The sequence below is a fragment of the Shewanella sp. cp20 genome (assembly GCF_000832025.1).
Taxonomy (GTDB): Bacteria; Pseudomonadota; Gammaproteobacteria; order Enterobacterales; family Shewanellaceae; genus Shewanella.
Map to the genome: position 1 here is coordinate 57,672 of NZ_JPII01000009.1, position 115,048 is coordinate 172,719.

Consider the following 115,048-nt stretch of genomic DNA (forward strand, 5'->3'; position numbering starts at 1 on the left):
TCGCTGTCTGTGGGCGAGGTGATCGAGCTGACCGGCGTCGACCGTGTACTCAGCGATAGTGGCGAGCAGCTCTGCTTTAAGACCCCTCTCTACCTGTCGGGCAAGGTGAAGGCCGTCTACCGGGATCATCAGGTCTCCCTGCTGGTGTATCAGGAGCAGGGCCGTTGGCGTAACGCCCTCAAGCAGCAGCTCAAACACTATTAGCGGGACAAAACTAGTGGGCCAGCTCTTTAATTGGCCTATGAGTAAAATCAGTGAGGAACACCATGCAGCAAGCATTTGAGCAAACTGACGGGCGCTGGCAACTGACCCTAGATGGGGAGGAGTATGGCGCCTCGCGGCAACTGGCGGCCCAGTGCGGCGGCTTCATTGCCGATGATGAGGATGAACAGGTCGACGATATCGAGCGCTCGTGCGTCAATTGTGCCCGGCGCCGGTGGCTGATCGATGCCATCGAATGTACCTTCTTGTAGCAGTATATTAGTCTTTGCTTTACAAGAGCTTGTCTCACTTTTCAGCGTCAAATATTGGGGGTAGAAGGGCATAGAAGCTGAAACTATCCTCGTTGGCCGCTGGTGATTTTTCGCGCCCAGGCATACTATAACTCTCTCCTATCACAGTGTTTTCACAGGCAATCGCACCGAACCTAAGGGATATAGACTAGGCTAAGAAGGAGTGGATGCGAAAACCGGGTGATTTTTTGGGATAAGCGGTATGACCGAAAGCGTGAACGAAAAAGCGGATGTCATGAAGGTGCCGGTGCCAAACCTGGCGCTGGGCATGTATGTTGCGGCTATCGATCATCAGGGAAGAGTCAATATCACCAATCCGGGACAGATTAAAGATCGACAAGCCATAGAAAAACTGGTGCGTAACGGTATCCAGTATGTCTGGATCGACCTGGAAAAGTCGGCACCAGGCTGCGGACTCAAGCCGAGGCGGCAGCCAGAAAAAACAATGCGCCTGACCAGGGAGCAGTCTCAGGACAAGGCCAAGCGCCTGATGAGCGAGGCGAAAGATCTGGTGAAGAAGGTCTTGTCTGAGACCTTCGAGGGTAAGGCGGTCGAGGTGGCGCCTTTCGAGGCGCTGGCGGACAAGATGCTCGAGTCTGTCATGCACGATGCCGACGCCTTAAAGTGTATCTCGGCGCTGCGTTCTAAAGACGCCTACCTGCTGGAGCACTCCATCAATGTCGCCTTCCTCCTGGTGACCTTTGGTCGTTACCTCAAGCTAAAGCGTAGCGAGCTCAAACAGTTGGCGGTTGGCGGTATCTTGCATGATATCGGCAAGGTGCGGGTCAATAACCGTATTCTGCACAAGCCCGGTCGCCTGACGCCGGAAGAGTTCGAGCATATGAAGCTGCATCAGGTGTATGCGCAGGAGATCTTGGCCGAGACCACAGGCCTGTCGCAGATCAGCCGTGATGTCTGCCTGATGCACCACGAGAAGCTTGACGGCAAGGGCTATCCCAATGGTCTCGAGGGGGAGGAGATCTCCCTCCACGGACGCATGAGTTGTATCGTGGATATCTTCGACGCCCTGACGGCGACCCGTTGTTACAAGGAGGCGATGAGCCCGGCCGCGGCGTTTAAGATCTTACTCAGCCTGACGCCCTTTCATTTGGATGAGAAGCTGGTGTATGAATTTATCCGCTGTGTCGGTGTCTATCCGGTGGGTTCTCTGGTGCAGCTCTCTGACGGCCGCGTCGGTATCGTCTGGGAGGCCAAAGACAGAGATGCCCTGCATCCGGTGCTTAAGACCTTCTATTCGCTGAAACATAAACACTATACCGAGGTCACCATGGTGGATCTGCTTAAGTCCGATCTGCATATCGAGCGCGGTGTCTCGCCAAGCAGCCTAGGCGTCGATCCGACTCCCTTCTACTGAAGCAGTCTTGGTCAGATATCATAGTTTCAGGGGATTTGCGTGCTGGTTAGCAGAAGTCTCAGGCCGAGCTGAAGGGGTCGGCCCTGGCGGTTACACTGGCGGCCTATTGAAACTGGCTTAGGTTATCGATGAACAGAAGAGAATTTATGTTGGCCGGCGGTGCACTTCTCGCCGCGGGCCTTTCCCCCAAGTTATTTGCCGATACTCACGCGCCACTCAAGGTGTTGGCTCTGGTGTTTGACGACTATGAAACCTTAGATCTTCATGGTCCCATCGAGATGCTGGGGCATCTGCCTAGCGTCGAGATCACCCTGATCGGCCCTAAGACTATCGTGCGCAGTTACCAGGGGCCGAGAGTGGTCGCCGACAGGCTGCTCGATGATGTGGTCGAGTGCGATCTCCTATTGATCCCCGGCGGCATGGGGACGCGCAAGTTGGTGGACGATACTCGTCTGTTAACCTGGCTGACACGTCAGGTGCAGGTGTCCAAGAAGGTGTTCTCCGTGTGTACCGGTGCGGCCCTGCTGGCTAAGACGGATCTGCTTAATGGCGTGAGCGCCACCACCAATAAGATGGCCTATGCCTGGGTGACGGGATTAAACGATAAGGTGATCTGGCAGCCTAGCGCCCGCTGGGTGGACGATGGCCGTTTCTTGACCTCGTCAGGCGTGTCGGCCGGCACAGACGCGGCGCTCTTCTATATCGTGCAGCAGTTTGGTGAGGCCCAGGCGAGGAAGATAGAGGTGCTTACCGAATATCAGTGGAATAGTGATGCCGACAAGGATCCCTACGCCGTCATAAGTTAGTCGATTTAGTCCTTAGCCGATTCAGCTATTTGTTAGTAAAAACGGATATTTGCTGAGTTTTCGGCGGCAATAAATAATAGCCACTTAATCATTTCGCCAGACTCTTTCGTTAAACTTAAAGGAGGCAAAGATGAAAAAGTGGCTAGTGCTTTTGTGTTGCGCCTTCCTGTTGGCGTCCTGGCTCACCACAGGACTCGCTCGCTCCCTGGTGGAGCTGGCGGCCTTTATCGCCATAGTGAGCCTGGTGTGGCGTTCCTCAGCTAAAGTTGACGATATAGAGCAAAGATCCCGCGCCGATAATCAGCCAGAGCAGTAATCCCAGGGCCATAGGCCGCATTCCTGCCTGGCGCATCTTGCCTATGGTGATCCCTGCACCAATCATAAACAGGCAGAGCACCAACACACGTTTAGACAGGGCAAAGATGCCGTCATACAGCACCTGCCCCTGGGGCACAAAGTGCGCCAGCAGTATCGCCAGACAGTAGAAGAGAATAAAGAAAGGTACGGCGACCTTGCGTCGATTGCCCCCGAAGGCCATGGCGCTCACCAGTGCCACGGGCACTATCCACAGGGCTCTGGCCAGTTTGAGTGTGGTGGCGGTGCGCAGCGCCTCATCACCATAGGCCGAGGCGGCGCCGACCACCGAGGAGGTGTCGTGAATGGCGATGGCACTCCACACGCCGAAGTGATACTGGCTTAGCTGCAGCAGATGCCCCAGGGCGGGAAACAGAAACAGGGCGATGGAGTTGAGCACGAACACGGTCGCCAGGGCGATCGCCGTGTCATGGCTGTCGGCCTTGATGGCCGGGGCGACGGCGGCGATGGCGCTACCGCCACAGATGGCCGTGCCCGAGGCGATCATATGGCTCAGCTTGGCATCGACTCTCAGCAGCCTGCCCAGCACAGTGCCCAGTAGCAGGGTGAAGATGATGGAGCCTAAGATCAGCCCGATATTTTGGCTACTGGCACTGATGGCGGCATCGAGCTGAATGCCGAAGCCGAGGCCGATAATGGCGTAGGCCAGCAGCTTCTTGGTCAGGGCGCCGATATCCAGCTGGTGGGGCACCAGCCCCAGGCTGGCCAAGGTGAAGCCTATCACCAGGGCGATGGGCGAGGAGATCACCGGCGTCAGACAGAGGGCGCCGGCGAGAAAGAAGATCGCCTGAGCGGGGGGAAATGGCCACTTTTGAAACAATGCTTTCATCGAGTCTATATCTTGTTTAACCGGGTTGGCAGAATAAGGCCTGCCAACCTTCTATCGAATTCGGGCTGTTTTATCACAGATTCGGTATTTTTAATCTTACCTGTGTCGGGTTTCGCCCAGCTCGGCTAGGTTTTCAAGCCCAACTGAGCCCAGCTAAGTCCAACTAAGTCCAACTAAGTCCAACCAAACCCAACTAAGGCCCAGTTAAGCTCAGTCAGGCTAGCTCAGCAGGAGCAGGCTACCCAGTCCGAGGAAGATGAAGAAGCCTACCACATCTGTGACTGTGGTGAGGATCACCGAGCCCGCTACCGCAGGGTCGATACGCATCTGCTTGAGCAAGAAAGGGATCACAGTACCCGAAGAGGCCGCCGCCAGGCTGTTGAACACAATCGCCACGAAGATGATGCCCCCTAGCGCCAGAGAGGAGAACCACCAACTCACCACCACGCCGATGAGCGCGCCCAGCAGCACGCCGTTGAAGGCGGCAATCTTGAGCTCCTTGTCCAGCAGCATGGTCAGGTTGCTGCGTTTCAAGTGATTCAGGGCAATACCGCGCAGCGCCACCGCCAGGGTTTGACTACCCGCGATGCCGCCCATGCTGGCCACCACTGGCATCAGGATCGCCAGCGCCACCACCTGCTGCAAGGCGTCGCCGAACAGGCCTATCACCCAGGAGGCGAGGAAGGCGGTCAGCAGGTTAGTGGTGAGCCAGATGGCGCGCATGCGAGCCGCCACACCGACCGGGGTAAAGAGGTCTTCCTCATCCTGAGGCGTCTCGGATACCAGCACCTCAAGGCTTCGCTCCTTGAGGCGGTGCATCAGGGTCGACAGGGCAACGGCGCCGATGATCTTGCCCTCTTTCTCAACCGGCACCCAGGCGAACCCCGCTACCGGATTGAACTGCTGCGCCACCTTAGTGATATCCTGCTCGTCGCCTATCACTTCGAGCTCGGTGAGGCATTCGGCCAAGGGAGTGGCGGGATCGGTTCGATAGAGTTGCTCCAGTGTGCAGCCACCATGAAACTGCCCCTCGGCATCCACACCATAGACGGCCACATATTCCCGCTGTTTCTGCTTGTTTATTCTCTCTAACACCCGGCCAACCGTGGCCGTGGGGCGTGAGCGCAGGATATCGTTGTTGAGATAACGGCCGACCGCCTCGTCCTGATAGCTCAGCGCCTGCTGCATCTGCTCTGTGGTGAGGGCTTCTTGCTGATCCAGGTAGTCTTCGACGATATCGCCGGGCAGGATCTCGGCGAAGGTGAGGATATCTATCTCTGAGATACGCCGTGCCAGCCCCTGAAGCTGCTCAGGGCTCAGCAGGTCTAAGACGTGGCGAGCAGTCTCGTAGTGCAGCAGGTGCAATACCGCCCAACCGCGGTCGATAGGGATCTTACGGCAGATAGGCGAACGATATTGATCGCTAACAGATTCCAGCAGGTCGGCCAGATCAGCATCTGAATAGTCGCTGATAAAGCCCAGCGAGGGGAGCTCTTCGGCCTCGGGATGACTGACAATGTCGATGACGCGGGAGAGCAGGTCGTCTCTGGCCGCTTGATCTGTTGGTGGTATGGGGTCTGGCATTGTCATAGGGGATGTCCTTGGTTGAGCTTGGGGGACAGTGTAAGGGAAAGCCCTTAACTAAACCATTGAAAGCCTGCATTTTACATTGCCACAGGCGGAGCGAGTGCCTGCCTTAACAGGCACTGCAACAGATGGTTAGCCGTTGATGAGAAAACTCTCCGACGGGTCCACCAGAACGCGATCGCCCATCGCCTCTCTGCCCAGCAGCATCAGATAGGTCATGTCCTGGCGATTACTCAGGGTCAGCTCTATGGGCCACTCATGCTCTCCCAGCTTGAGTGTGGTCTCAATCACGCAGCGCTGCTCCACCTCGCCGTTGGATGACTTGATGCGGCGGGAGTCATGCACAGGGGCCTTACAGTGGACGATCTGCTCTAAGTCGTACACATCCGGATGCAGGTCGAAGGCGACATAGGGGCGTCCTCCCACCTTGATCCGTTTGAGGTTATCCACATGCAGGGCCGAGGTCTTGGCGCCCGTGTCGATGCGCACATGCAGATCCTTGATGCCCAGATCCGGCAGATCGCATGCCTCTAAGTTGCCTATGATGATCTTGTTCATCGCTCTTTGTCCCTCAATCTCGCTTAATGCCTCTTCATGCCTTAGATGGTCTGAGTGGTCAGCGGCATTATCTGATCGTTCATTATCTCAATATGTTCGGCCACCTCGTCGGCGGCGCTACCAAAGTAGGCCACATGGAACATGGCGTCACCCTCCAGTACCAGGGGGATGTTCTGCTTGCCGATGACGATGCCCGCGCGGTTGGATACCACGCTCTGGATCAGCTCGCCCAGTGGGCTGTTGATCTCCGCCAGCACCTCGCCCTTCTCCACATAGCTGCCTAGCTTTACAAATTCGCACACGAAGCCGCTGGCCGAGGCGCGAGTCCAGTCGCTGCGGTTGGCGATGAAGGGGGCTATCTTCTTACGCTGCCTGCGCTTGCGGATCAGCCCCAGCGCCGACAGCACGTTGAGAATCCCCCGCTCACCGGTCTGAATCGACAACTCGTCGAATCTGAGCGCCTGGCCTGCCTCATACAGCAACACCCTGGTGCCCTTGTTAACCGCCGACTCCCGCAATGAGCCATCACGCACGTTGGCGTTAAGCAGCACTGGTACACCGAAGGCCTGGGCCAGGGCCAGTGTCTGCTCGTCATCCAGGTTGGCGCGGATCTGCGGCAGGTTAGATCTGTGGATCGCCCCGGTGTGCAGGTCGATACCATAGTCGCAGTGCTGCACTATGCTGTCTAAGAAGGTATGCGCCACCCGCCCCGCCAGTGAACCCTTGGGCGAACCGGGAAAACAGCGGTTAAGGTCGCGCCTGTCGGGCATATAACGGCTCTGGTTCAGCACCCCATACACATTGACCATAGGCACCAGGATCAGCGTGCCCTTGAGCAGCTTAAGCTTGCTCTGGATCAGGCGACGGATGATCTCAATGCCATTGAGTTCATCGCCATGCACCGCGGCGCTGACAAACACCTTGGGGCCATCCTTCTTGGCCCGGATCACATGGACAGGAATCGAGACCTGAGTGTCAGTGTAGAGGCTGGCAACGGGCAGCTCGAGCTGGTGCTCGGTGCCGGGTTGAATATCGACCCCTGCTATGGTCAGTGCTGAATTCATTTAGCCTTTTCCGCGAGTTCTGTTGGCGTTGGGTTTCGCCTTTTTCTCAATAAATTCATAGATCAGCCCGGCCACATCCTTGCCGGTCGCCTGTTCTATCCCTTCCAGACCTGGTGAGGAGTTCACCTCCATCACCACAGGACCATTGTTGGATTGCAAGATATCGACACCACACAGGTTGAGCCCCATCGCCTTGGCGGCGTTGAGGGCCGTTGCCCGCTCATCTTTCGACAGGCGCACCAGCTGGGCCACACCGCCGCGGTGTAGGTTAGAGCGAAACTCGCCTTCGGCCGCCTGACGCTTCATGGCCGCAACCACTTTGTCGCCGACCACGAAGCAACGGATATCGGCGCCGCCCGCTTCCTTGATAAACTCCTGCACCAGGATGTTGGCCTTGAGGCCCATGAAGGCCTCGATCACGCTCTCGGCCGCCTTATTGGTTTCGGCCAATACTACGCCTATGCCTTGTGTGCCTTCCAGCAGCTTGATCACCAAGGGCGCGCCGCCCACATTCTTGATCAAATCCTGGATCTTGTCGGGCTTGCTGGCAAATCCGGTGCGCGGCAGGCCAATGCCCTTACGCGACAGCAGTTGCAGGGATCTCAGCTTGTCCCGAGAGCGGCTGATGGCCACAGACTCGTTGACGCAGAAGGTGCCCATCATCTCGAACTGGCGCACCACGGCCGTGCCGTAGAAGGTGATCGACGAGCCGATACGTGGGATCACCGCATCATACTTAGGAACACCTTACCCATGTAACGCACGGTCGGGTTGCTGCTGGTGATATCCATGTAGCAGTGCAGCGTGTCTATGATATCCACCTCGTGGCCGCGCGCTTCGCCGGCTTCTTTCAGGCGCATGGTAGAGTATAAGTTCTCGTTACGAGACAAGATTGCAATACGCATGTCTACATTCCTTAGTGGTAAAACAAAAAATTAATGCTTTCAAATTCAAAATGATTGCTGGCCTCGTGGCGAACAATCTAGGTCGACGGCGCTAGGTGTCGCGTTGGTAAAAGTTCACCTAAGCGCGGCCTGCCGCCAGCGGAATAACTCAACTGGTTTAACTATAGCCATAATTGAGTAGTACCGCGGCGGAACGGTCTTTTTTCCTTGGATATCATTCGATTGCCAGAGGTCTTCCATCGCCTGTTTAGGGCGCGACCTTATTGATAAACCCCAGCGGAGAAAAGCTAATTTTTTTTGTCGTGACCACAAGGGATTTTGTTGTTGAACCCAAGGATCGGCAGGAGTGTTATCTATGCTGGATTTGACTCACTTTGCAGAGCCGCGCAAGTCACACTTTTGGCTGATGTTCGGTGATTGCTTGCTAGGAGTAGACTATGGCTGGCGTGAAGGAAAAGGCTGATAGATCTGCTCACTATCCTGTCAATTTGATAATCCGCTTTGCGTATTGCATCGCATATAAGGACTTGGATTATCGTGTTGCCTATTTAATGGGGAGTATCGCAGGTCTCGCTCTTTCCTTTAAAAAAGCGGGCCTCGTTTTGTTTTGAGTCGTTCGCTTTTTCTTGTTATGCAATGCCATTATTGATATAAATTTCAGATGGTTAAAAAAATTGTCGCAATGTATATTAGGTAGTAGTGATTTACATAGGCGGCATTCTCGCTAATAAGCGTTAGGAGTTCAGGGAGCAACGTTGACTTCTCAAGATGTATTTAAAAAAGGAAATTTCTTCAAAGCTAGAATTACTAGAATTGAGCCTTCACTAAAAGCTGCTTTTGTTGATTTTGGAGCAGAGAGGTATGGTTTTTTACCTTTAAGTGAGATTGAAGGATTCGATAGGAAGTTACACAAAGAAGGCTCATTTTTAACTGTTAGCATTGCTAAACCGGAGCATGGTCAAAAAGGTGCTGAACTTATAGCGCACAAAGAAGCACCAAGAGGTGTGATTGTACATGAGCTTTTTAGCTCTGAGACTGGCAATAAGGTACGCTCAGCTGCTTTTTACATTTTGGTTGTATGTGTTATTGGAGCATTAGTGTATTTGAATACCTAATAAGAGCATGAATCGTGATTCGCAATAGTTTGTCATTTTTAGTTGCAAAAAACGCAATAAAATTGCCAAACTACGCTCACACATTATTCAGGCGTTAGCTTTTTAAGGATATACATTGAAAAAAGTAGTTTCATTAGTTTCACTAATCTTTATTTTGGGCGGTTGTGTTTCTGCAAAGTCTATAATGTTCCCCGCTTATGTTGAGCCGAGCACCAATTCAAAACAGGCAAATTTAACTATCGAATTTGAAGACGCTAATTTTGTTAAAAACAGTAACTCCGTTAATAAGAAGATATTGCATTTTAAAGGAGAGGAAGAGTCTCCTTATTGTTCTTCTGAATCACCTGAAATTATTGCTATTTTAAATAATGTTGCTTTTGCTGCGGGCATAGATTGGTATGCAGATAAAGGTGAAAATACCAATGTTGTAACAGTCAAAATCCCTGCAAATGAACCTTTTAGAATGTCAGCATTTTTTTCCAGAACAAAGAATTTCGAAATGAAAGCCCGTGGGGCCTTTATTGAAACTGAGTATTGCCAACCAAACCTAGAGTTTGTACCTGAAGAAGGTAAGAGCTACTTGGCTTCTTATAATCATATCAAAAAGCAATGTAACTGGTCGTTATCTGACATATCAGATACTGGTAAAAAGCCTTTGAAATTTACACCTTTTAAGCCGTGTATAACCGACAAAGATCCAAGTAGAGCTGAGTTTAATCATGAGCCCGCTGGTTGGGGCGAACATGTTAGAAAGTTAAACCAATAAGTTGAAAAAAATAGTTAACAAGCCAAGTCAATCGGACAATTTTATGCTGGCTCCCGTCGCTTTGCTCCTAATTTTAGCCAGCTTAAAAGTTGCCCCTGCTTGGGGCGTTAGCCGATATCTCCACGAAATGAGTACCAATTCTCATCGCGGCAGCACTAAAAAGGCCAGACATCTGTCTGGCCTTTTGCTGTTCTTTCAATCAAGCAACGAGCTGATTAACGCATAGTCACGAACTCTTCGGCGCCTGTGGGGTGGATGGCGACGACGGCGTCGAAGTCGGCCTTGGTGGCGCCCATTTTGATGGCGACGCCGAAGCCTTGCAGTATCTCATCCATGCCGTAGCCGATGCCGTGAATGCCCACGACCTTCTCCTCTTTACCGGCGCACACCAGCTTCATCTTGCAGGCCTGACGATGGGCGGTAACCGCCGTATACATAGAGGTGAAGCCTGAGTTATACACCTTGACGTTCTCCTCGCCATATTGGGCGATCGCCTCTGGCTCGGTGAGGCCCATGGTGCCGATTGCCGGGTGGCTGAAGACCACGGTTGGCACCAGGCTGTAATCCATCTTGGCATCTGTCATGCCGTTAAACAGGCGCTCCGACAGCAGGCGACCGGCTTTTACCGCAACCGGGGTAAGCTCTATGCCGCCTTCTATGATGTCACCGACACAGTAGATCCCCTTGGCAGTGGTGTTCTGCTGGGCATCGACTACCACATAGCCCTTGTCGTTGAGCTTAACGTCTGTATTTTCCAGGCCGATCTTGTCGGTGGATGGACTGCGGCCGATGGCCCAGATCAGGGTGTCGACTTCATAGCTTTCGCCATTTTCCAGCTTGAGGGTCAGTGAGCCGTCGGCGTTCTTGGTCACAGACTCTGGAATGCTATGGGTATGCAGGCTAGGGCCGTCGGTTGCCATAGACTCCATCAGGGCTTCGCTCAGCATAGGGTCGAAGTTACGTAGCGGCGCATGCTTACGCACAAACAGGTGAGTCTCGCTGCCTAAAGCATGCAGTACGCCGGCGACTTCGACGGCGATATAACCGGCGCCTACCACGGCTACCCGCTTAGGCTGCTCGTTGAGGGCGAAGAAACCGTCGGAGTCGATGCCGTATTCGGCGCCAGGAATGTTAGGTATGGTGGGGGTACCACCGGTGGCGATTAGGATATGGTCGGCGCTGTAGTGCTCGCCGTTGACCTCTATGGTGTTGTTGTCGACGAAGCGGCCATAGCCGCGCACCAGGGTGACGCCATTGCTGTCCAGGCCACGGTCGTAGGCGCCGTGGATGCGCTCGATGTAGGCCTCGCGGCTCTCGACCAGCTTGTTCCAATCGAATTTGTTGACCGATACGTCGAAGCCATAGTCTTTGGCGTAAAGGTGCATGGCCTCGGCGACTTGGGCGCCATACCACATGACTTTCTTAGGGACGCAGCCAACGTTAACGCAGGTGCCGCCCAGCGCCTTGGCTTCGATCAGCAGTACCTTGGCACCGCGCATGGCCGCACGGTTGGCCGAGGCGATCCCGCCGCTGCCGGCGCCTAAACAGATATAGTCAAAATGTTGAGCCATCTTTTTCTCCAAATTCGACGGATTGCATATGGGGGTCATTGTAGGGGTAAAGCGACAAGCAAACCAGAGGTGTGTGCGCCCTTTCGCAATAGACCCGCGTCAGGGCGTATGACTTTCAAATGCGTTTGGCGTTAGCGCCGATATTGGCATCTGTGGTGATCGCTCTGGCTTGGCCCTTCGGCGCCGCACTTCATGCAGACCCATTCGCTTTGGCGGGCGCGTAGCTCCTTGTCCTGGTAGCCGTACTGGTGTTTCTGTTGCCGCTTGAGGCTGTTTTCAAGATGCGACATGCGTTTGTCCAGCCAGCGGCAGCTGGGATCGTCCGCCACGTGTTGGCGACTGGCCAGTTGCTGCTTGCGGCTCAAAGGCTTGGTGCGTTTGCTTTTCTGCTTGTTGGTGGAGCGTTTCTCGCGGCGCTGCTTGGTATGTGTCGGGCCGGCACTATAGTTAAGGGCACTGCTGGGGTTTTTGGGGATGGCGAGCGGCTTGCCTTCGCTGTCCAGGGCGCCGTCGGCGGGTAGGGTGATCACCTCGGGTTTTAGCTGCTTATCTTTGGCGTGTGCGGCGCCGAGTGGCAAGAGTGACAGGGTGATGACGCTAAGCATGACGAACCTAAGCATGACGAAGCTATGGATGAGGAAGCTTTGGATAAAGCGATTGATGGTAAAGCTGGGGGCGAAAAAGTATCGAGGGTGATAGCGGGCAGACATTCCGTGTCCTCCAAGTCAGGGCAGGCACTCCTTGCCTGTGTTAGATAAAGCTAGCTCATGGTGAGCCAGCTTTCAATGAGGAGGTTAATGCTTGCCTAGAGGCTAAAAGCTATAGGTGAGGTGCAAGCCGGCGTAGGTGTTGTTCAGGCTGGCCTTAGTGTCTGGATGTTCTTGCTTAATATCTTCCTGTGCCAGGGTGCGGCTGAGGTGGCCAGAGAGCACCAGGCGATTGGCCAGTTGATATTGGGCCTCTACACCAAACTGAAAATGGTTAGGGCCATCGTGTTCTTCGGTCACATATTGGAAATCGAATGTCTGGATGACATAGGGAGTCAGGGTGAGTCTGTCTGACACAGGCCATTCGCTGTGCAGGCTGGCCTCGACAAAGTAGCCGCCAGCCTCGGTGGAGTAGGTATAGCTCAGCGAGGGGGTTAGCCATTCGATGGCCGTATATTCCATAGTGGCAAACAGCTCGTTGTCGCCACAGCGCTCGTCGCCGTAGGCCTCTATGCGTTGGTAGCCAATGGCGGCGCTCAGGTTGTCGCTAAGCTCGAAGCCATACTCCAGCCCCATGTTCCACTCGATATAGTATTGGCTATCGCCACGCCCAACCGTGGTAAACAGGGTGAGATCATCAAACTGCACGGCCGCAGTTGCCCAGTAGATGCCGCCCTTGTCTAAGTTGTTGCGCCCCTCTGAGATATATTTCGAATCCCAGCCCAGGTCGAGAATGACGTTGGTGTCCGGGCCTTCGCCGTGGCTGATGATGTTATTGATATGGGAATCATCGACTGTGCCAGGAATAGGCTCGTTGGCGGCGTTGGCTGTGCCAGCCAGCATGAGGCCGATAATACAAGAGTGAGTGATCAATCTGTTCATGGGTGTGACACTGAATGCTATTGGAATCGAAGCTGATAATAGTGGGTTAGTTTTTAAACATAAATGATAATTGGTCGCATTTGCGATCAGCTTGGCAATATCTGTATTGTAAATTTCAAGTAAAAACTCCCTTGTTCTAGATCAAGGTTTTTCGTTCAGACAGTTGTTAGGTGTCTACTGCTAGGAGTTGCTCACAGGTTTGGGCGCAAGTTTATGCCGCTAGCTTTATGCACACAAGCGTTTGTTTTTAGGTGTAAATTGCGGCTGTTCGCCATAAGGTGCTTGAATAGTCTCCCCGATGCCCATATGTAAACCCAATACCCTAAGATTGATGAGGACACCCGATGAGTAACCCTTTGCTGAGCGGCAGTGAATTACCGCCATTTTCGCAAATTAAACCCGAGCATATTCAGCCAGCCGTCGAGCAGGGGATTGCTAACTGTCGCCAGAAGATCGATGAGGTGCTCGCCAGCGGCGGCCCCTATACCTGGGATAATCTGATCGCACCGCTCGAGCAGGTAGATGACGAGTTGAGTCAGATCTGGTCGCCTGTGTCGCACATGAACTCTGTGCTTAGCACAGAGGAGTGGCGCGCCGCCCACGATGCCTGTCTGCCACTGCTGTCTGAATATGGCACCTATGTGGGCCAGCATCAGGGGCTGTATCAGGCCTACAAGGCGCTGAAGGAGTCGGATGAATTTGCCAAGCTGAGCCAGGCGCAACAGACGAGTATCGAGCATAGCCTGCGCGATTTCGAGCTGTCGGGCATAGGATTGAACGATGAAGATAAACAAACTTATGGAAAATTGGTTAAACGTTTATCTGAGTTAACCAGTAGCTTCTCTAATCAGCTGCTGGATGCCACTCAGGCCTGGACTAAGCTGATAACCGACGCCGAGGAGCTGGCCGGTTTGCCCGAGTCTGCCATTGCCGCGGCTAAGGCGATGGCCGAGGCCAAAGAGCAGCAAGGCTGGTTGTTCACCCTAGACTTCCCTTCTTATCTGCCCGTGATGACCTACAGCGACAATCGTCAGCTGCGCGAGGAGTGCTACCGCGCCTTCGTCACCCGCGCCTCGGATCAGGGCCCTAACGCCGGTGAGTTTGATAACGGCCCCTTAATGGATGAGATCTTAGATCTGCGCCATCAGCTGGCTAACCTGCTGGGATTCGACAGCTTCGCCCACAAGTCATTGGCGACCAAGATGGCCGAGACGCCGCAGCAGGTGCTGGATTTCCTCAACGAACTGGCGGCCCGCTCTAAGCAGCAGGGTCAAAACGAGCTGGCCGAGTTGACCGCATTTGCCGAGAAAGAGTTTGGCGTGACCGAGCTGGCCCCTTGGGATCTCAGCTACTACGCCGAGAAGCTCAAGCACCACAGATATGAGATCTCCCAGGAGCTGCTACGCCCGTACTTCCCTGAAGATCGTGTGCTGTCGGGTCTCTTCTATACAGTGTCTCGCCTGTTTGACCTGATCATAGAGGAGCAGGAGCATTTCGACAGCTGGCATAAAGATGTGCGCTTCTTCCATATTAAAGATGCCAAGGGTGAGCACAGAGGCAGCTTCTACCTGGATCTCTATGCCCGCGAGGGTAAGCGCGGCGGTGCCTGGATGGACGATTGCCGGGTGCGCCGACAAACCGCAAAGGGCCTGCAGAAGCCGGTGGCTTACCTGACCTGTAACTTTAACGCCCCTGTCAGCGGCAAGCCTGCGCTGTTTACCCACGACGAGGTGACGACGCTATTCCATGAGTTTGGCCATGGCATACATCATATGCTGACCAAGATAGATGTGGCGGGTGTGTCGGGCATCAACGGCGTGCCTTGGGATGCGGTGGAATTGCCGAGCCAATTCATGGAAAACTGGTGCTTCGAGGAAGAGGCGCTGGCGGAGATCTCGGGCCATTTCGAGACCCACGAACCCCTGCCGAAGGCGATGTTAGACAAGATGCTGGCGGCGAAGAACTTCCAGTCGGGCATGATGATGCTGCGTCAGCTGGAATTTTCGCTGTTCGACTTCCGCCTGCATCTGGAATATGACCCGGCCGAGGGTGCCCACATTCAGGCTAAGTTGGATGAGGTGAGAGATCAGGTTGCCGTGGTCAAGGCCGCCGACTTTAATCGCTTCCAGCACAGCTTTGCCCATATCTTTGCCGGTGGTTACGCCGCGGGTTACTACAGCTACAAGTGGGCCGAGGTATTGTCGGCCGATGCCTTCTCTCGCTTCGAGGAGGAGGGGATCTTTAACGCCGAGACCGGACGCAGCTTCCTGGAAAACATCCTCGAGATGGGCGGCAGCCTGGAGCCGATGGAGTTATTTAAGCGTTTCAGAGGCCGTGAGCCGCAAATTGACGCCCTGTTGAGACACTCGGGCATTCAAGGCTAATGCTATTCTGATTAGTCTACATAGATGCAAAAAGGCCACTCCGCTAAAGGGTGGCCTTTTTTATGGGCTAATTTTTATGAGCTAGCGCCTGTTGGTTCATCTTAGCTAGTAGGCGCCCGCGCTGTAGGTTAGCTCATAGCTGTGGCTGTAGATCTCCAGGATGTTGCTGAAGGGATCTTCCATGTAGATCATGCGGTAAGGCTTCTCGCCTGGGTAGTAGTAGCGAGGGGCCTTCATGCGCTTCTTACCACCAGCGGCGACAATCTTCTCCACCAGGCCTTCGAGATCCGGGTCTTGTACGCTGAAGTGGAATACGCCCGTCTTCCAATATTCGAAGTTATCTTCCGGGTTTTGCTGATTAGCAAACTGAAACAGCTCGACGCCTATCTTGTCGCCGGTGGCCAGATGCGCGATACGGAACGATCCCCAGTTGGCACCGAAGACGTCGGTACACATCTCGCCGATTGGGCTGTCATCTTCCACAATTTCGGTGGGTTTCATGATCAGATACCAGCCTAACACCTCGGTGTAAAATTTGACGGCTGCCTCGAGATCCGGCACCGAAATACCTATGTGAGAAAAGGTTCTTGGGTAAGTTGTGTTGTTCATACTGTGCTCCTGTTGGTGAGTTGGGTATAGCTTACAAATCGCACAGAATTATGTAAAATTATCAAAATTTATAATTTTGAGTACGATTTGTGATGATTAATCCCGTCTGGTTGCGCAGCTTCTGCACCCTGGTGGAGCTGGGCCATTTCACCCGCACCGCCGAGCGCCTGCATATGACTCAATCCGGCGTCAGCCAGCATGTGCGTAAGCTCGAAGAGCAGTTCGATACTCAGCTGCTGCTCAGAGAGGGCAAGAAGTTTTCGCTGACCGATGCAGGACATCAGGTGTATCGCGAGGGGCAAGCACTGCTGCAGTCGCTGGCGAGGCTAGAGCAGGGGATCAAACAAGACCCGCCCTTTGCCGGACTGGTACGACTGCTGTCCCCCGGCAGTGTGGGCCTTAAGCTCTATGGCGAGTTACTGGATTTGCAGCGTGAGCACCCTGAGTTGTCACTGGATTACCGCTTTACCTCCAATGCCGGGGTCGAGGCCGCAATCGCCGCGATGGAGGCCGATATCGGTCTGATGACCCGCCAGCCGGAGCTTACCGAGGTACAGGCCGAGCCCATAGCCAAGGAGCCGCTGCTTCTGGTCACGCCCGCGAGCCAGGAGGCGGTGTCCTGGGAGGCGCTACAGCAGCTGGGTTTTATCGATCATCCCGACGGAGCTCATCATGCCAAGCTGCTGTTGGGCGCCAATTATCCAGAGTTTGAACATTGGGATCAGCTGCCCAATCGGGGCTTCTCTAATCAGATAGGTTTGATTCTCGAGCCCGTGAGTCGTGGCCTGGGCTTCACCGTTTTGCCGGCCTATGCGGTGGAGGCATTTGCCCGTCAGGAGCTGATAAGGGCGCATCGGCTGGCCAATGCCGTCAGCGAGCCTATTTATCTCTGCCGTCGACGACGGTCGGTATTGGCGAAGCGGGTAGAGTCGGTGCGGGAAGTGATTAAGGCCAGCCTGGCCTAGCAAAATGAGCGAGGCCGATGGTTTCACCGGCCTCGCAACTTTTCTTACGGCGTGTAGTAGGTGGCGGCGCCCGGACCGACTGGCAGCCCCAGGGCGAACACCCAGATGAAGAAGAAGCAGGTCCAACCGATAAAGAAGACGATTGAGTAAGGCAACATGGTGGCGACCAGCGTGCCTATGCCCAGGTGTTTCTTATACTGGGAGGCCACCGCCAGGATCAGGCCGAAATAGCTCATCATTGGGGTGATTAGGTTGGTGACCGAGTCGCCGATTCGGTAGGCCGCCTGAATCGTCTCTGGTGCATAGCCGACCAACATCAGCATGGGTACAAAAATGGGGGCCGTTACCGCCCACTGCGCCGAGGCGCTGCCCAGCATCAGGTTGATGAAACCACACATCATGATAAACAGCAGGAATACCAGCGGCCCGGTGAGCCCGATGGCATTGAGGGCGTCGGCCCCGGTGACCGCCAGCACGGCGCCCAGGTTAGTCCACTTGAAGAAGGCGACAAACTGCGAGGCAAAGAACACCAGCACGATATACATGCCCATGGTGCTCATGCTGTGGGACATGGCGTCGATCACGTCTTTATCCCGCTTCATGGTGCCCACCACCTTGCCATAGACCAGGCCGGGAATGGCGAAACAGATGAAGATGAAGGCGACTATCCCCTTGAGGAAGGGCGAACCGGCAACCAGGCCTGTCTCAGGGTGACGCAGCGGCGCATTCTCCGGCACCACAGAGAGTGCCAGGATGCCGCCTAATACTAGGATGGAGAGACCGGCCATCTTGAGGCCCTTGATCTCCAGCGGCGTGACGCTATCCATCTTCTGACTGTGCAGATCTATGCTGGCCTCGCTGGGGTCGTACTTGCCCAGCTTGGGCTCGACTATCTTTTCTGTGACTAGGGCGCCCAGTAGGGTAATGACGAAGGTGGAGGCAAACATGAAGTACCAGTTCACTTCTGGGCCGACCAGGTATTCGGGGTCGATCATCTGCGCCGCCGCCTCGGTGATGCCCGACAATAGCGGGTCGACCGTGCCCAGCAGCAGGTTGGCGCTATAGCCGCCTGAGACACCGGCGAAGGCCGCCGCCAGACCCGCCAGGGGGTGACGCCCCAGAGAGTGGAAGATCAGCGCGGCCATGGGGATCAACACCACATAGCCCAGCTCGGCCGCCGTGTTGGAGACGATACCGGCGAAGACTACGGTGAGGGTGACTAGACGCTTAGAGGCCCCCATGACTAGGGTGCGCATGGCCGCCGACAGCAGACCGGAGCGGTCGGCGATGCCAACCCCAAGTAGGGCCACCAATACAGTGCCCAGGGGGGTAAAGCCGGTGAAGTTGGTCACCAGGTTGGAGACTATCATCCTCAGGCCTTCGGCGTTCATCAGGCTAACCACGTGGATCAGGCCATCTTCGCCACGTCCCGCGGCGCCGACCGGACGAGGGTCGTTTACCGTCAGCTCGAAATAACCCGCGATGCCACTGATCACTATCACGGCGGCGCAAAATAGGGCGAAGAGGGTGATGGGATGGGGTAACAGGTTCCCCAAATGTTCGACCAGGTTGAGAAAGCGGACGAAGAGGCCGTTCTTGGTCGTCGAGGGGGCTGGGGGCTGGTTGGCCACCAGGCCCTCTTCTTTATTGGAGCTCATGGTGTTTCCTTCATCTTGGACATCTGGGTGCCCTTATATATCTGCTCGCCAAACGGCGTAGTGTTAGCCACCCATGATGAAGGAGTTGCTTTAACTGAAGCTTAATTTGGGGCAAATCGCCCGTTTGCGTTGGGGTACAGAGGGTGAGCAATAGGCAAAAAAAAGCCCGGCTTAGGGGGTAAGCGGGCCGATATTAAGATGATGATTGAACCAAAGCCCAACTAGGGAAGATGGGTTGCCTCTTGGTTGACTAAGATATTAGCCCAAGTTAGCTGTATGAAGACTGAACAGATAACGCGTTGAGACAGGAGGGGAAATGAGCGTCGTTTCCCGCTCAATTCACCATGACGAGACTGGTTAATCTCTGTGCAACCAGCTCGGTAGGGTTAAGGGGGGGTAAGGTGGTTGTTTATTAAATATCCGCCCGATTGCGCTATTTTTGCCCTAAGGTGTCACTTCATGCAGATGATGCCTGTCTTTATGACTAGGCTTTGATGAGGTGATTGTGTTGGTTTGGTTTTGATTGGTCTTTATTACGTTGTTTTATATGGTTATTTATCTTTGTTTTTCTGGTGTCTTGTTGTTTCGCCTAACTAGCGGTAAAACATCATGGACTTAGGTGAAAAAGATATTTTTGCGGCAAATAATGGCGTCATTATTTTCATTTAGGCTGAAAACAGATGAATATAGCAGCAATGAGCCGGTGAAAACGCCATAGATAAATTGCTGGAAATCATCGCGAAAATCGGTGAAGCTGGTGCGTTAACTAACGAGATATAAGAATAACTATAGGGAAGGAACTCAAAGATGGAAGGTTTGTTATTAGGCCTTGGCCTAGTCGTTATTATCACCTACCTCTGGTATGTCAGCCTGATCAAGAAGCGTAACGTGGTGCGTGAAGCCTTGTCGGGTATCGATGTGCAGCTGAAGAAGCGCGCCAATCTGGTGCCTAATATTCTTAAGATTGCACAGAAATTTATGGATCACGAGAAGTCGTTGCTTACCGAGATCACCGCGCTGCGTGCTCAGGTGACTGCGGGTTATGATCTGAACGATGCCGATGCCATCAAGGAGCATCTGGGATTGGCCGGGCAGCTCAACAGCAAGATGGGCCAGCTGATGGTCAGCGTCGAGAACTACCCCGAACTTAAGTCAGACAAGACCATGGTGCAGGCGATGACCACCTACAGCGAGGTCGAGGAGCATATCTCGGCGGCGAGACGCTTCTACAACTCGGCCGTGTCTGAACTCAATACCGCGGTGGAGATCTTCCCCGGTTCCATTATCGCCTCCATGGCCAAGGTTAAGGTGATGCCTTTCTACGAAGCCGATGAAGCGTCGAAGACGCCGATCGATGCATCCGACTACCTGAAGTAACCCGAATCATAGCTCGATGAACCCAGTAAGCTTTATCCTCGGGGCGCCGATTAAGGCGGAGCGTCAACCGCAGCGTCTGTTTGCAGACCCCGATGAGCTGGGTCAGTTTAAGGCTTACTATGAAGAACATATCGAGCCGCTGACCCGTAAATTTGAAAACCATAGGATCGCCAGCCTCAAGGCGCTGCGGGGCCGCCTCTATACCAGTCTGGCAATCCTCCTCGGCGTGGCCGTGCTGATCCTGCTCTTTAGCCTGTCCGGTTATCTCGAGGTCCCCTGGGTCTTCTTTATCGTCTTATGCCTCCCCTTTGGCTGGTGGAGTTATCGCCCCCTGAAGCGTTATAAAAGCGATGTGAAGCGCGAGGTGTTCCCCAAGATCTTCCGCTACTTCGGCCATGACTTTATCTTCAGTACCAGCCACAGCATGAGCCTGACTCAGCTTAAGCGCTCTAAGCTGCTGCCTGGCTATGACAATGCTAAGTTTGATGACTATGTGCAGGGCACCTATAAAGGGGTCGAGATTGCCATCAACGAGCTGTGTTTAACCAAGCAGGTCAAGCGTGAGAAGAGTACCGAGACGGAAACCGTATTTCGCGGCGTCATGGTGCAGCTCAGCAGCCATAAGGCATTTAAGGGGCATACCGTGGTGGTGAAGAATCGCGGCGGCCTGGTGAATTTTCTCTCCAGCAGCTTTAAGCGCCTGAGCCGGGTTAAGCTAGAAGATCCCAGGTTTGAGAAGCAGTTTGACGTGTTTTCAAGCGATCAGATCGAGGCGCGATACCTGCTCACCGTCGGTTTCATGGAGCGTCTCCAGTCACTGGCCAACCTGTTTTCCGGTAAGATCCAGTGCGCCTTCTATGAAGACAAGTTATTGATCATGTTGCAGAGTGGCGATAACCGCTTCGAGATGGGCTCCATCTTTAATGGCGCTACCTTCGAGTACGAGTTTAGCCAAATTAACCGCGAGATGAAGCAGCTGTTTGCTATGATTGAAGTACTCAAACTCGACCAAGACATTGGATTTTAATGCCTGCTGCCGCGCCCCGTACTCTACATTTTCCCCTAAAGCTGGTCTGTCTTGGGCTCGGCCTGCTGCTATGCCAGCCGTTCGCAGTGGCGCAATCGGAAAAGCCGCGCTACAAGGCGAGCTATTCTAAGCATGGCATCTTAAACAGGGGCGATGCCCCGCGCTCCAGTGAGACGGGCGATAGCAAGATCAAGGTATATCAATATACTCAGGCTAACGGCGTGGTGGCCTTTGCCGACCATGCCCCGGGCGACAGGGATTTCAGGGTGCTGTCGTATGAGTGCTATGCCTGTAAACCCGACTCGACTCTCGACTGGCAGAAGATGCCGCTGTTTAGCGCGGAATACAATGAGTTGATAGCACGGGCGGCTAAGACCCATGATTTGGATCCCGCACTTATCCGCGCCGTGATCCATGCCGAATCTGCCTTTAATGTGTTTGCCCTGTCCCGTAGCGGTGCCATGGGGCTGATGCAGCTGATGCCAGATACCGCCAAGGCGATGGGAGTGAAGAACCCCTACCGCCCCGAGCAGAATATCGACGGCGGCGCCCGCTACTTAGCCAAGATGCTGGCAAGGTTCGATGGCAATATCGATCTGGCCTGCGCCGCCTATAATGCCGGCCCCACCACAGTGACTCAGTACAAGGGGATCCCGCCCTATCCGGAGACCCAGGCCTATGTGAAACGGGTCAAGATACTGATGAAGCGTTATCAGAAGCTGGGGTGATTAAGATGCAGCAGACCATTATCGAACTGGAACTCGCGCTGCTCAGCCCAGAGGTGCGCTGCGATGCCAATGTGCTCGACGAGTTGATCCATGCCGACTTTTTGGAGGTGGGCGCCACGGGAATCAGTTTCGGCAAGCCTGAGGTGTTGGCGCGCCTGCCCAAGGAGAAACCGCCGGTATTCAGGGTGAGCGATATGCAGTATCGCTTGCTGAGCGAGGATTTGGTCCAGCTCAACTACCGAGCCTGTTTTAAGCCGGTAAACGAGGTAGATAAGCGTTATTCGCTGCGTACTTCGCTGTGGAAATGCAGTGATGGCCGATGGCAGATGATCTACCATCAGGGCACGCCCTGCGCGCCCTTCTTCTAAGTATCCTTTATTGAGGGGGCTATTCGCCCACTTCCCAGGTGACCTCAACCCGGCCGCCGCCCTGATTCAGTAGCGGATCCAGATAGTCCAGGGTCGTCTTGGCTATCTCATCGAGCTGCCAGGGGGGATTGATCACCCACAGGCCTGCCGCCGTCATGCCAAACTCCTCGCTGTCGGGTCTAATCGCCTGTTCGATACGAAGCTGGCGCTTGATGCCGCTCTGCTTCAGCAGCTCAAACATGGCCTCGGTCTGCTCGCGCTTCACCACGGGATACCAGATCATATAGACGCCGGTGGCAAACTTCTTGTGCGCCTTGATAACTGCCTTGGCGACCTCTTGGTAGTCGCTCTTTATCTCGTAGCTGGGGTCGATAAGGATGACGCCGCGGCGCTCTAGTGGCGGCACGGCGGCAAGTAGCCCCTTCAGGCCATCGCCCTTGATCACCTTGATCTGCTTGTCGCCGCCCAGTTGCTCATCCAGCAGCTGATGGTCGGCGCCGTGCAGCTCATGCAGCACCATGCGATCATTATCTCTTAGGTTCATGTCGACAAAAGCGGGGGAGCCTGGATACAGCTCTAGCTCGTCCGAGCCATTGAAGTGTTTGATATCGCTTATGTATTGGCTAAGGGCTTCGGGCAGGTCCTGCTTGTCCCACAGCTTGGCGACACCCTCTAAATATTCACCCGTCTTCTGGGCAAACTCATCGGATAGCGCATAACCACCGGCGCCCGCATGGGTATCGATATACACCATGGGCTTATTCTTCTTATGCATCAACTTGAGGGTTTGCAGCAAGATACTGTGCTTGAGCACATCGGCATAGTTTCCGGCGTGGTAGCCGTGACGATAACTTAACATGAAGATTCCAGATGGTGAGGGCGCTAGCCTGATAGGGCGATTATAGGGGGGATGCCAGCCCAGGTACAGCGGCAGGCAGTAAGCCTCGCTAACAAAGGCCATATTCAGCGCTGTGCACTTTTGGCATAATGAGGGCGTTATTTCTTAACTTATTGAGCCAAAGTGACTGCATCATCGACCAAGCCCGCATCTGTGGGGATCTTTTTTAATCGCCAATATCCGACCCTGGAAGCCGTGTGTGATCGCTGGGGGCTAGTGTTCGACAAGGACGCCGAGTTCGAGCTGGTGTTCGAAGATAACTGTCTCATCTTAAACAAGCGCGACGAGCCCAAGCTCAAGGGCATATTAGTGGATTTCGTCACCGGCGCAGTGGCTCACAGGCGTAAGTTTGGCGGCGGTCGAGGCCAGGCGATAGCCAAGGCGGTGGGCCTCAAGCAGGGCGTGACTCCGAGCGTCGTCGATGGCACCGCAGGCCTTGGCCGAGACGCCTTCGTGCTCGCCAGCCTGGGCTGCAAGGTTACCATGGTTGAACGTAATCCCGTGGTGGCCGCCTTGCTGGAAGACGGTCTGCGCCGTGCCTATGAAGATGCCGATATCGGCCCCTGGATGCGTGAGCGCATGCATCTGGTGCATGGTTCCAGCCTGACGGCGTTGGCCGAACTGGGTGAGCAGGTGGATGTGGTCTATCTGGACCCTATGTATCCCCACAGAGAAAAGTCGGCTCTGGTGAAGAAAGAGATGCGGGTGTTCCAGTCGCTGGTAGGTGCCGATCTCGACGCCGACGGCCTGCTGGCCCCGGCCATGGCCCTCGCCAGCAAGCGCGTAGTGGTCAAGCGCCCCGACTATGCCGACGACCTCGACGGCGTCAAACCCAGCACCCGAATCGAAACCAAGAAGAACCGCTTCGATGTCTACGTTAAGGCCGCGATGAAAGACAACTAGTGTCTAGAAAATTGGTGGCGATTCATAGGATGTCCTGTAAATTCTTAGGGTGTCCTGTCTTTTTACTGTACCCTACCCGGCCATACCCTCGATTTTCACCAGACAGACAAACTATAACCAAGGAAGTCAGCAATGCCTTGTTTCAGGAAAAAAACATCAGTACTTATGCCAAGCATATGGATGAGCTTACTTTGTATTCTGATGGTGGGCTGTAAAAGCACAGGCAGTTACAAGCCTTCTTATACCGAGGCTGTGGATAGCCATCAACAAGTTAACAGTCAGTGCCCTAGCGGCAACCGAAGAAGCTACGCAGTTAGCGAAAGGAACAGTAAGGCGATAGGTGCATCATTCGAAGCTTATGCCCGAGGCTCAATAGATGAGGCAATTAATAAACTGCTGGCTTTAGGTGAAGTAGAAAGACAATACGATAAAGCCTATATCAATCGAATGCTTGGACATTTTTATGCTGAAAAAGGTGACTTTATCAAGGGAGTAGCATATTTAGAAAAAGTCGTTGATGCCAATGTTCTTGGTGGGCAAGATCATGCGGCAACCCAAACCTTACTCGCCAATCTCTACCTTGTAAATGGGGACTATTTAGGAGCAATAAGGCAATATAAAGCACAAATGCAGTTTAGTTGCCACCAAAGTGAAACTGCTTACAGTGGTATTGCGTTTGCTTATCTTTCGCTGGCCGACTTGGATAAAATGTATTCCAACACAATTACGGCCTTTAGGTATTCTTCCAGGCCAGATAAAGATGAATATATATCCAGATTCGAAGTGTTAAAAAAACAATCTGATAATGAAGCGCTTGAAAATCTATTTTTTACTATTTATCCCAAATATAAAGGTATCCAAGAAAAATCACAGAAAAAAATCGCCAAATCCGATGCCGACGAAAAGCCAGTCCCACCTATGCTTTTAGTTAGAATTGAGCCGTTTTATCCTCTGACCGCTGCAAGAGACGAAATCGAAGGCTGTGTAGAGGTGAGTTTCAGCGTAAACATATCAGGAAAACCGATTAACATTCAAGTTATAGAATCTAAACCTGAAGGCGTGTTTGATTTTGAAGCTGTACGTGCAGTCGCCAAGTGGCATTACAGACCCCAATATAAATCCGGCGTACCTGTTCAAGCCGATGGACTCACAGAGAAGTTGTGCTTTAAATTAAGCATTAGCAAAAAACATGTACCCGAAAGCTCTTAGAAAGAAGGTGGCCATATATGCCCTATCTTTCGTCAACAAAGAAAACAGAAAGAAAACAGGACAGCTATATATTTTGAAGATCTGCAGCATCTTGACTAGGGAAATTGCGAATAAGTTGTATTAGTTCAGACTAGATCTGATATATCATCTTGAAAAGATGAGAGTAGTAAATACATAGGCACCCATAGTTAATGTGTACTAGCGTAGTTCTAATCTGACAGCTTCCCTACTTTCGGTGCCAGTCCCATTCAATAGGGGCTTTTTCTTGTTTGAAACAGGGTACTGTGACCAGCCGTTGCCAGTAGAGGTGATCAGTGTCTGTCAGCAGGGCGGGCAATCTGAGCCAGCGCCGCTAAGCTCAATAGTGCATGAGCCCCATACTATTGGGTCCCCTTCCTGTAACTTGATTTGTGCTGTTTGGCCGAAGCGTATAGTGCTTGCCCGCCGTTGGAGTGATTTGGGCCTGAGCTGCTATTGGTATAATTGACCGATGCTAGTCTTGCCGCTTGCTATGCAGCGTTGTCAGTGATTCTTAAAATACCCGGATGTTGTAAAAGTACATGTCATAACCATGGCCTGAAAAAGGCTACTCTTGTTTGTCAGCTTATGGTTATATTTTATGTCAGGTTATGGTTACATATTTGGGCTAAGTGATTGAAAGCTAGAAGCAGCCTATGTCAGCTTATGCTTCCAGCGACAATAAGCGTAGCAATTGGGAACACAAGGAGCATGAGGTGATAAGGATTAACGTGTTCGGCAGAGCTATGTCGGTTAGGCGCGTGGGCGGTGAGTGGCAGTTGTTTAATGAGTCGCAAACCGGGATGTGTGCCCGCGTCTATGATGTGGTGATCCCACCCGAGCTGACCGAGGATGAGCTACCTGGTTTTCTGGATGATATCTATCATGAGCATGCCAGTGAGCGGCATCCTAGCGTGGTGATAGAGAGTTAATGTCTGTTAATTGACAGGCTGAGGTCGGATTGATGCTAAGACGCTTGATGGATTATTTGAGACTCTTGTTGTATGTCTGCGGCGTGCTGTTAGGCGTGCAGGTGCCGGCTTTTGTCGATCAGTATGGTAAGGCGCTCGCGGCGCATACCCAGGAGGCCAAACAGAGTCTGGCCGAGTTTCAGCGTGACGCCGACCGTTTCTTCGGCGGTGATATAGACAGGCTCATCGCCCACTATAAGCAGAATCCCGATGCCGTATTCAACGCCGGCGGTGACAGTATCGAGGCGATTTACCAAAGATATCGGCTGCTGTCAGAGGCGCTCACGGAATTTAATCGGTCGGCCTATGGCGGATTCGACCAAGTTGTCTTGAGTCCTCTGCCAGCGATCCGCGATCAGGTGTGGCAGCATTTCAGCCACAGCATCTTACTCGATGGCCGCGCCATCGCCTTCGGCTTGGTGTTCGGCCTACTGTTTGCCATGCTGTGCGAACTGACGCTGCACGGTTGCGGTCGTTGCTGTAGCAGTGCCTATCGACGGATTCGTCTCTCCGCTAAAGCCCAAGGTGAGGCGAGGGCAGAGAAACCCTAAGGTTCGTCTGTGTTTGTCACTGCGAATTAGGGCTATGCTTGTGTAAACTGAGAATAAGTTCGTGAATATAAGTAAGCGAATATTCGCCAACAAGATTATTTAACTAATAAGGATCTCCCCATGATAGCCCAAGGACAAGCATTACCCGCCGCGACCCTAGGTCAATTAACCGAGAGTGGCATGGTCAACCATGACGTGACCGAGCTGTTTGCCAACAAGAAGGTGGTGCTGTTTGCCGTACCCGGCGCCTTTACCCCGACCTGCTCCGAGGCGCATCTGCCCGGCTATGTAGTGTTGGCAGATCAATTTAAGGCCAAGGGGGTGGATATTATCGCCTGTGTTTCGGTTAACGATGCCTTTGTGATGAAGGCCTGGGGCGAGGCGCAAAATGCCAGCGAGCTGATGATGTTGGCCGATGGTGACGCCAGCTTTACCAAGGCATTGGGCCTGGAGATGGACACCGCAGGTTTTGGTGGCATCCGCTCGCAGCGTTATGCCATGGTGATCGATAACGGTGTGGTCACCCTGCTGAATGTCGAGGCGCCTAAGAGTTTCGAGGTGAGCAAGGCTGAGGTGGTCTTGGCGGCGTTATAATTTGCGAGATGAAAAAAGGGCGCCTTAGGCGCCCTTTTTTGTGGTCACTGTTCGAGAAGAACCCTTTAGAAGTAGTGCACATACTCCACGGCTACACGATACAGGGTGTCTTCGAAGCCCAGCAGATCGACCTCATAATCGCGGCTGATATATTGGGTTGTGAAGTGCAGCAGGTTGTTCTGATTGGCGAGTGGGGTAACAACCTCCAGGGTGAGCCTGTCCATGGTGTAGAACTGATCGCCGTCATATCCCCATTGGCCGTCAAAGCGGCTCCACTTGGCACCGAGCTGCACGCCCGAGTGGGCAAAGGTGTACTTGTTGCTCCATTCAAAGAAGTAGCCAAATCCGGCACGGTTAAGGTATTCCTCACCACGGCCCATCTCTTCTCGCGGCCAGTCGTCGTCTTTCTCTTCTTCGCTGTAGCCCAATCCGAGTGTCAGGCCGAGATCATAGTGGTTGACGTCGCTAAAGCGGCGATTGAGCGACAGACCCGCGACTGCCAGCTGTTCAAACTCTTCCAGTTGCTGGCTGTTGTAATGCCCCTCGTAGCGGCCGTGAAAACTAAGCAGATAGTCTTGTTGTGCGCCCAGGGTGGCGAAGGGACGCTGGTAGTTAAAGCGCAGATCCATGGAGTTACGGAATCTGTCTTCATCGTACTTTTCCGAGTCGCGTTCATAGTAGTAGGTTCCGCGCACCCTAAAGTAGTTGGTATCCAGCTGGTAGACATTGTTATAGCGCAGGTCGTCCCAGATAAACGACAGGCCTCCGCCGCGGGACATAGAGCTGAACTCTGAGTCAGGGTATGACTCCAGGCCAGCAATGAGCGACATGGCGTAGGGTGAGTTGTCTGAGTCTGCGAATGCGGAAAAGCTCATTAGGCCGGCTAAGCCGAGTGCGAGTGTTGTCTTCATGAGGCGCCTCTGTGGTTCATCATCCGTTATGATGCGGCGCACCTTAGCACAAGATGGCTAATTTTTCTGCTAGCCAGATTCCAGTTTGCTCCCGAGTCTCTATGTTAGGCGGCACTCTCGAGAGATGGTTGTGCGTCGATGCCGAGGCTGGCTTCGATGTCGGCGACCCCTTGAGCGACCTCATCGGCGATCACCTCGCTCTGACTGGCGGCGGCCATGGCGTGTTGTTTCAGCGACTCCATCGCCTGGGACAGGCTGTCCAGGTGGCTGGTCTGCTCGCCGCTGAAGCGGACCCCTTGCTTGGCAGTCTGGGTCATCTCCTCGGATTGCTGCTGCACCGTCTGGGTGACCTGCCAGAGATTCTGCGCGCCCTGTGCCTGCTTCTGACTGGTGTTGGCTATGCCCTCGACACTTTGGGTCAGCTGCTGGTTGGCTTCGGTAAGACGGCTCAATATGGTCACCACCTGCTGCAAGGATTCCTGAGTGCGCTGGGACAGGCTGCGCACCTCATCGGCGACCACGGCGAAACCTCGTCCCTGTTCGCCGGCGCGGGCGGCCTCGATGGCGGCGTTTAGTGCCAGCAGGTTGGTTTGCTCGGCGATGTTGCCGATCACATCCAAGATGGTGGAGACATCGTTGACCGAGGTGGTCAGGCTGCCCAGGGAGAGGTGGCAATGGTCAACGGCCTGCTGGGTCTCGTCGGCGGCGCTCATGAAGGCCTGCACCTCCTGCTGGCTGGCGAGCATCTGGCTATGGGTCTGCTGGGCATGTTGCTCGACCTGGCTGGAGAGTTCGCTCACCTCGCGGGCGATGGCGCGTACCTGTTCGGTCTGGCTCTGGGCCGTGTCGACTATGCCTAGTGTGGTCTCCGTGCCTTGGGTTAGCTCTGTGATGCGATGTACCAGCTGTGACAGCGAGGTGGAGATCTGGCCTATCTTGACCCGTTGGGCGGCATCTTCCGCCTCGAACCTGTCCAGCAGTTGATTGAAGTGACCGGCGATCTGCCCCGTCTCGCAGCGCCGCGCTATGGTCAGGCGCTCACGGCTGTTGGACTCGCTCAGGCGCATAAATGCCTGGTTCAGATGCCTGAGGGGTTTCACGACCCGGCGTTGCTGTAACAATAAGTAGATGAGGGCAAATAGGGCCAGCACAGACACCACACCGTAGAGTAATGTCTGCAGCTGTTGCTTGAGGTGCTGGTTTTGCGCCTGTTGTGCCAGGCCTAACTTAAGCAGTTCATCTTCGATGCGGACGATGGCCGCCATCATGGCTTCCTGGGCGGCCTGATTGGCCGTCAGCAGCTGGTGGGTGTTGCTCACCTCTTTACCGTAACGCTGGCTCAGGGAGAGCAACTCGCTGTAGTCACTCTCGCCTATCTCTATCTGTTCGGGCTCATCGTCGCCCAGGGCAAATTCGTCGGCATCTAGGGTCGCATATAGACCCAGTAGCGGCAGCTTGGCCAGCTGATCGTGCCAGTCGGTCAACGCCTGGATCTGACTCGCGAGCAGGGACTTGAGGCGCTGATCCTTGCCGATAAGATAGTCCTGAGTCAGCTGCGAGAGCCGATACACCAGTGGCGGTAGGCTTTGGGTCAGCAGTAGGTATTGCTTGGCCAGCTTTGGGTGCTCCGGCAGGCCCTTGTCGGCATACTCGGCCAGATGCTGGTTGTAGGCGAGCATCTCGCTCTCGGCGTGAGCCAGTAGCTGGCGGGGATTGCCGGCCAACTTGCCTGCGGCGCGGTATTGAGTGTCTAAGTCTTTGATGAAGATGGCGATCGATTGTTGCAGCCGGTTGGCTTCATCGTGAGAGAGCTTCTCTAGGCTGGCGGCTATGGTCTCGAGCTGTTGTTTGGCACTGCTCAGCTGCTGGCTGTTGCCCGTGCTCAGGTAGCTTTCCAGCTGACGGCGAACCTCCAGCAGAAATTGTTGCTGCAGGTCGGAGAGCATCTGATTCTTCTGCTCTATCTGGGCGCGTTCCTGATTGCTCCACACGACGACGCCTGCGAGCAGCGCGGCCAGCAGTAACAGGGTGGCTGAAGCCCAGAGGGAGAGGGTGGAAATTTTCATGATCAAGCGCCAATGACAGTTTGCGCCAGAATATGACGTATATATTGCAAATTGATGACATTCGCACTTAAGGATGAAGTCTCTATCCGGCGTTAAAACTACCGGTTGGTGAAAGGGATTGTCGCGAAGGGGGTAGCCGTTTATTCCAGCGGCAGCCACACCTGGGCGCTCAGGCCTCCCTCTGGGCGATTGGTCAGTATCACCTGTCCCTGATGGCGATCGACGATACGCTTGATGATGGCCAGTCCCAGGCCGGAGCCGACACTGCCGCGGGCGCTGTCGCCCTGGGTAAAGGGCTGAAATAGCTTGGGGATCTGATCGCTGGGAATACCCGGGCCGTTGTCTTCGACGCTAAAGCCGACCCGGCGACCATTGAAGCTGGAGCTTAGCCTTACCCAGCCATTACCGTAACGAAAGGCGTTTTCCACCAGGTTGCTGATGACACGCTTAATTGCCACCGCCTGCATGGGGATTTCGGGACACTCGCTCAGCGCGAGCACTATTTCGCCGTCGCGATTGGCCTCGGCCTGGGCGATATCCTTTAGCAGCTCGTTGAGCTGAATCTGTTCGCGATTGGCCTCCTGATCCTGGCGGATATAGGCGATAAACTGGTTGATGATGGCATCCATGTCTTCGATGTCATGCACTATGCCCTCTTTGAGGTACTCATCTTCCTCGACCATCATCTCGGAGGCGAGGCGGATGCGCGTCAGCGGGGTGCGCAGGTCGTGGGAGATCCCGGCCATCAGCAGGGCCCTGTCCTGTTCGAGTTGCTGCATGCTGCGGGACATCTGGTTGAAGGCGTTGGTTACCTCGATGATCTCGGTGGAGCCGCTCGGCGGCAGCGGCGCGGGGTAGTCGCCTCGGGAGACCGAGATGGCCGCCTTCTGCAGGCGTTTAAGCGGCTTGTTCTGCTTGCGGGCAAACCACCAACCGCCGGCGACACTGAGGGCGCCGATCACCATGAGATAGAGGGTGAGGGGCGAGAGGCCAAACTCGTTGAAGCCGGTCAGGGGCACCTTGATCCACACAGATGGCGCCTGAGGTGGGCGGATCCAGATCTCGAACTCTGTGCCCTGGGCGATGCGCACCTCGGCCTTGCCGCCGAGATGCTCCGACATCTGTGCAGACAGCAGGCTGTAGTAGGCGGCGCGATCGACGCCTTCCTCGCGGGCCTGCTTGAGGTTGTAGATCTGCATGCTGTCGTCGCGCACCTTGGCATTGAGGGCATCGACCATGGAGAGGTGTTCGCGGCCGATATCGATACCGTCGACGAACAGCAGGTTGACCTGACGGGCGATCAGCTGGTTGATCTGCTGGTAGGTGGGCTGAATAAAGTAGACGGCCACCGAAAGATAGGAGACCAGCTGATTGACCAGCAGCAGGGAGCCTATCAGCAGTACGGTCTGACTGAAGGCGCTACGGGGCAGAAAGCGTTTAAACCAGCTCATTGTTGGCGTTGAGGACTATGGCCTGGGCTAACGCCGCGCGGCTCCGTCGGGTACGAACACATAACCCAGCCCCCAGACGGTTTGAATATATCTGGGATTGGCGGCATCTTTCTCGATCAGGCGACGCAGGCGTGATACCTGCACGTCGATAGAGCGCTCCAGTGCCGAATAGTCGCGGCCACGGGCCAGATTCATCAGCTTGTCCCGTGACAAGGGCTCTCTTGGGTGACTCACCAGCACCTTAAGTACGGCAAATTCGCCGCTGGTGAGGGAGATCGCCTCTTCGCCGTGGTACATCTCACGGGTCGCCAGGTTGAGGGTGAACTCACCGAAGGTGATCTCCTCCTCCTGCTGGGTCGGCGCGCCGGGAACCTCTGGCGCCTGACGGCGCATGACCGCCTTGATGCGAGCCAGGAGTTCTCTGGGATTGAAAGGCTTGGGCAGGTAATCGTCGGCGCCCAGTTCCAGGCCTATGATGCGGTCCACCTCGTCACCCTTGGCGGTCAACATCACGATGGGTATGGTATTGCCATTTTGGCGCAGGCGACGACAGATAGAGAGGCCATCTTCGCCCGGCAACATAAGATCCAGCACCAGCAGGTGAAAGTTTTCTCGCTCCAGCAGCCTGTCCATCTGTTCGGCATTGGCGGCGCTTCTGACCTGGTATCCCTGCTCCATCAGGTAACGCTCTAGCAGGGCTCTTAGGCGCATATCATCATCGACAACGAGAATTTTAGAGGTTTCTTGTCCCATGTTCTCTATCCCTTATTTCAGTGCGATCGACTCGAGGTTTACCGCTCAACTGGCTGAATTTCAATATTAATCTTATGTGCCTGCTTAATATAGCCGCTTTGCTATTTAAAAGCCTAGCGAGATTTCATCTTGAATTGAGGCGATAATTTATCTAGGTAGAAATGAAATACTTGTAACATGCTGATAGTCTTTGAAATTATATGTTTTAAACTGGCTGTCGGGAAATTGTAACCAAATTGAAACTGCCTAGAGCCGGCTGGCAGAGTGACTCCCAGGTTGGCGGCCTCGCCATGGTCGAGCCACTGGACTATTGTTTTTCAAGGGTTGCACTGGGTATTATCAGCGGAAAATCATTCGATGCGCTGGCCTGTGCCAGGCATCTTGTTGAGTCGTGACGAGAGAAAGATGAAAGCCATGTTGATCACCCGCGAAGGGTGGCAAGCGCTCGACCGAGAGCTTAAGTATTTATGGAAAGAGTATCGCCCCGAGATCACCAAGAAGGTGCAGGAGGCGGCGGCCCAGGGTGATCGAAGCGAGAACGCCGATTACACCTATAACAAGCGTCTGCTGCGTCAGATAGACAGCCGGGTGCGCTACCTGGTGAAGCGGGTGGAGGATCTGCAGATCGTCGACTACTCGCCCCAGCAGGAGGGCAAGGTGTTCTTCGGCGCCTGGGTGGAGCTGGAAAACGAGGAAGGCGAGATAGTGCGTTATCGCATCGTCGGCAAGGATGAGCTGGATACCAAGCTGGGCTACATCACCATAGACTCGCCCATGGCGAGGGCGCTCATCGGCAAGCAGGTGGACGACGAGGTGGTGGTCAACACCCCTGCGGGCAAGAAGGAGTGGTACGTTAACAAGATCCAATATAAGGCCTTCGACGATTAGTCTTATGTGGCGTTGAGATCTGGCCTGGGTGTAAGCCTGGGCTAACGCTTTTTATCCTATCTAATAGATTGATATTGCAATTGATATTTAGCCGTTAATTACAATGTAACGATATCTTGTCACTCTCTGCGTCCCGCGGTGTCGCTACAGGCTCAATGGCTTGATGATCTCGATCAAGGCGCGGCGGTACCTCACTCTCTAGGCTACAGACACTTTTGGATAACCGAGAAGCTAACGTGTCTGTATCGATCGAATCTAACTTTGGCGCCGACTATGCCGTCCATCTCCCGCTGCTTGGCGATAGCATCGCCGAACTGCTCGCCTTCTTCGGCGTGAAACGTGTCTACGGTGTAGGAGGTGACTTTGTCGCCAACTTGATCAATACCCTGGATAAGCAGGTGGCGGTATTGCCCTCAAGCAATGAGATGCACGCAGGTTTTAGTGCCTGCGCCCAGGCCGAGCTGAATCCTCTCGGGGTCTGCATGACCACCTATACCGTGGGCAGCCTGCCTTGCACCTCGGCGGCGGCCTTGGCGCGCACCGAGGGCTTGCCCGTGGTGTTTATCTCGGGGGCGCCTGGTGAGGCAGAGATAAACAGTCAGGCGTTGCATCACAGCGTACATCCGCACACGGCCTGGCATACGGATCTCGATGCGGCGCTCAATGCCTTTAAGGCGCTGGGTGTGCGCGCCGAACGCCTGCAGGGCCAGCGTCATAGCGGCCAGCCTAATGTGGCCGCCGAACAGTTTCTGCAGCTGCTTACCCATGCCTATGTCAATCGTCAGCCCGTGTATATCGAGGTGCCCAGGGATCTCATCTATCAGCCGACCCAGGCGCTGAGTCTGCCGAGTTGCCCGAGTCAGCTTAGGCCCCAGGCGCTTAACTTAAGCGGCGCCGAGCTGATCGCCAGCCAGATCCGCACCCAGCTAGAGCAGGCCAAGGCGCCGCTGGTGTTTCTCGGCGAGAAGCTCAGGCTCAATGAGCCGCTGCTTGAGAAGATTTTGGCCTTCTGTGAGCAAAATGGTCTGCCCTATGCCACCACCTGGTTTGGCAAGGGAATGCTGGATGAATCGCGACCGCTCTGTTTAGGCAGCTATAACGGCGTCTTCAGCCGTCTGCCTCATCAGGCCTATATCGAGTCTGAGGCCGATTATGTGCTCGAACTAGGCACTGCCATCTTCCCATCCGATACCAACAACGCCTTTAGCAGCCAGACCCATGCCATAGACAATCATGGTAACAAGACCATGCTCAAGGGGACGGCGCAGTGGGAAGCCGATATCGAGGCGGTGATGGCGCTGCTCGGCAAGCAGCCGTTAACCCTTAATGCTAGCGTGAACCTGGCTGTCGAGACTGTGCCGCAACTGGCTCCCCAGACAGAGCTTGGCTATCACCATCTTTCGGCCTGCATCAACGCCGCCCAGCAGCGCGCCGAGCGTCCCTTCATCTTCCTGCCTGAGGTGGGTAACTCGCTGTTTGCCAGCTTCGAGCTGACCACCCTAGGCAGCGATATCGGCCGCAGCTATCTGGCTAATCCTTGGTATGCGGCTATGGGCACCAGCCTGCCCTATGCCAGAGCCGTGGTGGATCAGCTCGCCGAGTGCCAAAGCTCGCAGCCTGTGGTGGTGATCACCGGTGATGGCGGCTTTAACTTCCAGGCGAATGAGCTGATCAACCTGCAGAAGCAGGGAGCCAACCTGATCATCGTCTACATGCGCAACAACATCTTCCACCTGGGTAAGGCGGGTGATGCGCCCATCTACGCCTGCAACCATGAGGGGTTCGATCCTAAGTTATTGATTCAGGCCTATGGTGGCAGCGGTCACCTGTGTCAGCAAAGTGGTAAGTTTGTCGATACCCTGTGTGGCTGCATCGCCAGCGGTGGTCTGCACCTCATCGAGGTGCCGGCATCTGTTGAGGCGTCGGCCCAGAGCGACACCACCCAGAAGCTCAATTGCTACATAGGTTATCGCAACGGTAACCCTGAGGCGACGCAGCGCTGGCAGGAGCTGTGCGAAAAACGCGACTAAACTGAGAGACGTGTCGCCTAATTTACCCGCCATTATCTGGGGTTGCGACAGATAGGGCGTACAACTTGGCCCTGGGCTGTGTTATCTTTGGCGGCACTTAACTCTCTATTTGGGCACGACGTAATCTATGCAAAATATTGCACAAATCATCGCTCAGGAACTGAATGTTCGCGAGCAGCAAGTGACGGCAACTATCACTCTATTGGATGACGGCGCGACGGTTCCCTTCGTGGCGCGTTATCGTAAAGAGGTCACTGGTGGTTTAGATGATACCCAACTGCGCACCCTGCATAGCCGTCTGGGCTATCTGCGCGAACTCAACGATCGCCGTCAGGTGATCCTCTCCAGCATTCAGGTCCAGGGCAAGTTGACCGCCGAGTTGCAGGCCGCCATCGATCAGGCCGACAGCAAGACCCGCCTGGAAGATCTCTACCTTCCGTACAAGCCCAAGCGTCGTACCAAGGGGCAGATCGCCATCGAGGCCGGTATCGAGCCTCTGGTAGATCGTCTGCTCAGCGATCGTCAGGCAGATATCGAGGCTCTGGCGAGCGAGTACCTCAATGCAGGCGCCGGGTTCGATGAGATAAAAGCGGTGCTAGACGGCGCGCGTTTCATCCTGATGGAGCGATTTGCCGAAGATGCCGAGCTCTTGCAGAAGGTGCGCCAGCATCTGACTCAGAGCGCCGTGCTCGAGAGCCGCCTGGTGAAGGGCAAGGAGAAAGAGGGCGCCAAGTTTAGAGACTATTTCGAACACAGCGAGAAGCTGATGAATGTGCCTTCCCATCGCGCTCTGGCCATGCTTCGCGGTCGCAATGAGGGGGTGTTGAGCCTGAGTATGAATGCCGACCCCGACAGCGAGGCCAAGTCTGGCAGCTATTGCGAGGTGATCATCGCCGATCACTTCGGTCTCAAGCTGAGCGACTCGCCGGTGGATCAGTGGCTCAAGCTGGTGGTGACCTCGACCTGGCGCATCAAGATAGCCTTGCAGATGGAAACCGAATTTATTGCCAAGCTGCGTGAGCGCGCCGAGACAGAGGCGATCAATGTATTCGCCCGAAATCTTGGCGATCTGCTGATGGCGGCGCCTGCCGGTGCCAAGGCGACTCTGGGGCTGGATCCGGGCCTGAGAACCGGCGTCAAGGTGGCCATAGTCAACAATACGGGCAAGCTGATGGCCCATACCACCATCTTCCCCCATGCGCCGCAAAACCAGTGGGAGAAGTCGCTGCGAACCCTGGCTAACCTGGTGAAGATGCATAAGGTGGAGCTGATCGCCATAGGCAACGGCACCGCCTCACGCGAGACAGACAAGCTGGCGGGTGAGCTGATTGCCTCGCTCAAGAGTGAGCTGCCAGGACTCACCAAGATCATGGTGAGCGAGGCGGGCGCCTCGGTTTATTCGGCATCCGAACTGGCGGCGGAGGAGTTTCCCGATCTGGACGTCTCGATTCGCGGCGCGGTGTCTATCGCCCGTCGTCTGCAAGATCCCTTGGCCGAGCTGGTGAAGATAGAGCCTAAGTCTATCGGTGTGGGCCAGTATCAGCACGACGTGAGTCAGAGTCAGTTGTCACAGTCACTCGAGGCCGTGGTGGAAGACTGTGTAAACGGCGTCGGTGTGGATCTCAACATGGCCTCGATGCCACTACTGACTCAGGTCGCCGGTCTCAACAAGACCCTGGCCCGCAATATCGTCGACTACCGCGATGAAAACGGTCAGTTTACCTCGCGTAAGCAGCTGCTCAAGGTGCCGCGTCTCGGCCCCAAGGCGTTTGAACAAGCGGCGGGTTTTCTGCGTATTCGCGAGGGAGACAATCCGCTGGATGCCAGCGCCGTGCACCCCGAGACCTATGCCCTGGTCGAGCAGATAGCCAAGGCCCAGCAGCAGGCGGTCGATGCCCTGATCGGCAACACCGAGTTGCTCAAGCAGATCGATGCCAAGGCGTTTGTGACCGAGGAGTTTGGTCTGCCTACCATAGAAGACATTCTCAGCGAGCTGGACAAGCCGGGTCGTGACCCTCGCGGTGAGTTTAAGACCGCCGTATTCAAGGAAGGGGTTGAGGAGATCAAAGACCTTAAGGTGGAGATGATCTTAGAGGGCGTAGTGACCAATGTGACCAACTTCGGTGCCTTTGTCGATATCGGTGTGCATCAGGATGGCTTGGTACATATCTCGTCGCTTACCGACAAGTTTGTCAGCGATCCCCATACCGTGGTGAAGGCGGGCGATGTGGTCAAGGTCAAGGTGATGGAGGTGGATGCCGAGCGCAAGCGTATCAGTTTGACCATGCGTCTGGATGAGAAACCGGGTGACAAGGCGTCTCATCAGGGCGCCAAGGGTCCGGCAAAGGCTGGTCAGGGCAAGGGCCATCAGGGGAAAGGTTCCCAGGGTAAGGGCCAGGCCAAGGGGCAATACAAGCAGCCCAAGGCGCCTGCCAATGCCGCCATGGGTAACGCCTTCGCCGATGCCTTCGCTAAACTAAAAAAGTAGCCGAAAAGTAAAGAGAAAAAGCCAATCCCTCCTTGGGGATTGGCTTTTTTTGTATCCATTTTTCATCCGCCGTTAGCTGTGGTGCCCAGTCTGTCTACAAAATTTTCACCCTGAGAGTGTTCTACTCGACGATGGCTAGGCTCGTCTATTTTTTGTTGATCGTGAATCACGCTGAAACAAAAATAGAACTAAAGTGTTACTTTTGTGTCAAACTACCGCGCGATGTAGGCAAGGTAACAAGTGCTTCGCGAGAAAGCATAAGACTAGATTGAAAATATGTGGAAAATTTATGACTAAAGTTAAGTCAACATGGGGGCCGTTTGGCGCCATTATCTGTTTTGGGTTGATAGCCTTAGCTATCACCACACTGAGCCGTATCGGCTTAGGCGTTTGGCAGGCCGATAGGGTCGCCGCCGTCGATGGCTGGCCACACCTGCTGCTTCAGGGCTTGAGGGTCGACTTTGCCACCCTGTGTTGGTTATGGGGTATCGCTGCCCTGGGAACCACCATCTTTGGTGGCGATCATCTGGTGGGTCGTGGTTGGAAGTCTGTGCTCAGAGTCTGGCTGACTCTGGGTCTGTGGTTGATGATCTTTCTTGAGCTGTCTACCCCCTCGTTTATCGACGAATATGGCCTGAGGCCCAACCGTCTCTATATCGAATATCTTATCTATCCCAAAGAAGTGCTCTCCATGCTGTGGACCAGCCGTAAGGGAGAGATCTTCCTCGGGCTGATTGTTAGTACCCTGAGTCTTTGGGGGGGCTGGCGCCTGAGTGGGCGCTTACTGAAAGAGGTGGTTTATCTGCGTTGGGTATGGCGCCCAGCGATTGCCCTGTTGGTGATAGTCGTGACCCTGTTGGGGGCGCGCTCCAGTTTGGGGCACAGACCGCTTAACCCTTCTATGGTGGCCTTTGCCGACGATCCGCTGGTGAACTCTCTGGTGGTGAACTCCTCCTATTCGCTGGTATTTGCAATCGATCAGATGTCGGCGGAAGCCAATGCCTCTAAGGTGTATGGCAAGCTGGAGAAGAGCCAGATCATAGACAACATTCGTAAAGACAGCGGTCGTCCGTTGAGCGCCTTTACCTCCGAGTCTCTGCCGAGCGTGACCTACAACCAGGCCAGCTACCAGGGCAAGCCCAAGAACCTGGTGATCATACTGCAGGAGAGTCTGGGGGCGAGATTTACCGGTTACCTCGGTGGTCTGCCGCTGACGCCTAATATCGATGCCCTGGCAAAAGAGGGCTGGGCCTTCAATCGTCTCTATGCCACGGGTACCCGTTCGGTGCGCGGTATCGAGGCGGTCACTACCGGCTTCACGCCGACCCCTGCGCGTTCTGTGGTTAAGCTGGGTAAGAGTCAGACCGACTTCTTTACCGTCGCGGATCTGCTCAAGATGAACGGCTATCAGACCCAGTTTATCTATGGGGGTGAGAGCCATTTCGATAACATGCGCAGCTTCTTCCTGGGGAACGGCTTTAGCGATATCGTGGATCAGAATGACTATAAAGATCCTGCGTTTGTCGGCTCCTGGGGGGTGTCGGATGAAGATCTGCTTAAGCGGGCCAATAGCGAGTTTGAGCAGTTCCATAAAGAGGGTAAGCCTTTCTTTAGTTTAGTGTTCAGCTCATCTAACCATGAGCCGTTCGAGTTTCCCGATGGCCGCATCGAGCTCTACGATCAGCCCAAGCAGACTCGTAACAACACGGCCAAGTATGCCGATTATGCCGTGGGTGAATTCTTTAAGCTTGCCAAGCAGTCCAGTTACTGGAAGGACACCCTGTTTGTGGTGGTGGCCGACCATGAGAGCCGCGTAGGCGGTGCCTCTCTGGTACCCGTGGAGCAGTTTAGGATCCCGGCGATTATCTTGGGCGATGGCATAGAGCCTAAGCTGGATCAGAGAGTGGCCAGCCAGATCGACCTGGCGCCGACCCTGTTATCCTTGATGGGCGTATCCGGCAGCTATCCTATGTTGGGACGGGATCTGACCAAGATGGATGACAACTGGCCCGGTCGAGCCCTGATGCAGTACGACAAGAACATGGCCTATCTGCGTGGTGACGATGTGGTGATCCTGCAGCCGGAGCGTGAACCGGCCGGCTATGGCTATGACTTTGCCACTAATACCCTGAGCCATAAGTCTCAGAGCGATGAGATGAAGCAGACAGCCCTGTCGTGGGCACTGTGGGGCAGCATGGCCTATCAACAACAGCTATATCAGACGCCGCAGCAAAACACGGCGTCGAGCAAGTCTTCGAGCGAAGGCGTGATCAGATAAAGGTGGATAACTCGGGCTCTCCCTTAGGGAGGGCCTGAGTCTGATAGAAGCTGGCGATGTGGGCCGACACGCTCTGATAGAAGCTGGTGGCCTGATTCTCGAACTGGGTCTTAGGTTTCTGAGGCTCTCTTGGCATCTCGGCCTGTACGCTGCGAATGTCCCGGCGCGCTAGCGCAGGTTTCATTATCAGCGGTCGTATGATGGCCGCTCCTTGTTTAGCCTGTTGCTGCTGTTGCTGGCCTTCCTGCTGATGCTGGCCTTGCCCTTGCTGCTTGGCCTGCACCTTCTCATTGAGCTTCGCCTGAACATTGGCCTGATCCGCCGCGCGCTCGTTCTGAGGATTGAAGGGACGCTCTTCGTTGCTCTTGGCGAGCTGCGGCGCGGGTATGATAGGTGGTCGTTGCTGACTCTCTACCCGCGCGCTATCTGCGCGGCGTTGGTCGTCGCGATTGGCACTTGCGGATAGTTGGTCACCACTAACATAGAATTCCCTCTGAATGCTGCTTAAATAATAACCACAAAGTGATATAAATTAAAGTGATTATTTATTCAACTTCTTCAGCCAAGCCTCGACGCCATCGACAAAGGCTTCTCTATGGGAGAAGAAGGGGGCGTGGGAGGCCTTAGGCAGCACAAGATCTTGAAAGCGTGATTCGCAAACCGGCATCAGTGGCTGCACCCGGCGTGATACCAGGCCATCTAATCTTCCCCACACCCTAAGCCAAGGGGTCTGAATCTCGCTGAGCTGCGCCCTGAGGTCAACCTCCTTAAGCATCTGAAGTCCGGCACGCAGCGCACCCGCATCCGGGAGCGGCTTGGCCATCACCAGATCCCTGAGCTGCTTGATATCCTGCTTGGCGGTCTCGCTGCCCATGGCCTGCATGGCGAGGAAGCGCTCTATCATCTTGCCAAGATCTTTTTCCAGCTGATCGCCAAACTGTCCCAGAATCTGCGGCGGAATACCGGGCCAGCCCTCATCTTCTCGTGCCATGAAACAGGGGGAAGAGGCTATGGTCAGCAGGGCCTCGATGCGTTCTGGATAGCGCAGGGCGGCGCGGGTGGCGACGAGGCCGCCCAGAGACCAACCGGCCCAGATGGCCCGCTCTGGTACCTGAGTCATGATGTGGTCGACCCAGGCATCCAGCTCGCCCTCAATGGCCGGGCTATCGCCAAAGCCGGGCAGGTCGATGCACAGCAGTTGATGATCGTGGAAAGCGTGATGTAAGGGGGTAAACACGGCGCTATTGACCCCCCAGCCGTGCAGCATGACGATGGGGCGGCCTTGGCCTATAGTTTCAATATGCAAGGATTGCTGACTCACTAAGATGCCTCTACAGGTCGGAAAGTTAGTTAAATGGATAGAACTCGTCTGAATTTATCACGCTGGCAGCGCCGGCTTAGTCGATTGCGGCGGCTGCTGGCGGCTAGTCTACCCAATCGCTGTATGATCTGCCATCAAAGGGTGGTCTTGCCACAGCGGGGCATCTGTCTTACCTGTCTCGATGCTGGGCTCTACTCGTCGCCTAGCTGTCTGGGCTGTGGTCGCACCATGAGTCTGCAGAGCGCTTATTGCGGCACCTGCATGACGACGCAGCCTCTCAAGGTGGTGGCGCCTGCCAGCTACCATCAGGGGCTGGGGGAGACGGTGGCGGCGATCAAGTATCAGGGACAACTTGCAGGTTTATCCCCCTTAGCGCAGGCCCTGGTACGAAGGATTCATACACTGGTGGCCGTGGAGGCAATCTCTCTGCCTCAGGTGCTCCTGCCTGTGCCCCTGCATCCTAGGCGTCTGCGCCAGCGCGGCTTTAATCAGGCCTATCTAATCGCCTGTGAACTGGGTCGGGCGCTGTCGATCCCTGTGCTGCCCGACGCTCTGGTGCGAATCACTGATACGCCGCCCCAGGCTGGGCTGACGGGTAAGCAGCGACGGCGTAATCTCGCGGGCGCCTTTAGCCTGAGCCATGGGTTCGAATATCAGCGCGTGGCCCTAGTTGATGATGTGGTGACAACCGGCACCACGGCCTTGGAGATCGCCAAGCTGTTTGAGGGGCGCTACATCCAGGTGCAGGTTTGGTGCCTGGCCAGAGCCGAGGCGCCTCACCTGATCGATCAATAGCCGTTGCGGCGCCAGTTGCGGTACTTGGTATGGACACCGCGGGTAAATAGCGAGGAGTATTCCTCCAGCAGATCGACGCCGTAGAGGATGGCCACAACCAGTAGGGAGAGCTTGATGCCCACAAAGGGATCGATCACGGCGATACAGACACCGATGGCGGCCAGTGCCCAGATGGCGGCGGCCGAGGTTACGCCGACGACCACGCCCTCTTTGGCCAGCATGACGCCCGCCCCCAGAAAACCTATGCCCGTCACCACCTGGCCTATGATGCGCGATGGATCCGATACCGAGGTGGCGACCGCCATGGAGGCGGTGATGAAGATATAGGTGCCCAGCACGATCAGCGATGAGGTGCGTATGCCGACGGGTTTGCCCCTGAGTTGGCGTTCGAGGCCAATGATTAGGCCGCAGAGAATGGCGCAGCCGAGTTCGCGCCAGCGAAAGGGATCGATAGCTACCCAAGCATCAAAGTTCATGGTGTGTTCCTAGTTAACAATGTCTGGTGCAGAGGGCTTACGGGCGGGGTGACGTCTTGGGCTTTTCTGCGGGTCAGTTTTCGGCGAGTGTCGATCTAAAAGGCCCCTGAGTCAATAGGGGCCGGGAGATATTGCTAGTCCTCGAAGATGGACTCGATGGGGAGCTGAAACAGCCTGGCGATCTTAAAGGCCAGCGGCAGGCTGGGATCATACTTGCCCTTCTCTATGGCATTGATGGTCTGGCGCGATACATCCAGCAGGCCTGCCAGCTCGGCCTGGGTCCAGTTGCGTTCGGCGCGCAGGGGTTTTAGACGGTTCTTCATCTGTAGTTGAGTCTCCCGAAGATAATCCCCAGCATATAGGTGAGCGCCAGGAGTACCACCAGATAGGCGGCCTTTAGATCCGGTAGCAGATCCGCCATGTCCAGAATCGAGTAGAGTGAGAAGCCTATGATGCTGACGCCGACGGCTAAGGCCAGGGCGTCGAGCTGTATCTTACGTTCCATCTCGTCGAGTTGGCGCAGGAAGCGTTTGAAGGCCAGCAGCATCCAGATGCCGATGGCACCATGGAGGATGAAGCAGCTTGCCAGTACCCATGTCGATGCCAGATAGCCTTGATGGGCCAGGAAGGATGTACCTCCCAGGCTGAGCGCCCATAAGAGGGCTAGCAGGTTCACCCGGTTGGCATTCTGAATATCCCTTAACGGTAGCCCTCTGGAGCAGATGGCGTCGATGATCTGTTTCATATGCGGTTCCTCTCGCTCGCGTTAAATGTCAAATACCCTTTACATAACAAGCTAGGTTAAAAAAGACTCAAGGTCAAGTGTACTTTACATAAAGTTTGGTTTGTTTGACTTTTAAGGTGGCGAATTGGCATTGGGTGGACAGATGAGGGAGATGACCGTTCGAGGCCATCTCCTTGTTATTTCACTCGTATTAGCTCATTACTTAGCTTGAGTGTATTTGTCTAAGATCACCGCACAGGCGGCATCGCCCGTGATGTTGAGCGAGGTGCGGATCATGTCAAATACCCTGTCCAGGGCAAACAGCAGCGGCAACCCGTCGATGGGGATGCCGGCGGCCAGCAGCACGGCAACCACCAGGAAGGAGGGGCCGGGTACGCCTGCCTGGCCTATGGCGCCCAGGGTCGAGGTGAAGATGATCGCCAGATAGGCGCCCAGGCTGAGATCTATGCCATACATTTGGGCGAAGAAAATCGCCACCAGGCCGTAGTAGATGGCGTTACCACTCATGTTGATGGTTGCGCCTAGCGGCAGCACGAAGGAGGCGGTGGGTTTTGAGACCCCCAGCTCCTCCTCACAGGTTTCCATGTTCACCGGTAGGGTCGCCATGGAGGAGGCGGTAGACAGCGCCATCACCTGAGGCTTCTTCATCACGCTGATAAACTTCTTGGCGCTGACATTGGAGAACAGCTGTATCAGTAGCGGGAAGAAGAGGAAGCCGAACAGCAAGATACCGAAGACAAACACGGCAAACAGCTTGAATACCACTTCCAAGGCATCGAAGCCGAAGGTACCGACCGAGTCCGCCATCAGGCCAAACACGCCGATGGGGGCGATCACCATGACGCAGTTGATCATCCACACGAAGGCGTCGACTATGGTATTGAGCGCCGCCAGAATCGGCTTGCTGCCATCTCCCTTCACCTTAGTGAGGGCGATACCGAAGAAGATGCTAAAGACCAGAATTTGCAGGATATTGCCGCCGGTGAGTGACTCGAACACATTGGTGGGGATCATGCCGATGAAGGTGTCCATCACGCCGGGCAGGGCGCCATGCTCTTCGGTGACCTTCATCAGGCCGCTGGCGCTGTGGGCGGTAAAATCGACGCCGTTACCGGGCTGGAACAGGTTGCCCAGCAGTAGCGCCAGGGCAACCGCCACCCCTGAGGTGATGATGAAGAAGCCGAAGGTGCCTATGCCTATCTTACCCGCCGAGGGGCTGTCGCCCAGGCTGGCGGCGCCGGAGATGATGGATACCAACACCAGAGGGATAACCAACATCTTGATCAGATGGATGAAAATGGTGCCTAGCGGCGCAAATACGCTGGCCTGTTCGCCCATGATAAAACCGACGGCGGCGCCGATAATCATGGCGATCACCACCTGCACCCCGATATTACCTAAAAGCCTACTTGTCTTGGTTTTCACCTTTGCCTCGCCCTGTCGTCTGTATTATACCAATCGTAATAAACAGCTGATTATCCTAGCTTGTTAAAACGCTCGATGACTGCATTAGTATTTTTGATTGTAGAATAACTACTTATCTAAAAATCTTGCTTTGTTCTCAAGCGTTTTTCCTGCGCTATCTCTGCTCACTTACTTACTGTGATTAGTGTTAACTTGAAATGAGTATAGTCTTGCAGGCGCGCAGCGTAGCACGGGTGAGGGCAAGAGTCTGTGAATTCAGGCCTGCGCTGAGTATAAAGCCCAAGCATGGCGCGTGATAGCCGAGCTTTTGCGCAAAAATGAAGTGCTATGGCGAGGGGAAAACGAAGAGGATGGCATTTGCCATCCTCTCTGTTGGGGTTTGCTATTGAATAAGCCTTAGCTCATCGGGCTTAAGGCTGTTGTCCCTTGACGATCGCCTCCAGGTGTTGCTGGAAGCGCTGGTTGAAGTTGTCTTCATTACCATCGAAGCTGACGTTGAGGTAGTCTCCGAACTTACTCACATAGTCGGTGGCCTCATAGATGCTGACCTCGATTAGCTTGTCGCCCTGGATCAGATAGTCATCGGCCGATACCATGTCGGCATAGGCTGCCGGCAGGTCAATCTGCTTGACGCGTAGCACAGGCTCATCGCTTGGGCCGGTGATCAGCGACCATTGATGGGTCTCCACCTGACCTGTGATGTTGACCTTGATGGTCTTGTTTTCTTCGTCGATGACAGTTTCATCAGGGTAGAAGGCAGGCCAGAAGAGGCGAGCGACATCTGCCGTGGTCAGCTGTTCAGCATCCTGGTGACTCGGCATGGGCCAGGTGATGAACTCATCCTGTACTCGGCACATCACGTCGGCCGCCTGCTTGATGCGGTAGCGATATACCTGACTCGGCCAGCTAAGCTCACCCAACTTCAGCGCGGGAGGGGTGGTGCTAAGGACACCCTGCCACTCATCGCCACTGCCCGAATATTTAGTAAATTCGACGGTGAGGGGCACAAAGGTGCCGCTGTATACAGTGTGAAGAGTGTTGTCTATGTAGCGAATCTCAGGCGCCTGATAGGCTTTATCGTCATCGCCGACCCAAAGTTCGAGTTCCTGATTCCAACACGCCTCTGGCGTCTCAGAGCTTTCTCCTTCGCGATAATCGAATACCCGACCATTGACCTTGCCCTCGATGATTGAACCTATGAAGGTGAGATCGGGCGTGCCATAGGTGAGGGTAAAGGCGCTGTGCAGTTTGGCGGGCGCCAGGGTGAAGTCGCTGTGCAGCTGGTCGTCCTCAAAGAAATGGTTCTTGATCACCTGCCAATCGGCGTCTGACATGATCTTCTCATCGATTGGCGTCTCGATATAGCCTGCGGCGAGCAGGGCGTTGTTCACCAGGAAACGTACCGCCATGGGGTCGCCATTCAAGTAGTCCAGAGTATTCATGCCGCTCTCTTCTACCAGGTTCCTTAGCTGGTCTCGGGTCATCGACATGATGTCATCGACGGCCAGCACATCGCTGAGCTGCTCGCCGATCAGCGCCTCAAGATGACGATGCAGTCGATAGGTGTCGATAAATTCAGGAGTGAGGGATTGCTCTGCGCTCAGCTTATAGGGGTTGCCTTGGCGCTCGTAAATCGTCAGCACCATGGCGGCGAGCAGGGCACGCTGTGAGGCGATCTCCAGTGAGGTGGTGCCGGCAGCGCGCATGCGGGCGACACGCTGAAATTCCAGGTTGGTCAGGGCATTGATCTCACCCCCGTGCTCCTGTAGAGCGACCAGCCTGCCTTCTCCCTCCATGGAGATGACGGCCTGAGTGTTATCGGATTGCTCATGGGTATTTAGGGCATCGATTCGAAATGCCGCCTTGAGAAGGGCCGGTTTAGTGGCGGTTTCTGCGGCCTGCTGCCAGTTGGCTACCAGATCATAGACGGGCATCTCGACGTTGCTGGTCCAGTCGATCTGATACTTTCCCTCCGCATCTGCTATGCCACTGGGCTCATTGGTTTCACAGCTGGCATTTTGGTTGAAATCCACACAGACCTCGGCGCCGGCTATAGCGCCTTGATACACCACTGTGCCGATGATTTGATGATCGAAGCTAGCGGGGGGCAGGGTGCCGCCGTCTGTGGGATTGTCTGAATCGTTATTGGAGCCACCGCAGGCACTGAGCAGACAGGTACCGAGCAGCAGAGAGCTAAGATGAGTTAAACGCATATTTGTGTCCTTACAAATATTAACAATGAAAGGGACCGGGCGGTGAAATACCAATCACAGTAAGTATTTGATCAGAAATAGCGCAGGAAAAACGCTTGAGAACAAAGCAAGATTTTTAGATAAGTAGTTATTCTACAATTAAAAATATTAATGCAGTTATCGAGCGTTTTAACAAGCTAGAATGATCAACTATTTATTACGATTGGTATAACTTAGCAAGGCCCAATACGGCTGAAAGGACATTATCTATAGCTTTGATTAAATTACCATTACCCGATCGGGTAGGTTAGAAGTGCAAGACTTTCAGGGTATTTAGACAATAAAAAATGGCCCCCAGGGGCCATTTTTCGCTAAGAGGTTAGCACCAGGGCTTAAGCCTTAGGGCCTGCCTGCTTGATGGCGTCAGACACGTCGTACTTAGTGAAGTTGGCGGCAAACTCTTCTGCCAGCTGCTGGGCGTACTTGTCGTATTCTGCCTTATCTGCCCAGGTGTTAACCGGGTTAAGCAGCTTGGCATCGACACCAGACACCGCCACAGGCACGTCCAGGTTTAGCTTGTCGATGTGAACGGTTTCCACATCCTTCAGCTCGCCGCTGACGATGGCATCGACGATGGCGCGGGTCGTTGGAATGTCGAAACGCTTACCTACGCCGTGTGGGCCGCCGGTCCAGCCGGTGTTGACCAGATAGACCTGGCTACCGAATGACTCGATGCGCTTCATCAGCAGCTCGGCGTATACGCCAGCCGGACGTGGGAAGAATGGCGCGCCGAAACAGGTCGAGAAGGTCGACTGAATCGCAGAGGTTGAACCCATCTCGGTCGATCCCACCTTGGCGGTGTAGCCAGAGAGGAAGTGATAGGCCGCCTGTTCTTTGCTCAGCTTAGACACAGGTGGCAGTACGCCAGACACGTCACAGGTCAGGAAGACTACGGCATTTGGCTCGGCGCCGCGGTTCTCTTCCTTACGCTGAGCGATGTGCTCCAGTGGGTAGGCCGCACGGCTGTTCTCGGTTAGCTCAGTGTTGCTGTAGTCAGGAATGCGTTGCTCATCCAGAGTGACGTTTTCCAGTACGGTACCGAAACGGATCGCGTCCCAGATAACTGGCTCATTCTTCTGGCTCAGATCGATACACTTGGCATAGCAGCCGCCTTCGATATTGAATACGCCACCTGGTGCCCAGCCATGCTCATCGTCGCCGATAAGGAAACGCTTAGGGTCTGCAGATAGTGTGGTCTTGCCAGTGCCTGAGAGGCCGAAGAATAGTGTGGTGTCACCTTCGCTGCCGACGTTGGCCGAGCAGTGCATTGGCAGCACGCCTTTAGCGGGTAGCAAGAAGTTCTGTACTGAGAACATAGACTTCTTCATCTCGCCAGCATACTTCAGGCCTGCCAGCAGTACCTTGCGATCGGCAAAGTTGATGATGACGGTGGCGTCAGAGTTGGTGCCATCACGGGCTGGATCACACTCGAAACCCGGGGCGTTCATGATCTGCCAAACGGGCTTGTTGGCGACGTTAAACTGCTCAGGCACGATAAACAGGTTACGGGCAAAAAGCTGATGCCAGGCGGTCTCGGTTTTTACTTCAATAGGTTGGTAGTGCTCAGGGTCGGCACCCACTTCCAGTTCAGAAACAAAAGTCTCCTTGTCGGCCAGGTAGGTCGCAACGCGATCCCATAGGGCGTTAAAGGCATCCATGGCGAACGGCTTGTTGACCGAACCCCAATCGATTTCATTTTCGCTGCCTGCTTCTTTCACGATAAAGCGGTCGTTGGGTGAGCGTCCGGTACGCTCGCCGGTTTTTGCCACTAATGCACCATTCGCCGTTAGCTCTCCTTCGCCGCGTGCGAGTGCAAACTCAACTAGTTGTGCCGTAGAGGGATTTCTATGAGTCTGCTTAGATCCATCCGCCATCTGTAAGGTCTCCATCATTCGAGTAGGGTTGGCCGGTCTGTGCCAGCTTGTTTTTGTTTTATCTGCATGATTTGCAGAGGCCCGATTGTAACTTAAGCGGAATTGAATGTGTGAGGAAGATCGCGAAAATCGTGAAAAAAAGAGGATGCGCACAGGCATCCTCTTTCAAAGGTGAATATAAGCCGATGATTTACTGCTGGGTATCGGCCTTAGGCGCGTTTTTAAATAGGGCTTCGACATCGATGGAGTCGAAGCTGTAGCTGGAGTTACAGTACTCACAGCCCATCTCGATCTTGCCCTGTTCGGCCAGGATGGCGTCCAGCTCTTCCTTCGCCACGGTTTTCAGTGCCTGACCGCTGCGCTCACGGGAGCAGGTACAGGAGAAGGTGACCTCGATAGGATCGAACAGGCGAACCTCTTCCTGGTGATACAGACGGTGCAATACTTCTGTTGCCTCGAGCTCAAACAGCTCCTCGGCCTTGATGGTGCTGGTCAGCTGTTCGAGATGTTCGAACTCTTGGTTATGCTCGTTCTCGCCCGGTAAGACCTGGAGCAACATGCCGGCGGCTTGCTTGCCGTTGGCAAACAGGCGGATGGCGGTCGGCAGCTGCTCAGACTGCAGGAAGTATTGCTCCAGACACTCAGCCAGGGTTTCCTTCTCCAGTGCCACGACACCTTGATAACGCTCGCCGTTGCTCGGAGTCAGGGTGATCACCATGTGTCCCTGGCCCATGAGCTGTTGTAGGCTGGCGTCTTGGGCGACCTCGCCTTCCCAGCGTGCGACGCCGCGCAGCTGCTGTAGGTTGTTGCCATTGATCACCGCCAGCGATACCGGGCCATTGCCCTGCACCTGTACGCTGATGTCACCATCAAATTTCAGTGTGGCGGTGAGTAAAGAGGTGGCCGCCATCAGCTCGCCCAGCAAACGTGCAATCGCCTCTGGGTAGGTGTGGGCAGCCAAGATTTCTTGGTAGCTCTTCTCTAGCTGTACGATTTGTCCGCGCACATCGGCGTTGTCGAATAGGTAACGGTTTAAGATATCTTTACTCATTTGTGTCTCACAGTTAGCTTTCTTTAAAGCGTATTAGTTGGCGACGCTGTTTCTTGTCTGGCTTGGTATCCGGCGCGGGATTGTTAAGCACATTCAAGCGTCTTGCCTCGGCATAGGTCTCGCGTTTGGCTATGCTTTCTGGCGTCTCTTCATATAATGTTTGGGCGACCACCGCCTTCTGGCGCTGTTCGGATAATTTTTTTATGACGATCTCTTTTTCGTCATATCCTTGTCGTAATCTAATCACGGCGTCGACTTCCGCCAGCTTGCTCGACTTAGTGCGCTGTCCATTGTAATGGACCTTACCGCCGTTGATCATCTCTTTGGCGATTGCTCGCGTCTTATAGAAGCGGGCGGCCCACAGCCACTTGTCGAGCCGAACGCCAATCGCTTTCTCTGAGGTCATGGTGATCAGGTCTCCTTCGGTGTATAAAGATGTGCGAGCTCACAGGCTGAAAAAATAGTCCATACTTGTTGTTAGCCAACAGATGAGATAGCGACAGACCTCACACCCTTTTTAGGCGCGTAAAGTTAGCATAAATCGCCTCTATAGGCCAATAAAGAGACTGTTATGGGCTTGTTGCGAATAGCTGTGTAGGTTAGCATGAGCCACAGCTAGGAAATTATCATAATCAGATTAGAGGCCTGCATAGAGGGTCCACAATAATATGGATTTATTAGACAAAGTAATATCTAAGGCCGCTGCCGTGCCGCAGAAGCCTCTGAGTTCGGCCGTATTCTGGCTCGGTTTGATTATCGCTATCTATCTTTTGGCGCAAATCACATGGAAGTTGGTGCCCGTCGCTGAAACCCCACAAAAATGGCAGGCGACCCCTGTCTCCAGCAGTCAGTCATCGTCCCAGGTGAATGTCTCTACGCTGCAAGCATTAGCCCTCTTCGGTAAGGCCGACCCCAACTCGGATAAGCCTAAGCCAGTGGTGGAAGAGAAGATCACCGACGCACCCAAGACCTCGCTGTCGATTCAGTTGACCGGCGTGGTGGCCTCGACCGCCGAGCAGAATGGACTTGCGGTGATCGAGTCCCGTGGTAGCCAGAACACCTATAGCCTGGGCGACAAGATCCAGGGTACCTCTGCCTCGCTTAAAGAGGTGTACGCCGATCGCATCATCATCTCTAACACTGGTCGTTACGAGACGCTGATGCTCGATGGCCTCAAGTATGAGGCCCAGGGCGAAGCCAATAACTTGTTGCAAGAGGCACGTTCCTCTCGCGATGTCCGCACCATAGACAAGCGCAACAACAGCGCAGTCTCTAAAGAACTGGAAGAGTCGCGCGACGCGCTGCTGGAAGATCCCAGTAAGATCACCGATTACCTGGCGATTTCACCCGTTAACGCCGGCGGCGAGCTGCAGGGGTATCGCTTAAACCCAGGCAAGGACAGACAATTATTTGAACAGGCTGGCTTTAAGGCCAACGATTTAGCAAAATCAATGAACGGCTATGATCTGACTGATATGAGTCAAGCATTGGAAGTGATGGCGCAGTTGCCAGAATTGACCGAAATTTCTCTGATGGTCGAAAGAGAGGGTCAGCTGGTTGAGATCATGTTTAGTTTGCCGCAATAAAAAGGGTTAGAGGAAGTCATTAATGAACAACAAGAAAATACGCCGCAACCTTATCGCGAGCGTCGTGATGGGCGCCTCGCTGTTAGCGCCACAAGTGGCGTGGTCGGAACAATACGCGGCTAATTTCAAGGGCACTGACATTCAGGAATTTATCAACATAGTTGGTAAGAACCTGAACCGGACTATCATCGTCGACCCTACCGTACGCGGCAAAATCAACGTACGCAGTTATGATCTGCTCAACGATGAGCAGTACTATCAATTCTTCCTTAATGTGTTGCAGGTCTATGGCTACGCCGTGGTCGAGATGGACAACAACATCATCAAGGTGATCAAGGACAAAGACGCCAAGACCTCGGCGATCCGCGTTGCCGACGACACTACTCCAGGCCTGGGCGATGAGATGGTGACCCGAATCGTCGCCCTCTATAACACCGAGGCCAAACAACTTGCTCCTTTGCTGCGTCAGCTCAACGACAACGCGGGTGGCGGTAACGTGGTTAACTACGACCCGTCAAACGTATTGATGATCTCCGGCCGTGCAGCCGTGGTGAACAAGCTGGTGGAAATTGTCCGCCGCGTCGACAAGCAGGGTGATACTGAGGTGCAGGTGGTGCCGTTGGAATACGCCTCTGCCGGCGAGATGGTGCGCATCATAGATACCCTGTACCGCGCAAGCTCCAACCAGTCCCAGCTACCGGGTCAGGCGCCTAAAGTGGTTGCCGACGAGCGTACCAACGCGGTGATCGTCAGCGGTGACGAGAAGAGCCGTCAGCGCGTGGTTGCCCTGATTAAGAAATTGGATGCCGAGCAGGCGACCACAGGTAATACCAAGGTGCGTTACCTGCGTTATGCCAAGGCAGAAGATCTGGTAGAAGTGCTGACCGGTTTCGCCGAGAAGTTGGCCAAAGATCAGGACGGTGGTCAGTCCCAGGGCGGTCGCAGCAAGCGCCGCAACGAAATTAACATCATGGCTCACCCAGACACCAACGCCCTGGTGCTCAGCGCCGAACCGGATCAGATGCGCACGCTAGAGAGTGTCATCAACCAGCTGGATATTCGCCGCGCACAGGTACTGGTAGAAGCCATTATCGTCGAGGTCGCCGAGGGTGACGATGTCGGCTTTGGTGTGCAGTGGGCCACAGAGTCTGGTGGCGGCACTCAGTTTAATAACTTAGGTCCCACAATCGGCGAGATCGGTGCCGGTATCTGGGCTGCTCAGGAAGAAGATGGTACTAAGGTTTGTACCGAAAACGGTACTTGTACCGAGAATCCTTCCAAGAAAGGTGATATCACCATACTGGCGCAGGCGCTGGGCAAGGTGAATGGTATGGCGTGGGGCGTGGCCATGGGCGACTTCGGTGCCCTGATCCAGGCGGTTTCCAGCGATACCAAGTCAAACGTACTGGCAACGCCTTCTATCACCACCCTGGATAATCAGGAAGCCTCCTTCATCGTGGGTGACGAGGTACCTGTGCTGACAGGTAGCCAGAACTCCAGCAACGGCAACAGTAACCCCTTCCAGACGGTCGAGCGTAAGGAAGTGGGCGTGAAGCTGAAAGTCGTGCCACAGATCAACGAAGGCACCACGGTTAAGCTCACCATCGAACAGGAAGTCTCAGGTATCAATGGTAAGACGGGTGTGGACGTGACCTTTGCTACTCGCCGATTGACCACCACGGTGATGGCCGATTCGGGCCAGATCGTCGTACTCGGTGGTCTGATCAACGAAGAGGTGCAGGAGAGCGTGCAGAAGGTACCTTTCCTTGGCGATATCCCTATCTTGGGTCACCTGTTCAAGTCATCATCGAGCGGTAAGAAGAAGAAAAACCTTATGGTCTTCATCAAGCCGACCATCATTCGTGATGGTGTGACTATGGAAGGTATAGCCGGTCGTAAATACAACTACTTCCGCGCCCTGCAGCTAGAGCAGCAGGAGCGTGGCGTGAATCTGATGCCAAATACCAGCGTACCTATCCTGGAAGAGTGGAGTCAGGAGGAGTACCTACCGCCTGAAGTGAATGAGGTGCTGCAACGTTACAAGGATCGCAAGGGACTCGATACCAAGATGCGTGAAACCGATCCTGCGCTGAAACAGATCAACGAAAACAAGCAGCAAGATAAGCAAGATGAGTGATATCCAAGCCGCACAAAACGAGGAACTGGCCCAGGTAACGAGTGAACTCGGGCTAGCCTCGGAGGCCGAATCCGATGAGGTATTTCACTCAAGTAGTCGTGACCGTCTGCCCTTCGCCTTCGCCCACAGATTCGAGTTGGTGCTGGACAAGGACGAGGCGGGACTCACCCTGTATCATACCGCCAACACGCCGATAGAGGCGATGCTGGAGGTGCGTCGCTACACAGGCCAGGAACTGGCATTGGCTCGACTCGAGTCAGACGTGTTCGAGGCCAAGCTGACCCAGGTGTATCAGGCCAACTCTTCCGAGGCGCAGCAGCTGATGGAAGATATCGGCAACGAGATGGATCTGTTCACTCTGGCCGAGGAGCTGCCCCAGACAGAAGATCTGCTCGAGGGGGACGACGATGCGCCTATCATCAAGCTGATCAATGCGCTCTTGTCCGAGGCGATCAAAGAGGAAGCTTCTGATATCCATATCGAGACCTATGAGAAGCAGCTTGTGGTGCGTTTCCGCGTCGACGGTGTGCTCAAAGAGGTGCTCAAGCCGAATCGTAAGCTCTCGTCGCTACTTGTCTCGCGTATTAAGGTAATGGCGCGTCTCGATATTGCCGAGAAGCGTGTGCCGCAAGATGGCCGTATCTCGCTGCGTATAGCCGGCCGTGCGGTCGACGTGCGTGTGTCCACCATGCCATCTAGCCATGGCGAACGCGTGGTACTGCGTCTGCTGGATAAGAACGCCGGAAATCTGGACCTTAAACAGCTGGGGATGACTGACACCATACGCGAGCAGTTCGATGAGCTGATCCGTAAGCCTCACGGCATTATTTTGGTGACCGGTCCTACCGGTTCGGGTAAGAGTACTACCCTGTACGCGGGTCTTACCGAGATCAACGCCATCGACACCAACATTTTGACCGTCGAAGACCCGATCGAATATGAATTGCCTGGCATAGGTCAGACCCAGGTGAATACTAAGGTCGACATGACCTTCGCCCGTGGCCTGAGAGCCATTCTACGTCAAGACCCTGACGTGGTGATGATAGGTGAGATCCGTGACCTTGAAACGGCGCAGATCGCCGTGCAGGCCTCGCTAACAGGTCACCTGGTGATCTCGACCCTGCATACCAATACCGCCTCGGGCGCCATTACCCGTCTGCAAGACATGGGGGTTGAGCCCTTCCTAGTCTCCTCGAGTCTGCTGGGGGTGCTGGCACAGCGTCTGATCCGCACCCTGTGTCCTCAGTGTAAGACGGAGCACACGCCAGACTTGCGTGAGCGAGAATTGCTGGGGATCAGCGAAGACGACCCGCGCACCATCTACCGTGCGACAGGTTGTGCTGCCTGTGGTCACAACGGTTACCGTGGCCGTACCGGTATCCACGAGCTACTGCTGGTGGATGACTATGTTCGTGAGCTTATCCATACCGGACGCGGCGAGCTGGCCATCGAGAAGCATATTCGTAAGACGGTACCTAGTATTCGCCATGACGGCATGATCAAAGTCCTCGACGGGGTGACAACCCTGGAAGAAGTGCTGCGCGTCACTCGCGAGGAGTAGCCATGCCAGCATTTGAGTACAAGGCGTTAAACGCCCAGGGCAAACAGCAGAAAGGGGTTGTCGAAGCCGACACGGCGCGTCATGCCAGAGGACAACTGCGTGAGCAGCGTCTGATGCCGCTGGAGATCACTCCTGTGGTCGAGAAGGAAGCCAAGGCGAAGAGCGGTGGTTTCAGCTTCAAGCGCGGAATCTCGGTCGCCGAGCTGGCACTGATCACCCGTCAGATAGCGACTCTCGTGGCCGCAGGTTTGCCGGTGGAAGAGGCGCTCAAGGCCGTTGGCCAACAGTGTGAGAAGGACAGGCTCGCCAGCATGGTGATGGCGGTTCGCTCGCGCGTGGTCGAGGGTTACAGCCTGGCTGACTCCATGGCGGAATTTCCTCATATCTTCGACGATCTCTATCGCGCCATGGTGGCTTCCGGTGAGAAGTCGGGCCATCTCGAGATAGTGCTCAACCGTCTCGCCGACTATACCGAGCGTCGTCAGCAGCTAAAGACCAAGATGACTCAGGCGATGATCTACCCCATAGTGCTGACGCTGGTTGCCATCAGCGTGATCGCCATCTTGCTGGCCGCCGTGGTGCCTCAGGTGGTGGGTCAGTTCGAGCATATGGGCCAGGAACTGCCCTGGACGACACAGTTTTTGATCGCCTCATCGGATTTTGTTCGCGACTATGGCCTTATCGTCATGGGTATCATCATAGTCCTGGTGGTCGGTGCCAAGCAGCTGCTGCGCAGCGCGGCCAATCGGATGAAGTTCGACACAGCAATACTCAAGATGCCGGTTGTTGGACGGGTGAGTAAGGGACTTAATACGGCGCGATTTGCGCGCACCTTGAGTATTCTGACCGCCAGTTCGGTTCCGCTACTCGATGCCATGCGTATCGCCAGCGAGGTCTTGATGAATGTCAGGGTGCGGGCGGCGGTCGAGGAGGCCACCGCCAGGGTACGTGAAGGCACGAGTCTAGGCGCGGCGCTCGCCAATACTAAACTTTTTCCCCCTATGATGCTCTATATGATCACCTCGGGTGAAAAAAGCGGTCAGCTTGAGCAGATGCTAGAGCGCGCCGCCGACAACCAAGACAGAGAATTTGAGTCTAATGTCAACATCGCCCTGGGGGTGTTCGAGCCTATGCTGGTGGTCAGCATGGCGGCCGTGGTCCTGTTTATCGTCTTGGCGATTCTGCAGCCGATCTTAGAACTCAACAACATGATTAGTGGTTAACGTCCAAGCGTTAACTACCAACAGCCGTCCTAACTCCAGACGTTAGGGTATTTTTTATAGAGGAAGTATTAATGCAAGCAAGAAACAAGCAAAAAGGTTTTACCCTACTGGAAGTCATGGTGGTTATCGTTATCTTAGGGATCCTTGCTTCTATGGTTGTGCCTAACCTTATGGGCAACAAAGATAAAGCCGACATCCAAAAGGCAGTATCTGACATTGTTGCACTGGAAAATGCCTTAGACATGTATCGTCTGGACAACAGCGTCTACCCAACGACAGAGCAGGGACTGGAAGCCCTGGTACAGAAGCCAACTATCTCACCCGAGCCACGCAACTACCGTGCCGATGGCTACGTGAAGCGTCTGCCACAGGATCCATGGCGTAACGATTACCTGCTATTGAGCCCGGGTGAGCAGGGTAAGATCGACATCTTCAGTGCCGGTCCTGACGGTCAGCCGGGTACCGAAGACGATATCGGTAACTGGAACCTGCAAGATTACCAATAAGCCTTAGGTCGAGTCTGTCTATGCGTGGCGTTCGCCAATTTGGTTTTACCCTGCTAGAGGTCCTGCTGGTCGTCTTGCTGATGGGATTGGCTGCCGCCGCGGTGACTTATACTACCAGCGGCGCCGATCAAAATAAGGCATTGGAGCGTACGGCACGCCAGTTTATGGCCGCCACCGAGCTGGTGTTGGATGAGACCATACTCAGCGGTCATTTCATTGGTATCGTCATCGATGAGAAGCGCTATGAGTTCGTTTATTACGATGAAGGCAAATGGAAGCCACTGCAGCAAGATCGCCTGCTGGCGGCCAAAGAGATGGAACCTGGGGTCGAGATGCATCTGGTGCTCGATGGTTTGCCTTTAATCCAAGAAGATGAAGAAGATGATGAGTCCTGGTTCGATGAGCCGCTCATCGAGCGCAGTGAAGATGAGAAGAAAAAGTTTCCCGAGCCTCAGGTGATGCTGTTTCCCAGCGGCGAGATGAGCGCCTTCGAGCTGACCTTCGTCGGTAAGGATGAGCGAGGCCAGGAGATAGAGGCCTTGGTGGTGGGTGATGCCTTGGGGCGTCTGACCCTGGGTAGAGAGGATGGATTCGATGAGTAAGCCCAGGCTAGGCCTGAGTATCAAGGCCAGGGGCCGCAGCGCCGGTATGACGCTGCTTGAGGTGATCGTTGCCCTCATGGTGTTTGCCATCGCCGCCGTCTCCATTACCAAGAGTCTGGGTGAGCAGATGGCCAATATGCCGATACTCGAGGAGCGCACCCTGGCCCAATGGGTGGCCAGCAATCAGATGGTAGATGCCCGCCTGGAGAAGAAGTTCCCCGACCTTGGCCGTAAAGATGGCAGCGTCGAGCTGGCGGGAAAAGAGTGGTATTGGCGCAAAGAGGTGGTGAAAACCACAGATGATAATTTTCGCATGATACGCATCAGTGTCAGTGACGATGATCGCTACCAACGCGTTATCGCCCAGGTGAGTAGCTATGTCCTTAAAGAAGAATAAGACTACTCGCGGTTTTACCCTGCTGGAGATGCTGATCGCCATCGCCATCTTTGCCATGTTGGGTCTGGCGGCCAATGCCGTGCTCAGCACTGTGATGAAAAACGATGAGGTCACCGCCGAGTTTGCCCAGCGGCTGAAGTCGCTGCAACAAGGATTCGGGGCTTTAGAGCGAGATTTTGGCCAGATGGTGGCCCGCACCCCACGCCTGTTGGAAGGCGGACGGGGCTCGACCGTGATTCAAACCGGTAAAGATATGTTCGACTCCGAGTCGGAGGCCATCGTCTTTTATCGCATCGGCTGGCTGAATCCCGATGGCTTGTTGCCGCGGGGCAGTCTGCAATCTGTGGCCTATGTGGTGCAGGACAATAATCTGGAGCGTTGGTATTTTCCCTATCCCGAACCGGAATTTGGTGCCGAGCCGATCAAGACTGTGGTGATTAAGAACGTCCTCTCGGTGGAGTATTCCTTCTATGTCGAGGACAAGTGGGAGCGTAAGTTTGACGCTACCAGGCTGCCCAAGGCGATTGCCATGGCCGTTGAGGTGGAAGGCCTAGGCAAGGTGCAGCGCAAGTTCCTGCTACCGCTAGGGGCAACGCTTGCCAAAGATAATTCGGGTAACAATAACGGCAACAATAACAACGGCAACAATAACGGCAACAATAACAACGGCAACAATAACGGCAACAACTCGGGCGGTAATAACTCGGGCGGTAACAATACTGGTGGCAACAACAGTGGCGGCTCCGGTGGCAAGGAAGATGGCGATGAATAACCTGCCAGGAAAGCAGCGTGGCGTGGCGCTGATCGTCGTTTTACTGATTGTGGCGATGATCGCCATCATTGCCACTAACATCAATAGCCGCAACCAGATATCTGTGCGTCGTACCATCAACCTGGCGCAGTATGATCAAGCCTATTGGTATGCGATATCGGCCGAAGAGCTGGCCAAGAAGGTGCTTAAGCAAGATTTAGACGATGCCGATGATGGCAAGGTGCATCGGCAACAATATTGGGCTCAGGCCGATGTGGTATTTCCGGCAGAGCAGGGGGAGATAGGCGGTCGAATCAGCGACCTGCAGGCCTGTTTTAATCTTAACGCCCTGGCTATTGAGACCACAGAGGTGGAAAACGGCCAGCCTAAGCTGCCATTGGCGGCGATACAGTTTAAGGGGCTGCTGGTTGCGCTGGGGATGGATGATTTCTCCGCCGAGCGTCTGACCCATACGCTGAAAGATTATATCGATGAGGACACGGTCGCCAGCCCCTTCGGTGCCGAAGATGCCGACTATGAGTCGCGTACCGTGCCCTATCGCGCCGCTAACACGTTGATGAGTCATCGCAGCGAGCTGCGGGCGGTGATCGGCTTTAGTCAGGAGGTCTACCTTAAGTTGGCCCCCTATATCTGCGTCATTCCAGGTAATGATCGCCAGGTGTTGAACGTCAATACCATAGAGGTGGAGCAGGCGGCGCTGCTGGCGGGAATGTTTGATAATAAGATCAGCGTGGGTGAGGCCGAGAGCATCATTAATCAGCGGCCTGGCGACGGCTATGACAGCATGGAAGACTTCTGGTCCAATGGCTCCATCTCTGGGCTGCGTCAGCAAAAGAACCTGGAATCGAGTTTTAGCCTCAAGAGTAAGTATTTTCTGTTAGAGGCGGGTGCTAAGGTTGATAGTGCCACCTTTAGGATGCAAAGTGTATTACGTGTGGGCGGTAACAACCAGCTGGACGTCTTGACCCGTCAATATGGCGGCCAAAAATAATCACTTAGGTGGGCCATGCTCGTCTAGGCTAATAAAAGGACAAGCTCATCGAGAGCAACTTCATGAGACTTGTGGAGAAAGACATTGAGTGAAAGATTATTTATCCGATTAGGAAGAAGCGCGGAGCAGAGCTGCTCTTGGCTGGTATGGTCGGAGCAAGAGCAGGAGATCATCGCCTCGGGAGAGCTGAGCGACGCCCAGGGGCTGTCGACGCTGACCGAGCGCGCCGGTAACCGTCCGGTAGATATCCTGGTGCCCGCCTCCGCCATTACCCTCACCTCGGTGGAGCTGCCAGAGAAGGGCCAGCGTCAGGCGCTGAAGGCACTGCCTTTCATGCTGGAAGAGAGTCTGGCCGAGAATGTCGATGAACTGCATTTTGTTCCAGGCCCTCGCAGCGGCGAGTCTCTTAGCGTTGCCGTGGTGGCCCACGAACAGATGCAGACCTGGCTCTCCTGGTTGAGCGAGGCTGGTATCAAGGCGCGTCAATTGGTGCCCGACTGTCTGGCTCTGCCGCTGCAGGAATGTCAGTGGGCGGCGATGAAGTTTGGCCCGGATTACCTGCTGCGTACCAGCGCAGGTAGCGGTGTCAGCCTGGATGCCAGCTGGTTCCAGGCCGCCCTGCCTAAGCTTGCGGAGGCGCAGGAAGAGACGCCTATCACCCTGGCCAGTTATAGCGACATGGACATTCAAGGCGTCGAGGTGAAGCCTCAGCCGCTGGATCTGCCTATGCTGGTGTTGGCCAAGGGGATCCTCAACGCGCCGTTGAACCTACTCAGTGGTATCTATACCCCTAAGCGTGAATACAGCAAGCATCTGCTACTGTGGCGTAATGCCGCCATGGTTATCTTGGTGGCTTTGGTGCTGGCCTTGGTGAACAAGGGGCTCAACATTCATCAGATGAATGTCGAGCGTGAAGGCTTGCAGCAGCAGACGGGTGAGATCTTCAAACAGGTGATGGGCAGCTCGCGTATGGTCAACGTGCGCTCGCAGATGCAGAGTCAGCTGCGTACCCTGCAAGGGGCAGGCGGCGGCATGGCCTTCTTTACCATGCTGGACGATCTCGCCGAGGGCTTCGCTAAGGTGCCGCAGCTTAAGCCGACCAGTCTGCGTTTCGACAGTGGCCGTAACGAGCTGCGCATGCAGATCACCGCCAAGAGCTATGCCCAGATCGAACAGTTCAAGGAGCTGATCTCACCTAATTTCCAGGTGGATTCCGGCGCCATGAACAGCGGCGAGGATGAAGTGACCAGTACCTTAACCCTGAGGAGCAAGTAAGATGGACAACATTAAGACGTGGTGGAATGGCTTAGTGTTGCGCGAGCAGCAGCTCGTGGCGGCTTGCGCCATAGTGTTGGGGGTTGGCATCCTCTATTGGGGGATCTGGACGCCTATCAGTCAGGCCGAGGCCGATGCACGGCGCAACCTGACGGCCCAGGAAAGTACGCTCAATTATGTGAAGCAGACGGCCAACAAGATCGCCGGTCTTAAGCAGGCCGGTGGTAAGAAGGGCTTCTCAGGCAGCCTCAGCACTGTGGTGACTCAGAGTGCCAAAAGTTATGGCCTGGAGATCACCCGTATGCAGCCACAGGGCAATAAGATCCAGGTGTGGATGGACGAGGTGCCCTTCGATTCGCTCTTGGATTATCTGAGCGACCTTGTACAGCAGAAGGGTCTCTCCCTGGATAATCTCGATCTGGCCGATGGTGAGGCCGAGGGCTTCGTCAAGGTACGTCGCATCCAGTTCTCGCAGTAACTAAGTAGTAAGGGTTTTTTGTGGGTCTAGTGAAAAAAATTGTTATCGGCGTTTTCGTCTATCTGGTGTTTCTTATCGCCCTGTTTCCGGCGAGCCTGGCGGTTAAGTTGGCCCCCTTGCCTAAGCAGGTCAGTGTTTCGGGGATCTCGGGCACCATCTGGTCTGGTGAAATAGACACCTTAATGCTGCAAAAGCGTCGCCTGGAGCAGGTGAGCTGGCAATTGAGCCCTTGGGGACTACTGACGGGCAAAGCCAATATCGACTTCGTCGTGGGCAGCCGTGCTACCGCAGTCAACGGTAAGGGATTCGTCAGTCTCTCTATGTCTGGTATAGATGCCAGCGGCGTGCGTTTCGATGCGCCGAGCGAGTTCCTCGTGGGCAATACACGTCTGCCGTTTCGTACCCAGGTAGGGGGTAACTTCAGCCTGATGCTACAAAATATGGAGCAGGGCGAGCCCTGGTGTCAGCAGCTCACGGGTAAGCTGTTTGCCCAGCAGTTGCAGGTGAACAATCAGTTTGGCAAGTATCCACTGGGAGACGTTGCCGTGGCACTCAGCTGTGTCGATGGCAACATTAAGGTGCAGACAGACGACAGCATGAATGCCTTAGGCCTGATGGGTCATGCCCTGTTGAAGGCCGATAAGCTGCTGCAGGTTACCGCCAAGATAAAAGAAACTCAGGCGCAGCCAGAAGATCTAAAGCAGGCGCTGAGCTTCCTCGGCAAGCGTGACAGTCAGGGGTACTACCCGATTAATTATCAGGGACGGGTGCCCGGACTCTAGTTCTGTCATTTCGAGTCATAAAAAAAAGCCCCTATCTGGGGCTTTTTTTATGACTGCTTTTTATAAAGAATGAGAGCAAGTTATACCAATCACAGTAAACATGTGATCAGAAATAGCGCAGGAAAAACGCTTGAGAACAAAGCAGGATTTTTAGATAAGTAGTTATTCTACAATTAAAAATACTAATACAGTTATCGAGCGTTTTAACAAGCTAGAATGATCAATTGTTTATTACGATTGGTATTAGGCCTGCTTGTCGGCGATGCCTTGCTGCATCACCCGCTGACGATATTCCAGCAGACCGAATACACCGAAGAGCATGACATTCAGGTACTGGCGGTAACCTAGGGTCATCAGTGGCTTAAACAGGGTGCGGAAGATCAGTGTCTGCAGGCCGTGCATCACCAGGGTGATCGCCAGCAGTAGGGTCAACAACATACCTATGTTGCCTTCCGCCGGCGCAAATAGGTTGTAGATCATGACGGCCCAGGCAAATAGGGTGATCGCCTTGCCGATAAGAATCACCAATTTCATTACTCTGTCTCCGTGTGTTCGACTCGATACAGGCGATAGGTCACCTGACCGGCTTGTTTCTCTTTCAGTGGCATCCAGCCGCTGGGCAAGCCGAGGGGCGGATGCTCTTTCTCTGTCTCCACATAGACCAGAGCATCCTGATTGAGCCAGTCTTGGGCGACCAGCGCATCGATACAGGCCTGGGCGAGCCCTTTGCGAAACGGTGGATCGATAAAGACGACATCGAAGCCCTCGGCGGGTGGTGTCTTGAGCTGCACTAGGGTGTCGCCCTGAACTACATCGGCGCAGTCGCATTTAAGGGTAGCGAGGTTTTGTTTGAGCTGCTTGGCCGCACTGGCCTGTAGCTCAAATACCTTGGCGTACTTGGCATAGCGAGAGAGCGCCTCGAAGCACAGGGCACCACTGCCGCCGAAGCAGTCGAGCACGCGGGCACCTGGAAGATCGCCTGCGATCCAGTTAAACAAAGTTTCCCTGACTCTGTCCGTGGTGGGCCTTAGCCCCTCGAGATCTTGTATCGGCAGTTTTCTGGAGCGCCATTGTCCGGCGATGATCCTTACCTGTCCGCTTGCGGGTCGATTTCTTGCCATTTTCTACCTGTATTGTGTGGATTCATTTAGCGGAATTTGGCCTAGCCAGATTAAGTGATAGACTGTTGCGCTAAATTGAGGTCGCTATTTTAACGTAAAGCATCAGAAAAAGGTGCAAAGCCCAGGGCATTAACGAAAAAAATGCCGTGTTTTTCTGCGTCATTAACCTAGCTATCTGGTTATAATAACGGGCGCAAAACGACTTTATAGCGAATTTTGAATCAGTTAGTTGAGTACTGGTATTACACATGGCAAAAAAAGGTTTTTTTTCTTGGTTCCGCAAAGATAAATCTAAGCAGGAAGCGGCGGCACCAGAAGTAGAAGTTTCGACCCAGGCAGAGACCCAGGCAGAGACAGAGCAGGCCCAGATAGAGGCCGAACAGGCACGTCTTGATGCAGAGAATGAACGCCAAGCTGCCGAGCAGGCCCGTCTGGCCGCCGAGAGGGCAGAGCAGGAACGCCTGGCTGCCGAGAGGGCAGAGCAGGAGCGTTTGGCCGCCGAGAAGGCAGAGCAGGAGCGTCTGGCCGCCGAGAGGGCAGAGCAGGAACGCCTAGCTGCCGAGAGGGCAGAGCAGGAGCGTCTGGCCGCCGAGCAGGCAGAGCAGGAACGTCTGGCTGCGGAAAAGGCAGAGCAGGAACGTGCTCATGCGGAAAAGCTTAGAGCCGAGCAGGCAGAGCAGGAACGTCTGGCTGCCGAGCAGGCAGAGCAGGAGCGTCTTGAGGCTGAGCAGCAAGCGCAGGCCGAACAACAGCCTGAGCCCCAGCAGAAGCCGACCAAAGAGGGCTTCTTTGCCCGTCTAAAACGTGGACTGAAACGTACCAGCGAAAATATCGGTAGCGGTTTCATCGGCCTGTTCAAGGGTAAGAAGATCGATGATGAGCTGTTCGAAGAGTTGGAAGAGCAGTTGCTGATCGCCGATGTCGGTGTGGAAACCACCAGTCGCCTTATCGCCAGCCTGACAGAGCAGGCGAGTCGTAAACAGCTTAAAGATGGCGAGGCACTCTACGAGCTGATGCGCGAAGAGATGCAGAAGACCCTGGAGCCGGTGAGCATCCCTCTGGTGCCTGAAAACAGCGATGGCCCCTTCGTTATCCTCATGGTCGGCGTCAACGGCGTGGGTAAGACCACCACCATTGGCAAGCTGGCCAAGCAGTATCAAGCACAAGGTAAGTCGGTGATGTTGGCGGCGGGTGATACCTTCCGCGCGGCGGCCGTCGAGCAGCTACAGGTTTGGGGTCAGCGCAACGATATTCCGGTTGTCGCCCAGCACACAGGCGCCGATAGCGCCTCGGTACTCTTCGATGCACTGCAGGCGGCGCGTGCCCGTAAGATAGACATCTTGATCGCCGATACCGCCGGACGCCTGCAGAACAAGGCTCACCTGATGGATGAGCTGAAGAAAGTGGTGCGGGTGATGAAGAAGCAAGATGAGAGCGCCCCTCACGAGGTGATGTTGACCCTGGATGCGAGTACGGGTCAGAATGCCATTAGCCAGGCGCAGCTGTTTAAAGAGGCGGTTGGCGTCACGGGTATCACCATGAGCAAGCTCGATGGCACGGCCAAGGGCGGCGTGATCTTCGCCATTGCAGATAAATTTGGCATACCAATTAGACACATAGGTGTCGGTGAGCAGATCGATGATCTAAGAACTTTCGATGCGAAAGACTTTATCGACGCCCTGTTCAGCCATGAGGATGAGGCCAAGTAGCAAACGGCTAGGCGTAAAGCCAGGGCCAGTCGAATTCGGCTGGTCCATCAAAACACTATTGCAGCATCTAAGATTGGGTACTTATGATTCGATTTGAGCAGGTTAGCAAGGTTTATCCCGGTGGTCAGAAGGCCCTCACCGATGTGAGTTTTCATCTGAAACGCGGTGAGATGGCGTTTTTAACCGGCCACTCCGGGGCGGGCAAGAGTACCCTGCTTAAATTGATCACAGTGATCGAACGGGCCAATGCCGGTCGTGTCGCTATAAATGGCCATGACATCGCCAACATCAGACCCAAGGATGTGCCCTTCCTGCGCCGCGATATCGGCATGATCTTCCAAAACCATCACCTGCTGATGGACCGCAGCGTCTTCGACAATATAGCCTTGCCTCTGGTGATCGAGGGTTTCGCCCTGCACGAGATCAAGAAACGTGTCATGGCGGCTCTGGATATGGTGGGCCTGTATGGCAAAGAGCGCCACTACCCCATCATGTTGTCTGGCGGTGAGCAGCAACGCGTTGGGATCGCCCGCGCCATTGTTAACAAGCCGCCGCTGTTGCTGGCCGACGAGCCCACGGGTAACCTGGACCCTAAGCTGTCCATGGATATCCTGCGCCTGTTCGAGACCTTTAACGATGCCGGCACAACCGTGTTGATCGCCACCCATGATCTGGGGCTCATTGCCAGAATGCGTTATCGCACCCTGACCCTGAAACAGGGGCGCATATTGGGCGGTGACGAGTTGGCAAGTGCTCAGCCCACTGCCAACCTGTTCGGCGAATAATTGAGGAGAGTCAGATGAGTCAGCAACCTCAATTGGTGCGCAGTAAATTACCCATCAGCGGCCGCATCGTGATGTTTTTTATTCGTCATATTCAACATGCCATGGGCAGCATGGGGGAGTTGTGGCGCAATCCGGTTTCTTCCCTGATGACCATGGCCGTGCTAGGGGTCAGCCTGAGCCTGCCTGCGGCCCTGCAGGTACTGGTGAAGAACGCCGAAACTATTACCCAATCCTGGAACAGCGCCGCCGAGATCTCCCTGTTTATCGATGAGGGGCGCAGCGAGCGCAGTATTCAGAGCCTCATCAGCCGGATCAGTGCCTATTCTGAGGTGAGTGCCGTCAGCTATATCGACCGCGATAAGGCCTTGGAAGAGTTTCAGCGCCTCTCAGGTTTTGGCGAGGCACTGGCCTATCTGGATGAAAACCCGCTGCCGGCGGTGATCACTGTGACCCCAAGTATCAAGTATGCCAGCCCTAACGGTGCTCGCGAGCTGCTGAAGAAGCTGGAGCTTGAGCCTGAGGTGAGTTTTGGCCGCCTGGATATCGAGTGGCTGGAACGCCTACAGGCCGTTGTGAGGCTGCTGGAGCGCACCGTGATGGCCATCGCCGCCTTGTTGGTATTGGCCGTGGTGCTGGTGATCGGTAACACCATACGCCTGGCCATCATGAACCGCCGCACCGAGATCGAGGTGATGAAGCTGGTGGGTGCCACCGAGAGCTTTATTCAGCGCCCCTTCCTCTATACCGGGATCTGGTTCGGGGTCATTGGCGGTATCCTGGCCTGGGTGATCATCAATCTGTTGGTCTGGTATCTCGACGGCGCCCTGGCGAGTCTGTTGGGTCTCTATGGCAGCACGCTGGAGATGCAGTCGCTGACATTGGTGGAGCTGGGTGAACTGATACTGTTGGCCTCTTTTCTTGGCTGGTTGGGCTCCTATCTCTCGGTGCGCCAACACCTGCGGGCGATAGAACCTTCCTAGGGCCTGTTTATCTTTCGCGTTCATTTTTGTAGCATTCTGTATCGCTTTTTTACAAGGCAGAGCGATTGTAATGTGGTGTGCTACATCAATGAGCGATAACGCAGTAGAAAAATGATACAGACGCTGCCCGCAGGGGTCGTCTTGAGCACGTTCAACTCCTTGTTATTCGGCTTTTATATAGAATAACTATACTTCAAGCCTCATGCCGCGATTTGAACGTGCTCAATTAGAACAAAATTTGTTCTCAAAAGGTCAACAGGCCCTAGTCGACACCGGGGTTTTTATGAACTAATTTTCACTTGCACTGTCTATAGAATCGGGTGAAATTAAACCCTGTTCAGCTTCGAGTGTTGACATAGACTGTCAGATAGTTAATAGTTCATCAGCTTGTCCCTGGGCGTAAATTCCTTTCCATAGACTCCCACGGAATGCCGTTTTCAAGCGGCGCTGAGCACTCAAAGCGTTAAATTTAAGCAAGATAAGAAGTTAGGAGCGTTAATGACAAGTCAAACGCAATCAATGGCACTAATGGTACCTCAAAGCAGCAGTAGCTTAGAGGCTTATATCCATTCTGCGCACAACATTCCCATGTTGGAGGCGAATGAGGAGTATGAGCTGGCGAAACGTCTGCAGGAGACCGGTGACATTCAGGCTGCGAAGCAGTTGATTATGTCTCATCTTCGTTTCGTTATTCATGTCGCCAAAGGTTACGCGGGTTATGGTCTGCCACAGGCGGATCTTATCCAAGAGGGTAACATTGGTCTGATGAAGGCGGTAAAACGCTTTGATCCTGACGTGGGTGTACGTCTTGTCTCGTTTGCCGTGCATTGGATTAAGGCCGAGATCCACGAATACGTGCTGAAAAACTGGCGTATCGTTAAGGTAGCGACCACCAAGGCGCAGCGTAAGTTGTTCTTTAACCTGCGTAAGGCCAAGAAGCGTCTCGGTTGGTTTAGCGACGAAGAGGTGACCATGGTTGCCGAAAACCTGGGCGTCTCGAAGAGCGATGTGACCGAGATGGAATCACGCATGGCGGCGCAGGATCCAGCCTTCGATCTGGCCAGCGACAACGATGATGACCAGGACTATGCTCCTGTGCATTACCTCGAAGATCATTCGTCGGATATCGCCTCTCAGGTCGAAAACGACAACTTCGAAGCCGATAACCAGACCCGTCTTCTGGCGGCCATCAAGACCCTTGATGAGCGTAGCCAGCATATTCTACAGGCGCGTTGGTTGGACGAAGAGAAGACCACGCTGCAAGAGCTGGCGGCAACCTATCAAGTCTCTGCCGAACGTATCAGGCAGCTCGAGAAGAACGCCATGAACAAGCTCAAGGGCCGCATGGAAATGTAACGCGCCTTGCCCTTAGGTCAATGCAAAGAAAAACCTGCTATCAAGCAGGTTTTTTTATGGCTAATTTATGTTGCTCCACTACCGCCTGGATCACCTGCTTGCGCGCTAACTTGAGTCCTGTCTGCTCCACCTCCGGCCAGGGGAAATAACGGCGGGGGCGTTTAAAGCGGGCGATAGTCTGACAGAGAAATTTATCGAGCGCCTCGGGCGAGGGGGATTCTCCCTTGATGATCGCCGCCGGTAACACACCGAACTCCTCATCTACAATGCCGAATACCAGTGCCTCTTCGATGCCGGGGTGGCATCGAAGCACCGCCTCTATCTCTTCGGGCTGCACGTTCTCGCCGCCGCAGATAAACATGTTGTCTGTGCGTCCCAGAATGAGCAGCTCGCCTTCAGGCGTTAACCTGCCGCGATCTTGAGTGCAGAACCAGCCATCCTTATCCAGTGGCCTGGTGATGTCATGGGGAGGCTTATCGCTCAGGTAGCCGAGAAACAGGGTCTCGCCGCGCACATAGATAGCCTCATCGACAATTTTAAGCTGACGCCCAGGCAGAGGCATGCCGCAGCTGCCCTGAGCGTTGGCCCTGGCCGTGGTGATCTGTGAGCTCATCTCCGTCATGCCATAGCTGGTAAAGGCGGGAATTCCCATTGGCACCAGGCGCTCGATCAGCCGCTCATCTATGGCGCCGCCACCCAGCAGCAGCGCCTTGAGACCCTTTAGTGTCTCGGGGGCGTCGTTAAGCAATCTCACTAGCTGGGTGGCCACCAGAGAGAGATGGGTCAGGGGAATCGCCTTGAGTTGCTCCGCCAGTGAAAGCCCAGGTGCTGGCAAGGTCAGGGCCGCGCCAGCCAGGGCGCAGCGATTGACTATCGCCAGGCCGCCGATGTGAAACAGCGGCAGGGAAAGCAGCCAGTTGTCCCCTCGATGTAAGGGGATCTTCTGGGTCGAGCCCAGGGCGCTGGCGATATGATTATTTAGGCAGTGAACGGCCGCCTTGGGCATGCCGCTACTGCCCGAGGTGAGTATGATGTTGCAGGGCCGCGCCGTGTCTATCTTGGCTGCTTCTACTTTAGTTGCTTTTACCTGGCTAGCGCGAGTCTCGGCAAGTGATGCCTCGGCGTCTAAGGTCAGCGTCAGGCCAGGCTCAGGAAGCAAGTCTTGATAGGCCTCGCCAGCCCAGAAATAGTTGAAACCATAGCGCTCGGTCAACCTGGCTATCTGCGCCCTGGGGAATCTGGGATTTAACGGACAGAAGATGGCGCCGAGATCGATACAGGCCCAGTAGAGGATCACCAAGGCGAGCGAGTTCTGATCGATGCAGGCCAGCTTGTCGCCAGGCCTTATCCCCAGGCTATCTAGCTGCTGCGTGCATTGTCTTACCCTTCGAGCCAGCTGAGCATAGTCGATGGCGCGATACTCGCCATCATGCCAATGATGCAGTGCGATTTGTGCTGGCGCCCGAGTTGCCATCAGGTGCAGCGGCGAGAGCTCTAGCGTTTCGCGGCTAATTTGGGAGCTAGCTTCGTGGCTCATGTCGTGGCTCATGTTATGGTTGTGCTTCAAATCGCCTCCCGGGCGACCTGCTTCAGGCAGATCAGGTTTTCCAGGGTCAGGCAGCGGTTCTTGCCGGTCGACACCAGCAGATCGGCGCTAAAGGCGCTTAAGGTGTCCAGCCCTGGTACCTCATCTGGCGTTAGGGCCTCGCACAGATCCCTCAGGGCATTGATGCCGAGGCTGGCTTCCAGGCTGGCGCTGAGGATCACCCTGACGCCCGACTCATGGGCCTGCAGAGTCATGGCCTGTAGGTCTGGTAGCGAGCCTAAGATCATCGGCTTGACGATAAGGGCGGTGAGCCCTGGTGCCATGGTAAATCGGTAGTCAGGCTGGTTCAGGCTCTCATCCAAGGCAAACCCCACGCCTAAGGCCCTATACAGGGCGGAGTTGTCGCCAGGGTCTTGGCAAGGCTCTTCGACATATTCGATCGCCTCTAGCGGCAGACAGGCGAAGAAATCGATGGCCGCTTCAAGGGTGAAACAGCGATTGGCGTCCAGCCGCAACTTGAGATCTGGGCGTCGAGCCAGGATACGGTGGATCATGGCGATCTCCTGGGCCATGGAGGTCTGCCCCACCTTGACCTTTACCGCGTGTACCGTGTCATCTAGGCCATCGATGCGGGCATCCAACGCCTGAGGCGCCTCATCCTGCGCCTGATAGATGAGGGGAATGGTTCGCGCTTGCTGTATGGCGGCGGGCAATCGTCCCGAGAGTCTGGCATGAAGTAGCGACAGGCCAAAGGCCAGCGAGGGCAGCTTGGTCGCCTGGGCTGAGGTCACCAAGGTGTCGACAGCCTCGCCGACTAAGGTGTCTAACAGGGGGAGCAGCTCGTCGATCACCTGAGTCAGTGACTCCTGGCTAAAGCCTTGGAGGGGCTGTTCGTCGACATCCAGGCCATTCAGAGGCGATATCTCGACCTCGCAGCAAACAGACTCGCCCAGTGCGTCTGCTGTACAGGCCCTGAGTACCAATCCCTGTCGGTTATCGATACGCTGTTTGCCTACCGGCAGTAGCTTGTCTAAGGGGATCTGGTAGCGATAGAGACTGAGTTGACTGAGTATCATGCTTGTGTCCTGAGCTGAGCGATGAGGAGATCGCAGAAGGCCTCTGGCTGTGCCAGATGCACGTTGTGGCCTGCCCCCGGTACCCGATAGAGGGAGATCTTTTGTTTAGCCTGCCAGGCTTTGGCCAAGGCGAGAAACTTATCGTCTTGCAAGCCTACATAATAATGCCAGTTTAAGGTTGATTGTTCAGTTTGGCTCGACAAATCAGCCTGGTGGCCTAAGGATGTTGGCAGATAGATGCTGGCCAGCGCCGCAGGGCGATTGTGGGAGCGCGCCTGAATGAGCTTGTGCCTTTGTTCATCATTTAGGGAGGCAAATACTCCCTGTTGGTACCAGAGCGATAGAAAGTCTGTGATGGGCAGGGAAAGCAATTTCTGTTGCCACGCCGCGTCCTGCTCGAGTCTCAAGTTACGCTCATCATCGCTAACAAGACCCGGGTGGCAAGACTCCAGATGGATACTGAGCAGGCGCTCCTGTGCCTGATCGGCCAGATGCAGCGCGATGCGGCCACCCAGGGAGTAGCCTAACAGATGAAAGCGGCTCACCTTGAGTTTGTCCAGTGTCGAGAGGATCTGCGCCACGACGCGATTGAAGCCTGGCGAGTGTGGATCCCCTTCAAGGGCGGGGCTGTCACCATGGCCGGGCAGATCTAAGGCGATACAGTGAAAATGCCGACTGAGTCTGGCAAGGACAGCCTGCCAGTCATGCTTGTCACCGAGGAAACCATGCAACAACACCAGTACCGGCTTGCTGCGGTCGCCTTCACTGCGATAGGCCAGCATCAGCTTTGCTTTATCCAGGCGGCGAGGCGAGCTATCTGTTCGCTGGCCTGATCCTGCGCCACACAGACCTCGATAACCGAGGCGCCCTGGTAGGCCAGGGCGTCGTCGTAGGCCTCATTAAAGCTATGCAGATCCTCGACGCGATTGTAGGGCAGGCCAAACATGGCCGCGCCATAGCCAAACTCCAGGCCATGGGCGAGGCGATAGTAGCCGCTGCGCAGCTTCTCATCGGGCACAGGCAGTAGATTGAAGATGTTGCCGCCGTCGTTGTTGAGGATGACGATGACGAAGGGGCCCTGCTGCTTCGCCGCTAAAGCCAGAGAATTGAGATCGTGCAGCTGCGACAGATCGCCGATGATCAGCGTGGTAGCACTGGCCTTGTGCGCCGCGATGCCACAGGCACTGGCCAGCAGGCCGTCGATGCCTGAGGCGCCACGGTTGGTATAGATGCGAGGAGCTACAGGCGTGATGGGCGCATACATGTCGTAGAGACGCACCGGCAGACTGTTACCGATAAACAGCTGCTGCTCGCCGCGCTCGGCGATGGCACGCACCACCTGGGCCTCACCAAACTCGGCGTCGTCTATCTGCTGCTGGAACAGGGTGGCCAGTTGTTCGTTGGCCTCAATCAGTTGCAGCGCCCAGTTGGCTGCGGACGATCTCGGCCAGGGAAGCTGGGTAAAGGCGCTAAGTGGGCTAATCCAGACTTGTTTGGCCGAGTGACTCGGGTCGAGGCGGGTCTGACGCGGCAGCACCTGCCAGTAACGCTTCCATTTCTGCTCGCCTAAATAGCCGATTAGGCGTTTCGACAGCAAGCGTCCGCCAAACACCAGCACGGTATCGGCCTCCTGGAGCAGCGCCTTGGCCTTGGGCTGGTGCAGCAGTTGATCTATGTTGCCGATCGCCCCGCCGTGCTGTCTAAGCTGGGATTGAGCGTCGCTGAGCAGCGGCCAACCGAGCTTCTGCGCCAGTTCGACTAATAACTCTGGCTGCTCCTCGGGTGCCAGGGTGCCGGCGATGATCACCCCTTTGCCATGGACGAAACGCGCCAGAGCGTCCAGCGTCGGCGCGCTGATAAGCTGGGCGTCGGCATACTGGTTATAGGGCTGGGCGCTGTGTTGCCAATTGCCTAAAGGGCTCAGGTAGTGGGTAAAATCGGCGCTCATGGAGCCGGGATACAGTGGCTCTCGATACATGCAGTTGACGTGCACCGGCTGCGTGGCGTTGGCGACAGCCTCGTCGAGTAGGGTGAGCAGCGCCTGGGGCGGGATCGCCATATCCGGTGTTGGCAGATTGACCTGTTTGGCATAGTCGGCAAAGATCGCCGGTTGCACTATCGCCTGGTTGGCACCGCAGCCAAGCAGTTCTGGGGGGCGATCGCCGGATAAGACAATCAGCGGCACCTGGGTCAGCCAGGCCTCGACGATGGCGGGATAGAGGTTAGCGACCGCCGTGCCCGAGGTGGTGATGATGGCGACAGGGGCGCGGCTGGCCTTAGCCAGCCCAAGGGCCAGAAAGCCAAGACCCCGTTCGTCAAAATGAAGATGCTGCTTGAGTTTAGTCTGTTTGGCCGCCGCCAGGGTGGGGGGGTCGAGCGGGAGCCGGGCGCCATGCAGACATGTTGCACTCCCAGGCGTGCCAGCTCTTCGAGGATAAGCGAGCCCCAAAGAAGGTTCAGTTCGGCGGTTTTTTCAATCTGCATAATGGTTTAACCAATGAAAGAGTTAAACGATAGTCTATCGTTAAGCATATAGTAAAGGAATCCACGGGCCTAAACTGTTACCCATGTTCCGTCCTGTGACTAACCGCGATTGTCGATCCATTCGCTCATCACCACATGGGTCTTGAGCTTGATGATGTCGGTCTGGGCGTCGATATATTCGCGGATCTCATGCAGGCGGCGCATGGAGTCGGCCTGCACATAGACCAAAAGATCCATGTCGCCCGTGATGCCGCGGCAGGTGATCACCTCTGGGATAGATTGGAATACATGCACCACGTCGGCGCAGCGGGGACAGCGGTGTTGGATCTCGAAGTAGGCGGAGACTCCCTCTTTCTGCGACTCGCTGAGCAATACCTGATAACCGCGGATGATCCCTGTCTGCTCCAGCTTCTTGATCCGCTCCGACACGGCGCTGCGAGACAGGCTGACGCACTCGGCAATGCTGGAAACGCTCTGTCTGGCGTCTTGTCTCAGGGCGTTGATGATGGCCTTATCAAACTTGTCCAAGCTGTCCTCTCTTGTCGCTGACAAAGTTAGTACCGACAAAGTGTCGGCGAAACGATAAAATTCCGTCAAAGTGTCGGCTCTAATTTGAGTTTCGGCGGAAATCTTTGACAGATTGTTTGACCCGCTAAGTCTATACTATCGCCATAGATAACCCTAACAGAACCTAAGATGGAACATAATCACGGTACTATTGGTCGCTGGCAAGGTGCCGGTCTGATGGCCACCACTTTGCTTGGCACCGGCGTATTTATCCTGCCGGAGATGACCATAGCCACGGCGGGTCACGGTGCCCTACTGGCCTGGATTTTACTCACGCTGGCGATCATCCCTGTGACCCTAGTGTTTGCGCGCCTGGCGGGGGTATTCCCCCATGCTGCCGGCCCAGCCTATTTTGTCGAGAAGGCCTTCGGTCGCACCGCAGGGCGCACGACCGGACTTATCTTCCTCCTAGTGGTGCCCATAGGCACGCCCGCCGCCATCTTGATGACCTTTCAGTTTATTAACGCCCTGGTGCCTCTGGTGGGCTGGCAACAGTTGCTGACCGAGTTGGCCCTGCTGCTCCTCTTGCTGGCGCTCAACCTCAAGGGAATACAGGTGTCGGCCAAGTTGCAGTTTGCCCTGACTCTGGCCATCGTCTCTGTGGTGGTGATTTTGTTTGGCGCCGGCGGTGCCAAGCTTGGGGATCTCGAGCTGGCGGCGCCTCAGGCGGGCAGCGACATGGGGCTGGTGATGGCCGCGGCCGGTATCGCGTTTTGGAGTTTTCTCGGTATCGAGGCGATGACCCATCTGGCCAACGACTTCAAGCGCCCGGAAAAAGATATGCTGCCTGCGATGATCATAGGCACCATTCTGGTGGGTCTGGTCTATGTTACCTGCACCTTACTCTTGCTGTTTGTGCCTAAGGGTGAAGGGCTCGCCATGGTCAACGCCTTCGATCACCTGCTTGGGGGCTATGGCGCTCAGGTGATAGGTATCTTGGGGATTGCCGGCGGACTCTCTACGGTCAACGTCTATACCGCCAGCGTGGCGCGGCTGATCTGGAGCTTCAGTCGCGAAGGCGTACTGCCCCGTTATTTCGACAAGCTTAACCAGCACAGGGTGCCGGTGCGGGCACTGGTGGGGGTACTGCTTACCATGGCGACGGTGATCTGCCTGACCTATCTGTTTGGGCAGGAGCTGGAACATCTGATCGCCTGGACCAACGGGGTGTTCGTGCTCATCTATCTGGTGTCTATGCTGGCGGCGGCCAAGCTGTTGAGTAAGCGCTACCTACCACTGGTGATCATGGGCGTTGGCTTCTGCCTGGCCATGACCCTGGCGCTGGGGGCTAGCATGCTTTACGCCCTATTGTTGGTATCTGTACTCGCCCCGCTACTCTGGTGGCAGAAGACCCATCTGGTACGTAAGCAGACCTGCCGTGTTGGATAGAATAGCTTGAGCCGAGTTGTACATGGCTTGGAGGCTGCCTTAGCAGCCTCCTTGGGAAATGGCGATACGATTCAGATCTGTTGATCTAGCTTGAAGTCGAGTCGCACCTGCTGCCTGGTTTGTGGGATGACCCGTCCCTCTTCCATCTTAGGTTTATACTTCCATTTCTTTAACGCGTTGACGGCCGCACGGTTAAAGATGCGCTTCGGATTAGCCTCAATCACCTTGATGTTCTCGACCGCGCCGCTGGCCGTGATGTCAAATTCCAGCAGCACATAGCCCTCCTTGCCCTCCTGGGCAGCTGATACGGGATACTGAGGCGATACCTGAATGATAGGTAGGGCATCGCTCGTGTCGTTTACCGCACGTGAGACTTGGGTGGTATTGACGACCTTAGGCATCTCGATGACACCCGGTAGCAGCCCGGTTTCGCTGGTTTCACTCTCTTCGAAGCCTTCGACACGCCTAGGGGGCTGCACCGGATCTTGTTTAGGTTCGATGATGGTTTCCCGCTGCTTCTCTATTGGTGGTTTGGGCTCGAAGGAGAGGTTAAGGTCTGGCGTTGCAATAGCGTATGTTTGCGTGGGCTGTTCGTTATCGATCAGTTTGGCCATGAAAGCGAACAGAGATAGGGTGATCACGCCACCGACTATGGCGATAAAGGTTCGTTTTAACAGTGCAGTTTCTTTCATAAAGCATCCTTACCTTATTATCTTTGCTACAAGTGATACCGCCTATTTGTAAGCAAATGTAAATAACGAACTTATAGGGTTATCACCCTTTTTTAGCCTTGGCTAATAAAAAATCACTTCGAGGCTCAATTGAGATATTTTTAATTACATTTTTATAACCAGTGGTTTACATTTTAGGGCTTATCCTTGGGCGAAACAGAACACTTGGATGGGACATGTGTGAAGACTATTAATCTTATTGTGTTATCACTTTTGGGGGGATTGATCTTGGGTGGTATCAATTCGAGTTATGCAGGGGAAGCTTCAGCGATACGGGCGGCCGTCGAGCATCCAGAGAGATTGGCCCGCGACAAGGCGCGCGATGGCAGCCGCCATCCCGAGGCGATATTAAATTTCTTCGAGGTGGCGCCAGGGCAGCGGGTGCTGGATCTCTTCTCCGGCGGTGGCTACTACAGCGAGCTGTTAGCGCGTGTGGTGGGGGAGCAGGGCAGCGTACTGGTACACAATAATCAGGCCTATCTGCCTTTCGCCAAGGAAGATCTGGCAGAGCGCCACTACGAGACGCGTCTACCCAATGCCGAACTCATTATCTGTGAGGCGGATGAGTTACAACTGCCTGACGAAAGCCTAGATCGCATCTTCTTTATCCTGGGCTTTCACGACACCTATTATCATGAGCCAGGCTGGCCGGCGATCGACAGGGAAAGGCTATTAAAGCAGATGTTTAGCAGCCTAAAATCCGGTGGTCTGGTGGCTATTATCGACCATGATGCCGCAGAGGGCAGCGATACCAGCACGGCTCACGAACTGCACCGTCTGGCCAAGCAGCATGCGATAGATGCCATGGAGGCGGCCGGGTTTAAGTTGCAGGCGAGTCTGGATGTACTGGAGAATCCGGAAGATAAGCTGACCCTGTCGGCTTTCGATGAGGCGGTGCGCGGCAAGACCAGTCGCTATGTGCTGAAATTTGTGAAGCCTTAAGTTGTGAAGCCCTAGCTTGGTAACGGCCTGGTTTTTAAAGGCCTTGGTCTTTGAGCTATAGGTTTGTTAGCGCTTAGCGGGTCTTGTTGATCGCGGCGTTTCTCAGCTGGATCAGCTCGCTGTGCTTGAGGTAGAGGAGTTCGGCGGTGCGGCGGATGATCTGATCTTCATAGCGGCATAGGCTGCCGTCGGCGTAGGCCAGGGTCCACATGGCGAGGATCAGCTGCTGTTTCTGCTCCAGAGAGCACTGGTCGTTTATCTGTTTGGTAAATTCAAACAGTGAGGTGGCGTTGCCCTGCACCTGTTTCGCCTCGGCAATCAGGCTCTGGGCCTCTTGCATGCTCAGTGACAGAGCCGAGGTGAGCAGCTCAGGCAGCAGTGCGGCTTCCTGATCGTCTAGGGTCTGATCGGCGTAGACGACTTCCAGCAGCAGACAGGCGGCGGCCAACTGCAGATGTTTGGCCTTCTCCTCGGGTGACTCGGCGTGAGTCTGGGCGGTGAGAAACTGTTTCAGCTTGGCGATCATCACGCATACCTTTCAAGACTTAGTTAGGGGTTAGAGTCCCCTAAAAGGCCAGAGTTCATCCTGTGCAGATGAACTCTGCTTCATGGAGCGCTTAGAGCAGGGCGCCCAGTCCCTGCATCAGCAGATCTGTGGTGCCGGCACCGGCGTTGGCATCGAGGTAGCCCTTAACAATATCCACCATAGGTTTTGCCAGCTCTTTGGAGATGCCCAGCTTCTCGAAAGAATCATAAACCTGGGCACCACCCTGTAGCGAGTTGCCAAGATCGCCAGCCTTAGACAATAGGCCCGACATGCCTGAGTCGCTGTCGAGCTGCGGCGCCGCCGACAGCAAGCCGTCGATACCGGGAATCGCCTCGGCGATAGGGCCGAAGCTGTCGCCCCCCAGAGTCGTTTTCGCCAGCGAGAGCAGGCTGCCCAGTCCACCTTCGGCCTGAGTCTGGTTGAGGCCGAGCTGAGACATCACAGTGCCAACAAGGTCATTGTTTTGTGTCTGGGTGGCGACCTGAGGCGCCTCTTCTTTCTTGGTGAGGTCGTCAAACCAGCCGGCCGACGCCGGGCTGCCGAGTAGTAAAGAGCCTAAGATAACCGCGCTGATAGTGGATAATTTCATGAATCGCCATCCCATGGTGATAAGTGCTAAATATGCCGCCTATTCTAGCCTAGCCGGGCAATAACTTTGTATCTATTTTTAGACATGTGTTGTGCATTGGCGTTGAAATTTCGGTATCCTGTCGAACTCACAAGTTGGTTTACATATATCTAATGGAAAGTCACATGTCATTATCAGCGATTTTGACCGAAGCTTATAACTTCTTTCGTAACCATATCCGCCAGTTAGCGGCGCTTACCGTGCCTATCTTGTTTCTACAGGTAGGGATTCAGATGTGGTTAGGAATGGAGATCAATAACGCAGATCTGGAGAATCCCCAGTTTGGCGTGCCTCACATGCTCGCCATGATGGTGCTCTTGCTGGTCTTTTCACTGCTTATCGCCGCCCTGACCCTGTTTATGGAGGTGAGATCCCATGGTCATGAGCCTTCTACCGGCATCTTGCTTAAGACGAGTCTGAGTTTCGTTCCGCCGCTGTTGCTAGCCGGTGTCTTCTCTGGTCTGGCGATTCTGGCTCCTGTCATGCTGTTTGCGGCCTTCGGCCCCATCTGGTTGGTGGGACTGGTGATCAGCATCTATATCTTCGCCCGTCTGGCCTATGTGAATTTCATGGTGGTGGTCGAACGCCTGACGCCGCTGGAAGCGATCAAGGGGAGCTTTAAGTTCAGTGGCCCCATCGCCTTCAAGACCCTATTGGTACTCATGCTATACATCCCGCTGTCGCTTATCGGTGGCACCCTGTCTAGCCTGGCACAGTCTGTGGGCTTCCCCCTGGTCTTGGTGGTCGAGGTGCTGGTGGCCTTCTTTGGTCTGTTCGTTAACGTGGCCCTGTTCCGTCTCTACATGGTGTCGCGTCCCAGCATTGACGAGCAGGTCTGATCCGCGAGAATCCCCCTCTTAATATTACAACCACGGAGTCCTCACCTTGCTCAGCGATATCGAACTGGTTAGCCAATTTTCGCAGGAACTGGGTGAAGACTACCGGGTGGCCAAGAGCTATGTGCGTGACGTGCCGACCCAGGCGCTGCTGCACGTGCGTAGCTTCACCCATAGGCTGACGGACAAACTGGCGGCCTCGCAGCAGCTGGTCTTCGATAGCCCCAACCTCTACGATCGTATCGAGCTACTCAACCGACAACGGGTGATCAATGTGCGTCTGACGCGCGCCCTGCATCGGCTGCGCAGCGATGGCAACCGCGGTGCGCATCCCGAGAAATATCACCTGACCGCCGAGGCGCTCGAGCAGCTGGCCGAGAAGGCGATAGAGCGTCTGGTCAAGCTGGTGGAAGATCTCTATCCCCTGTTGTGTGATGGGCCGGCGCCCGATTATCGTTTCGAGCCTTTCGATGCCTTTGCCGGGCGGGATCTCTGCTATCGCGCCGTGATGGAAAACGATCCTCAGGCGCAATATCTGGTGGGCATGTCGCTCAAGACCCGCGCCCTGATGCAAAAAGAGCAGGAACAGGCCCTGCATGATGAGGCGGAGGCTGAGGTGACTCTGCTCAGCGAGGCTAACTTCATACAGGCCGCCCATTGGTTTGCCCTGTCAGCGCCCCATCTGCCCGAGGCGCAGTATGAACATGGTGTGAGCCTGCTGCATGGCTATGCCGGCAAGGCAGAGGTGGCCGCAGGCGAGAGTGCCATCATCGCCGCCGCCAAGGCCGGGGTGGTGAACGCCATGGCGCTGCTGGGGTATTTTTACCTGGTGGGCGGCGAGCAGATCAGCATAGACACTCAACTCGCCTATCGTTATCTGCAGGCGGCGGCCGATCGCGAGCAGTCAGAGGCGATGGCCAACCTGGGTGTGCTCTACTATCAGCAGGCCAACTATGCCCAGGCCTTTCATTATATCTCTAGCGCCGCTCAGGCGGGCTTTCCACATGCCCAGTACCATCTGGCCTTGATGTTGGCGCGTGGCGAGGGGTGTGAACCCGATGCCTTGGCCAGCGAACAGTGGATGGCCGAGGCTGCCGAGCAGGGACAACTCGATGCCATGCTGCACTGCGCCCAGCAGATGCTCAACAACGAGAATGCCCTGGGCAACGACTTCTCTCTGGCCGAGCGTTACCTGAGAGAGGCGGTGAAATATGGCCATAGCGTGCCGGCCATGATAGAGCTGAGCATCGCCCTGGCCGACGGCATACTGGGACGCATAGATGTGGTGGGGTCGGCGGCGCTGCTTAAGATGGCACGCCAGCGTGGTAATGCCCGTGAGCGTGAGGTGATCGCGCCACTGTGGGAGTCGCTGGCCCTGCAGATCGATAAGGTTATAGGGGTGAGTCAGGACGCCGATGAACTCAAGGCCTTGCAGCGTGCCCGGGAACTGCTGGCCGATCCCCTATAATCTCAGTCAAATATTGCATACAATATTTATTTGTGGCTAAATGTGCGACTCTGTTTTCTGCCAGTGTGGAGTCGCCTTGTCACAGCCCCAATCCGAAAGCCAATCCGTTAGCTGTCAATTTTGTCACCAAGATGTTTGCGTGACGCGGTGCATTGAACACAACCAGACTCTCAACCAACTGGTGGCGGCTTACGTCAAGCTGGTGCTGGCCATCGGCCATCATGAGCCCCTCTATGTGGACGCCTATTATGGGCCGGCTGAGTGGCGGGTAGAGGCTCAAGCTCAGGGCTTGTCGCTTGTTACTCTGGCAGAGCATAGCGCGGATCTCGTGTTACGGCTTGAACAGGCGCGTCATGGCTTGCCATGTCAGTCGCTACGGGATCGCCATCATTTCTTATCTAAGCAACTCGCTTCGGTGGCGGTTTATCTAAAGCGCTCGATGGGGCAGCGCCTCAGTTTCGACGCCGAATCCCAGGCCTTGTATGACACCAGGGCGCCAGAACATAGTCTTAGCGAGTTTCATGAGGCGCTCGCCAGACTAGATAACCTACTGCCGGGAGAGGGGAGTCTGACTAAGCGGTTTGATGCCTACAGAAGCCGGTTTATCGTGCCGGCAGACAAGGTGCCAGAGGTCTTTACCGCGGCGGTTGAGCAGGCGAGGCTGCTGACTAAGCGCCACATCGCCCTGCCTGAGGGGGAGCAGTTCAGGGTCGAGTTTGTCAAAGACGAGATCTGGACCGCCTATAACTGGTATCAGGGGGACTATACCAGCCTGATCCAGCTCAATCAGGATCATCCTCTGCATCTGGAGCGTGCCCTTGAGCTGGCCAGCCACGAGGGTTATCCGGGGCATCATGTGTTTAATCTGCTGCAGGAGCATGAACTGGTGAGGGCGCTGGGTTGGTGGGAATACGCCATCTACCCCCTCTATAGCCCCATCTCGTTTCTCTCAGAAGGCAGTGCCAACTTTGGGCTGACGCTGCTGATGTCCCGAGAGGAGAGGCTCTCCTTCGAGCAGCAGGTGCTGATGCCTATGGCGGGTATCGAGGGCGATCTGCCCCATTATCATCAGGTGATGGAAGCCTATAAGGCGCTGGCCAACCTGGATACCCTGGTGTGTAAACAGCTGATCGACGGCGAGATAACGGCCGAGGAGGCGGCGCGGTTACTGGTGGATTATGCCCTCTACACGCCTGAGAAGGCGGCCCAGCGGGTACGCTTCTATCTGGCCAATCGTAGCTATGTGATCAACTATCATCACGGCGAGGCAAGCGTCGGGGAGTATGTTACGAGAAAGGCCCGTGACAGTGCACAGGCCTGGAAGGAGTTTGCCGCCCTGTTGGCAAGGCCGCGGGCGGCGAGCGAGATTATTCGTTAGGGTCGTGCTCGAAGGTGCGACCCTGACGTGGGGCTCGGGTTTTGCCAAAGGGCGAGGCGGTCTCAAACGGGCGCGACGAATATCCCTTCTGGTCAAAACCCTGTGTCTGCGCGCCGAAGGCGGCATTCCCCTGCTGGCGGAACTTGGCCAGCTGGCGCTTAAGAAAGACCCGGCCAAACAGGCTCAGGATGATGAAGCTTAAGGCGCCGACAAGAATGACAAAGGGGAGCGCTAGCAAGACCAATGTCATTACCACTAAACCGATCGCGAAGGCCATCCAGCCCTTAGTACCCGAGAACCTATGCTGGAAAGGTGTCTGTTGAAATTGTTGATAAATCATAGTTTCTCCCTAGGGACTCTTTATCTTTCAGGCTTAATCTCTGTTCAATAGTCCCTGCGTTGATGGCTCGATTGTGCACATATTCGCCCCATGAGATCACGTTAAATTCGTTTAATCTTCTTTGTTAACTGTTACCAAATGTCTCGAACAACTTAATGTTAGCCGGAGCAAGGTTAACCTAAGCTGAACCGGATACCGATAATTGGGTTTCGGGCAGGTTAACGGCCTGGGCGACACGCTTACATATGGTCTCGCGGATCCATTTGTGCCCCGGTTCGTCGTCGTTGCGCTCGTGCCATAGCAGCACATAGGCCAGCGAGTGGAAATCGAAAGGCAGCGGCAGCTCCTCCAGCGCATAGAGCTTGCGGGCGTGGGCGGCGAAGCTGGAAGGCAAGGTAAAGATAAGATCGCTATGGGCGCATACGCTGGCAGCGCCATAGAAGTCCGGTACCGTGGTACTCAGGTGTCGCCTGTGGCCAGATTTTGCCAGAAAGTAGTCCAGCGCCCACCATTCGTTACCCTCGCAGCGCACCTGCACATGGGACATCTCAAGATAGATATCGAGATCCCACTGATGATTCCTGATGGCCGGCAGCATGGGGTGGCCTTGGCGTACCAGGCAGACCTGGTGATCGGTAAACAGGGTCTGATGGGCGATCCCTTCAGGCAGTCTGTCGATGATCAGATCTGACTGGGGGTTGATGTCCCGTCCCGTGATGCCGAAATCTATCTGCCCCTTCTGTAAGGAGGAGAGGGACTTCTCTGTCCACAGGTAGGAGTCCAGCCTGAGGTTGGGCGCGTTGTTGAGCAATGGGCCGATGAAGTAGGGGAGCAGCGTCTCGTAGGCGCTCTCGACCATGGCAAAGGAGAACTGACGCCGACTGCTGGCGGGATTGAAACTCGGTGGCTGAGTCAGCTGGTAGAGCCCCTGCAACATGTCCGGCAGTTGCTGGCCCAGCAGAGCCGCGTGGGCGGTGGGTTTGAGGCCGTGGGCGGTGCGGATAAACAGGGGATCGCCTAAGGTGTCGCGCAGGCGGTTGAGGCTCTTGCTCAGGGCCGATTGACTCAAATGCAGGCGGCTGGCGGCGCGGGTGACACTACGCTCTTCCAGTAGCACCTGTAACATGACCAAGAGGTTGAGATCGATACGCGCCAGGTTGTCGAGATTCATTAGATATTCCTTACAGGAAATTAGCTTTTGAAATTATACCATTTCTGTTCATAACTTGGCTGGTCTAAAATAAGCATCATTACCCTTACCCCTACATAAAATTAGAGAAATATGCGTCGGAACCTGTTACCCATACTCATGTCTATGGTGGTCTTGAGCCCCCTAGCCATAGATATCTATCTGCCCTCAATGCCCGTGATGGCGGCCGAATTTTCTGTGTCGGCCAGTCAGGTGCAGTCGACGCTGGTGCTGTTTCTGTTTGCCATGGGAGTCGGTCAGGTGCTGATCGGTCCGCTGGCGGATCGCTTCGGACGTCGCCCCATCGCGCTGGGAGGCCTGCTGCTCTATATCGCCAGCAGTTTGTTGGCCGCGGTGGCGATGGACTTCCATTGGCTACAACTGGCTCGCGTGCTGCAGGGCTTAGCGGCCTGCTCGACCTCTATCGTGGTATTCAGTGCCGTCAGAGACTGTTTCACCCCTAAAGAGGGCGCCCGCTACTACAGCTATCTTAACGGCGTGATCTGTGTGATCCCGGCACTGGCACCGACCCTGGGTGGTCTGCTGGCGTTGCAGTTTGGCTGGCGCTCTACCTTCGTGTTTATGACGCTGTATGCCATCATTATCATGATTCTCGTCGGCTATCGTCTGCCCGAGACACGTCCAGCCAACACTGTGACCCAAGGGGGCCTCTACCGCTGGTCCCGCTATAAGCCTGTGCTGATGGATGCGCATTTCATGTTTTATGCCTTCGCCTGTATGGCGGGCATGGCTGCCATTTTGACCTATGTGTCCTATTCGCCTGTATGGCTCATCGAGACTATCGGCGTGTCTGAGCTGACCTTCAGCGGCCTGTTTGGTCTCAATGCTCTGGTGAACATCGGCGCCTGTTTCGCGGCACCCGTGGTGATTCAGAAGCTGGGCAACCGCCCGACCGTGATCCTCGCCCTGACCGCCTTGTTGGTCTCGGCCCTGTTACAACTAGCGATGCAGTGGGCCGGCCCACAGACAGGACTCGCGGCGGCCTTCGGTTTCATGCTGCCCATGATGCTCTTGTGTATCGGCTTCGCCCTGCTGCTTGGTCCTGCGACCAGCATGGCCCTGGCGGGCTTTGGTGAGCGCGCCGGCACCGCAACCGCCATGCTGGGCTTTATTCAGATGAGTGGCGCCTCGATTCTGGCAGGTCTGATCCAGCAGACCGACCTGGCAGCGCCTTATGCCGTGGTGGTCGTCATGGGTGGCCTGGCGAGCCTGCTGCTGGTGGCCATGAACATGAGCCGTCTAGATACCTGGCACCAGGAACGCCACGCCCACTGATAGGCGCAACCTGATTCATTAGCAACACCCTTTTAGCCTGCATTAGTGACCTCAATGCAGGCTTTTTTTGTTCCCTTACTCAGGTAAGCGGCCAATTGTCATTCGGCATATGACATACATATGCCATCAAAGGCGTTACACTAAGGCCAAGCCTGCTAACTAGTGAGGATCTTGTGAGTCGTCCCGTTTGCCCCCAATGCCAATATCCAGTCAATGCCTGCCTGTGCGACAGCATTCGACCACTCTCGACCCGTGTCGAGTTGATTGTGTTGCAACACCCCAGCGAGGTGTCTCATGCCAAGAACAGCGTCAAGCTGATGCAGGCAGTGATGGGAGATAAATTGCGCTTAGTGGTAGGGGAGAGCCCCGAGGATTTTGCCGAACTGAGGGACTACCTAAAGGCGCAGTCCCGGCCGGTGTATCTGCTCTATCCCAACGAGGAGAGCGAGCCGTTAAATAGCTCGGCCAAGTGTCATGACGTGGTGTTGCTGTTACTGGATGGTACCTGGCGCAAGGCTTATAAGTTGTTGAAACTAAACCCTTGGTTGAGCGAGTATCCTGCGGTGCATCTCGATCTCGATGCCCCCTCTAAGTACACCATACGCAAGGCAAAGCGCGACGATAGCCTGTCGACCTTGGAGGCGGCGGCGCTGGCCATCGAAACCCTGGAGCCGAGCTGCGATGTGTCGCCGCTGCACGATGCCTTGGCGGCCTTGGTGCAGCAAAGGTTAGCGGCCATGCCGGCATCTGTGAGGCAGAGATATGAGCCTGAATAGCCCAATGATAAAACTGTGAACCAGCCATGGATTACCGGAAAAGCCTATGGAGTAGATCACGATAATCTGAGAGAAATTAGGGTCTAATAGCCTGAGTCACTCAACATAGAGTGGTCAGATAGCTGTGTCAGTTTACTGTCCATGCAGGGAGGCAGTATCGCCTTCGAGGCGCTGACACAGTTATCGGTTCAATGCAGGATGAAGTTGGCCTTGGTAAACTGCTCCGCCGCCGTCGGATAACCATAAAAATAGCCCTGGGCAAATCCTTGTCCCATCCCCGCCAGTATCTGTTTCTGCGCTAGTGTCTCGACACCTTCCACCACAAACTGAATCTTGAGTGCCTGGGCCAGTTGTATCATCGCCTGACAAAGCTCGCGTCCCTGTGGTTCGTTGAGTCGCTCGGCAAAGCCCGCATCTATCTTGAGCGTGTCTATCGGCAGGCTGCCCAGCTTGCTGAGGGAGGAGAGGCCGGCACCGAAGTCGTCGATGGCGATTCGCACCCCCAAGGCTTTGAGGTGAATGAGGGTGGCTTTGACCCGCTTGGGTTGACGTAGCAGGGCCGATTCGGTGATCTCCAGCACCAGGGCAGTGGCAGGCAGGCCACTGGCGATTAGGGCGCGGGTCACCTGCTGGACAAAGTCCGGGTGTTCCAATTGGGTCGCCGAGACATTCACGCAGGCCTGTAGCGGCCTAGCTATCTCATCGCGCCACTTGGCGACCTGCTCGCAGGCGGTGGTAAGCACCCACTGACCTATGTTGATCAGCAGGCCAGTCTCCTCCAGCAGGGGCACGAAGTCGCTGGCCTCGATGATCTCCTCGTCACTCTTGTGCCAGCGCAGCAGCGCCTCAACCCCTAATACCTGGTTGCCATCGAGGTTGACGATCACCTGATAGGCCAGCTGGAACTGATTCAGATTAAAGGCATGACGCAGGTCGTTGATGGTCTTCAGCTTGTACTGGGCATCCCTGTGCATCTGGCTGTCGTAGAAGAGCACATGGTTGGGGCTCTTCTTGGCGCAATACATGGCGGTGTCGGCAAAGCTGAGCAGCTGTGCGGCCTGATCGCTGTGTTCGGGGAAGAGGGCTATGCCTATGCTGGTGCCCAGAAAGAACTTCTGACTGTTGATCTCGAAGGGGGCGTCGAAAATGGCCAGCAGCTGCCGGGAGATCGCCTCTATCTCCGCTCTATCCTGGCAATCGCTCAGCACTAAGGTGAACTCGTCGCCGCCGAGGCGGGCAATACTGGCCTTGTCGATGCAGCTGGCCTCGAGGCGCGCCGCCACCAGTTGTAGCACCTTGTCGCCCGTGGCGTGGCCGAAGCAATCATTCACATTCTTGAAGCCGTTAAGATCCATGAAGATGACGGCGCCAAGCTTGTCACTCTCCTTCTGCGCACTCGCCAGCGCCTGATCCAGTTGCTGCTTGAGTTGGTGACGGTTGGGCAGGCCGGTTAGGGTATCGACCATGGCCTGCTCGGTCAGGCGCGACTCAAGGCGCTTCTTGGCGCTGATGTCGCTGAACAGGGTGACATAGAAGATCTCGCCGTCGATCTGTAGCTTACGGCAGCTCACCCAGGCAGGAAACTGGCTGCCGTCGGAGCGGGTCTTGAGGGTCTCGCCCTGCCAGCTGCCGCGATCTTCCAGGCTCTGCAGGAAGTCGGATTGCCTATTGCTGACCTCACAAAATCCCTGTAGATCCAGCGGGCTCTTGTTAAGCAGTTGGTCGGCGCTATAGCCGCAGATGCGACACATCGCCTTGTTGACCGCGATGATCTTGTGCTCGTGGTTGCTGATGTAGACGGCCTCTGCGCTATCTTCCAGGATGCTGGAGACCAGCTGAGCCGGCAGTTGGTCGAAACCGTTGGACGCCTTTTCACGGTGTTTGGCGCGGCGATCGGCGGGTTCGAAACGTACCAAGATCACCTGACTCTCCTCGAGCCGTGCCGGCAGCATGGTGACCCTGGTGGGAAGCTCGCGCCCCAGCTGGCTCATGTGCAGCCAGTTGACGCTGACGACCTCGCCCTGTTGTACACGTTCGATCAGTTGCTGCGCCACTTCTATGCTGTTGATGCCGCTGGCTTGAATTCGCGGCGAGAAGTCATAGGGGGTGGCGGTGATAAAGCTGTCCCGCTGGGTATCGAAATAATCTAGCGTGCCCTGACTGGCGCCGATGAAGGCGTGTCCCTTGAGTATGGCTAAGCATGGGTACTCGTCCCGGCGCCAACTGTCGAGTTGCCGCTGAATCTCAGGCTGCGCGCTGCTAAGCTGCGTCAGTTTGGTTAACCAAGGGCCCATAGGGTGCTCCATGAGGTGGCTCGCAAATGGGGCAATGAGCAGCGCTTATGGTGCCTTTGCTGGTCTTCTCTTTGCCAATAGGGTTAAAAATACCGCGAATCTAAACGAGACTCAAACCTAAGGATAGGTATTTGCACGGTTTTTCAATCATTTTTATGATCTTTGTTAACAAATCTCTTAACTGAGCCGGATTTGAGGTTTTTCAGTTTTGTGGCGCCGATAGTGATAGAATCTGCCCAGACCCTCATCTGGTTAAGGATAACTGTCATGTTGATTCGCTCAATTTCTTGCATCATCTTGGTGTTGCTGACCAGCCTGAGCTGGGATCTCGCGGCGAAAGAGTATAAGCGCATGAGCCCTAAGGCCGAAGAGGCCAGCAAGATTGCTCGCCAGACCGAGGCGGAGCAGTTGGAGAAGGCAAGGAAGGCAGCCAATGCCACTCAGGCAAGGGAGCAGGAGGTGCTTGAGCGTCAGCAATCGGGCGAGTGGCAGGAGTCGCAGCGCGAAAAGGCTCAGCGTCAGTTTAACGAGCGTGAGAGTCGAGAGTCGAAATACCTTAAAGAGGCGCGCGAAGCTGCCGCCCAAGATCGAAAAATTCCCAAACCTCAAAGTTAATTGGATAGCGTGTGAGTCTTTGCCCCCTTTGTCATAGTGAGAACCTGGCGTGCTTTCATCGCGATAAGCACAGAGCGTACAAGATCTGCCAGCAGTGCCAGCTGGTGATGGTCCCCGACGAGTACCTCTTGAGTGCCGAGGAAGAGAAGGCGTTTTACGACCACCATCAAAACGACAGTGCGGATCAGGGCTACCGGCGTTTCCTGGGGCGCACCTGGTTACCCCTGCGGGCGCGATTAACCAGTGACCATAGCGGGCTGGACTTTGGCTGTGGCCCTGGGCCGACCATCAGTGTGATGGCGGGCGAGGAGGGGATCGCCATGGACAACTATGATCTCTACTACTTTCCCGACGAGAATCTGCTAGAAAGGCAATATGACTTTATTACCATGACAGAGGTGATAGAGCATGTGGCCGATGCCTCGGCCCTGTTGAAGCGCCTGGACGGCATGTTGAAGCCGGGGGCCTGCCTGGCAATCATGACCAAGCGGGTACTTGGCGAGGCCGCCTTTGCCAACTGGCATTACAAGCAGGATCAGACCCATATCCGTTTCTACAGCACCGCCACCTTCGAGTGGATTGCCAGCCAATTTAACTGGCGACTAGAGGTGATCGACAAGGATGTGGTCTTCTTCACTAAGCTGGATGTCATTAGCTCTTAGGTTGCTGCATCAGGTGGTTGATGATCACCTTCTGGGCAAAGTCGCTGGGCACTTCTTCCCCTTGGGGCTCGTCTAAGATGAAGCCATATTGATACTGGCTGCGTCCCGGCTCGGGCGGCTGAATATTTTTCAATATGATGGGCACGCTGAGCGTCTCGAGTGTCTGTTCAAATTTGACTTCTAAAAGGTAACCCTTGTTCAGGCTGCCCCCCTCTATCTCTTCGCCCATGTAGGCGCCCCCTGTTACCGAGACATCCTGCAGGTAGCCGCTGGAGCAGACATGGCTGGCCTGACCCTCTGCCGTGCGCTCATGTATCGAGGCGGCAAGATGGACAGGGATGCGGCTGTGTTGTCGCAGGGCCACACTCTGCAACTCCTTGGGATAATTCACCACCAACCAGCGCCCCGCATTGTTGAGCAAGGTCTTGATCTGGCTGCGAAAGGCGAGGATGTTGGCCTCGGGGTCGTCGCTGTTGATCAGGCGCACCACCACCCCTTGTCCCTGGGTGATGTAATCCTGGGCGGCCTGCCAGTATTTGTCTTGTCCTAAGGCGAGGATGATGGCGTTGTCCGGGTCTATGCCGATCAGCCGGGTCTTCAGCCTGATGGGCCTGAGCGGCGTGAGAACTTGCAGCTGGGCCTCGGTATTACAGTTGATGCGGTTCAGATAGGCCAGGTCTATCTCTGTGGTGTGTGGCAAGGCACGTTCCCTCGGCTTAGGTGTGGTCGGTTTGTGTCTAAGCATGGCATAAAAGCAATAAGTTACAATTCTCTTAATCGATTGTTGCTACAACAGGCTTGATCTTATTTATAATTTCGCCTCTTATACCAATCACGGTAAGTAAGTGATCAGATATAGCCTAAGAAAAACTCTTGAGAACAAGGCGTAATTTTTAGATAAGTAGTTATTCTACAATCAAAAATTATAACGCAGTTATCGAGTGTTTTAACACGCTAGGACGAGCAATTATTTACTACGATTGGTATTTTGTGCTCGAATCATGAGGGCGTTCGCCTTGGCGGCCCTCGATACAGAGATAAATTCTATCTGCTCACGAATGAGGGAACGACAGATGATGCGAAAGATTATCGCGCTGTGCCTCTCCGTTGGAGGATTCCTCTCCTCCATGGGGGCGCAGGCAACCCAGGTCGAAGACATAAAAAGCTTCACACTCGATAATGGCATGAAGATCATGGTGCTAGAAGATGCCTCCATCCCAAATGCCAACATGTATCTATTTTGGAAGGTGGGATCCCGTAACGAGGTGCCGGGCATCACAGGGATCTCCCACTTCTTCGAACACATGATGTTTAACGGTTCCAAGAAGTATGGTCCTAAGATGTTCGACCGCACCATGGAAGCCGCTGGCGGAGCTAACAACGCCTACACCACAGAGAACCTGACCGTTTACACCGACTGGTTCCCGGCCAATGCGCTGGAGACCATCTTCGATCTCGAAGCCGATCGCATCGCTCATCTGGATATTAATCCTGAGATGGTAGAGAGTGAGCGTGGCGTGGTGGCCTCGGAGCGCACCACGGGCCTGGAAAACTCCAACTGGCGTACCCTGCAGGAAGAGATCAAGGGCGCCGCCTTTCGTGCCCATCCCTACAGCTGGTCTGTCATAGGTCACGAGTCGGATATCGCCGCCTGGACCCAGGACGACTTGGTGCAGTACCACAAGACCTACTATGCGCCCAACAACGCCGTGGTGGTGATCGCCGGTGATGTGAAGCTCAACGAGGTTAAGGCCTTAGCCAACAAGTACTTCGCCCCTATCCCGGCGCAGACACCACCGCGTGAGGTGAAGACGGTCGAGCCGCTGCAGAAGGGTGAGCGCCGCGTATTCGTGCAGAAGGCTTCGGTCAGCACGCCTAACGTGATGCTGGCCTACCATGTGCCGGCAACCTCGAATCAGGACTACTACGCCCTGGATCTGCTCTCCTCTATCCTGACCACAGGTAACAGCTCGCGCCTCTATCAAGGGCTGGTGGAGAAGCAGGTGGCCATCGAGGTGGAAACCTATATGCCGATGAGCTTCGACCCTAACCTCTTCTATGTGATGGGCGTCGCTAACCCAGGTGTTAACGCTCAGGAGCTGGAAGGCGCCATGATAGGCGAGATTAACCGCATCGCTAGCCAAGGCGTGACCCAGGATGAGCTGGAGAAGGTGAAGAATATCAAGTTGATGAACTTCTACCGCGCCATGGAAACCATTAATGGCAAGGCCAATACCTTAGGGACTTACGAGCTCTATTTCGGCAGCTTTGAAAAGCTATTTAACGCGCCTGAGGCCTATAACAAGGTGACCCCGGAAGATATTCAGCGTGTTGCGCAAACCTACCTACGTCGTGCTAACCGCACGGTTGCAGTATTGGCGGCCACAGAGGAGAGTGACCAATGAAGACCCTATTGACTCAGATTCCACAAGGATTTGCCAAGCTGGGCACGGCAGCCATGGTGGCTGGCGCCTTGGCCCTCTCGGGCTGCGCCGCGACCACAAGCAGCCAGACGGTCGATACCGGCAGCTTCAGCATGCCCGCCTATGAGCAGTATCAACTGGCCAATGGCATGACTGTCTACCTGATGCCACAAACCGAGGTGCCGCTGATCACCGTTAGCGCCGTGGTGCGCGCCGGTGCGGTCAAGGACACCACCTCGGGTGTGGCCAGCATGACGGCCAAGTCGCTGCTGCTGGGGGCTAACGGCAAGAGTAAGTCTGATATCGAGCAGATGGTCGACTTCCTCGGTGCCTCGATTGCCGCCGATGCCGGTAAAGAGGGTAGCTTCATCGACGCCGACTTCATGGCCAAAGACACTGAGAAGATGCTGCCGCTGGTGCGGGATCTGCTGCGCGCGCCGGATTTCGATGGCGGCGAGTTCGATAAGCTGCGTCAGCGTGAGATAGCGGGTCTGGCCCAGGAGAAGGAGAGCCCACGTCAGGTGATCCATCGCTATTTTGACAAGCTGGTGTTTGGCGATCACCCCTATGGCAATCCGGCTTCGGGTAATAGTGACTCTCTGGCAGAGCTGACGGTTAACCAGCTGCGCGCCTTCCATAAAAGCTATTATCAGCCGCAAAACGTCGCCATCTCTGTGGTCGGCGATTTCGAGCCAGGCAAGATGAAGGCGAGACTCGACAAGCTGTTTGGCGATTGGCACAACGGCGAGGCGATTGCCAAGCAAGATCTGGCCGAGGGCCAGCCGCCGCTAGATGCCGCCAAGGTGTTGCTGGTCAACAAGGGTGATGCCATCGAGACTACCTTCCTTATTGGTGGTAAGGGCATTAGTCGTAACAACCCGGACTATGTGGGCCTGCAGGTGGTGAACACCATACTGGGCGGTCGTTTCACCTCCTGGCTCAACGACGAGCTGAGGGTAAATGCCGGCTTGACCTATGGTGCCCGCTCGGCCTTTACCCCTTATTCCCAGGGGGGCGTGTTCAAGATCAGCACCTTTACCAAGAGCGATACCACCAAGGAGGCGATCGACCTGGCGCTGAAGACCTATGCGCGTCTGTGGCAGACGGGGATAGATCAGCCGACCCTAGATTCGGCCAAGGCCTATGTGAAGGGGCAGTTCCCGCCTAAGTTTGAGACCAGTGCTCAGCTGGCCGGTCTGCTGTCGAGCATGTACCTCTATGGTTTCGACGACAGCTTCATCAACGACTTCCAGAAGAATGTCGATGGCCTGACTCTGGCAGAGACCCAGCGTCTGGTGCAGAGCTACTTCCCTCAGGATAAGTTGCAATTTGTGCTGATCGGTAACGCCAGCAAGATCGCCGACATCGCCGCCGAATACGGTCAGGTGAAGCAGGTGGAGATCGATGCGGTCGGCTTCGCTCAGTAAACAATAATTCAGACAACAGACAAAGGCTCGTCGGCTCAACCCGGCGAGCCTTTTTATTATACCAATCGTAATAAATCATTGATCATTCTAGCTTGTTAAAACGCTCGATAACTGTATTAGTATTTTTAATTGTAGAATAACTACTTATCTAAAAATCCTGCTTTGTTCTCAAGCGTTTTTCCTGTGCTATTTCTGATCACCTGTTTACTGTGATTGGTATTACTCTTATTTCACTTCATGTTCGCCGGCGGGCGGTTCGCATTTCGATGGGCTTTCATCTAGGGTTAATAAAGCCTTTTTCAAGCCTAGCTTAAGCCCTATCCGGAGATGCCCATGACCCAAGACATATCGCCCCGTTTTGATGCCCGTGCATGTGATGCCTGTGTGTGTGATGACGCGGATTGGTGTCATCTGCAGGAGACCACCAAGCTGCTGCTGTTGGCGACGGCGCAGATAGAGCTGTCGCTGACCGATGGCGACTATAACGTGACCGGGCTTGGCGAGCTGTTTACCCAGATGGCCGAGCACCTTGGCGAGGTCAACCGTCATCTGCATGGCTCTGGCGATACGCCACAGGCGATTCTGGCCCACAGCGACGGTCTGCTAAGGGCTATCGACAACGGGGTCATGGCGTTTCAGTTTTACGATCGCATCTCCCAGCGGCTTAATCATGTGATCACCGCGCTGAGTCTGATGGAGGCCATGTTGGGAGATGAGAAACGGCGCCACTCCCAGGCGGCTTGGCAAGATTTGCAAGGGGAGATACAGACGCATTATTCTCTGGACTGTGAACGGCAGATGTTCGCGGCGCTGCTTAAGGGCGTGCCGATACATGAGGCGCTTAATGCATACAGAGAAAACCATTTACAGCAAACGCAACAAGATGTTGAACTGTTTTAAATCGCTACGCTTGCTCTCTGCCGCCTTGTTGGTGCTTTCAGCCATCTTGCTGGTGCCCACGGCATCGGCGGGTAAGATTGGCCTGCCTGACTTTTGCCAGGCCCTGGCGGGAAGTTGGCAGGGGGAGGCTTCGAGGCCCAAGGGGCTGGTGAAATCGGTGCGGGTACAGGGACTCTGTAGCGACGATAGACGCCAGCTGATGCTCTCTGTGAGCGAGCATGCCAGCCATCCACTCAGCGAGACCTGGTGGTTTCGTGAGGGCGATGGCGAGATCAAGCTTACCTACTTCAACGGCGTCGATGCCGACAAGTACCTCTACTTCACCCTCTATCGGCAAGAGACGGGGTTTTCCCTGCTGGGTAAGGGGCTGGTGCAGCAGCGCCCGGCGATGATACGGCTTAACTTCTCACCTCAGGGGAGCGGATGGTTATGGCTGCAGGAGGTGCAATACCTGGATCAGGACGATGACGATTATCGGGTCTATCGCGGTATCGCCCTCAACCCTGTCGGCGAGGCTCAGCAGGCGCCCTGATAGTCGAGCTGACGCCAGGCTTCGTAGCTGATGATGGCCACAGAGTTAGACAGGTTCAGGCTGCGGCTGCTGGCTGCCATAGGAATACGCAGGCGCTGGCTGGTGGGGATAGACTCTATGATCGCCATCGGCAGGCCGCGGGTCTCCGGGCCGAACAGCAAGACATCATCCTTCTCGAAGGTGATCTCACTGTGAGGGCGACTGCCCTTGGTGGTACAGGCCATGATGCGCTTGCCCGCCATGGCGCTCAGGAAACTCTCAAAATCCTTATGGCGGGTGACGCGAGTCAGATCGCTATAGTCCAGGCCCGCGCGGCGCAGCTTCTTCTCTTCAAGATCGAATCCCAATGGCTCGATAAGGTGCAGTTGGCAGCCGTTGTTGGCGCATAGGCGGATGATGTTGCCGGTGTTGGGGGCAATTTCTGGCTCATAGAGGGCGATATGAAACATCTTGGCTTACCTTTGAATTGATGAGCGGCGATTATACGGTAAATGTCGAGAGGGGAAAATGGGGGGGGGATGGCTAGAGGTAGCAGCCTCTGGCGCTGTCGTCATCGGTATATGAGCTTGAAGGTCGCACCTTCACTGTTATTGATTGCCTGCCTGGCGATGGGGGGCTGTTTGATTTTGTTGCATCTGACTGAGTTGATATTTGATGAGGTGTTGAAGGTTGCACCTTTTCGGCAACCTAGCGCCTGCCCGGCGAGGGATGTGCAGATACGCCTGTGAGACGCCGTGAATAAGTCCCTTTAGGCTCTGCCGAAACATCCCTGTTTCGGAAGCTCACTGGCGTATCTACACTGGGTATTCAACGTCTCTTCGATTTAACGGTGTTGAGTACGTTTTGAGAATCAAAAGCTGGCTTGTTTCTAACCTAAAGAGAGTTGGCGGTTAGCCAGTAAATCACAAATTCACCTATTGCCCTACATTTCTTCGTCTAAGTCCTGTTTGTAGCGATTCACCATAAGTAGTAGAAACTGGACAGGTATACAGTCGTATTTAAATGATGTGACTTTTGGATGATTTTAAGTCGAAATTCGTGCGCGTTTTCCCATTGCTTTACAAATAAATGTATTTAAAATTAGTTGCTTACGATTTTGGTTGAGTAGATAATAGGTTTGGAAAACGCGCATGCGCATTTTTCCAGATGGTGTATTTAGCAATATGCTGATAAGTTCATTACATACAGATACTTAACTGTGCGCGTTTTCACTGGTCTAATGAGATAAACGCGCATGCGCACTAATAAGCTGTTAGCTTTAGAAGCCTCGTGGAGGTTGAAGGTTCTTAATGATTGAAGAATTTAAGGTTGATTTACTTAAATTAAGCAGCCCGCAAATATATAGAAAGTATGTGCTTGGCGGGGATTGCTATTTACTGGATAACCACCAACTTTATGAGCTGCGGGAAGAAATCAGCGAGCAATTTGAAATCGAGTTTAATGATGTGATTTTGGTAGGCTCTGGAAAATTGGGATTTAGTATTAAGCCATCGAGGCGTTATCAGGCATTCAATGATGAATCTGATATAGACGTTGCTATTGTTTCAACTTCATTCTTTGAGAAGGTATGGCAAGAGGCTTACACATATAGAAAAAGTGGTGCCGATTGGCCATCAGCAGATAAGTTTTTTAGATATCTTTCAGAAGGTTGGATTCGGCCGGATAAGCTACCACCTAGTCGGCACTTCAACTTTACGTCTAATTGGTGGGATTTTTTCAACAGTTTAACAAGCAGCAACAAATTTGGCCCTTATAAAATTAGAGGCGGCCTATATCATTCACATTTTTTTCTGAAAGAATATCAGACAATCTGTATTGATCAGTGCATACAGGAGGCATCTTAATGGATACATCAGCTTCAAATAGGCGCCTCCGTGTGCTTTTAACAGCAATTGGCAACAACACTCTCATTCCTCAGCCGGACTTTCAACGCAGATTGGTGTGGACTAATAAAGATAAAGTGGAATTTATCAAGACGGTTTTAGAAGGTTATCCTTTTCCTGAAATTTACATTGCTGCTGGAAAGGTGGATCCAAAAACTGGGGAAGGCGCCGAGGTTCTTGTGGATGGCCAGCAGCGTATTACAACACTATATCAATACTTTAAGGCATCTCCGGATATAAGGCTGGGTGACAATATTCCAGCGTACTCACAACTTGAGGAAGAAAAGCAAATAGAGTTTCTTGAATACAAGGTTGTTGTCCGAGATATGGGAAATATGCCTCTCGATGATATTAAGGAAGTGTTTAAGCGGATAAATTCGACCAGCTACGGTCTGAATGCCATGGAATTACACAACTCAAGATTTGGAGGGGAGTTCAAACAGTTTGCTGAAGAGATATCAAAGACTGAGCTTTTTGAAAGGGGGAGACTATTCACTGCTAATGATATCAAAAGGATGAACGATGTTAAGTATTGCCTAGGGCTAATGATCACAGTCATGAGTACATATTTTAATCGTGACAAAGAACTTGAAGAGTATCTTGAAAAGTATAATGAAGAGTTTTCAGAAAAACACCGCTTGAATAAAGAAATGGGTGATGTGCTAAATTTTATAGACAGACTGAACTTTGATTCAAGCTCTAGAGCTTTTAAGAAAGCAGACTTCTATACACTGTTTGTTGAAATACATCGGGCGTTAATCAAGGATAAAATTGATATAGATGCAAGTGAACTACGAAAACTACTAGATTGCTTTTACAATAGGGTTGACGATATCGCTACAGGAAAAGGCAGTGATGATAAAGAGGCCCATGAATACTACAACTCTGCCTTGCAAGCCAGTAATGATAGAAGTAGTCGTATAACTAGAGGAAATGCTATATATAAGCTGGTTCTTCAAGCAAAAAGCTAACAAGTCAAAGCACGCGGACTTGGTAAAGCTGTCATCTTTTTTGTTCCAAAAAAGCCGCCAACTTCACCAAGCCGGTGTTTGAGGCGTTAGTTGCTTATGGAGTACAAATGGGTAATTGGAACAATAATGGTAGCTCTAAGAATAATCCAATGGCATTTGGAATTGGTATAGGAATAGCTATTGGCTCTGGAATTGGAGTTGCTCTTGGGAATTTAGCTCTAGGTATTGGAGTTGGAATTGCAATTGGTGCAGCCATAGGTTTGGAACAAAAGAAAAAACAAGAAAAAAGTGACGATGAGTAGGCTAGTAATCAGCAACTAACAAGCGCATGTAGCAACGGGACTGCAAACAGCTTGCTCGGTTCCGCTACGCTTCACATTTTAGCAAGCTATAATCAGCCCCTAATGCGGGCGTTATGTGTTTTAAGGAGTTTCAGTTGAGCGTAGGGAAACTATCAAAATATATTTTAGGTGGCGTAGTTTTCGTTGTAGCAAGTTACGCAACTTTTCTACTTTGGATCACTTGGCCCATATCAAGCCTAACAATTGGCCAAGCAGGGGTATTTGGAGATAGCTTTGGCATAGTTACTTCAATGTTTTCTGGATTAGCTTTTGCGGGGATGATTATCACTATCCTCTTGCAAAGAGAAGAACTCGGACTTCAACGAGAAGAATTAAGAGAAACAAGACTCGAAATAGCTGAACAGAAGAAAATTTTTAAAATCCAAAATTTTAATGAATCTTTTTATAGACTATTGGATTTTCATAAGCGAAATTTATCAGAACTATCTGTGTATTCTGACGAAAAGAGCGAAAGACTTAAAGGAATTGATGCGCTTAGCTTTTTACTAGGAAGATTGAAGAAAAGCTATTCTAGTTATGGTTTCCAAGGTTTCAAAGACACAACAGAAGACGAAAAGATTGAAATGTCATATGCACTATTTGTTGAAGTTCAAACAACTCTTGTGCGGCAATCTAGATACTTGGAAACAATAACAAGTATTTTCACACTGATTGATACTCAATTAGAAAAGCAGAGTGAGAAAGAGGTTTACTTGGACTTATTTGCCTCACAACTAACAGTGTATGAATTAAAGTATATTTTTTATCAATGCTTAGTTAGTACTCCAGAGGACTCATTGCGGGAATATGTTCATAACGCAAGTTTGTATTCTGACCGTGGACAGGATATAGGTGTGTCAAATACTCATCGGGATATTTATAAATTCATTCACAAGATAGAAATTCCGAGATCGAAGTCCAAATTTCATGTTCCTTTTGACAGGAAAAAGATTAGAAACATTAAAAAGAAAAATCGAATAAGAAAAGAAACACATAACAAAGCAAGTCAAAAGGATGCTGCATAGCAGCGCCTCTGCTTGCGGCGTTATGTAGAAATTTAACAATGGAAGTTTATGATGAATTTAAACGTAACTCTCTGGGGGCAAATCCTCTTCGTCGTGGCGCTAATCGTCATTTTTTTCACAGTAAGGTTTGCACAGGGTAAAGCGAGCAATGTTCCTTTGGTTGGCTTTTATGCACTTTTACTCAACTTGTTAATTCCGCCTGGTGGCTGGATTTATTGCGGCTATTGGTATTTTAAAAAGTCTTAACTGAGAGAGGTAAGATTCAGTGTAGGCTTTAGAACACGAGATATTTTCGCAACCTATACCGCTACGTAAATTTGATATTCGGCTGATTACTTTCCTGCACCAACTCGTTTTTTCCCAGATATTTTTGTTTTTGATTGTCTAGCGAGGATCAAAAGCAGTCATATCGAAGAGATGGAAAACCTTGTGTAGGTACGTCTGAGGCCTTCGGCAGCATGGATGCTGCCGCAGAGCGCCCATGGAAGGGTTTAAACAACATCCGTGTTTAACAGCCAGTTCGGCATCCATGCCTCTCGTTCGTATGCACGAAGCTTTGCTTCACTCACCGTGCCGCAGAAGTACCTGCACGAACGGCCTGCTGCAGGCAATTGATACACCACGAAGCCATGGTTCAAGAAAACCCTTCAAACAGCAAAGTAGTGTGATGCTTACATACTAAGACCTTAGCTGAAAGGCCATTCAGATCTCCTTGCGTTGCACCTGCTGCAGGCAATTGATACACCACGAAGCCATGGTTCAAGGAAACCCTTCAAACAGCAAAGTAGTGTGATGCTTACATACTAAGACCTTCGCTGAAAGGCCATTCGGATCTCCTTGCGTTGCACCAGCCGCAGGCAATTGATACCCCATGAAGCCATGGTTCAAGCTAACCCTTCAAACAGCAAAGTAGTCTGATGCACAGTTAATCAGTTAATCAGTCAATCAGTTGATAAGCCCCTAAACATCAAAGTCAGTTTGATGGATCTAGCCCTCTATATGCGAGTGTGTGTTTCTCGCTTTGTGTCTTAATCTAGCTTCATCGACAGACTGAAGTCTGAAACAAATCCATTTTTTACTATATGTCGGCTAAAGGTGCAGAAGGCGAAGCTGAATGAATCGTGCAGATGCCTTACCACTCGATATTTAGGTCGCTTCTAGTCAATATTCATAAATGAGGGTAAAACACGATGAAAAAGGTAATCGCAATAGCAATTTTGGCCGCGTTAAGCGCAAGCAATGTGATGGCTAACGAGTCGGTAAATGGAAGTTCATCTCAGGCAGATGTTTACCATACCCATGAATTTTTCCTGCAAAAAGGCAATCGAGTAAAACTTCAGTTTCCGATTGAGCAGTCAAAATTTGCTTGGCAGAATCTTAGCCGTTTTTACCCTACCGCGCAGATCGAACGAGATGGTTCCGTTTACCCGTTTCCATACGCGATAGATCAGAACATCGCCAAGATCAAAGCGACGGTACATGGTAAAACGCTGACGCTGGATCAACACTTAGACACATATCCAGTGGATGCCTTTCTGGTGACACAGAAAGGTAAGATAGTGTTCGAGCGCTACAATACCATGCGCAAAACGGATAAACATAACTGGTTCTCAAACTCTAAAATAACCGCAGGAGTTGAGATTGCTAAGCTTGTTCAAGAGGGCAAGATTAGTCCGCAAGATGCCGTGTCTAAGTATATTCCCGAGTTAAGAGGAACGGTCTGGGATACTGTGTCAGTGATCGATACTGCCAACATGGCGACAGGATTGAATGCCACCGAGCACGATGAGCCTGAGGCGGATTCGCGTGTTAATCCTGAGCAGCCTTGGTTTAAATGGGCCGTGTCTATCGGTGTATTTGAAGGTGAGGGTAAGCAGACTCCGCTGGAAGTCCTTGCAGAGATGCAGCGTCGGGCGCCGGGTGGCAAAACATTCGAATACAACTCGATCAACACCTTTGTGTTGGCGCGAATTGTCGAGAATGTACGTGGTTTGCCAATGAATGAGATCATCAGTCAGGATATCTGGCAGCACATGTCTGCAAACAACGATGCCTATACCGTGGTCTCGCCTCAAGGTGGCTATCCGCTGATGTTCTTCTCGATGAACTCGACCATTGAAGACATGACCAAATTTGGGATGATGTTTACCCCTTCTGGTTCTAAGCTTGGAGATCAGGCCATTAAGCCTGAGGTGGTTAAACTTATCCAAGAATCTGGCAACCCTGATTCATACGGTGGTGGATATGCTGGTAAGGTGATGGAAAACGCGTTCTACAAGGACACTAACCTAAAGAACGGTTATCAGTTCGACGCCATATTTGAAGATGGCGATCTGTTTAAAGCCGGTGTGGGTGGACAAGGTATTTACATCTCACCCGATAAAGACCTTGTGATCACCTTCTTTTCGACAGGTGATGGCAAAAACCAGGAAGAAACTTACGCTCGAGAAATTGCTAAATACTTAAGCGCAAAGTAGGGCGACAGACTGCTTTAGGGTAAGCGACTGAATCTTAATGTCTTAAACAGATTCGCCCAATAAGCATTACAAGAGAGTTACCGGTGAGATTTTAGGTGGTGAGTGCAACGCCTTTAATCGAAATGGGTAGCTCTCTTTTATTCTGAGCCCCCCTATTTTGAGCCGCCTATTTCGAGGCCCCTTTTTTTGAGCCTCCTGTTTTGAGCGCCTCAAATAAAGCCGGCAATCAATGTAATTATCTCTAGGGCATAACTTGAACCTAGAACCTAGAACCTAGAACCTAAAGCCTTGAGCCTAGGCCCTAAGATCCGCCGAGTGTTGCCCCGGCGGATCTTGGGCTTAGAAAGGTCGCAAGGTTAGAAGAAACCCAACGGATTGATGTCGTAGCTGACAAGCAGGTTCTTGGTGTTCTGATAATGGCTGAGCATCATCTTGTGGGTCTCGCGGCCGATGCCTGACTTCTTGTAGCCACCGAAGGCGGCGTGAGCCGGGTAGGCATGGTAGCAGTTGATCCACACGCGACCGGCCTGAATGCCGCGGCCCATACGCTGGGCGCGGTTCATGTCGCGGGTCCAGACGCCAGCGCCCAGGCCGTACTCTGTGTCGTTGGCAATCGCCAGCGCCTCGGCCTCATCCTTGAAGGTGGTGACAGAGATGACGGGGCCGAAGATCTCCTCCTGGAAGACGCGCATCTTGTTGTGGCCCTTGAGAATGGTGGGCTCGATATAGTAGCCGGTGCTCTGATCCCCCGAGAGCTGGCAGTTGCTACCGCCCATGAGCACCTGAGCGCCTTCGTTGCGGCCGATCTCCAGGTAGCTCATGATCTTATCGAACTGCTCCTGTGAGGCCTGGGCGCCCACCTGGGTGTCGGTATCCAGCGGGTTGCCCTGTTTGATGCTCTGGGCTCTGGCGATCACCTTCTCGATAAACTTGTCGTAGATAGACTCGGCGATCAACACACGTGACGGACAGGTGCAGACCTCACCCTGGTTGAAGAAGGCCAGCAGCATGCCTTCCACCGCCTTATCCAGATACTCATCTTCCTGGTCCATCACGTCGGCAAAGTAGATGTTGGGCGACTTGCCACCCAGCTCGACGGTGGAGGGAATCAAAGACTCGGCGGCGCATTTCAAGATGTGGTGGCCTATCTGGGTCGAGCCGGTGAAGGCCAGCTTGGCGATGCGCTTGCTGACCGCCAGCGCCTGACCCGCCTCGGTGCCGAAACCGTTGACGATATTAAGCACGCCGGCCGGCAGCAGATCCTGGATAAGTTCCACCATCACCAGAATCGATACCGGCGTCTGCTCGGCAGGCTTGAGCACGATGCAGTTACCGGCGGCCAGGGCCGGGGCGATCTTCCAGGCAGCCATCAGCAGCGGGAAGTTCCAGGGGATGATCTGGCCGACAACCCCCAGAGGCTCGGGGAAGTGGTAACTGACGGTATTGCTGTCGATATCGGCGGCGCTGCCCTCCTGGGCGCGGATGCAGCCGGCGAAGTAACGGAAGTGATCCACAAACAGCGGCAGATCCGCATTCAGGGTTTCGCGCACCGCCTTGCCGTTTTCCCAGGTCTCGGCCACGGCCAGAGACTCCAGGTTTTGCTCGACGCGATCGGCGATTCTGAGCAGCAGGTTAGCGCGCTCGGTCACCGAGGTCTTGCCCCAGGCTTCCTTGGCGGCGTGGGCGGCATCGAGCGCCAGCTCAATGTCGCGCTCGTCCGAGCGGGCGACCTGACAAAATACCTGACCATCCACCGGCGAGCGGTTATCGAAATATTCACCGCCCACAGGCGCGACCCACTCCCCCCCTATGAAGTTGTCGTAGCGGCTGTTGAAGGTAACTATGGCATCTGTACTGCCTGGCTTGCTGTAGATCATCTTGAGCTTCCTTGTATGGTTTTGTCTTGTTGAGAGACGCCATCTGCCGGGCGCCTTATTTTTATGTTGAAAAAACAACAGGTTTAAAATTTATATCCGTGCTCCAATTTAGTGTCACGCTGGTGTTCATCAGGGCACAGACTCAGGCTAGCTATCGTTAGGAGTAAGGCAAAGCCTAGGCCAAACTGGCAGGAGTTGTGATGTGTCGTGAGTAACAGTATGATGAAAAACTAATTTTTGATGTCCGAATGTGTGTGGTCCAGGAGGGAGTAGCACTGGCAGTAGGCATGCACTGTGACATAAGTGCGCACCTTAGGTGTGCCAAAATGGAACACTGTTATGACGATAGCTCCACAGACACAAGCTTGGTTGTCTGACTCATGGTCTCGTAGTCAGGGAGCAGGGTTGGACGAAGCCAAGTTACCGCAGGAATTACGACTCGACGCCCAGGCGCTCGCCGAGCGGCATCACACTAACAAGCAACTCATCAATCTCACCAAACAACATGCACTGCCCCTGTTTAATCAGATGATGGCCCACAGTCAGAGCCGCTTGATCCTGTCGGATCGCGATGGCTATGTACTTTGTCACTGGGGGGTAAGCCGATATTCGGACAAGCTGGCCAATGTCGCGCTGGATGTGGGCGTCAACTGGCGCGAGGAGCATAAGGGTACCAACGCCATAGGCACGGCCCTGACCGCCAGGCAGACTGTGTCTGTGATTGGCGAGCAGCACTTTATTCGCCATCACAGGTTTATGAGCTGCACCGCCAGCCCCATCTTCTCTCCCGAGGGCGAGCTACTTGGCGCCATCGACATTACCAGCGAACAGCAGCGTCATACCCAGCAGACACTGGTGCTCATCGCCAGCCTGGTGCAGCAGATAGAGACGGCGCTCTTGTGTCATCTGCCCGGCAGCCACTACCGCGTCGACCTTGCCGAGCAGCCATCGCTGATCGCCTCCGGCTGGCAGGGCATAGTGGTGGCCAATGTCGACGGTAAGATCTTAGGCTGTAACGCCATGGCCAAGCGCCTGCTGCATCGGCCGCGGGTGGGCGACGATATCCATCGGCACCTGGGGGCGAGTTGGAACAGTGGCGAGCACTTGTGCCAGGAGCAGCGACTGCATCTCAAGACCCAGCAGCTGGTAACGTCCAGCCCAAGTCAGCTGGTGAGCCAGCAGATAGGGGTGCGTTTTCGCGATGCCAAGCTAGAGCGTGCCTGGCAGCAGGCCAATAAGGTGGTGGGGCGCAATATTCCCTTGCTGATTTGCGGTGAGACCGGGGTGGGCAAGGAGCAGTTCGTGAAGAAACTCCATGGTCAGAGCGCCCGCGCCCACGGCGCGCTGGTGGCGGTTAACTGCGCCGCGCTGCCGGCCGAGCTGGTGGAGTCTGAGCTGTTTGGTTACCAGGCGGGTGCCTTTACCGGCGCCTCCCGTCAGGGATTCGAGGGCAAGATACGGCAGGCCGACGGCGGTTTTCTGTTTCTCGATGAGATAGGCGAGATGCCGCTGGCGACCCAAAGCCGACTGCTGCGGGTATTGCAGGAGTGCGAGGTGGTGCCCGTGGGCAGCAATCGTAGCTATAAGGTGGATATTCAGGTGGTGGCGGCCACCCATGCGGATCTGCGTGAGCAGGTGAGCCGGGGAGCCTTTAGGGAAGATCTCTACTATCGTCTCAATGGTCTGCAGGTCACCCTGCCGCCACTGCGTCAGCGCAGCGATATAGAGCGCATCATCCACAAGCTGCACAAACGTTATCGCCAGGCGCCACAGCAGCTATGCCCTCAGCTACTACAGCGTCTGTTGGCCCATGACTGGCCGGGCAATCTGCGAGAGCTGGATAACCTGATGCAGGTGGCCTGCCTGATGGCCGATGGCGAACCTGTGATGCAGTGGCAGCATCTGCCCGACACAGTGCAGGAGCAGCTCAAGGAGGCAAGAGCGCCCGAGGAGCAGATGCAGGATTGCGAGAGTGAGCTGAGTCTCATGGTCAATGCCAACATAGTCTCTAGCTATCACAGATTTGAAGGCAATGTGAGTCGCTGTGCCAAACACCTGGGGATCAGCCGTAATACACTTTATCGTAAACTCAAAGGCTTAGGGCTAAAACCGTGATCGGGTTATGCCCCCTGTGCATACCGATCATGCAAAATGTGCAGTGTATTCACGGCGACAGATCTACTAGTCTGTCGATTCACTTGTTTATAAGGAGTCCCCATGTTTAAGGCACTCGTATTGACCCAGCTAGATAAACAGACCCAAGCCGATGTAAAACTGCTGCCAGAGAGCGAACTGCCCGAGGGCGACGTGTTGGTGGAGGTGAGTTACTCCTCCCTTAACTATAAGGATGGCCTGGCGATCACCGGCCTGGGCAAGATCATTCGCGAGTTTCCCATGGTGCCCGGCATCGACTTTGCCGGTGTGGTGAGCGAGTCGGCCGATCCCCGCTTTCAAGCGGGCGATGAGGTGATTCTGACCGGCTGGGGCGTGGGCGAGAACCATTGGGGCGGTATGGCGCAGAAGGCGCGAGTGAAGGCCGACTGGCTGGTACCTATGCCCAAGGGCTGTGATGCTGCCAAGGCGATGATGATAGGCACGGCTGGCCTGACGGCCATGTTGTGTGTGCAGGCGCTGCAGCAGGCGGGCGTGACCCCAAAAGATGGCGACGTGCTGGTCACGGGGGCTAGCGGCGGTGTCGGTTCCGTGGCCGTGACTCTGCTGGCTCAGCTTGGTTATCGCGTGGTGGCCAGCACTGGCCGCGTCGAGGTAAACGGCGACTGGCTAACAGCCCTGGGGGCCAGCGAGGTGATCGATCGCAGCGAGCTTGAACAAGATAGTCGCCCGCTGGAGAAACAGCGCTGGGCGGGTGTGGTCGATACCGTTGGTAACAAGGTGTTGGCGACGGCATTGGCGCAGATGAAATACGGCGGCAGCGCCGCCATCTGTGGTCTGGCGGGTGGTTTTGCCCTGCCGACGACTGTGATGCCCTTTATCTTGCGCGGAGTTAACCTACTGGGTATCGACTCGGTTGCCTGCCCGATTGAGAAGCGGGTCAAGGCCTGGGAGCAGGTGCTGGAGCTCCTACCGGAGCAGTATTACCAGCAGGCTTGTCAGACTATCGGCCTGGGCAGCTTGGCGAGTATGCCAGCAATATCGTTAAAGGCAAGGTGACTGGTCGGGTGCTGGTGAAGGTGTAAATCTAATTCATAGATAAAAATTAAAGACAAAGAAGTGGCCTCATGGCCACTTTTTTTTGCCTGCTCATCGGCTAATGCTATCTCTAGCGTTAGGGGTGGCTCGCCGCGCCTAGGGCTACGCTTGCTGGGCAAGCATCGGCCTGATGAGGTCGGTGATCATGCCGCGCAGCCAGGCCTGGGCCTTGTCCAATTCGCAGCGCGAATGCCAAAACAGGCTGTAGTTGAGCGCCGCAATGTCGAAGGGGAGGGGTTTCACCCTGAGTCGGTGACGGGCGGCGGCCATCTCGGCGAGTCCCTCGGGTAGGGTGATGATGAGCGGATGAATCGCCAGCAGTGCCAGGGCGCTGTCGAGGTGGGCGGTGCGCAGGCACTCGTGCCGCGGTGGGTGCTGGGCAATGGCCGCATCCACAATAGCCTTGACCCCGTCGCTGATGGCGATGGTGGCGTGGGGATAGTGCAGATAATCCCTGAGGGTCATTGGGCGATCCGCCACAGGATGATCGCTGGAGACCAGGCAACTGACGCCGACACGTCCCAGGGGCGTGCTGGAAAGCGGTGACGCCTGACCCAGGGCGCGGCAGATCGCCATATCGACTCCTTGCACACTGAGCTGTTCGGTGAGTGTCTGGTGCTGCACCGGCAGGATATTGAGCCTTATGTGCGGCGCCTGACGATAGATCTCCGGTAGGATGAAGGGCAGCAGACCCTGAATGGCAAAATCGGTGGCGGCCAGGGTGAAGGCCTGTCGACACTGGCTGGGCACGAAGGCACTGGGCGTCAGCAGGGTGAGCAGTTCACTGGTTGGCCCCTGCAACTTGCGATAGCAGTCCAGGGCATATTGGGTAGGCACCAGCTGCTGGCCCACCCGAGAAAACAGTGGATCGTCCAGCATCTGCCGCAGACGTCCCAGGATGCGGCTGGTGGCGGATTGGCTCAGGTGTAATCGTTTGGCGGCGCGGGTGACGCTGCGCTCCTCGACTAAGACTTGCAGGGCGATTAACAGGCTTAAATCCTGACGATAGATAGCTTCGAGTTCCATAGGTCGGCCAAGGTAGATCTGTATATGACCTAACTTACCAGTGTGGTGCCTATCTTGTCTGACTTTTTCGCTTACCCTTGCGCTAAGTCGCAACCTCTTCAGGGGGTTATGGCTCCATATGTCATGGTTTGGAACGACTTCCAAAATACCCATAAAGTAGTATTTTTGAGCAAATTTGAAGCTAGCTATAAGTTTAGTAATGTTAACGAGTTGTTTTGAAACCAACTGTTGATTAACTCCCGTTTTGGAACCTGTTCCAGTCCTAAGATGGCGCTGTCGAATAAAACAAAAAGGGTGATAACAGATGAGCAACGTAGATCTGCTAGGACGCCGTAATTTCATTAAAGGTATGGGTGCCGCTGCGGGTATCGCAATGGCCGCACCTGCAATGGCAGTTTCCGAGAAAGCTGACGGTGTGAAATGGGACAAAGAAGTCGAAGTATTGATTATCGGTTCAGGTTTTGCCGGCTTAGCGGCGGCGATTGAAGCGACGCGCAACGGCGCGAAAGATGTGCACATCTTCGAGAAGATGGCCTACTTCGGTGGTAACTCTGCCATTAACGGTGGTCTGTTTGCGGCGCCTGGTACGCCGATGCAGAAGAAAGAAGGCGTTAAAGATTCGGTCGATCGTATGGTAGCGGATCAGCTTAAGTCTGGCCGTGGTATTGCCGACGAAGCCCTGCTGCGCCATGTGGCATCTCACGCGGTCGAGGCCCTGCAGATGACTATGGATGCCGGTGCCGAGTTCCATCCTTACCTGCAGCAGCTTGGTGGCCACTCGGTGGCACGTACCTATCAAACCACGGTGAGCTGTGGCGCCGGTATCACACAGCCGCTCTATAAAGAATGTAAGAAGCTGGGTGTTCACACGCACAACCGCTCAAAGTTCGAAGGCTTCCTGGTGGGTGAAAAGGGCGAAGTGGTAGGCGTTAAAATGCGTCAAAACTATCACTTCGGCGAAGACCAGCCTGGTGAGGTGCTAAAGATCCGTGCCAAGCGCGGTGTGATCATGGCCACAGGCGGCTTCGCGCAAAACGTCGATCTGCGTATGGCGCAGGATCCGACCCTGACCTCAGAGGTGGGTTGTACCAATGCCCCGGGCGCAACCGGTGAAGGCATGTATGAGATGTTCCGCCTGGGCGCGATCCCGGTTCACCTTGCACACATTCAATCTGGCCCATGGGCGTCGCCTGACGAAGGTGGATTTGGTTATGTGTCTAACTACTCTATCTACAACTTCCCGCATTCAATGGCCATTAACCGCCTGACGGGTAAGCGTTTCATGAACGAAATCGCCGACCGTAAGACCCGTGCCGATGCCGAGCTGGCGTGTCGCGACGAGAAGGGCAATCCGCTGCCGCCAATTTTGATCACCAGCTACAAGGATTCTAAGAAGCATCCAAACACCAAGAAGGTGATCAAGTACAACGTAGGCTGGAAGTTCGACACCATCGAAGAACTGGCGAAGCACTTCGAGGTACCTCTGAAGCCGCTGAAAGCGCAGATCGAAGAGTACAACAGCTACGTCAAGAGCGGCGAAGATAAGCAGTTCGGTAAGAACATGACTAAGGCCAAGGATAAGTATATCGAGGCGCCATTTACCGTGGTACGTCTATGGCCGAAAGTGCACTACTGTCAGGGCGGTGTACAGGTGAATACCAAGGCTGAGGTGAAAGACAGCTTTACAGGTCAGCCAATTAAAGGCTTGTATGCGGCCGGTGAAGTCTGTGGTGGTATCCACGGCGTTAGCCGCCTGGGTAGCTGCTCAATTCCTGAGTGTATGGTAATGGGTATGACGGCTGCACGCAGCGTCATGAAAGCCTAAGTCGACCGGTAATTAAGAGGAATCAATAATGAAAAAGTTAAATATTGTACTCGCGCTGGTCTTAGGTGGCTTAGTGAGTCTGTCTGCTCAAGCGATCGATCAACGCCCTTGGCACAAAGAGGTGATCGGCAAAGATTGTAAGACATGTCATGACAATGGCATCAAGCAATTCCCGTCGGATCAGGCCTGTCTACAGTGTCACGATGTCGATGATTTAGCCGAGCAAACCGCCCGTAGCGAAGAAGATAAGTGGCAGAACCCACATAACAACCTGCACTATGGTAAAGACTTGCCTTGTCAGGAATGTCACGGCGAGCACAAGGCGAAGAAACCTCTATGCAGCAACTGTCATACCTTCAAGTTTGACAAGCATAAAGAGTAATACTCCCTGAGTGCGAGACCCATGAAGTCATGGGTCTCATCCCATCTTAGCTCCACCTTCCGATAGGGAGGGATCACAAGTTATGGCTCCTCCTTGGCTTGTGAAACACTTCTAGCGACAGAGACAGTTTTATTATCCCTGCAAGGTTCTCAGCTGTTAATGGTTTCGTTTATATGCTCCTTGGTTGACATGGCCAAGGGGCTTTTTTTATCGCCATTTGAATCGTCAATTTCCTTTATAAACATAGTGTTGCATTTATGTGAGCCCGGTCGGTATTTCTGCGGCGAAATTGTTGCAAATAGGTGCTGCTCAGCTTTTTGGAATGGATTCCAAGCATATTATGCCGCTCAGTAAGTGGTGAAAAAAATAATATGTGAATAAGGATGAGATGAATGAAAAAGACCATTATTGCGTTGTCATTGTTGTCGGCTAATGGCGCGATGGCGGCGAGCCTTCCCGACTTTCTTGATCAGCAGGATATCGACAATGCCGAGTTCAAATGCCTGGGTGAACCGGTCAAGCACACTAAGGCGGATCAGAAGTATGTCGACATGCTGTGGGATGAGACGCTGACCTACCTCAAGGCCTATGCCATCGCCTTAACTAATGGTGAGAACAGCCACTGTCTGAACTCAGACGAGGCCATGGTCGACTCGACCCAGGGCGGTCAGAAGATCTGCATCATGGATCGCCGTGACATGAAGCTGATGGTGAAGAACATCTATCAGGTGATCAATAACCCTGACAAGGCCAAGCAGTGTTTCGGCGCCCGTCAGGAGGTGAACTGGATCTATAACCCAGGCGGTGAGCTCACTAAAAATTCACCCGTGGCGCAACATTTCAAGCGCACCAGCTTCGATGAGTTCTTTAAGACCAAGGTGACCAACAAAGAGGTGCAGAAGCTAGGTAAAACCTTCACCAAAAACTTCGCCAAGATGGTGACTGGCGATGAGGTGAAGATGCCTTCGGCCTTCCCTTATGACATCAGCGCCAACGCCTTGCCAAACCTGTGGGCGGCGGCGGGCTGGTTCCCTATGTACGCCGAAGAGAGTAAGCGTAACGATAAGAACTTTAACAACATTCGCGGCGGTTACGCCTATGCCGAGATCTTCGGCCACTGGGGGCTGCTACGTATCGATGAGATCAATGGTGAGAAGGTGGGCGCCGAGGTGGGGATGACGGTGCAGTCGGTCGATACCCTTTACCCCTATCATAATCACGCCATCTCTGAGATCTACTACAACATGCGCGTGCCGGCATGTACCAATCAGTTCAAGAGCTTTGCCGTGCGCGCCGACTCGCCGCTGCTTAAGACGGTGAAGCAGGACGATAAGATGCGCCGGGTGCAGTTCGATGCCGGGCAGCACAATGGCCACACCCAATGGCTTGCCGGCAGCTATCAGCAAGATCCGCTGATGTACTTCCACCAAAACACCATACATGCCTTCGATGTCGACGGCAGCTGCGAGGCCAAGCCTGAAGAGCGGGCCATCGTCTCCGTCTGGGCAAGAAGTAACGCCCACGATAAGCGTAATGACTATGGCACCACCTTGCTGTGTGAATCGGCGAAAAACCCTGGTACGCCAGCCAATAAAGACGAGGTAATTCAGTGCGATCTAACCCATCTCAAGTGGTAACGATAGCTTAAATACAGCGCAGTAAAACCTAGTACAGCTTAAGTAAGGCCAAGCATATGGCCAGGCTCGCCGTGCGCCGTTGTTGCACGGCAATTAACAATAAAGGGTGAAATGATGAAGAAGTTTAATGTATCTCTCGTGGCGGCGCTGCTGCCCCTGGCCTTGGCGGGAGTGGCCCAGGCGCAAGAACAAGAAGACGGTATCGATGTGTCGGGCACAGTGAGGGTGAACTACGCCTATAAAGATTACAGTGAGAGCTCGAAAGACAAGGGGGGCGACTTTGCCTTCGACATGGCGGCGATCAAGTTTAACGGCAAACTCGGTGAATGGGGCTTAGCGAGCGAATATCGTTTCTTCGATGGTTGGCAGGCGCTGCGTTACGGTTATGGTTTTTATGACCTTAATCCCGAGTGGCAGATCCAGTTTGGTGTGAACCAGGTGCCCTTCGGCAATCCAGGCTTCATTTCTAATAGCTTCTGGTTTGGCGTGCCTTATTACCTGGGTTTCGAGGATGACTACGATCTGGGTGTTAAAGGGGTATATTCCAGCGGTGCCTGGGGCACAGAGATGGCCTTCTACAAGAATGCCGAATACGGCGCCGGCCGCGCCGATCGCTACTCAACCGATCTTTACAGTGGTGTGGTTAATGGTACCGAATACAACAACGAAGAGACTAACCAGCTAAACCTTCGTCAAACCTATGAAATGAGCTACGAAGGCGGCAGGACCTTGTTTGGCGCCTCTGTCGAATTCGGCCAGATCTACAACAATAAGACGGGCAACAATGGCGACCGTTATGCCGTAGCGCTGCACATGGATAGCAGCTACCAAGGTTGGAACCTACAGTTGCAGGCGATGCAATATGAATATGACGCCGCCGATGCCGTAGATAGCAATAAGATCGCCGTGGCGGCCTACAATTGGCAATATGAGATTGCGGCTAAGGCTCAGGCCTATAGCGTTAACCTTGCCAAGACGATAGCGACCGATTGGGGTAGCCTGAAGTTCTATAATGATTTCGGCATGGTGACTCCAGATGTGGCCGATGACGGCTACGACACCAGCTACCAGAACGTTACAGGTTGTGCAATTTCAGCTGGTCCAACTTATACCATGATCGATTTCATTGTAGGTAAAAATATGTATGCCTCGACCCGTGACAACGGCCATGTTGGTCTGCCAGAAGTGGGTGACAGTTGGGACAAGCGTATCAACATCAACTTTGGTTACTACTTCTAAGGGTTAACGCAACAGCGCTTAGAAGCGTGAAGCGATAGTCAGCATCTCTGTCATTAAAAATGCCAACCTTAGGGTTGGCATTTTTTCTAGCAATAAAAGTATCTGATTTTAATCAATTAAGCTCTAATCGGCAGTCAGAGTCACAGCTTGGAATGGGTTCCGTCGATAAAGTAGGCGTCAGTTAATTTGCCCTAATGACGAGCTTAGCCCTGCAATGAAAACCATCGGTTTCAAGAAAACCATCACCCTGTCGGTGATCATCTTAGTGTCTTTGTGTTTGGCACTGTCTAACCTGTTCTCTTATCTCAGTTTAAAGGCCAACACCGTCGAACAGGTGAACAGTGAGCTGCAAACCATGGCACGCTTCGAGGCAGAAGGGATACAGAATTGGTTTATGAGCAAGGCCAATAGTATTGATGCGCTAGCGGCGCAATACAGGCGCGGTCAACTCAATGGTGACTATGTGATGCTGGCTAGGCTGGTCAAAGAGAATAGCCTTTTATACTCGGTCTTTTGGGGGTTTGAAGATGGCAGCTCCTACGCCAGCGTAGTCGACGATGCGATTTGGCACAATGGCATCGCCGATTCCAGTCAATATGATCCTCGCCCTCGGGGCTGGTATCAGTTGGCCAGAAACAGTGACAGGGCGGTATTGACCGATATTTATGTCGACATGGTTACCGGGAACCCGGTGATCTCCATAGTCACGGATGTGGGAGATGGTGTGCTGTCGGGTGACATTGGCCTGGAGATCTTAGAGGACACAGTCAGTAGCATCGATTTTCCAGGTGCATCGGCAGCCATCATAGATGAAGCGGGCAAGGTGCTGGCCTCCAATATGGCAGAATTACAGGCGGGTAAACTGATGAGCCAGCAAGGCTGGGGGCTGTTGGAACAAGAGATGGTGACGCGGGAGGAATTCGCGTCAGCGTATCAGGGGGCAGGCAGAGACTTGCTGCTCTACAGTCATGTCATTCCGCTATTACAGGGAAAGAAAAAGTGGTTTCTTGTGCTTAATATCGATCAAGATATCGCTTATGCCAAGGTCGATGAGGCGCTAGAGGCGGCCTTGATCAATTCCGGCATCATGTTATTGGTCAGTAGCATATTGGTGCTACTTATTTTGAACTGGCTGTATCGTCCAATCCTTCAACTTAAGCAAGTGGTCACAGGTCTGTCACAAGGGCAAGCCGATCTCACCATGAGACTACCAGTAAATAGCCGTGATGATCTCGGTGATATTGCCGCCGGCGTTAACCGTTTTATTGCGCATCTTGAGGGGATCGTGAAGGAGCTGTATGCCGACTCGCAGGATATAGGGCGGAGTATTGTCGCGCTGCAGGGACAGATGGACGGTAATAGCCAAGTGCTGAGCAAGCATGTGCAAGAGACAGAGCAGATAGTGGCCGCCGTCGAGGAGATGAGCGCTACGGCAAACGATGTGGCTGGCAATACCTCGCAGGGTTCACAGGTGGCGACCTTGGCAAGTTCGCAGATCAATGACACCAAACAGATAGTGGCTAATACTCGTGAGACGGTTAAGCGATTGATAGAAGATGTCGAGGCGACCGAGAGTAGCATCAGTAATATTGCCCATGACGCAGCAACGATCACTAAGGTGCTACAGGTGATTGGCGACATCGCCGATCAGACTAACCTATTGGCGTTAAATGCCGCCATAGAGGCCGCAAGGGCTGGTGAACAGGGGCGCGGATTTGCTGTGGTTGCCGATGAGGTGAGGGCATTGGCGGCCAGAACTCAATCGAGCACCGCCGAGATAGAATCAACATTGAGTCAGCTGCTCAAGGGGATCGATGCGACGGTCATTACCATGGTGCAAACTAAGGAAACCTGCGAGAAAACCAATCACTGGACCAACAATGTGACAACCAATCTCGATGAGGTGATTCAGTCGGTGGAGACGGTGAGCGATCTTAATACTCAAATTGCCACCGCAGCTGAAGAGCAAAGCATGGTGTCGGCGGAGGTGAGTCGCAATATGGCCGAGATACGTGACATGGTAGTGGTGTTAGAAGATAGCGGTTCGGCGAGTCGTGATGAGACGCTTAAATTGTCAGCCTCGAATCAGAAGCTGCTGGCAGTAGTGGATAAATTTACCTTAGGTTAACTCGCGTATAGCAGCTGTGCCGACTGGCACAGCCGTGATTGTGCGCCGCGACTTAGCCAGGATAACTCTCGGCTAGGTTGTTGACGTTGGCCTTGATCAGGGTGATCAGCTGCAGTGTGGCGTCGGTCTGGGTATCGGGATTGAGATAGAGGGACTCGTTAAACACTGGCAGTACGGGTAGCTGGTGTTCAACTGGATCCAAAATCTGCATCCTGTCGTTGACCCTGAACTCGGCGATGGGGGCTATGGTGAGATCGTTCTCCACTGCCATGCACAGTGCCTGCGGTGATGGGGTTGAGAGCAACACGTTGATCGGCCTCATGGTGAGCTGGTGGTTGGCAAACACCTGAGCCCGTATCGGACAGTTTTCCGGGTAGAGCGCCATGGGAATGGTTTCGCGTTTGTGGGCGTTACCCTCTTTAGCTGCAACCCAATGAAACTTGCGTTCAAACAGCAATTCACCGTTGGCCGGTGGCTGCCAGTGGGTCGCGACGATAAGGTCGAACTCTCCCTGCTGCAGTCGTTTATACAGGTTGCCGCTGACATCTGTGTCGATCACCAGCTCGATACAGGTAAATTCGCGAATAAACTCCAGCAGGCAGCT

Annotated in this window: 107 protein-coding genes and 3 pseudogenes (2 of these 110 only partly in view); 67 read left to right on the top strand and 43 right to left on the bottom strand. The window is 54.2% G+C overall.

Going from position 1 to position 115,048, the window contains the following annotated elements; translation table 11 throughout:
• From DB48_RS02585 to DB48_RS20030, 5 genes are all read left to right on the top strand, one after another.
• Nucleotides 1-204, top strand: the end of a protein-coding gene (locus DB48_RS02585) for a DNA-binding protein (RefSeq protein WP_041508778.1). Its footprint begins 534 nt before the window's first position; the window shows 204 of its 738 coding nt (coding positions 535-738); its start codon lies off the left edge, out of view; its stop codon occupies nt 202-204.
• Between the two features lie 62 nt (nt 205-266).
• Nucleotides 267-473, top strand: coding sequence for a hypothetical protein (locus DB48_RS02590; protein WP_041508779.1), 207 nt, complete (start codon nt 267-269; stop codon nt 471-473).
• 241 nt (nt 474-714) lie between these two features.
• Entirely contained in the window at nt 715-1,887 is a 1,173-nt protein-coding gene (locus tag DB48_RS02595) for an HD-GYP domain-containing protein (RefSeq protein ID WP_041508780.1), read from the top strand.
• A 128-nt stretch (nt 1,888-2,015) separates the two neighbouring features.
• The gene (locus DB48_RS02600) at nt 2,016-2,693 is read left to right on the top strand and encodes a DJ-1/PfpI family protein (RefSeq protein ID WP_041508781.1); all 678 of its coding nucleotides are present in this window, start codon (nt 2,016-2,018) and stop codon (nt 2,691-2,693) included.
• Between the two features lie 130 nt (nt 2,694-2,823).
• Nucleotides 2,824-3,009, top strand: a complete 186-nt coding sequence (locus tag DB48_RS20030; RefSeq protein ID WP_152619081.1) for a hypothetical protein — start codon at nt 2,824-2,826, stop codon at nt 3,007-3,009.
• Here the strand turns inward: DB48_RS20030 and DB48_RS02605 are convergent.
• The 5 genes and pseudogenes from DB48_RS02605 to rimK all read right to left on the bottom strand — a co-directional run bounded on the left by DB48_RS02605 (nt 2,950) and on the right by rimK (nt 8,011).
• Complete coding sequence (locus tag DB48_RS02605) at nt 2,950-3,897, bottom strand: YeiH family protein (protein ID WP_052813630.1); 948 nt, start codon at nt 3,895-3,897, stop codon at nt 2,950-2,952. The genes DB48_RS20030 and DB48_RS02605 overlap by 60 nt on opposite strands.
• A 219-nt stretch (nt 3,898-4,116) precedes the next feature.
• Nucleotides 4,117-5,487, bottom strand: a complete 1,371-nt coding sequence (locus tag DB48_RS02610) for a magnesium transporter (RefSeq protein WP_041508782.1) — start codon at nt 5,485-5,487, stop codon at nt 4,117-4,119.
• A gap of 129 nt (nt 5,488-5,616) precedes the next feature.
• Nucleotides 5,617-6,042: an ATP-dependent zinc protease family protein gene (locus tag DB48_RS02615; RefSeq protein WP_041508783.1), complete on the bottom strand. Its 426-nt coding sequence runs from the start codon at nt 6,040-6,042 to the stop codon at nt 5,617-5,619.
• Between the two features lie 41 nt (nt 6,043-6,083).
• Nucleotides 6,084-7,106: a succinylglutamate desuccinylase/aspartoacylase family protein gene (locus DB48_RS02620; RefSeq protein WP_041508784.1), complete on the bottom strand. Its 1,023-nt coding sequence runs from the start codon at nt 7,104-7,106 to the stop codon at nt 6,084-6,086.
• A pseudogene (gene rimK, locus DB48_RS02625) lies at nt 7,107-8,011 on the bottom strand (30S ribosomal protein S6--L-glutamate ligase). It lies immediately after the preceding gene.
• A 755-nt stretch (nt 8,012-8,766) separates the two neighbouring features.
• On the opposite strand from rimK, the gene DB48_RS20595 reads away from it, so the two are divergent.
• Together DB48_RS20595 and DB48_RS02635 are read left to right on the top strand one after the other, a co-directional pair.
• The gene (locus DB48_RS20595; protein ID WP_041508785.1) at nt 8,767-9,126 is read left to right on the top strand and encodes a S1 RNA-binding domain-containing protein; all 360 of its coding nucleotides are present in this window, start codon (nt 8,767-8,769) and stop codon (nt 9,124-9,126) included.
• A 115-nt stretch (nt 9,127-9,241) separates the two neighbouring features.
• Nucleotides 9,242-9,892: a hypothetical protein gene (locus tag DB48_RS02635; protein ID WP_041508786.1), complete on the top strand. Its 651-nt coding sequence runs from the start codon at nt 9,242-9,244 to the stop codon at nt 9,890-9,892.
• Nucleotides 9,893-10,107: 215 nt separating this feature from the next.
• On the opposite strand, the gene gorA is transcribed toward DB48_RS02635, so the two are convergent.
• The 3 genes from gorA to DB48_RS02650 all read right to left on the bottom strand — a co-directional run bounded on the left by gorA (nt 10,108) and on the right by DB48_RS02650 (nt 13,052).
• Nucleotides 10,108-11,463, bottom strand: a complete 1,356-nt coding sequence (gene gorA, locus DB48_RS02640) for a glutathione-disulfide reductase (protein ID WP_041508787.1) — start codon at nt 11,461-11,463, stop codon at nt 10,108-10,110.
• A gap of 131 nt (nt 11,464-11,594) precedes the next feature.
• A complete protein-coding gene (locus DB48_RS02645; RefSeq protein WP_052813631.1) occupies nt 11,595-12,173 on the bottom strand; it encodes a hypothetical protein in 579 nt (192 codons plus the stop codon).
• 102 nt (nt 12,174-12,275) lie between these two features.
• Nucleotides 12,276-13,052: a hypothetical protein gene (locus DB48_RS02650; RefSeq protein ID WP_041508788.1), complete on the bottom strand. Its 777-nt coding sequence runs from the start codon at nt 13,050-13,052 to the stop codon at nt 12,276-12,278.
• A 344-nt stretch (nt 13,053-13,396) separates the two neighbouring features.
• Between DB48_RS02650 and prlC the strand changes: the two genes are divergently transcribed.
• Nucleotides 13,397-15,436 (top strand): oligopeptidase A, encoded by a 2,040-nt coding sequence (gene prlC, locus DB48_RS02655; protein ID WP_041508789.1) that lies wholly within the window; start codon nt 13,397-13,399, stop codon nt 15,434-15,436.
• 105 nt (nt 15,437-15,541) lie between these two features.
• On the opposite strand, the gene DB48_RS02660 is transcribed toward prlC, so the two are convergent.
• The gene (locus DB48_RS02660) at nt 15,542-16,045 is read right to left on the bottom strand and encodes a lactoylglutathione lyase family protein (RefSeq protein WP_041508790.1); all 504 of its coding nucleotides are present in this window, start codon (nt 16,043-16,045) and stop codon (nt 15,542-15,544) included.
• 92 nt (nt 16,046-16,137) lie between these two features.
• Between DB48_RS02660 and DB48_RS02665 the strand changes: the two genes are divergently transcribed.
• Nucleotides 16,138-17,010, top strand: a complete 873-nt coding sequence (locus DB48_RS02665; RefSeq protein WP_041508791.1) for a LysR family transcriptional regulator — start codon at nt 16,138-16,140, stop codon at nt 17,008-17,010.
• A gap of 44 nt (nt 17,011-17,054) precedes the next feature.
• Here the strand turns inward: DB48_RS02665 and DB48_RS02670 are convergent, their stop codons facing one another.
• A complete protein-coding gene (locus tag DB48_RS02670) occupies nt 17,055-18,668 on the bottom strand; it encodes an AbgT family transporter (protein ID WP_041508792.1) in 1,614 nt (537 codons plus the stop codon).
• Nucleotides 18,669-19,475: 807 nt separating this feature from the next.
• On the opposite strand from DB48_RS02670, the gene DB48_RS02675 reads away from it, so the two are divergent.
• Genes DB48_RS02675 through DB48_RS02690 form a run of 4 tightly spaced genes read left to right on the top strand, consistent with a single transcriptional unit; the run spans nt 19,476 to nt 22,168 of the window.
• Nucleotides 19,476-20,045, top strand: coding sequence for a LemA family protein (locus DB48_RS02675; RefSeq protein WP_041508793.1), 570 nt, complete (start codon nt 19,476-19,478; stop codon nt 20,043-20,045).
• Between the two features lie 16 nt (nt 20,046-20,061).
• The gene (locus DB48_RS02680) at nt 20,062-21,072 is read left to right on the top strand and encodes a DUF3137 domain-containing protein (RefSeq protein WP_041508794.1); all 1,011 of its coding nucleotides are present in this window, start codon (nt 20,062-20,064) and stop codon (nt 21,070-21,072) included.
• Entirely contained in the window at nt 21,072-21,800 is a 729-nt protein-coding gene (locus tag DB48_RS02685; protein WP_041508795.1) for a lytic transglycosylase domain-containing protein, read from the top strand. The genes DB48_RS02680 and DB48_RS02685 overlap by 1 nt, the downstream gene beginning before the upstream one ends.
• Nucleotides 21,801-21,805: 5 nt before the next feature.
• Complete coding sequence (locus DB48_RS02690) at nt 21,806-22,168, top strand: nuclear transport factor 2 family protein (RefSeq protein ID WP_041508971.1); 363 nt, start codon at nt 21,806-21,808, stop codon at nt 22,166-22,168.
• A 19-nt stretch (nt 22,169-22,187) separates the two neighbouring features.
• Here DB48_RS02690 and DB48_RS02695 read toward each other — a convergent pair whose 3' ends face one another.
• A complete protein-coding gene (locus DB48_RS02695) occupies nt 22,188-23,027 on the bottom strand; it encodes a 23S rRNA (adenine(2030)-N(6))-methyltransferase RlmJ (RefSeq protein ID WP_041508972.1) in 840 nt (279 codons plus the stop codon).
• 162 nt (nt 23,028-23,189) lie between these two features.
• Here DB48_RS02695 and DB48_RS02700 point away from each other — a divergent pair, with 162 nt between their 5' ends.
• From DB48_RS02700 to DB48_RS02720, 5 genes are all read left to right on the top strand, one after another.
• The gene (locus DB48_RS02700; protein WP_443018605.1) at nt 23,190-23,969 is read left to right on the top strand and encodes a class I SAM-dependent methyltransferase; all 780 of its coding nucleotides are present in this window, start codon (nt 23,190-23,192) and stop codon (nt 23,967-23,969) included.
• 132 nt (nt 23,970-24,101) lie between these two features.
• A complete protein-coding gene (locus DB48_RS19615) occupies nt 24,102-25,178 on the top strand; it encodes a TonB family protein (protein WP_052813632.1) in 1,077 nt (358 codons plus the stop codon).
• Nucleotides 25,179-25,852: 674 nt separating this feature from the next.
• A complete protein-coding gene (locus tag DB48_RS02710; protein WP_235375325.1) occupies nt 25,853-26,128 on the top strand; it encodes a DUF7661 family protein in 276 nt (91 codons plus the stop codon).
• Between the two features lie 32 nt (nt 26,129-26,160).
• A complete protein-coding gene (locus tag DB48_RS02715) occupies nt 26,161-26,718 on the top strand; it encodes a DUF2937 family protein (RefSeq protein WP_041508796.1) in 558 nt (185 codons plus the stop codon).
• Between the two features lie 120 nt (nt 26,719-26,838).
• Complete coding sequence (locus DB48_RS02720) at nt 26,839-27,312, top strand: peroxiredoxin (protein ID WP_041508797.1); 474 nt, start codon at nt 26,839-26,841, stop codon at nt 27,310-27,312.
• A gap of 65 nt (nt 27,313-27,377) precedes the next feature.
• On the opposite strand, the gene DB48_RS02725 is transcribed toward DB48_RS02720, so the two are convergent.
• The 4 genes from DB48_RS02725 to ompR all read right to left on the bottom strand — a co-directional run bounded on the left by DB48_RS02725 (nt 27,378) and on the right by ompR (nt 32,493).
• The gene (locus DB48_RS02725; protein WP_041508798.1) at nt 27,378-28,223 is read right to left on the bottom strand and encodes a hypothetical protein; all 846 of its coding nucleotides are present in this window, start codon (nt 28,221-28,223) and stop codon (nt 27,378-27,380) included.
• 104 nt (nt 28,224-28,327) lie between these two features.
• Nucleotides 28,328-30,289, bottom strand: a complete 1,962-nt coding sequence (locus DB48_RS02730) for a methyl-accepting chemotaxis protein (RefSeq protein WP_041508799.1) — start codon at nt 30,287-30,289, stop codon at nt 28,328-28,330.
• 140 nt (nt 30,290-30,429) lie between these two features.
• Nucleotides 30,430-31,740, bottom strand: a complete 1,311-nt coding sequence (gene envZ / locus DB48_RS02735; protein WP_041508800.1) for a two-component system sensor histidine kinase EnvZ — start codon at nt 31,738-31,740, stop codon at nt 30,430-30,432.
• 27 nt (nt 31,741-31,767) lie between these two features.
• Entirely contained in the window at nt 31,768-32,493 is a 726-nt protein-coding gene (gene ompR / locus DB48_RS02740) for an osmolarity response regulator transcription factor OmpR (RefSeq protein ID WP_011867431.1), read from the bottom strand.
• 236 nt (nt 32,494-32,729) lie between these two features.
• On the opposite strand from ompR, the gene DB48_RS20185 reads away from it, so the two are divergent.
• The 5 genes from DB48_RS20185 (at nt 32,730) to DB48_RS02760 (ending at nt 40,177) form a co-directional block, all read left to right on the top strand.
• Nucleotides 32,730-32,888: a hypothetical protein gene (locus DB48_RS20185; RefSeq protein WP_160290136.1), complete on the top strand. Its 159-nt coding sequence runs from the start codon at nt 32,730-32,732 to the stop codon at nt 32,886-32,888.
• A gap of 10 nt (nt 32,889-32,898) precedes the next feature.
• Nucleotides 32,899-33,381: a transcription elongation factor GreB gene (gene greB, locus DB48_RS02745; RefSeq protein ID WP_041508976.1), complete on the top strand. Its 483-nt coding sequence runs from the start codon at nt 32,899-32,901 to the stop codon at nt 33,379-33,381.
• 236 nt (nt 33,382-33,617) lie between these two features.
• Complete coding sequence (locus tag DB48_RS02750) at nt 33,618-35,411, top strand: thiamine pyrophosphate-binding protein (RefSeq protein ID WP_041508977.1); 1,794 nt, start codon at nt 33,618-33,620, stop codon at nt 35,409-35,411.
• 127 nt (nt 35,412-35,538) lie between these two features.
• The gene (locus DB48_RS02755; protein WP_041508801.1) at nt 35,539-37,899 is read left to right on the top strand and encodes a Tex family protein; all 2,361 of its coding nucleotides are present in this window, start codon (nt 35,539-35,541) and stop codon (nt 37,897-37,899) included.
• A gap of 289 nt (nt 37,900-38,188) precedes the next feature.
• The gene (locus DB48_RS02760) at nt 38,189-40,177 is read left to right on the top strand and encodes an LTA synthase family protein (protein ID WP_041508802.1); all 1,989 of its coding nucleotides are present in this window, start codon (nt 38,189-38,191) and stop codon (nt 40,175-40,177) included.
• Here DB48_RS02760 and DB48_RS20330 read toward each other — a convergent pair.
• Nucleotides 40,170-40,361 carry a hypothetical protein gene (locus DB48_RS20330; RefSeq protein WP_235375332.1) on the bottom strand — a complete coding sequence of 64 codons (192 nt, stop codon included), beginning with the start codon at nt 40,359-40,361 and terminating at the stop codon, nt 40,170-40,172. The genes DB48_RS02760 and DB48_RS20330 overlap by 8 nt on opposite strands.
• 27 nt (nt 40,362-40,388) lie before the next feature.
• Between DB48_RS20330 and DB48_RS20600 the strand changes: the two genes are divergently transcribed.
• Nucleotides 40,389-40,643 carry a hypothetical protein gene (locus DB48_RS20600; protein ID WP_443018606.1) on the top strand — a complete coding sequence of 85 codons (255 nt, stop codon included), beginning with the start codon at nt 40,389-40,391 and terminating at the stop codon, nt 40,641-40,643.
• A 75-nt stretch (nt 40,644-40,718) separates the two neighbouring features.
• On the opposite strand, the gene bioH is transcribed toward DB48_RS20600, so the two are convergent.
• A complete protein-coding gene (bioH, locus tag DB48_RS02770; RefSeq protein ID WP_041508803.1) occupies nt 40,719-41,498 on the bottom strand; it encodes a pimeloyl-ACP methyl ester esterase BioH in 780 nt (259 codons plus the stop codon).
• A gap of 33 nt (nt 41,499-41,531) precedes the next feature.
• Here bioH and DB48_RS02775 point away from each other — a divergent pair, with 33 nt between their 5' ends.
• Nucleotides 41,532-42,293, top strand: a complete 762-nt coding sequence (locus tag DB48_RS02775; protein WP_041508804.1) for a ComF family protein — start codon at nt 41,532-41,534, stop codon at nt 42,291-42,293.
• Here the strand turns inward: DB48_RS02775 and DB48_RS02780 are convergent.
• The 8 genes from DB48_RS02780 to hslR form a co-directional block, all read right to left on the bottom strand.
• Nucleotides 42,287-42,769, bottom strand: coding sequence for an MgtC/SapB family protein (locus DB48_RS02780; RefSeq protein ID WP_041508805.1), 483 nt, complete (start codon nt 42,767-42,769; stop codon nt 42,287-42,289). The two genes, DB48_RS02775 and DB48_RS02780, sit on opposite strands and share 7 nt — an antisense overlap.
• Before the next feature lie 134 nt (nt 42,770-42,903).
• On the bottom strand, nt 42,904-43,092 hold the full coding sequence (locus DB48_RS02785) for a helix-turn-helix transcriptional regulator (RefSeq protein WP_041508806.1): 189 nt from the start codon (nt 43,090-43,092) through the stop codon (nt 42,904-42,906).
• On the bottom strand, nt 43,089-43,514 hold the full coding sequence (locus DB48_RS02790; protein ID WP_041508807.1) for a hypothetical protein: 426 nt from the start codon (nt 43,512-43,514) through the stop codon (nt 43,089-43,091). Before DB48_RS02790 ends, DB48_RS02785 begins: the two co-directional genes overlap by 4 nt.
• A gap of 198 nt (nt 43,515-43,712) precedes the next feature.
• Entirely contained in the window at nt 43,713-44,939 is a 1,227-nt protein-coding gene (locus tag DB48_RS02795) for a dicarboxylate/amino acid:cation symporter (RefSeq protein ID WP_041508808.1), read from the bottom strand.
• A 410-nt stretch (nt 44,940-45,349) separates the two neighbouring features.
• A complete protein-coding gene (locus tag DB48_RS02800) occupies nt 45,350-47,152 on the bottom strand; it encodes a hypothetical protein (RefSeq protein ID WP_052813633.1) in 1,803 nt (600 codons plus the stop codon).
• 371 nt (nt 47,153-47,523) lie between these two features.
• Nucleotides 47,524-49,065 carry a phosphoenolpyruvate carboxykinase gene (locus DB48_RS02805; RefSeq protein ID WP_041508809.1) on the bottom strand — a complete coding sequence of 514 codons (1,542 nt, stop codon included), beginning with the start codon at nt 49,063-49,065 and terminating at the stop codon, nt 47,524-47,526.
• Nucleotides 49,066-49,255: 190 nt separating this feature from the next.
• A complete protein-coding gene (gene hslO, locus DB48_RS02810; RefSeq protein ID WP_041508810.1) occupies nt 49,256-50,116 on the bottom strand; it encodes an Hsp33 family molecular chaperone HslO in 861 nt (286 codons plus the stop codon).
• A 13-nt stretch (nt 50,117-50,129) separates the two neighbouring features.
• Nucleotides 50,130-50,522, bottom strand: a complete 393-nt coding sequence (hslR, locus tag DB48_RS02815) for a ribosome-associated heat shock protein Hsp15 (RefSeq protein ID WP_041508811.1) — start codon at nt 50,520-50,522, stop codon at nt 50,130-50,132.
• A gap of 262 nt (nt 50,523-50,784) precedes the next feature.
• Between hslR and gspC the strand changes: the two genes are divergently transcribed.
• From gspC to DB48_RS02875, 12 genes are all read left to right on the top strand, one after another.
• Nucleotides 50,785-51,702, top strand: coding sequence for a type II secretion system protein GspC (gene gspC / locus DB48_RS02820; protein WP_041508812.1), 918 nt, complete (start codon nt 50,785-50,787; stop codon nt 51,700-51,702).
• 22 nt (nt 51,703-51,724) lie between these two features.
• Entirely contained in the window at nt 51,725-53,839 is a 2,115-nt protein-coding gene (gspD, locus tag DB48_RS02825) for a type II secretion system secretin GspD (protein WP_041508813.1), read from the top strand.
• Complete coding sequence (gene gspE, locus DB48_RS02830) at nt 53,832-55,400, top strand: type II secretion system ATPase GspE (protein WP_041508814.1); 1,569 nt, start codon at nt 53,832-53,834, stop codon at nt 55,398-55,400. The genes gspD and gspE overlap by 8 nt, the downstream gene beginning before the upstream one ends.
• Nucleotides 55,401-55,402: 2 nt before the next feature.
• Nucleotides 55,403-56,623, top strand: coding sequence for a type II secretion system inner membrane protein GspF (gspF, locus tag DB48_RS02835; protein ID WP_041508815.1), 1,221 nt, complete (start codon nt 55,403-55,405; stop codon nt 56,621-56,623).
• Nucleotides 56,624-56,694: 71 nt separating this feature from the next.
• The gene (gene gspG, locus DB48_RS02840; protein ID WP_041508816.1) at nt 56,695-57,129 is read left to right on the top strand and encodes a type II secretion system major pseudopilin GspG; all 435 of its coding nucleotides are present in this window, start codon (nt 56,695-56,697) and stop codon (nt 57,127-57,129) included.
• Nucleotides 57,130-57,149: 20 nt separating this feature from the next.
• A complete protein-coding gene (gene gspH / locus DB48_RS02845; protein WP_041508817.1) occupies nt 57,150-57,731 on the top strand; it encodes a type II secretion system minor pseudopilin GspH in 582 nt (193 codons plus the stop codon).
• Complete coding sequence (gene gspI / locus DB48_RS02850; protein WP_052813634.1) at nt 57,724-58,128, top strand: type II secretion system minor pseudopilin GspI; 405 nt, start codon at nt 57,724-57,726, stop codon at nt 58,126-58,128. Before gspH ends, gspI begins: the two co-directional genes overlap by 8 nt.
• Nucleotides 58,109-58,900, top strand: a complete 792-nt coding sequence (gene gspJ / locus DB48_RS02855) for a type II secretion system minor pseudopilin GspJ (RefSeq protein WP_041508818.1) — start codon at nt 58,109-58,111, stop codon at nt 58,898-58,900. The genes gspI and gspJ overlap by 20 nt, the downstream gene beginning before the upstream one ends.
• Nucleotides 58,893-59,891, top strand: a complete 999-nt coding sequence (gene gspK / locus DB48_RS02860; RefSeq protein WP_041508819.1) for a type II secretion system minor pseudopilin GspK — start codon at nt 58,893-58,895, stop codon at nt 59,889-59,891. Before gspJ ends, gspK begins: the two co-directional genes overlap by 8 nt.
• An 84-nt stretch (nt 59,892-59,975) precedes the next feature.
• The gene (gene gspL, locus DB48_RS02865) at nt 59,976-61,166 is read left to right on the top strand and encodes a type II secretion system protein GspL (RefSeq protein WP_041508820.1); all 1,191 of its coding nucleotides are present in this window, start codon (nt 59,976-59,978) and stop codon (nt 61,164-61,166) included.
• A 1-nt stretch (nt 61,167) separates the two neighbouring features.
• The gene (locus tag DB48_RS02870) at nt 61,168-61,644 is read left to right on the top strand and encodes a type II secretion system protein M (protein ID WP_041508821.1); all 477 of its coding nucleotides are present in this window, start codon (nt 61,168-61,170) and stop codon (nt 61,642-61,644) included.
• A 20-nt stretch (nt 61,645-61,664) separates the two neighbouring features.
• Nucleotides 61,665-62,426 carry a type II secretion system protein N gene (locus DB48_RS02875; RefSeq protein WP_041508822.1) on the top strand — a complete coding sequence of 254 codons (762 nt, stop codon included), beginning with the start codon at nt 61,665-61,667 and terminating at the stop codon, nt 62,424-62,426.
• Nucleotides 62,427-62,669: 243 nt separating this feature from the next.
• On the opposite strand, the gene DB48_RS02880 is transcribed toward DB48_RS02875, so the two are convergent.
• Together DB48_RS02880 and rsmD are read right to left on the bottom strand one after the other, a co-directional pair.
• Complete coding sequence (locus tag DB48_RS02880; RefSeq protein ID WP_041508823.1) at nt 62,670-62,960, bottom strand: DUF1145 domain-containing protein; 291 nt, start codon at nt 62,958-62,960, stop codon at nt 62,670-62,672.
• Nucleotides 62,960-63,547: a 16S rRNA (guanine(966)-N(2))-methyltransferase RsmD gene (gene rsmD / locus DB48_RS02885; RefSeq protein ID WP_041508824.1), complete on the bottom strand. Its 588-nt coding sequence runs from the start codon at nt 63,545-63,547 to the stop codon at nt 62,960-62,962. Before rsmD ends, DB48_RS02880 begins: the two co-directional genes overlap by 1 nt.
• A gap of 248 nt (nt 63,548-63,795) precedes the next feature.
• On the opposite strand from rsmD, the gene ftsY reads away from it, so the two are divergent.
• From ftsY to rpoH, 4 genes are all read left to right on the top strand, one after another.
• Complete coding sequence (gene ftsY, locus DB48_RS02890) at nt 63,796-65,256, top strand: signal recognition particle-docking protein FtsY (protein ID WP_041508825.1); 1,461 nt, start codon at nt 63,796-63,798, stop codon at nt 65,254-65,256.
• An 83-nt stretch (nt 65,257-65,339) separates the two neighbouring features.
• Nucleotides 65,340-66,041 (top strand): cell division ATP-binding protein FtsE, encoded by a 702-nt coding sequence (gene ftsE, locus DB48_RS02895; RefSeq protein WP_041508826.1) that lies wholly within the window; start codon nt 65,340-65,342, stop codon nt 66,039-66,041.
• Nucleotides 66,042-66,055: 14 nt separating this feature from the next.
• The gene (gene ftsX, locus DB48_RS02900) at nt 66,056-67,021 is read left to right on the top strand and encodes a permease-like cell division protein FtsX (RefSeq protein ID WP_041508827.1); all 966 of its coding nucleotides are present in this window, start codon (nt 66,056-66,058) and stop codon (nt 67,019-67,021) included.
• 498 nt (nt 67,022-67,519) lie between these two features.
• Nucleotides 67,520-68,377, top strand: a complete 858-nt coding sequence (gene rpoH, locus DB48_RS02905) for an RNA polymerase sigma factor RpoH (protein ID WP_041508828.1) — start codon at nt 67,520-67,522, stop codon at nt 68,375-68,377.
• A gap of 40 nt (nt 68,378-68,417) precedes the next feature.
• Here the strand turns inward: rpoH and menE are convergent, their stop codons facing one another.
• The 5 genes and pseudogenes from menE to DB48_RS02930 form a co-directional block, all read right to left on the bottom strand.
• The gene (menE, locus tag DB48_RS02910) at nt 68,418-69,914 is read right to left on the bottom strand and encodes an o-succinylbenzoate--CoA ligase (RefSeq protein WP_443018607.1); all 1,497 of its coding nucleotides are present in this window, start codon (nt 69,912-69,914) and stop codon (nt 68,418-68,420) included.
• A gap of 26 nt (nt 69,915-69,940) precedes the next feature.
• Nucleotides 69,941-70,999 carry an o-succinylbenzoate synthase gene (menC, locus tag DB48_RS02915; protein ID WP_041508829.1) on the bottom strand — a complete coding sequence of 353 codons (1,059 nt, stop codon included), beginning with the start codon at nt 70,997-70,999 and terminating at the stop codon, nt 69,941-69,943.
• Nucleotides 70,996-71,781, bottom strand: a complete 786-nt coding sequence (gene menH, locus DB48_RS02920; protein WP_041508830.1) for a 2-succinyl-6-hydroxy-2,4-cyclohexadiene-1-carboxylate synthase — start codon at nt 71,779-71,781, stop codon at nt 70,996-70,998. The genes menC and menH overlap by 4 nt, the downstream gene beginning before the upstream one ends.
• Nucleotides 71,781-73,483 (bottom strand): annotated as a pseudogene (gene menD, locus DB48_RS02925) (2-succinyl-5-enolpyruvyl-6-hydroxy-3-cyclohexene-1-carboxylic-acid synthase). Before menD ends, menH begins: the two are co-directional and overlap by 1 nt.
• A 99-nt stretch (nt 73,484-73,582) precedes the next feature.
• A complete protein-coding gene (locus DB48_RS02930) occupies nt 73,583-74,011 on the bottom strand; it encodes an Lrp/AsnC family transcriptional regulator (RefSeq protein WP_041508831.1) in 429 nt (142 codons plus the stop codon).
• Nucleotides 74,012-74,179: 168 nt separating this feature from the next.
• Here DB48_RS02930 and yjeH point away from each other — a divergent pair, with 168 nt between their 5' ends.
• Complete coding sequence (gene yjeH / locus DB48_RS02935; protein ID WP_041508832.1) at nt 74,180-75,439, top strand: L-methionine/branched-chain amino acid transporter; 1,260 nt, start codon at nt 74,180-74,182, stop codon at nt 75,437-75,439.
• Between the two features lie 71 nt (nt 75,440-75,510).
• Here the strand turns inward: yjeH and DB48_RS02940 are convergent, their stop codons facing one another.
• Nucleotides 75,511-76,131, bottom strand: a complete 621-nt coding sequence (locus DB48_RS02940) for an energy transducer TonB (RefSeq protein WP_041508833.1) — start codon at nt 76,129-76,131, stop codon at nt 75,511-75,513.
• A 267-nt stretch (nt 76,132-76,398) separates the two neighbouring features.
• Between DB48_RS02940 and DB48_RS02945 the strand changes: the two genes are divergently transcribed.
• The gene (locus DB48_RS02945) at nt 76,399-77,112 is read left to right on the top strand and encodes a class I SAM-dependent methyltransferase (protein ID WP_235375327.1); all 714 of its coding nucleotides are present in this window, start codon (nt 76,399-76,401) and stop codon (nt 77,110-77,112) included.
• A 73-nt stretch (nt 77,113-77,185) separates the two neighbouring features.
• On the opposite strand, the gene DB48_RS02950 is transcribed toward DB48_RS02945, so the two are convergent.
• The gene (locus DB48_RS02950) at nt 77,186-77,638 is read right to left on the bottom strand and encodes a tellurite resistance TerB family protein (protein ID WP_041508834.1); all 453 of its coding nucleotides are present in this window, start codon (nt 77,636-77,638) and stop codon (nt 77,186-77,188) included.
• A 91-nt stretch (nt 77,639-77,729) separates the two neighbouring features.
• Nucleotides 77,730-78,248: a DUF2780 domain-containing protein gene (locus DB48_RS02955; RefSeq protein ID WP_041508835.1), complete on the bottom strand. Its 519-nt coding sequence runs from the start codon at nt 78,246-78,248 to the stop codon at nt 77,730-77,732.
• Nucleotides 78,249-78,412: 164 nt separating this feature from the next.
• On the opposite strand from DB48_RS02955, the gene DB48_RS02960 reads away from it, so the two are divergent.
• From DB48_RS02960 to DB48_RS02970, 3 genes are all read left to right on the top strand, one after another.
• Nucleotides 78,413-79,126: a hypothetical protein gene (locus DB48_RS02960; RefSeq protein ID WP_041508836.1), complete on the top strand. Its 714-nt coding sequence runs from the start codon at nt 78,413-78,415 to the stop codon at nt 79,124-79,126.
• 46 nt (nt 79,127-79,172) lie between these two features.
• The gene (locus tag DB48_RS02965; protein ID WP_041508837.1) at nt 79,173-80,591 is read left to right on the top strand and encodes a tetratricopeptide repeat protein; all 1,419 of its coding nucleotides are present in this window, start codon (nt 79,173-79,175) and stop codon (nt 80,589-80,591) included.
• A gap of 139 nt (nt 80,592-80,730) precedes the next feature.
• Nucleotides 80,731-81,969: a hypothetical protein gene (locus DB48_RS02970; protein ID WP_041508838.1), complete on the top strand. Its 1,239-nt coding sequence runs from the start codon at nt 80,731-80,733 to the stop codon at nt 81,967-81,969.
• Here the strand turns inward: DB48_RS02970 and DB48_RS02975 are convergent.
• On the bottom strand, nt 81,959-82,309 hold the full coding sequence (locus DB48_RS02975; RefSeq protein WP_041508839.1) for a hypothetical protein: 351 nt from the start codon (nt 82,307-82,309) through the stop codon (nt 81,959-81,961). The genes DB48_RS02970 and DB48_RS02975 overlap by 11 nt on opposite strands.
• A 178-nt stretch (nt 82,310-82,487) precedes the next feature.
• On the bottom strand, nt 82,488-83,480 hold the full coding sequence (locus DB48_RS02980) for a LysR substrate-binding domain-containing protein (protein WP_041508840.1): 993 nt from the start codon (nt 83,478-83,480) through the stop codon (nt 82,488-82,490).
• 111 nt (nt 83,481-83,591) lie between these two features.
• Here DB48_RS02980 and DB48_RS02985 point away from each other — a divergent pair, with 111 nt between their 5' ends.
• Complete coding sequence (locus DB48_RS02985) at nt 83,592-84,794, top strand: multidrug effflux MFS transporter (RefSeq protein WP_041508841.1); 1,203 nt, start codon at nt 83,592-83,594, stop codon at nt 84,792-84,794.
• A 173-nt stretch (nt 84,795-84,967) separates the two neighbouring features.
• Nucleotides 84,968-85,570 (top strand): tRNA-uridine aminocarboxypropyltransferase, encoded by a 603-nt coding sequence (locus DB48_RS02990; RefSeq protein WP_041508842.1) that lies wholly within the window; start codon nt 84,968-84,970, stop codon nt 85,568-85,570.
• A gap of 188 nt (nt 85,571-85,758) precedes the next feature.
• Here DB48_RS02990 and DB48_RS02995 read toward each other — a convergent pair whose 3' ends face one another.
• Nucleotides 85,759-87,864: a putative bifunctional diguanylate cyclase/phosphodiesterase gene (locus DB48_RS02995; RefSeq protein ID WP_041508843.1), complete on the bottom strand. Its 2,106-nt coding sequence runs from the start codon at nt 87,862-87,864 to the stop codon at nt 85,759-85,761.
• Nucleotides 87,865-88,131: 267 nt separating this feature from the next.
• Here DB48_RS02995 and DB48_RS03000 point away from each other — a divergent pair, with 267 nt between their 5' ends.
• Both DB48_RS03000 and DB48_RS03005 read left to right on the top strand, forming a co-directional pair.
• Nucleotides 88,132-88,479 carry a hypothetical protein gene (locus tag DB48_RS03000; RefSeq protein ID WP_041508844.1) on the top strand — a complete coding sequence of 116 codons (348 nt, stop codon included), beginning with the start codon at nt 88,132-88,134 and terminating at the stop codon, nt 88,477-88,479.
• 11 nt (nt 88,480-88,490) lie between these two features.
• Nucleotides 88,491-89,141 (top strand): class I SAM-dependent methyltransferase, encoded by a 651-nt coding sequence (locus DB48_RS03005; protein WP_041508845.1) that lies wholly within the window; start codon nt 88,491-88,493, stop codon nt 89,139-89,141.
• Here DB48_RS03005 and DB48_RS03010 read toward each other — a convergent pair.
• On the bottom strand, nt 89,131-89,886 hold the full coding sequence (locus DB48_RS03010) for a flagellar brake domain-containing protein (protein WP_082035571.1): 756 nt from the start codon (nt 89,884-89,886) through the stop codon (nt 89,131-89,133). The two genes, DB48_RS03005 and DB48_RS03010, sit on opposite strands and share 11 nt — an antisense overlap.
• Before the next feature lie 328 nt (nt 89,887-90,214).
• On the opposite strand from DB48_RS03010, the gene DB48_RS03015 reads away from it, so the two are divergent.
• The 4 genes from DB48_RS03015 (at nt 90,215) to DB48_RS03030 (ending at nt 94,423) form a co-directional block, all read left to right on the top strand.
• Nucleotides 90,215-91,546: a M16 family metallopeptidase gene (locus tag DB48_RS03015; RefSeq protein ID WP_041508847.1), complete on the top strand. Its 1,332-nt coding sequence runs from the start codon at nt 90,215-90,217 to the stop codon at nt 91,544-91,546.
• Between the two features lie 53 nt (nt 91,547-91,599).
• Nucleotides 91,600-92,991: a M16 family metallopeptidase gene (locus DB48_RS03020; protein ID WP_443018608.1), complete on the top strand. Its 1,392-nt coding sequence runs from the start codon at nt 91,600-91,602 to the stop codon at nt 92,989-92,991.
• A 333-nt stretch (nt 92,992-93,324) separates the two neighbouring features.
• Nucleotides 93,325-93,891, top strand: a complete 567-nt coding sequence (locus tag DB48_RS03025) for a hypothetical protein (protein WP_082035572.1) — start codon at nt 93,325-93,327, stop codon at nt 93,889-93,891.
• Entirely contained in the window at nt 93,836-94,423 is a 588-nt protein-coding gene (locus DB48_RS03030; protein ID WP_235375328.1) for a hypothetical protein, read from the top strand. The genes DB48_RS03025 and DB48_RS03030 overlap by 56 nt, the downstream gene beginning before the upstream one ends.
• Here DB48_RS03030 and trmL read toward each other — a convergent pair.
• A complete protein-coding gene (trmL, locus tag DB48_RS03035; protein ID WP_041508851.1) occupies nt 94,408-94,872 on the bottom strand; it encodes a tRNA (uridine(34)/cytosine(34)/5-carboxymethylaminomethyluridine(34)-2'-O)-methyltransferase TrmL in 465 nt (154 codons plus the stop codon). The two genes, DB48_RS03030 and trmL, sit on opposite strands and share 16 nt — an antisense overlap.
• A gap of 840 nt (nt 94,873-95,712) precedes the next feature.
• On the opposite strand from trmL, the gene DB48_RS03040 reads away from it, so the two are divergent.
• The 6 genes from DB48_RS03040 (at nt 95,713) to DB48_RS03065 (ending at nt 101,120) form a co-directional block, all read left to right on the top strand.
• Complete coding sequence (locus DB48_RS03040) at nt 95,713-96,267, top strand: hypothetical protein (RefSeq protein WP_041508852.1); 555 nt, start codon at nt 95,713-95,715, stop codon at nt 96,265-96,267.
• Complete coding sequence (locus DB48_RS03045; RefSeq protein WP_041508853.1) at nt 96,267-97,277, top strand: GmrSD restriction endonuclease domain-containing protein; 1,011 nt, start codon at nt 96,267-96,269, stop codon at nt 97,275-97,277. Before DB48_RS03040 ends, DB48_RS03045 begins: the two co-directional genes overlap by 1 nt.
• 107 nt (nt 97,278-97,384) lie before the next feature.
• Nucleotides 97,385-97,579 (top strand): hypothetical protein, encoded by a 195-nt coding sequence (locus DB48_RS03050; protein WP_041508854.1) that lies wholly within the window; start codon nt 97,385-97,387, stop codon nt 97,577-97,579.
• A gap of 134 nt (nt 97,580-97,713) precedes the next feature.
• Complete coding sequence (locus DB48_RS03055) at nt 97,714-98,643, top strand: putative phage abortive infection protein (protein ID WP_160290137.1); 930 nt, start codon at nt 97,714-97,716, stop codon at nt 98,641-98,643.
• 48 nt (nt 98,644-98,691) lie between these two features.
• On the top strand, nt 98,692-98,889 hold the full coding sequence (locus DB48_RS03060) for a hypothetical protein (protein WP_235375329.1): 198 nt from the start codon (nt 98,692-98,694) through the stop codon (nt 98,887-98,889).
• Nucleotides 98,890-99,833: 944 nt separating this feature from the next.
• The gene (locus tag DB48_RS03065) at nt 99,834-101,120 is read left to right on the top strand and encodes a serine hydrolase domain-containing protein (protein ID WP_041508857.1); all 1,287 of its coding nucleotides are present in this window, start codon (nt 99,834-99,836) and stop codon (nt 101,118-101,120) included.
• Between the two features lie 356 nt (nt 101,121-101,476).
• Here the strand turns inward: DB48_RS03065 and exaC are convergent, their stop codons facing one another.
• Nucleotides 101,477-102,997 carry an acetaldehyde dehydrogenase ExaC gene (exaC, locus tag DB48_RS03070; RefSeq protein WP_041508858.1) on the bottom strand — a complete coding sequence of 507 codons (1,521 nt, stop codon included), beginning with the start codon at nt 102,995-102,997 and terminating at the stop codon, nt 101,477-101,479.
• Nucleotides 102,998-103,336: 339 nt separating this feature from the next.
• Between exaC and DB48_RS03075 the strand changes: the two genes are divergently transcribed.
• Nucleotides 103,337-105,112 carry a sigma-54-dependent Fis family transcriptional regulator gene (locus DB48_RS03075; RefSeq protein ID WP_041508859.1) on the top strand — a complete coding sequence of 592 codons (1,776 nt, stop codon included), beginning with the start codon at nt 103,337-103,339 and terminating at the stop codon, nt 105,110-105,112.
• A 102-nt stretch (nt 105,113-105,214) separates the two neighbouring features.
• A pseudogene (gene acuI / locus DB48_RS03080) lies at nt 105,215-106,194 on the top strand (acrylyl-CoA reductase (NADPH)).
• Between the two features lie 115 nt (nt 106,195-106,309).
• Here the strand turns inward: acuI and DB48_RS03085 are convergent.
• Nucleotides 106,310-107,233 (bottom strand): LysR family transcriptional regulator, encoded by a 924-nt coding sequence (locus DB48_RS03085; protein WP_041508860.1) that lies wholly within the window; start codon nt 107,231-107,233, stop codon nt 106,310-106,312.
• A gap of 304 nt (nt 107,234-107,537) precedes the next feature.
• Between DB48_RS03085 and DB48_RS03090 the strand changes: the two genes are divergently transcribed.
• The 5 genes from DB48_RS03090 to DB48_RS03110 all read left to right on the top strand — a co-directional run bounded on the left by DB48_RS03090 (nt 107,538) and on the right by DB48_RS03110 (nt 114,444).
• Entirely contained in the window at nt 107,538-109,058 is a 1,521-nt protein-coding gene (locus DB48_RS03090) for a flavocytochrome c (protein WP_041508861.1), read from the top strand.
• Between the two features lie 28 nt (nt 109,059-109,086).
• On the top strand, nt 109,087-109,440 hold the full coding sequence (locus DB48_RS03095) for a cytochrome c3 family protein (RefSeq protein ID WP_041508862.1): 354 nt from the start codon (nt 109,087-109,089) through the stop codon (nt 109,438-109,440).
• Nucleotides 109,441-109,832: 392 nt separating this feature from the next.
• Nucleotides 109,833-111,077 carry a hypothetical protein gene (locus DB48_RS03100; RefSeq protein ID WP_041508863.1) on the top strand — a complete coding sequence of 415 codons (1,245 nt, stop codon included), beginning with the start codon at nt 109,833-109,835 and terminating at the stop codon, nt 111,075-111,077.
• 111 nt (nt 111,078-111,188) lie between these two features.
• Nucleotides 111,189-112,316 (top strand): hypothetical protein, encoded by a 1,128-nt coding sequence (locus tag DB48_RS03105; protein WP_041508864.1) that lies wholly within the window; start codon nt 111,189-111,191, stop codon nt 112,314-112,316.
• 214 nt (nt 112,317-112,530) lie between these two features.
• Nucleotides 112,531-114,444, top strand: a complete 1,914-nt coding sequence (locus DB48_RS03110; protein WP_041508865.1) for a methyl-accepting chemotaxis protein — start codon at nt 112,531-112,533, stop codon at nt 114,442-114,444.
• 52 nt (nt 114,445-114,496) lie between these two features.
• Here the strand turns inward: DB48_RS03110 and DB48_RS03115 are convergent, their stop codons facing one another.
• Nucleotides 114,497-115,048: the 3' portion of a LysR family transcriptional regulator gene (locus tag DB48_RS03115; RefSeq protein WP_041508866.1), read on the bottom strand. Its footprint extends 318 nt past the window's final position; 552 of the gene's 870 nt are visible here — the last part of the coding sequence; its start codon lies beyond the right edge, outside the window — the gene reads right to left on this strand; the stop codon is at nt 114,497-114,499.

Bases quoted from the DNA above. Each gene is read 5' to 3' on its own strand.
- DB48_RS02995 (WP_041508843.1), bottom strand. From the start codon at position 87,864: ATGGGCCCTTGGTTAACCAAACTGACGCAGCTTAGCAGCGCGCAGCCT.
- rpoH (WP_041508828.1), top strand. From the start codon at position 67,520: ATGACAAGTCAAACGCAATCAATGGCACTAATGGTACCTCAAAGCAGC.
- DB48_RS02725 (WP_041508798.1), bottom strand. From the start codon at position 28,223: ATGAAGACAACACTCGCACTCGGCTTAGCCGGCCTAATGAGCTTTTCC.
- DB48_RS02870 (WP_041508821.1), top strand. From the start codon at position 61,168: ATGGACAACATTAAGACGTGGTGGAATGGCTTAGTGTTGCGCGAGCAG.
- trmL (WP_041508851.1), bottom strand. From the start codon at position 94,872: ATGTTTCATATCGCCCTCTATGAGCCAGAAATTGCCCCCAACACCGGC.
- prlC (WP_041508789.1), top strand. From the start codon at position 13,397: ATGAGTAACCCTTTGCTGAGCGGCAGTGAATTACCGCCATTTTCGCAA.
- DB48_RS02940 (WP_041508833.1), bottom strand. From the start codon at position 76,131: ATGAAAGAAACTGCACTGTTAAAACGAACCTTTATCGCCATAGTCGGT.
- DB48_RS02775 (WP_041508804.1), top strand. From the start codon at position 41,532: ATGGATAGAACTCGTCTGAATTTATCACGCTGGCAGCGCCGGCTTAGT.
- menE (WP_443018607.1), bottom strand. From the start codon at position 69,914: ATGAGCCACGAAGCTAGCTCCCAAATTAGCCGCGAAACGCTAGAGCTC.
- DB48_RS02780 (WP_041508805.1), bottom strand. From the start codon at position 42,769: ATGAACTTTGATGCTTGGGTAGCTATCGATCCCTTTCGCTGGCGCGAA.
- gspE (WP_041508814.1), top strand. From the start codon at position 53,832: ATGAGTGATATCCAAGCCGCACAAAACGAGGAACTGGCCCAGGTAACG.
- DB48_RS03085 (WP_041508860.1), bottom strand. From the start codon at position 107,233: ATGGAACTCGAAGCTATCTATCGTCAGGATTTAAGCCTGTTAATCGCC.
- gspC (WP_041508812.1), top strand. From the start codon at position 50,785: ATGGATTTATTAGACAAAGTAATATCTAAGGCCGCTGCCGTGCCGCAG.
- menC (WP_041508829.1), bottom strand. From the start codon at position 70,999: ATGATACTCAGTCAACTCAGTCTCTATCGCTACCAGATCCCCTTAGAC.
- DB48_RS20030 (WP_152619081.1), top strand. From the start codon at position 2,824: ATGAAAAAGTGGCTAGTGCTTTTGTGTTGCGCCTTCCTGTTGGCGTCC.
- DB48_RS02665 (WP_041508791.1), top strand. From the start codon at position 16,138: ATGATTAATCCCGTCTGGTTGCGCAGCTTCTGCACCCTGGTGGAGCTG.
- DB48_RS03000 (WP_041508844.1), top strand. From the start codon at position 88,132: ATGTTGATTCGCTCAATTTCTTGCATCATCTTGGTGTTGCTGACCAGC.
- ftsY (WP_041508825.1), top strand. From the start codon at position 63,796: ATGGCAAAAAAAGGTTTTTTTTCTTGGTTCCGCAAAGATAAATCTAAG.
- DB48_RS02785 (WP_041508806.1), bottom strand. From the start codon at position 43,092: ATGAAGAACCGTCTAAAACCCCTGCGCGCCGAACGCAACTGGACCCAG.
- gspJ (WP_041508818.1), top strand. From the start codon at position 58,109: ATGTCCTTAAAGAAGAATAAGACTACTCGCGGTTTTACCCTGCTGGAG.
- DB48_RS02615 (WP_041508783.1), bottom strand. From the start codon at position 6,042: ATGAACAAGATCATCATAGGCAACTTAGAGGCATGCGATCTGCCGGAT.
- DB48_RS03045 (WP_041508853.1), top strand. From the start codon at position 96,267: ATGGATACATCAGCTTCAAATAGGCGCCTCCGTGTGCTTTTAACAGCA.
- DB48_RS02710 (WP_235375325.1), top strand. From the start codon at position 25,853: ATGTCAGCTTATGCTTCCAGCGACAATAAGCGTAGCAATTGGGAACAC.
- DB48_RS03030 (WP_235375328.1), top strand. From the start codon at position 93,836: ATGCATACAGAGAAAACCATTTACAGCAAACGCAACAAGATGTTGAAC.
- DB48_RS02805 (WP_041508809.1), bottom strand. From the start codon at position 49,065: ATGGCGGATGGATCTAAGCAGACTCATAGAAATCCCTCTACGGCACAA.
- DB48_RS02600 (WP_041508781.1), top strand. From the start codon at position 2,016: ATGAACAGAAGAGAATTTATGTTGGCCGGCGGTGCACTTCTCGCCGCG.
- DB48_RS02695 (WP_041508972.1), bottom strand. From the start codon at position 23,027: ATGTTAAGTTATCGTCACGGCTACCACGCCGGAAACTATGCCGATGTG.
- DB48_RS02980 (WP_041508840.1), bottom strand. From the start codon at position 83,480: ATGAATCTCGACAACCTGGCGCGTATCGATCTCAACCTCTTGGTCATG.
- DB48_RS03050 (WP_041508854.1), top strand. From the start codon at position 97,385: ATGGGTAATTGGAACAATAATGGTAGCTCTAAGAATAATCCAATGGCA.
- DB48_RS20330 (WP_235375332.1), bottom strand. From the start codon at position 40,361: ATGAAACCTGCGCTAGCGCGCCGGGACATTCGCAGCGTACAGGCCGAG.
- DB48_RS02675 (WP_041508793.1), top strand. From the start codon at position 19,476: ATGGAAGGTTTGTTATTAGGCCTTGGCCTAGTCGTTATTATCACCTAC.
- DB48_RS02690 (WP_041508971.1), top strand. From the start codon at position 21,806: ATGCAGCAGACCATTATCGAACTGGAACTCGCGCTGCTCAGCCCAGAG.
- DB48_RS02985 (WP_041508841.1), top strand. From the start codon at position 83,592: ATGCGTCGGAACCTGTTACCCATACTCATGTCTATGGTGGTCTTGAGC.
- DB48_RS02620 (WP_041508784.1), bottom strand. From the start codon at position 7,106: ATGAATTCAGCACTGACCATAGCAGGGGTCGATATTCAACCCGGCACC.
- DB48_RS02960 (WP_041508836.1), top strand. From the start codon at position 78,413: ATGTCATTATCAGCGATTTTGACCGAAGCTTATAACTTCTTTCGTAAC.
- DB48_RS02595 (WP_041508780.1), top strand. From the start codon at position 715: ATGACCGAAAGCGTGAACGAAAAAGCGGATGTCATGAAGGTGCCGGTG.
- DB48_RS02650 (WP_041508788.1), bottom strand. From the start codon at position 13,052: ATGAACAGATTGATCACTCACTCTTGTATTATCGGCCTCATGCTGGCT.
- hslR (WP_041508811.1), bottom strand. From the start codon at position 50,522: ATGACCTCAGAGAAAGCGATTGGCGTTCGGCTCGACAAGTGGCTGTGG.
- yjeH (WP_041508832.1), top strand. From the start codon at position 74,180: ATGGAACATAATCACGGTACTATTGGTCGCTGGCAAGGTGCCGGTCTG.
- gspD (WP_041508813.1), top strand. From the start codon at position 51,725: ATGAACAACAAGAAAATACGCCGCAACCTTATCGCGAGCGTCGTGATG.
- DB48_RS02790 (WP_041508807.1), bottom strand. From the start codon at position 43,514: ATGAAACAGATCATCGACGCCATCTGCTCCAGAGGGCTACCGTTAAGG.
- rsmD (WP_041508824.1), bottom strand. From the start codon at position 63,547: ATGGCAAGAAATCGACCCGCAAGCGGACAGGTAAGGATCATCGCCGGA.
- greB (WP_041508976.1), top strand. From the start codon at position 32,899: ATGAAAGCCATGTTGATCACCCGCGAAGGGTGGCAAGCGCTCGACCGA.
- DB48_RS03110 (WP_041508865.1), top strand. From the start codon at position 112,531: ATGAAAACCATCGGTTTCAAGAAAACCATCACCCTGTCGGTGATCATC.
- DB48_RS03025 (WP_082035572.1), top strand. From the start codon at position 93,325: ATGACCCAAGACATATCGCCCCGTTTTGATGCCCGTGCATGTGATGCC.
- DB48_RS02730 (WP_041508799.1), bottom strand. From the start codon at position 30,289: ATGAAAATTTCCACCCTCTCCCTCTGGGCTTCAGCCACCCTGTTACTG.
- DB48_RS03065 (WP_041508857.1), top strand. From the start codon at position 99,834: ATGAAAAAGGTAATCGCAATAGCAATTTTGGCCGCGTTAAGCGCAAGC.
- DB48_RS02755 (WP_041508801.1), top strand. From the start codon at position 35,539: ATGCAAAATATTGCACAAATCATCGCTCAGGAACTGAATGTTCGCGAG.
- gspG (WP_041508816.1), top strand. From the start codon at position 56,695: ATGCAAGCAAGAAACAAGCAAAAAGGTTTTACCCTACTGGAAGTCATG.
- gspH (WP_041508817.1), top strand. From the start codon at position 57,150: ATGCGTGGCGTTCGCCAATTTGGTTTTACCCTGCTAGAGGTCCTGCTG.
- DB48_RS02975 (WP_041508839.1), bottom strand. From the start codon at position 82,309: ATGATTTATCAACAATTTCAACAGACACCTTTCCAGCATAGGTTCTCG.
- DB48_RS03105 (WP_041508864.1), top strand. From the start codon at position 111,189: ATGATGAAGAAGTTTAATGTATCTCTCGTGGCGGCGCTGCTGCCCCTG.
- DB48_RS02645 (WP_052813631.1), bottom strand. From the start codon at position 12,173: ATGTCTGCCCGCTATCACCCTCGATACTTTTTCGCCCCCAGCTTTACC.
- gspF (WP_041508815.1), top strand. From the start codon at position 55,403: ATGCCAGCATTTGAGTACAAGGCGTTAAACGCCCAGGGCAAACAGCAG.
- DB48_RS02715 (WP_041508796.1), top strand. From the start codon at position 26,161: ATGCTAAGACGCTTGATGGATTATTTGAGACTCTTGTTGTATGTCTGC.
- DB48_RS03090 (WP_041508861.1), top strand. From the start codon at position 107,538: ATGAGCAACGTAGATCTGCTAGGACGCCGTAATTTCATTAAAGGTATG.
- gspI (WP_052813634.1), top strand. From the start codon at position 57,724: ATGAGTAAGCCCAGGCTAGGCCTGAGTATCAAGGCCAGGGGCCGCAGC.
- DB48_RS02685 (WP_041508795.1), top strand. From the start codon at position 21,072: ATGCCTGCTGCCGCGCCCCGTACTCTACATTTTCCCCTAAAGCTGGTC.
- ftsX (WP_041508827.1), top strand. From the start codon at position 66,056: ATGAGTCAGCAACCTCAATTGGTGCGCAGTAAATTACCCATCAGCGGC.
- DB48_RS03040 (WP_041508852.1), top strand. From the start codon at position 95,713: ATGATTGAAGAATTTAAGGTTGATTTACTTAAATTAAGCAGCCCGCAA.
- DB48_RS19615 (WP_052813632.1), top strand. From the start codon at position 24,102: ATGCCTTGTTTCAGGAAAAAAACATCAGTACTTATGCCAAGCATATGG.
- DB48_RS03100 (WP_041508863.1), top strand. From the start codon at position 109,833: ATGAAAAAGACCATTATTGCGTTGTCATTGTTGTCGGCTAATGGCGCG.
- DB48_RS02950 (WP_041508834.1), bottom strand. From the start codon at position 77,638: ATGATCGCCAAGCTGAAACAGTTTCTCACCGCCCAGACTCACGCCGAG.
- DB48_RS02610 (WP_041508782.1), bottom strand. From the start codon at position 5,487: ATGACAATGCCAGACCCCATACCACCAACAGATCAAGCGGCCAGAGAC.
- DB48_RS02660 (WP_041508790.1), bottom strand. From the start codon at position 16,045: ATGAACAACACAACTTACCCAAGAACCTTTTCTCACATAGGTATTTCG.
- DB48_RS03075 (WP_041508859.1), top strand. From the start codon at position 103,337: ATGACGATAGCTCCACAGACACAAGCTTGGTTGTCTGACTCATGGTCT.
- ompR (WP_011867431.1), bottom strand. From the start codon at position 32,493: ATGGGACAAGAAACCTCTAAAATTCTCGTTGTCGATGATGATATGCGC.
- menH (WP_041508830.1), bottom strand. From the start codon at position 71,781: ATGCTGGCCTATCGCAGTGAAGGCGACCGCAGCAAGCCGGTACTGGTG.
- DB48_RS02800 (WP_052813633.1), bottom strand. From the start codon at position 47,152: ATGCGTTTAACTCATCTTAGCTCTCTGCTGCTCGGTACCTGTCTGCTC.
- hslO (WP_041508810.1), bottom strand. From the start codon at position 50,116: ATGAGTAAAGATATCTTAAACCGTTACCTATTCGACAACGCCGATGTG.
- gspK (WP_041508819.1), top strand. From the start codon at position 58,893: ATGAATAACCTGCCAGGAAAGCAGCGTGGCGTGGCGCTGATCGTCGTT.
- DB48_RS03015 (WP_041508847.1), top strand. From the start codon at position 90,215: ATGATGCGAAAGATTATCGCGCTGTGCCTCTCCGTTGGAGGATTCCTC.
- DB48_RS02955 (WP_041508835.1), bottom strand. From the start codon at position 78,248: ATGAAATTATCCACTATCAGCGCGGTTATCTTAGGCTCTTTACTACTC.
- DB48_RS03010 (WP_082035571.1), bottom strand. From the start codon at position 89,886: ATGCTTAGACACAAACCGACCACACCTAAGCCGAGGGAACGTGCCTTG.
- DB48_RS02880 (WP_041508823.1), bottom strand. From the start codon at position 62,960: ATGAAATTGGTGATTCTTATCGGCAAGGCGATCACCCTATTTGCCTGG.
- DB48_RS03095 (WP_041508862.1), top strand. From the start codon at position 109,087: ATGAAAAAGTTAAATATTGTACTCGCGCTGGTCTTAGGTGGCTTAGTG.
- gorA (WP_041508787.1), bottom strand. From the start codon at position 11,463: ATGGCTCAACATTTTGACTATATCTGTTTAGGCGCCGGCAGCGGCGGG.
- DB48_RS02720 (WP_041508797.1), top strand. From the start codon at position 26,839: ATGATAGCCCAAGGACAAGCATTACCCGCCGCGACCCTAGGTCAATTA.
- ftsE (WP_041508826.1), top strand. From the start codon at position 65,340: ATGATTCGATTTGAGCAGGTTAGCAAGGTTTATCCCGGTGGTCAGAAG.
- DB48_RS02590 (WP_041508779.1), top strand. From the start codon at position 267: ATGCAGCAAGCATTTGAGCAAACTGACGGGCGCTGGCAACTGACCCTA.
- DB48_RS02605 (WP_052813630.1), bottom strand. From the start codon at position 3,897: ATGAAAGCATTGTTTCAAAAGTGGCCATTTCCCCCCGCTCAGGCGATC.
- DB48_RS03020 (WP_443018608.1), top strand. From the start codon at position 91,600: ATGGTGGCTGGCGCCTTGGCCCTCTCGGGCTGCGCCGCGACCACAAGC.
- exaC (WP_041508858.1), bottom strand. From the start codon at position 102,997: ATGATCTACAGCAAGCCAGGCAGTACAGATGCCATAGTTACCTTCAAC.
- DB48_RS02760 (WP_041508802.1), top strand. From the start codon at position 38,189: ATGACTAAAGTTAAGTCAACATGGGGGCCGTTTGGCGCCATTATCTGT.
- DB48_RS02680 (WP_041508794.1), top strand. From the start codon at position 20,062: ATGAACCCAGTAAGCTTTATCCTCGGGGCGCCGATTAAGGCGGAGCGT.
- DB48_RS03060 (WP_235375329.1), top strand. From the start codon at position 98,692: ATGATGAATTTAAACGTAACTCTCTGGGGGCAAATCCTCTTCGTCGTG.
- envZ (WP_041508800.1), bottom strand. From the start codon at position 31,740: ATGAGCTGGTTTAAACGCTTTCTGCCCCGTAGCGCCTTCAGTCAGACC.
- DB48_RS02670 (WP_041508792.1), bottom strand. From the start codon at position 18,668: ATGAGCTCCAATAAAGAAGAGGGCCTGGTGGCCAACCAGCCCCCAGCC.